The sequence below is a fragment of the Tritonibacter multivorans genome (assembly GCF_001458415.1).
GTDB lineage: Bacteria > Pseudomonadota > Alphaproteobacteria > Rhodobacterales > Rhodobacteraceae > Epibacterium > Epibacterium multivorans.
In genome coordinates, this window is sequence record NZ_CYSD01000031.1 from 57672 (window position 1) to 151921 (window position 94250).

Sequence of the window (94250 nt, forward strand, 5' to 3'; positions counted from 1 at the left end):
TGAGCATCCAGTTTCGATGGAAGTTCAGCCACCATATGCGCCTGACATTGCATGATTTTATTGAGTTCATTGGCCGCTGGTCCATGATCGACATTTTTGTCGTGGCCCTGTTGACCGGCCTGGTTCAGCTGTCGCCCGTGGCGTCCATTGAACCCGCAGTGGGAGCGCTTTTTTTTGCGGCTTCCGTGATCTGTTCGATGCTTGCAGCCCAAAGCATCGATCCAAAACTGATTTGGGACAGCCCAACGTGACCAAACCAACACCGACGTCCGCGCAGAACGCATCCGCCCCCGACGCCCCCGCGATCCAACACCGCGCGCGCCTTTCACCGGTCTGGAGTGTGCCAGTGATTGCCCTTTTGGGCACGCTGGGTCTGGCGTGGCAGTCCTATTCGAACCGCGACGTGCCAATCACGGTGGCCTTTGAAGATGCAACCGGCATTGAGGCCGGAAAAACCAAAGTGCGGTTTCGCGATGTTGAGGTTGGAACTGTCTCGGACATTGCGCTGAGTGACGACCTGGCGCAGGTTCTGGTCACTGTCGGCATCCACAAAGACATGGCGCATTTCCTGGATGCGGACACGCAGTTCTGGCTGACGACGGCGCAGGTGGACACCAGCGGGCTGACTGGGCTCAATACTTTATTTTCAGGGGCTTTTATCAGCGTTGACTGGGATGCTGCGCCCGGCGCGCCGCAAATGGAATTCACCGCCTTGCCAAAGGCACCGACCATTCCTCCGGGGGCCAAGGGCATTGCGGTCACACTGGTTGCTGACACCAGCGGATCCATTGCCGTTGGCGCGCCTGTCCTGCACAAAGGGGTCAAAATGGGCAAGGTGGAAGCGGTCGAATATGATGCGCAGACCGACAAGGTCCTGATCACCGCGTTTGTCACAGACAGGTACAAGCCGCTTCTGAACACCGGCACGCGCTTCTGGAATGCCTCGGGCATCCAGTTCGACCTGGGGCAGGCGGGGTTTGCCCTGCAGGTGGACAGCTTAGCCAGTCTGCTTCAGGGCGGGGTTGCCTTTGACACCACGCTGTCCGGTGGCGACCCCCTGCAAGGCAATGCGGTGTTTGATCTTTATAGTTCGGAAACAGAGGCCCGTGGCAGTCTGTTGAACGAAGACCTGCGAGCAACCGTTTTTGTCACCTCGCAATTCGAAGGGTCGGTCAAAGGATTGAAAGAGGGCGCCGAGGTCCTGTTTCGCGGCCTGAAAGTTGGCGAGGTCCAGACCCTGTCGGCGCTCACGGTGACCAAGGCGGATGGCGCGCCGGATATTCAACTGGTGGCGTCTTATTCGATCCAGCCAACCCGGTTGGGTCTGAAGGACGTAACCACCCCCGAAGAGACAATGGACCTCTTGGCGGCAATGGTGGAAAAATCCGGACTTCGCGCGCGGTTAGCGCCGAATTCGATCTTGTCTGGCGGGCTTCATATTGAACTGTTTGAAGACCCCACAGCCAATGCTGCGACCCTGATCCGGGACCGGCAGCCCTATGCGCAGATGCCAACGCTTCCGACACCGCCGTCAACGCTGGAAACGGGCGCGCAGGACCTGTTGACACGTGTGTCGTCGCTGCCGGTGGAGGAGGTGCTGGATCGCGCCATTCAGTTGATGTCAGCCGTCAACATAATCTTGGCGGACCCGGACACAAAACAGATGCCGGCCTCGGTGAATGCCTTGGTCAAACATGTTGACGAAGTGGCGCAGTCCGACGCGGTGCGGCAACTGCCCGCTGACATTCAGGGGGTGGTTCTGGATATCAAAACGCTCCTCGATACGATCGAGACTGCCAATACAGTCAACCAGCTGGTGTCCTCTGTTGCACAGTTTCAAAGTGTGATGGCGAATGTGTCCTCCGCCAGCGACGGCCTGCCGCAGCTGATGGCCGATATTGACCATTTTGTCCAAAGGGCAAATCAGATGCCGATTGAACAGGCGGTCAGTTCCGCCAATGACCTGCTTGTGGCGGCGACGGCACTGGTGGGCAATCCTGATATGGGCAGGGTTCCTGCGGCCCTGTCGGGCGCTTTGGATGAGATCAATGCAACCCTGGATGACCTGCGCAAAGGCGGGGTGACTGAAACCCTGAGTGCAACCCTTCAGTCCGCGTCAACGGCGGCGGATTCCGTGGCCGTTGCGGCGGCAGATCTGCCGGACCTGACCAAGCGGCTGGACGCGCTTGCCACCTCTGCTGATGCGGCGGTTGGCGCTTATGGTGCAGGATCGCCGGTGAACCGCGATATTCGCAAGGTAATTGCGGATCTGCGTGACACGGTCCGGTCCATTGATGTTTTGGTCCGAGAAATCAGTCGAAAACCAAATTCGCTTTTGTTGGGGCGTTAAAATGATCCAGAAAACTTTGACGGCTGTTCTGGCCACAGCGCTTCTGACCACTGTGGCGGCCTGCAGTAGCAACGACGAACGCTACCTTTTGCCCGAGGTCACGGATGTGGCGCAGGTGCGGTCGCCTGTACGAAGCGTCGAGGTACAGGAGATTGATCTGCCGGACTATGTTGCCGACAGCTCTATCTTTCTGCCGGACGAGAACGGTATCCTGCGGCTGCAAAAGAACCAGTCCTGGGCGGACGAACCTGCCCGTGCGATGACTGAGCAACTGTCAGCCGGGCTGGATCTTGCCCTGAAGGCCGATGTTGCATCAGAGCCCTGGCCCTTTGTGGACCGGCCCCAAGCACAGGTAGAAGTCCGTCTTCAGGGCCTGACCGTTCTGCCCAGTCAAACCCTGCGCATGACGGGCCAGTTTTTTGTGAAATCGGATGACTTCATTGGGCTGCAAACAAGCAAGCGTTTTGCAATTGAGGTGCCAATTGACGGCGAGGGTATTCCGGCCCTCGCTGCGGCCCGACGGGATGCCATGCACAAGCTGGTGGCGCGGATCGCCACAGCCCTGGCTCGCTGATCACGCTGCCTCCCACGCCAACTCAGAGGGGGCGTGCATGCGCGCTAGGGCGGGATATCTTCGGTGTTCAGGGTCGCCAGCAGGGCCTTCATGCCCGGGGCGCTCTGGATCACCTTGTCGAGGGTGAGTTGATCCAGAGAGCTGTAAAACGCTTCCTGAGCAGCCCCCAGCGCCGATGAAAGACCGCAGGCAGGCATGAGGCGACAGCTGCCCATGCCGTCGACGCCAAGGCATTCCACAACCGGTTTGTCCGCTTCAAGTTTGCGCAGCAAGTGGCCGAGATTGATCTCTGCCGGCGCCTGCGCCAGCCGCAGACCACCACCGCGCCCACGCAGCGATTCCGCATACCCTTCGGTCACAAGCCATGTCGTGACTTTGGCCATATGGTTGTATTTGGCGTCGTGAATGCTGGCGATCTGACGTGTGGACAGCAGCTGATCTGGCGACGCCGCAAGATGAACCACAACCCGCAGGGCGTAATCTGAGAACTTAGAAAGCTGCATCTTTGTCAGGTAGCAGCCTGTAATCCGCATCTCAAGTGCGGGTTCAAAGAATTTCCGCCCGTGCAGGCGCTTTTGGCAGGGATCCTGCGGCCCAGAGCAGCAGGCAAATCTTCAAGATCTCGGCGGCAATGAACAACAGATGCAGATTGCTGGGGCCAGGTGTTTGTCCGGCAATCAAGGTGTCGCTGCGGAGCTGAAGCAAGGGGTGCAAGCCCAACTGCTGCAGCGCCAAAACAGCCAATATGGCCAGCAGAAGATAATCAGGGCGGCGCTTTTGGCGGAAAAACCCGCCCAGCAGGGCCGCAGCGAGCAGCATTTCGGCTATGCCCAGCCATGCAAACTGCGCGCGGCCGATCATCAGATGCTCTGCTGTGGACAGCGCAGTGACCTGAAATTTGGCCGAAGCTGCAATCAGGTTCCCTCCTATGGCAAGCCCCGCCCACAGCGACAGCAGGATGGGAATGGTAAGTTTTTCACGTTTCATTTCAGCACCTTCTTGTCGGCCGCAGGGGTACTGGTTTAAATCAGTATTGTAAATACGAATTAAAGCCAGTACGAAGATCCCGACCGGAAAGGAGATCGAAATGGATGCTCTGACGTTTGACACAGCCCTGACCGCAGTTAGGGCGCTGGGTGGTTTGGGAAAAAGGCCTGTGGCAGGCGTGCCGAAAACAGGGTTCCCGCGCCAAGGGGCGACCCCGGCGGAGGGATCGTAACCATGGCTGCAGCGCGTTTTCCAATAACCGAACTTCAAATCGATCAACTGGTGCGGGCATTCTATACCCGTGTTCGCAAAGATGTCGTTCTGGGGCCTGTGTTCCGGCGCGCAGTCGGCACCTCGGACGCGGCCTGGCGCGAACATGAGGCACGCATTGCGTCCTTCTGGCGCAATGCACTGGGGCTGGATCGCAGTTTTTCCGGCAATCCGATGATGACCCACCTAAACAACAGCGATGTGGTGCCAGAGCAGTTTCCTGTCTGGCTGTCATTGTTTCGTGAAACTGCTGATGACATACTGCCCCCACAAGCAGCCCAGGGCATCTCGGAACTGGCGGAACGTATCGGCAAAAGCCTGGCCATGGGTCTCATGCAGTTCCGCGCTCCTGAAGACCCGCCGCCGCTCCTTTGAGGTGCGGCGCAGATTGTCCCAATGGGTGATGCTATGGATGCAACAGCAGATCTTCGAAAACCTGCACGCGTGCTGCGCGGCGATGCGGTGCCAACCATTGGCCAGTGGCTGCAGCGCGGTTGGGGTGATTTAAAATCCAACCTTGGTGTGTCGCTTGCCTATGGCGGGTTTCTGGCCGTGATCGGGTGGGCCGTTCTTTATGTGCTGACCGCAACCGGGCAGGGGTGGATGATCCTGCCAGCCCTTGCGGGGGCTATGTTGTTGGGGCCGGTTGCAACGGTTGGCCTGTACCGCATTTCCCGACGCAGAATGGGGCTGGGCGGGGGCGGCGTGGCGGCACCGGGGCAGATTTTTCTGGTGTCTGTTGTGCTGATGGTTCTGGCCCTGACCTGGATCCGGGCGGCGACGCTCCTTTTTGCGGTTTTCTTTGGCCTGCGCCCTTTTGCAGGCTTTGCTGAGACCTTGCAGACCTTGTTTGCCACGCCGGAAGGCATCGCCCTCTTTGTGGTTGGATCATGTGTGGGGGGGCTGTTTGCCGCATTGGGCTTTGCGATCGCAGCGTTTTCGCTGCCTATGCTGGTGCACCGCGACATTGATGGGTTTTCAGCCATGGGGCTGAGTTTCAGCGCCACGACCCGAAATTTCCGGCTTGCCCTTTTGTGGGGGGCAACTGTGACGGTGATGATTGGTCTGTCTGTCCTGTCTGGTTTGATCCTGCTGATCCCACTTTTCCCGCTTCTTGGCTATGCCACATGGCACGCCTATGCCGATCTGTTCGAAGGATAACCCTTATGCGTCCAGCCGTCCCAAGCACGCTGCAGAAATACTCTGAATCCCCGCTGTTCGACCAGGATACGGTCCCAGACGCGCTGTTGCGCGACCACAATACCAAAGCGGGCGTCTGGGGGCTGATTGTGGTCAGCGAAGGCGCGCTGACCTATCTGCGCGACGCGCATCCGGCACAGATTGTGACCGCAGACGCACCGGCGGTGATCTACCCGGAAGAACCGCACAGCGTTCACCCCAAAGGCAAGGTGAGGTTCAAAGTGGAATTTTACCGGCTTCCAAAAGAAGGAGAGGCAGAATGACCCGCGAGGTTGAATACACGAGCCTGATCCTCAGCACGGGTGCATTATTTGTCTTGGGGGCGGCGATTTTGGGCTGGGGCAGCGGCGCCTATGCGCTGCATGGCTGGTTGATTGCGCTTGTCACGGGCTGGGGCCTGTTCTGGCTGATCAATCGGGCAACCGATCCTGAACCGGAAATCCCGTTGGAGTACAAAGACGACGTGATCAAATGGGGTGTTCTGGCCTGTTTCTTTTGGGGCGTGGTTGGTTTCACCGTCGGAGACATCCTGGCCTGGCAATTGGCGATCCCCAGCCTGAATGGCGATATGTTCTGGTCGAATTTTGGCCGGATCCGTCCCATTCACACGACTGCGGTCATTTTTGGCTTTGGCGGCAATGCGCTGATTGCGACCTCGTTCTACGTGGTGCAGCGCACGTCGCGGGCGCGACTGGCGTCTGAGACACTGCCCTGGCTGGTGTTGGGCGGCTACAATCTGTTCGTCGTGCTGGCGGTGACCGGCTATCCGTTCGGGATCACCCAGTCCAAAGAATATGCCGAGCCCGAATGGTATGCGGATCTTGTGCTGTTGGTCACTTGGGTTGGCTACCTGTTCCTTTATTTGAAAACCCTCGCCCGGCGGGCAGAGCCGCATATCTATGTCGCGAACTGGTATTACCTCGCCTTTATCGTGGTGATTGCGATGCTGCACGTGGTGAACAACCTTGCCGTGCCGGTGTCGATCACGGGGCCCAAGTCCTATCCGCTGTTCGCAGGCGTGCAGGATGCGATGACGCAGTGGTGGTATGGGCACAATGCGGTTGGTTTTCTGCTGACCGCAGGGTTCCTCGGCATGATGTATTACTTCCTGCCCAAGGCAGCCGGGCGGCCGATCTACAGCTACCGCATGTCCATCCTTGGGTTCTGGGGTATCACCTTTCTCTACCTCTGGGCGGGCTCGCACCATCTGCACTATACCGCATTGCCGGATTGGGTGCAGTATCTGGGCATGACCATGTCGATCATCCTGCTGGTGCCCAGCTGGGGGTCCGTGTTCAACGGGTTGCTGACCCTGAATGGGGCATGGGACAAGGTGCGCACCGACCCGGCGATCCGCTTTATGATGGTGGCGATCCTGTTTTATGGGCTGTCGACCTTTGAAGGGTCTTTCATGGCGATCCGGCCCGTGAACACGCTCAGCCATTATACCGACTGGACGGTGGGGCATGTGCATGCCGGTGCCTTGGGGTGGGTGGCCTTCATCACCTTTGGGGCGATGTACAAAATGGTGCCCTGGGTCTGGAAACGCGAGGGCGTCTATTCCCTGCGACTGGAGGCGCTGCATTTCTGGCTCGCCCTTGGCGGGACGCTGATCTACGTCGGCGCGATGTGGAACTCGGGCATCACCCAGTCGCTGATGTGGCAGACCTACGAGCCTTCCGGCGCCTTCACCTATGCCTTTATGGATACGGTGGATGCAATGATCCCCTACTACTGGATGCGTGCGATCGGCGGGTTGCTTTACCTGCTGGGGGCGCTGATCGGATCCTACAATATCTATATGACCGTGCGCGGCGCGCCGCGGCCTGAAACAGGGGGCGAGGCACGCCCTCTCCCAGCGGAGTAAGCGCAGATGGATCACGCAAAACTCGAACGCAATGGGATCGTTTTTGCAATGGCGATCCTCGGCGTGGCCTCGATTGGTGGTATTGTCGAAATCGCGCCATTGTTCACCATTGAAAACACCGTAGAAAAGGTCGACGGCATGCGGCCCTATACGCCGCTGGAACTGGCTGGGCGCGATATCTATGTGCGCGAGGGCTGCTATGCCTGCCACAGCCAGATGATCCGCACGCTGCGGTCGGATGTGGACCGCTATGGCCATTACAGCCTTGCCGCCGAAAGCATGTATGACCACCCCCATCAATGGGGATCCAAACGTACCGGCCCGGATCTGGCTCGGATTGGCAATAAATATTCGGACGACTGGCATGTGGCCCATCTGAAGGCCCCGCGCGATGTGGTCGAAGGCTCGGTCATGCCGGGCTATCCGTTCCTGTCTGAGACCCGCCTCGCAACACAACATTTGCCGGCCGCCCTGGCCGCACTCGCGCGCGCTGGCGTGCCCTATTCACAGACGCAGATCGAACAGGCCGAAAACGATGCCATCTGGCAGGCCGATATCGATGCGGATTTCGAGGACGACCTGATTGCACGCTACGGCGAAAACGTGCAGATCCGCGATTTTGATGGCAACCCGGACAAACTGACCGAGATGGATGCGCTGGTGGCCTATCTGCAGATGCTGGGTACGCTAGTTGATTTTTCGACCCTTAACCCAGAGGAGGCCGCGCGATGAACCCGGAAATCCATGATTTTGTCCTCTATGTCTCTAAAACCTGGGGCGCAGCCTACCTGCTGGTTGTTTTCATCCTTGCCGCTGTCTGGACGTATTGGCCGTCGCGCAAAGGGATCTATGACGCGGCCCGCCAAAGCCCGCTTGGCGCGGAGGAAATCCAGCGATGAAACCGGAAATTGATCCCGTCAGCGGCCGCGAAACCACGGGGCACGAATGGAATGGCATCAAAGAGCTGAACTCCCCGATGCCTAAGGCCTTTAACATCTGGCTATGGGCGTCAATTGCAGTGTCGGTTCTTATGTGGGTGCTCTACCCCTCGTTTCCGACAGTCCATAGCTTTCTGGGCGGATCTTTGGGCTATTCCTCGCGCTCCGCAGTGAATGAGGCTGTGGCCGACGGTTTGCGCACCCGCGCCGAAGCCTTTTCCGTGTTTGAACATGAAGACATTGCAGAATTGGCTGCAGATCAGACACTGCGCCCTCAGTTCGAAGATCAGATCGGCGTTCTGTTCCGCGACAATTGCGCCGCCTGTCACGGGCGCGATGCAGCGGGGCAAAAGGGGTTTCCCAATTTGTCTGACAATCATTGGCTCTGGTCTGGCACGCCCGCAGACATCGAATACACGCTGCAAGTGGGGATCAATTCCAGCAATGAGGACACCCGCTATGCCGAGATGCCCGCTTTTGGTCGGGAAGAGATGCTGGAAAAGACCGAGATCAGCGACGTGATCGATTTTGTCCTGAGCCTGACGGAGGCTGCCCACGACACGGGGGCGGCACAACGCGGGCAGGTGGTCTTTGCAGACAACTGCGCGTCCTGCCATGGAGAGGACGCGGCCGGCGGGCTTGAGAACGGCGCGCCAAACCTGACCGATGACACATGGATCTATGGCGGCACCCGATCAGATCTGGAGAAAACGCTGAAACAGGGCCGCGCGGGGGTGATGCCAGCTTGGGCCGGGCGTTTGTCGGATGCGGAAATTCGGCAGCTGACACTTTACGTATTGTGGCAGGGACAACCCGATGGCGACAGCTGAACGTGAACGCAAAAGCCAGCGTCTGTTCTGGGCGCTGATCAGCGCGCTGATCCTTGGCTATGCGGTGATCAAGGCCCGCCATATTGCCGTCGCGCTCGAGGCCTATGACAGCCAGCCGTTGACAGGCGACACCACAGGGGCCGCCAAATGAACGCGTTGTTTTACTTGATCCCTGTGTCCCTGGTATTGGGGATCATCGCCTTGGTCGCGTTTTACTGGACCTTGAAAACCGCGCAATATGACGACCCGGAAGGGGATCGTTTCAGGGTTCTTGGCGAAGACGACAAGCCCCTTCTGCGGCACACAGACACGTCACGATAACACTCTAACCGGTTCCAATTTGCATCGCAATTGCAACCCAGATCGGCAGGGACACACAGCCCAGCAAAGTGGATTGCGCAATCATGCTTGCGACCTGGGCACGGTCCGCCCCGAAGGCAGAGGCAAGAACATGGGCCGCCGACGCGGTGGGGACTGCTGCAAAGATGATCAATACGGCAGCGGGGGCGGATGGCATGTTCAAGGCATGGGCAATTCCCACGGCAGAGATCGGCATCAGCAAGAGCTTTACCGCATTCAGCCCCGTCTGGAACCACGTCAGGCGCGCCAGCGCATGGAAATCCAGCGAGGCACCAATGGACAAAAGCGCCAGGGGAACCGCCGCATAGCCAAGCTTTGAGATCGCCAAAGTCAGCGCGTCGGGAAGCTCTGTGCCGGTTACCGCGCAGGTGATCCCAAACAGGCTGGCCAAAAGAAAAGGGTTGGTTGCCACGGATCGGATCGTGGCTGTTGCAGACATATTTGTGCCTCGCGACAGCGCGCCGACCGCAAGCACATTGGCAAGCGGCACAGCGCAGCCGATAGCAACGGACATCAGGGCCGCCGTCTCATCCGGCAGTGCCTGCACCGCGACAACGGCTATTGCCGCATTGAACCGCCATGCTGTCTGCCACTGCCCGGCGAAATCCAAAAACCGACCGGGTCCCAAGGGGCGCAGAGCGAATGCAAAACAAAACCCCAAGAGGACGACGCACCACACGCCGACCCCCATAATCGCCAGATCCGACAGAGACGTTGCGCGACTGGAAGCCGCATGAAAAATCAGTGCAGGGAACAGCACCTGAAAATTCAACTTGTCCAGCGGACCCCAAGCCGTGGCCGGGACGATCCGCCGAAGGGAAGCGCCAAGGGCGATTAGCAAACCGTCAGGCAACAAGGCGACCAAAACCGGGCTCATCTCCAGGCCTCCACTGCCGCGACCAGGGTTTCGCCAGCGCGGTGCAGATCAGCAGGAGGCAGGGCCGCAAAACACAGGCGCAACCGATTGGAGGGGCGGGATTTATCAATGGAAAACGCATCCCCAGGGGCCACCAACAGCTCATGGCTTCGCAGATGCTCGGCCAATCCCGCGACAGATATTCCGGACGGCAGCTCTGGCATAACAAACATGCCGCCGTGAACCTTCAGGCGGCTGAACCCCGCAGCCCGGAGGGGGGCTGTCAACGTTGCATGTGCCGATGCGTATTGGGGGCGCAGATGGTTCAGGTGTCGCTCCAGCGCCCCTGATTGCAAATAGTGACAGGCCACGCGTTGTGCCAGTGCGTTGGGCTGCAGGTCCATTGCTTGGCGCGCGGCGGTCATTGCCGCAATGAGGTCGGGATTGCCCTGGATCCAGCCGATCCGAAGCCCCGGAGCCACAATTTTCGACAGGCTGCCAAGGCTCAGAACCTCTGTGGTCAAACCCAGTGACGCTGCGCGTTCGATCAAACGTTCCGGCGGTTTGGCGTCGAACCAGAGCTCTCGATACGGGTCATCTTCGATGACGGCGACCTTGGACTGCGCACAGAGTTCCAAAAGCGCGTCCCGGTCTTCGGACCTCCAGGTTTCACCGGTGGGGTTGCTGAAGGTCGGCAGCACATAGACCGCGCAAATATCATCGTGACCCTGCATCAAACGCGCCAGATCCTGCAACGCGGTCGCTGGGCTTTCGCCGCAATAGGTGCGGACCTTCACCCCAAGAAGCACAGCAACCGACAGAACCGCGGGATAGACCGGATCCGGCACCAAGATGGTCTGCCCCGGCGCACCAAGGCACTGACACGCGAGGAAAATACCCTGTTGCGCGCCAGAGGTGACAAGCGTTGAAGCACCGCCCACAGGTGCCTGCCAGGGGGGCAAGGCGTCAATGAGTTCCGCATCGCCTGCGCTGGCGCCATACCGCCAAGACCTTTGTTCCTTTGCCGCCAATGCCGTCGCGACCTCAAGGCCCCTGTGGTCACAGTAGACGGGGTTTGGATGCCCGCTTGCCAGATTGGTCATGCCGGGTTTGGCCTGTTCAAAGATGCGGCGCAGCGGGTTTGTGGGCAGGTTGGCAACCTGTGTGTTTCGAAGAAAAGTCATGAGCGGCCTCTTGATGTTCGGGGCGTTCTCACGGAATGGTGAGGAATGGTAAAATTCCATAAGGTTATGATTGATGCCAGATTTGAACAATCTGCCCGCGTTGCTTTGGCGTCTTTTGCCCGAGGTCAGAGCAACCGGAAATTTGACCCAAGTTGCCGCGCGGATTGGCGTGTCGCAGCCCGCGATCAGTAAAACGCTGGCCAAATGTGAAACTCAGCTGGGCGTCGATCTGGTCCGCCGTGACCAGCGGCCAGTAAAACTGACCCAGGAAGGCGAGGTGCTGGCCGATTACGCGCAACAGCGGCTGGGGATGGAAGCCTTGCTGGAACGGCGCTTAAAGGTCATTCGCCAGCAGGGGGCCGGTCTGGTGCGCATCGCGTCTTTCGGGGCCTCGTCTTCGACACGTATCCTGCCACCCGTTCTGAAACACCTGCGCGCGCGGTTTCCGCAGGTGGACATTGAGTTGGTGGAACTGACAGACCAAGAAGCCAGACGCGCGCTGAAGGACGGGCTGGTCGATTTCGCAACCCTTGCCGGATCCGGGGACCTTGATTTTGACTATGTGCCCCTGGCCGAGGACCGCTTGGTCTGTCTGCTGCCAGAGGGCCACCGGCTGGCCGGGAAAGGCCCGGTTTCGCCACAGGATCTGATGGCGGAAGACTTCATCATGACCAAGGGCGGTAGTGAACCTTTGGTCCGGGATTGGTTTCGACAGTCAGGCGGAGAACCCAATGTGCGCCACACTGCGCTTCAGCTGACTTCGATCCTCGCTTTGGTGCGAGCCGGCTTTGGGGTCTCAGTGATTGCGGAAATGGCGGTGCCCGAAAGTCACCCCGAGGTCCAGGTTGCCCAGTTGGCTCCGCTCAAACAACGCGAGATCTTTTTGTGCCGCCGTGACGGCAGCTTTGCGTCCCATGCGGCGGCAAGCGTCTGGGACGCCCTGTCGCACATCCACTAGGTAGAACTACGGACAGGGGTTGGATTTCCGTTGACACAAACGCCCTGCCCAAAGGACGCTCTGGAGACAAGCGGGTCGATCCACAGCCCGCAGCCACACGGAGGCGGGCCGCATGTCTGAACTGGATATCACGAGTCAGCTTGACGATGTCCCTGGCTTCATTGCGGATATTCTTGGTTCAGTGAAGACCATTGCCATGGTTGGCGCTAGCGCGGACAGCCGCAAACCCAGCTATCAGGTCCTGCGGGTTCTGCTGGATGCAGGCTATGATGTGATCCCAGTCAATCCGCGCCCCGGCCTGACCGAGATCTGCGGCCAAAAGGTCTATGCAACGCTGTTATCTATCGACCGCCCGGTCGATATGGTCGACGTGTTTCGCCCGTCCGCTGACCTGTATGGCGTGGCTGAGGAGGCCATTGCCATCGGTGCAAAGGTTCTGTGGGCCCAAATTGGGGTGACAGATGAACGCGCCGCCAAACACGCCCGGGCCGCAGGGCTGAAGGTTGTTATGGACCGCTGTCCGAAAATTGAACTGAGGCTGCTGCAAGAGGGCAGTTCGCCGACATAGGAGGTCGGCACACGCGAGGGAAACGGCCAGGGGAGGAGTTGCCGTGAAAGACCAAGAAAACGCACCCGTTCTATTGGACATCGACGACGGGGTTGCGACCGTCACGCTCAATCGGCCGCAATCGATCAATGCCCTGTCCGAGGACATGCTTGCTGCGCTGCAATCCGTTTGGGATCAACTGGCAGAGGACAGAGCCGTGAAGGCCGTGGTTCTGCGCAGTGCAGGGGATCATTTCTGTGCGGGGCATAATCTCAAGGAGATGACGGCGCGGCGGACAGACGCGGACGGTGGGCAAGCCTATTTCAACGCGCTTTTTGCAACCTGTTCCAAGATGATGATGTCGATTGTGAATTTACCGCAACCCGTCATCGCGGAGGTAAAGGGGATTGCAACAGCGGCTGGCTGCCAGCTGGTTGCGACCTGTGATCTGGCGGTGGCGTCCGACGATGCGCGGTTTGCCACATCCGGGGTGAACATCGGCCTGTTCTGTTCCACACCCATGGTGGCGCTTAGTCGGAACCTGTCGCGCAAACACGCAATGGAGCTGCTGCTGACGGGCGACTTCCTGCCCGCGAACCGCGCGGCGGAAATGGGGTTGGTCAATCGCGTTGTAGCGGGCACCGAGCTCCAATCCACAGCGCAGAACCTGGCCCGTGCCATCGCAAAAAAGTCTGCGGCAGCCGTCAAAATCGGCAAACGTGCGTTCTACGAGCAAGCGGAAATGGGGCTTGTTGATGCTTACGCATTTGCCGGGCGCACCATGGCAGAAAACATGATGACCCGCGATGCGGAGGCAGGCATTGGCGCTTTTGTCACCAAACAGCCGTTGCCGGAATGGGAAGGGGAGTAGGACCGCATGTCGATTTATGATGGGCCAGAGCTCGCCCGAAACGCAGCCAACCATGTCGCATTGTCACCGGTGTCGATCTTAACACGCACAGCCCGCGTTTACCCTGAACGCCCCGCTGTGATCTATGGCGACCTGCGGCGCACCTGGGCAGAGGTCGCGACCCGCTGCAGCCAGCTTGCCTCTGCTTTGTCACGGCGTGGCATTGGGCGCGGGGACACGGTTGCGCTGCTCGCCCCCAATGTGCCCGAAGCCCTGGAATGCGCGCTGGCGGTGCCGATGACGGGTGCGGTGATCAATGCCAACAACACCCGGCTTGATGCAAATACGATCGCCTACATTCTGGACCATGGCGAAGCCAAAGTTCTGCTGGTCGACACGGAATTTTCAGCCCTTGCCCAGGCCGCAGTGGCAGAGCTTGCATCCCCGCCACTGATTATTGACATCTGCGACCCTGCGGCACCGGGAGACCGCATTGGAGAAATGGACTATGAGGCCTTCTTGGCAACCGGTGACCCGGCGTTTGTGCCACGCCCGCCATCGGACGAATGGGATGCTTTGGCGCTGAACTACACCTCTGGCACCACGGGGCGGCCCAAGGGCGTGGTCTATTCCCATCGCGGCGCCTACCTCAATGCGGTCAACAATACGATCACATGGGCGATGCCGCATTTTCCGGTCTACCTGTGGACCGTGCCAATGTTTCATTGCAACGGCTGGTGTTTCCCTTGGACCATTACATTGCTGGCAGGCACGCATGTGTTTATGCGCGCGCCCCGTGCGGGCCCTGTTTTTGATGCTATTGCCGATCATGGCGTGACTCATCTGGGCGGTGCGCCGATCATTATGTCGCTGATTGCCGATGCGCCGCCAGAGGTCATCCGCAGCTTTGACCACACGGTCGAGATGATGACAGCGGCCTCGCCCCCGCCAGCATCCGTTATTGCAGCTATTGAGGCCCTCGGCTTCAATATCACCCATGTTTACGGCCTGACCGAAGTCTATGGCCCGGCTGTGGTCTGCGCGTGGAAACCGGAATGGGACGCGCTGCCCGCCGCTGACAAAGCCCGCAAGAAAGCCCGTCAAGGGGTGGGCTGCGCCCTGGAAGAAGAGGTCTGCGTCGTTGATGCTGAAACAGCTGCGCCGGTGCCATGGGATGGTCAAACCCAGGGCGAGATCGTCTTTCGCGGCAATATCTGCATGAAAGGCTATCTCAAAGCGCCAGCGCCCACGGCAGAGGCCTTCAAAGATGGGTGGTTCTGGTCGGGCGACATCGCGGTGCAGCATCCGGATGGCTATGTGGAGATCCGCGACCGGGCCAAGGACATTATCATTTCGGGCGGGGAAAACATTTCGTCTATCGAGGTGGAAAATGCGATCAACAATCATCCAGCCGTGGCCTTTGTCGCCGTTGTGGCGCGCCCGGACGACAAATGGGGCGAGGTGCCCTGCGCCTTTGTCGAAACGAAACCGGGCCATTCGATCACGAACGACGAACTCATGTCCCATGCGCGCAAAGGTCTGGCCGGGTTCCAACGCCCCAAGATGGTTGTGCAGGGTGTTCTGCCAAAAAACGCAACCGGCAAAATCCTGAAACACCAGTTACGCGACATTGCAAAAGCCGACGCTCCGACGTTGGAACAAGAAGGAGAGTGATGTGCAGATCTGCCATCTCAGACAGGGCGCAACGATCATTCCGGCCATCCGCGACGGAGATAACCACCGGGATGCGCGCGCCCTGACCCCGGCTTTTGATGCCGCATTTTTTGCTGCCGGTGGTCTCGCGCAGCTGCGGGCCGCGGATGTGTCGTCCCTGCCTGCGGTTGACAGGTTCGACAGCTTTGGGCCTTGCGTCTTGCGCCCTTCGAAAATTGTCTGTGTCGGGTTGAACTACCACGATCATGCAAAAGAAGCCGGGATGGAGCCCCCCGCTGAACCGGTGATTTTCTTCAAGTCGCCATCAGCGCTGTCGGGGCCCAACGACCCGATCCTGCTGCCGCCGGGCTGTGACATGCTGGATTGGGAGGTCGAGCTGGCCTTTGTTATCGGGCACCGTGCCAAACGGGTGAGCCAAGCTGAGGCGCTGGCCCATGTGGCGGGGTTTGCGATTATGAACGACGTCTCGGACCGCAATGCACAGATGATGCGGGGCGGCCAATGGGCGAAGGGGAAAAGTTATGACAGCTTCGCGCCGCTGGGGCCCTATCTGGATCTGGATGTTGCGGATCCGCATGCGTTGTCTCTGACCCTCGCGGTGAACGGCCAGCAAATGCAAAATGGCTCAACCTCGGACCTGATCTTTGACCTGCCCACGGTGATTGAACATATATCTGAATTCATGACGCTGGAGCCCGGCGACATTATAACAACGGGCACCCCGGCCGGGGTTGGCTATGGTATGACCCCCAAACAGTTCCTGAAAGCCGGCGACAGAGTGGAAACCGCAATCACCGGACTGGGCACGCAGTCGCAGGAGGTGGTGCCTGACGACTGATCACGCAAGTTCAAAGGGCGGCTTCTGGCCTGAGATTTCATCGAACATACGCTCAATATCAGCGTTCAGCGGGCGGTCGTCCTTGTAGATCGGAACGGCGGCGCGAAGCATGCGATGAAGCTGTTGCAGGCGGCTGCCGCGTTGCAGATCTTCTGTGATCAGATCCTGTGCTTGCGCGCCACACAACAGTTCGATCGACAGGATTAGCCCGACGTTTCGCACAACGCGCAGGGCTTTTTCGGCGGCCGGCGTGGCGTGGGTCAGAATGTCCTCCTGCAGGCCCGATGTGATGCCGTTCCCCAAGGAGGCAGGGGTGCCCAACATACGGTTTTCATTGACCAAAGAGGTCGCGGTATACTGCGCAATCATAAAACCGGACCCGGTGCCTGCCTCGGTTGTCAGAAATGCTGGCAGATCGCTGACCAGCGGATTCACCAAACGGTCCACGCGGCGTTCCGAAATCGCGCCCAACTGTGCTGCGACGATGGAAATCCGGTCGGCTGCAAACGCCACTGCCGCGCCAACCGCATTGGCTTGGCTGAACACCTTTGGCTCTGACGGGGTGCCGCCGACGGTTGGGTTGTCAGACACGCCACAAAGTTCGGTGGCCAGCACATCGTGGATCTGTGAAAGTTCGTCACGGATGGCGCCATGGACCTGCGGGATGGCACGCAGACTGAGGGGGTCTTGCGTGCTGCGCTTAGCCTCGGGGGCGCGTGCAACGCCGTCGAGCCAGCCAAGGAGATTTTCGGTCGTTACCTGAACCCCGGCAGAGCGGCGCAGCATTACCGTACTGCCGGTGAAAGTCTCGCTCTGGCGGGCCAGAACACTGTAGCTCAGCGCCGAGGCCGCATCTGCCCAATTCGCAAGCTCACTGATCCGGGCATGTGCCAAGATCGCAAGACCGGTCGCGCAAGGGGTGCCGTTTACGAGGCTCAGCCCTTCTTTTGCCTGCAAAACACGCGGGGTGCGGCCGATCTTGGTGAGGGCTTCGTTGGCCGAGATGAGTTTGCCATCGAGCGTTGCCTGTCCGGCTCCGACCACCAGCAAACCGATGGAAGCGGTCTGGGTCAGGTATCCAACAGACCCGCGCGAGGGCACAACCGGCGTGATCCCCGCATTCAGCAGCAAAAGCAGCACTTCAACGCAATCCCAGGAAAGCCCGGATTTCCCGAGGGCATAATTGTTGATCTGCGTCGCCATTATGGCGCGCACGGCTTCAATCTCCAGCGGCTCTCCCATGCCGCAGGCATGGCTGAACAGAATGTTGTGAGACAGCGCAGACTGGTTTTCCGCGCTGATAACAATATCGCAGAGTGCCCCGACGCCGGTATTGATGCCATAGCCCCTTGCGCCGCTGTCGACAAAGGCCTCCACGATGTCGCGCGCCATTTTGATACGGGCAATCGCCTGATCGGACAGCGCCAGCTGCGCGCCCCTTGCAACAGCGAGGATTTGTTGCGGCGTCAAAGGATCATCAATGAGAACCGTCTGGGTCATGGCGTTCGGGTCCGGGATTGGCAGGCAAACCGGATCCTCCGGTGGCCTTGCGGGCAAAATTTTGAGACGAAGTGAAAGCGCGCCTTATTGGGTGCTTTTAATCCTTTTATGTATGCACATAAAAAAGTCAACGCAGGAGGTGGAGCAGCACGCGGAAAACAGGCTGCGCAGCCCAAACCGTGCCCTTGCACAGGACGCAGGACGCTGGACACAGTTAGATTTTCTGAAAGACGGCCGAAGCTGCGACGGGGCTGTGGTTAACCTTCAAAATCGGGCAGCTGTTCCAATGCGGATTTCAGGGCGTCGCCCCAACCTTCGGAAATCTGCTTGAAATAAGGATCATCTGCTTCCACGCGCTCTATCCGGCCAGAGGTCAGGCTGTCTTCGGTATAAAGCTGAAGATCCAGGGGCAGACCGACGCCAAGATTGGCCTTTATGGTGGAGTCAAAGCTGACCAGAAGCAGCTTTACAGCCTCGGCAAAAGACATATCCGCATCAAAGGCGCGGACGAGGATCGGGCGCCCGTATTTGGTTTCCCCAATCTGGAAGAAAGGCGTTTCGGCCCCGGCCTCGATGAAATTGCCCTCGGGGTAGATCAGAAACAGGCGGGATTGACCGCCTTCGATCTGACCCCCAAGGATCAAGGTTGCATGAAAGGCACTGTCGGCTTGTTGGCCGCCGCGGGCGTGCCCCTCGATCACTTCTTTCAACGCCGCCGAGACAATCCGCGCGACCTGAAACATGGTCGGGGCTTCAAGGATCGATGGCGCGCGGTCTTCGGGCGCTTTGGTGCGTTCTTCCAGCAGGCTCACCACCGCCTGCGTCGTTGCCAGATTGCCCGCCGTCAACAGCGTTATGGTCCGGTCCCCGGGCACATTCCACGAGAACATCTTTTTGAATTTGGAGATATTGTCGACACCCGCATTGGTACGCGTGTCCGACATGAACACCAAGCCTTGGCTCAAGCGCAGCCCCACAGCATAGGTCATGATGGTCTCCGTTATTGCTGGGCGACTTCCAGCTGAACCTTCAGAGCCTCGCCTGCCGCACCTATCCGGCTGCCTCTTACCGGAGCGGCCTCGCCATAGTCCAGCCCTGTGGCGACGCGGACGTACCGTCCGTCTGAGCAAATTCCATTGGAAACATCAAAACCAACCCAGCCCAGCCCTTCAACATGGGCTTCCGCCCAAGCATGGGTGGCATCCTGCTGTTCGCGATCATCCATCAAAAGATACCCCGAAACATAGCGCGCCGGAATATCAAGCGCGCGGGCACAAGCAATGAAAACATGGCTGTGATCCTGGCAGACCCCGCGCCCGGCCACGATCGCATCCTCGGCTGTCCAGTCGGGCTGGGAGACACCTGTTTCATATTCAATCTGGGTTTTGATCACCGAAGACAGGGCATGCAGCCGTTCCAACGTTGCCCCGGATGGCACATCGCGCAGCAGCTGCCGGACCCCTTTGCCGGGTTTCGTCCGCTCTGTTGGGCGCGCGAACAGAGCCAGCGGAACGGGCCCACGATGGGGGCCGACCACGCCGCTCTGATCCTCGACCTCTATGGCGCCTTCGGAAATCAGCTCTATGCTTTGGGTGTTCGGTTCAAAACTGATCAGTTCGACCGTATTGCGGTGAAAATCCTCAAACTGCAGTTCTTTCTGGCCGCCGACCACTGTTGTGCGCCACGACAAGACCTTTTGGTTCCCCTCTGACTTTGGTGTTTTGCGCAGTTGTTGCAGGCCATAGGGCACCGGCGCGTCAAAGTCGTATCGGGTTGTATGTTTGATCCTCAGCTGCATGGCCTACTCGTTGAAGCGATAGTCGATTTCGATCTGGGCACTGATCTTTCCCAGTTCAGTCAGAACGTCTTGAATGTATTCGTGCAAACCTTGCTCAAAGATCTCTGAAATCTCGCGCCCATCGAATTTTTGATAGAGCGCTGTGGCCAGAGCGGCGGATGGCATTTCGGTGCCATAGTCCTTGGCCAGATAGCCGAGGTTTTCCACCAGCTTGCGACTACAAAAGCTGAGGCTTCGCGGCATGCGTTCATCCAGAATGAGGAAATCCGCGATGTCTGACGCGCCGCTCTTCTGGCCACGGGTCATCCGGTACCCACCACCCGCCCCGATGGAGCGAAGAATGATTTCCCACTGCACATTGTCCAGCGATGAGCCAACCGAAAACGCGGTGGGCAGAAGAACGAAATACTTCACATCCAAGATCCGACCCACGTTGTCGGCGCGTTCAATGAAGGTGCCCAAACGCAGGAAATCATAGATGTCATTGCGCATCATACTGCCGAGGATTGCGCCGCGGACCAAAGTGGTGCGTTCGCGAACCAATTCCAGCACATTGGGCAGGTCGCGTTCGCCCACGCGTCGCTTCAGCTGGTCTTCAAGGCGCATCCACGCGCCGTTCACCGCACTCCAGACCTCATAGGTTAGCGCGGTGCGCACCAGCCGCGCATTGTCCCGCGCCTGTTTGATAACCGAGCGGATGGACGAGGGGTTTTCAGTATCCCGCAACAGCCAGTCGATGGCGTTGTCTTTGGTGACCTCGTCATATTTGCTTTGATACCCCTGCAGAACACCCGCAGTTTGCAGAACGGGGCCCCATTCCTCATCCGCGCCATTGGACCGCGTCAGGGCCATACGTTGGCCAGTTTCGAGCAGACGGGCCGTGTTTTCCGCGCGCTCAAGATAGCGCGCCATCCAGAACAGCCCTCCGGCAGTTTTTCCCAGCATCGCTTAGTCCTCCAGTACCCATGTGTCTTTGGTGCCGCCGCCCTGACTCGAGTTCACCACAAGGGATCCCTTCTTCAGCGCAACACGGGTCAGGCCGCCCGGGGTGATATTGATCCCTTCAGGCGAGACGAGGACAAAGGGGCGCAGGTCCACATGGCGTGGCGCCAGGCCCGAACGTGCAAAAATCGGAACCGTGGACAGAGACAGCGTTGGCTGTGCGATGTAGTTTCCGGGTTTTGCTTTCAGCTTGGCCCGGAAGGCTGCAAGCTCTCGCTTGCTGGCGGCGGGGCCAATAAGCATGCCATAGCCGCCCGATCCGTGAACCTCTTTGACGACCAGTTCATGCAAATTATCAAGCACATAGGCCAAAGCCTCGGGTTCAGAACAACGCCAGGTCGGCACGTTCTGCAAGATGGCCTTTTCGCCGGTGTAGAACTCTACAATATCAGGCATGAAGGAATAGATGGCTTTGTCGTCCGCAATCCCGGTGCCGGGCGCATTGGCAATGGTAATGCCACCCGCACGATAGACGTCCATAATGCCGGGCACACCCAGAGCGCTGTCGGGGTTGAAGTTCAGCGGGTCGAGGTATTCGTCATCCACGCGCCGGTACAGCACATCAATGGCCTTGTAGCCCTGGGTCGTGCGCATACAGACACGCCCGTCTCGCACCCGCAGATCATGGCCCTCGACCAGTTCCACGCCCATCTGATCCGCGAGGAAGGCGTGTTCATAATAGGCCGAATTATAAATCCCCGGGGTGAGCACCGCGACGGTTGGGTCGCCTGAAGTTGCGCTGGGGGCGCAGGCAGCCAGCGATCGACGCAGGTTGGTGGGGTAATCTGACACCCGCTGAACGCGGGTCTTGCTGAACAGTTCTGGGAACATCTTCAGCATGGTTTCGCGGTTTTCCAGCATGTAGCTGACGCCGGAGGGCGTGCGGGCATTGTCTTCAAGAACGTAAAATTCGTCCGGCCCGGTGCGCACCAAATCGATGCCGACAATATGCGTATAGACCCGGCCCGGCGGCGAAACCCCCAACATCTGAGGCAGAAAGGCTTCGTTGCCGATCACCATTTCGGCGGGCAGGCGACCCGCACGCACAATCTCCTGACGATGATAGATGTCGTGCAAAAACGCATTGATGGCCCGGACGCGCTGTTCAATGCCGCGCGACAGTTTTTGCCACTCACTGCTGGATATCACTCGGGGAATGATATCGAAGGGGATCAGCCGCTCTTCGGCGTCTGCTTGACCATAGACGTTGAATGTTATGCCCGTCAGGCGAAAGACTTCTTCAGCTTCGCGTTGTTTCGCCCGTAATCGGGCCACGTCTTCTTCGCCGATCCACTGTCCTATTTCGCTATAGGCGGTTCTGAAAGAACCGTCCGGATTATGCATTTCGTCAAAAAAGTCTGTCATGGGTCCAGACTGGCAAAAAACAATCGAGTTACAAGGCGTTGACAGTTTTAAGCTGTTCCAACAATATCGCGCGCTGCATGCAGGCAAGGGTGTTCTCTTTGGTAAAGGTACAAAGGCACCACGAAAATCAGCATCCTCTCTTCCTGCTGGGAAAAATGGTGACCATTTTTTGGGCAGGGGATGTGCCGAGCGGGTCCACAATCGCGAGACCAGGAGAGAATCAATCATCTCTTAACGCTGCCAGCCCGTTCGCACTTGGGCGCATCTGCATTCAATTTCCCGTTGCCCCCTTCATTTCTTGTCGCGCGTAAAATAATATCAAAGCGAAAGATGCCTCAACCGATTGAGGTAGAAGACCACTGGAGGCTGCACCAATGTCCAATTCCAAAATTCGGAACATGGAGGAATTTGCGGCTGTCAGTGGGATCTCGCGGCCGACGGTCTCAAAGTACTTCAATGACCCCGACAGTGTGCGCAAATCGACTCGCAGCAAGATCGAGGCGGCACTGGAGGAATATGATTACCGTCCGAACTTCTATGCCATCAACCAGAACCGCCGCCAGACCAAGACGATCGGCCTTGTCGTGCCGAACCTAGCGGATCCATTTTTTGCGGCGATCACCCGGATTATGGAGGGGCTGATAGTAGAGGCGGGGTTTAACCCGCTGCTGCTCAGCTCTCATGGTGGACCCGAACAAGAACTTGCCAACCTGGAGAGCCTGCGGGCGATTAAACCCGCGGGCGTATTGCTTGCGCCACTGGGACGGGTTTCTGCCATCGAACAGATTGCGGCTTTTGCGGAGCAGATCCCAACGGTTCTGTTTGACGCAAATCTGGAAGGTGTGGGAGCTGCTTTTTTCGGGTCCGACAACCAGCGTAGCATTGGCCAAATCGTTGAATATCTTTGCAGATCCGGAGAACCGCCGGTATTTTTCGAAATGAAACACCCGGTGAACGCAAATGCCTATCGTCGGCAAAGCGCCTATGTCGAAGCGATGGAGCGACTGTCTCATGACCCGATCATCCTGCAGGCCGATGGCGTGGGCTGGGACTTTGAAAAGATTGGCTATGACGAAGGGCGCAGGGTGATTGCCCAGCAATCGTTGCAAAGCAATACGGTGCTTTGCTCGAACGACCGACTGGCGATTGGCCTCTTGGCGGCGGCTTATGAAAGCGGGCTGCAAGTTGGCCTTGGCGACAAGAGCAGTCTGCGCGTCGCAGGTCACGACGACCATCCTTTTGCGCGCTACACATGCCCGAGCTTGACGACTATGTCTCAGGACTATGAGGCCATCTGCCGTCACAGCGTGCAGACGATTCTGGAGCTGATCGACCACGGAGAGCCGCTTTCTCAACGGCAGGAAACCCTTTTTTCGGCGCAGCTTGTCATGCGAAACTCGGCATAAACGCTCACATCTAATTAATAATTCGCAAAACTTTCCGCGCGGAAAGTTTTTATTGACGTCGCGATCATATTTCGCCTAGCCTAAGCGCATCATCGTTTAGGGAGGAAGATGATGTCTGGTAAGAGTGCACTGCTTGGCGCAACAGCGCTGGTATGCATGGCAGCGAGCGGCGCAATCGCCGACGGCCATGGGAAAGAACTGACCATCGCGATTGTGAACAATGGTCACATGATCAACATGCAAAAAGTTGCCGAAGCCTATACCGAGGCCACCGGCACAAAACTGAACTGGGTCGCCTTGGAGGAAGGCGTGCTGAGGGAACAGGTGACCTCGGACACTGCTACCGGAGGTGGTCAGTATGACGTCATCAATATCGGCATGCAGGAAGCGCCGATCTGGGGCGCTGCGGGCTGGATTGAGCCGCTCAACTTTTCTGACGCTTATGATGTCGAAGACATCCTGCCCGCGATGCGCGCCGGACTTAGCCATGAAGGCACGCTTTATGCTGCGCCGTTTTATGGCGAAAGCTCCATGGTGATGTATCGCAAGGACCTAGCCGATGCGGCGGGCGTAACAATTGGCGACAATGACAGCTGGGACAATGTCAAAGCTGCGGCCGCTGCCATGCATGACCCGGACAATGGTGTCTATGGTGCCTGCCTGCGTGGCAAGCCCGGTTGGGGGGACAACGCAGCCTTTATCACGACCGTTGCCAATTCCTTTGGTGCTGCCTGGTTCGACGCAGATATGAAACCGCAGCTCGACTCTCCAGAGTGGAACGCGGCGATCAACTTCTATGTGGATCTGCTGTCCAACTACGGACCGCCGGGATCCGAGGGCAATTCCTTCAACGAAATCCTTGCTCTGTATAACGAAGACAAATGCGGACTGTGGATTGATGCAACGATCGCGGCCTCGTTCCTAGAGAACCCGAATGTCGCTTATGCGCAATCGCCGAATGCCGGCAACCCGGTTGGGGCAAACTGGCTTTGGGCCTGGGCGTTTGCGGTCCCCGCAGGATCCCCCAACGCTGACGCGGCGCAGGACTTTATCGAATGGGCCACCTCTAAGGAATATGTGCAGGCGGTGGGCAACCACCCAGAGTTTGGCTGGGGCTCTGTACCCACCGGTCAGCGGGCCTCCACCTATGACCTGCCAGAGTTTCAGGCAGCTGCCAAATTCGCCGCCGCCGAGATGGCTGCGATCAATTCGGCAGCGCCTGAGCCAACGGATCTGAAACCCTATGTGGGCGTGCAGTTTGTTGCGATCCCGGAGTTCCCGCAGATCGGTGTGGTTTTTGGGCAGGAAATGGCTGCTGCACTGACCGGTGCCAAATCCGTCGAAGATGCCCTGGCGGACAGCCAGAAAGCAGCTGACGGCATCATGCGCGAAGCGGGCTACTACGAATAAGCCTCTGCTCTTTTGCTGAGAGCCACGCTTTTGGCTCTCAGCTTTGACCGATCCCCTTTTATCATTCACGCGCCAACCGGCGTTCCAATCAACCCGTGAAGGGACAGATAAGCTATGTCTGACCGAAGGCTTCCAAGATTACTGCAAACACCGGCGGTGGTGCTGCTGCTGATCTGGATGATTGTACCCCTCAGCATGACCTTGTTCTTCTCGTTCATCCGTTACGTGCTGAACAGTTTGCGCCGCCCCGAGTGGACAGAACCAAGCCTGAGCAATTGGCGGGGGTTTGGAAACTACAACTATGTCTTGAACAACAATGATTTTTTGCTGGCAGTTCAAAATAGCCTGCTCATTGTCTGTTCGATCGTTTTGCTCACGGTCATTCTGGGCGTGCTGATTGCCGTGCTGATCAACAAGGCCTTTCCGGGCCGCAGTATCGTCCGGGTTCTGCTGATCTCGCCGTTCTTCGTGATGCCGGCCGTGAACGCAGTCCTGTGGATCAATATGATCCTGGATCCGGTGCTGGGCTTGCAGGGGCTTGCGGTGGAGGGTCTGAATGGGACGCTTCAGAACCTACGCGCCGCGCCCGGTATCGGCTGGTTCTTCTCGCTCTGGCCAGAGCTTCAGCCGATCTCTTTCCGGGCAACGCAGACCTCGGCCTATGCGGTGATCATCATGGTCACATGGCAGTGGACCCCCTTTGCGGTGCTGATCTTCATGACCTCGCTGCAGTCCGAGGACCAGCAGCAGAAAGAAGCGGCTGTTCTTGATGGGGCAGGGGTCTGGTCACAGTTCAGATTTCTCACCTTGCCGCATCTGTCCCGCCCGATTGCCATTGTGGTGATGATCCAGGCGATCTTCCACCTGTCGCTCTATGCCGAGATCGAAATCGTCAGCCGCGGCAATGGCAACAAAAACCTGCCCTATCTGATCGGCGAATTCGCCAACAACAACATCGGCGCGGCCAGCGCCACCGGCATCTTTGCCGTCATCCTTGCCAATATTATTGCCATCTTCCTGCTGCGAATGATTGGCAAAACACTGATGGAGTGACCTATGGGGATTGTCTCAGAGACGTCGACCTTCACCAAAATCCTCCGACCTGTCCTGGCCTGGAGCGTGGGGATCCTGTTCTTCTTCCCGATCTTCTGGATGGTTCTGACCAGTTTCAAAACCGACGCAGATGCGGTGAAACCAGAGTTCCTGTTCTTCTTTACGCCGACGCTCGAGAACTATCTGAACATGACCGAAAACTACGACTATTGGCGCTTTGCGCAGAACTCGGTCATTACATCGGTCTTTGCCACTGCAGGCGCGTTGGCGGTTGCCATTCCCTGCGCCTATGCGATGGCTTTCAACCCCAGCCGCGCGACCAAGGATGTGCTGATGTGGATGCTGTCCACCAAGATGCTCCCGGCGGCGGCGGTGCTGTATCCGATGACTTTCCTCACCAAAAGCCTCGGGCTATTTGACACCCATTTTATGGTGATCATCGTCCTGATGCTGATCAATCTGCCGATCGTGGTCTGGATGCTGTTCACCTACTTCAAGGAAATCCCCCGCGAAATCATCGAGGCAGGCCAGATGGACGGGGTGACCACTTGGGGCGAGATCCGCGAAATCCTGATCCCGCTCGCGTGGGGCGGCATCGCATCAACCGCGCTCCTGTGCTTCATCTTCTGCTGGAACGAGGCCTATTGGACCGTCCGGCTGACCACCACCGATGCTGCAACACTGTCCAAACTGATCGAGGGCAACCGCGCCCCGGAAGGGCTGTTCTTTGGTCGGCTTTCGGCCGTCTCAGCCGCCGCCGTGGGGCCGATCGTGGTCCTGGGATGGTTTTGCCAGAAACAACTTGTCCAAGGCTTGACCTTTGGGGCCGTGAAATAGGGAACTAAAATGGCACGCATCGTTCTTGAAAAAGTGACCAAGACTTTTGGGACCGCGGAGGTTATCCCACCGCTGGATCTGACCATCGAAGATGGAGAGTTCACGGTCTTTGTCGGCCCTTCGGGCTGCGGCAAGTCCACGCTTCTGCGCCTGATTGCCGGCTTGGAAGAAACCACATCGGGGCGCGTCCTGATCGACGGCGGGGATGTGACAGAAGTGTCGCCCTCCAAACGGGGGCTGGCCATGGTGTTTCAGACCTATGCGCTTTATCCGCATATGACCGTGCGTAAAAACATCGCATTCCCCATGCGTATGGCCGGGCTCAGCCAGGCAGAGCAGGACCAGCGCGTCGAGGTCGCCGCAGAAAGCCTGAACCTGACGGACTACCTAGACCGGAAACCCGCGCAGCTGTCTGGTGGTCAGCGCCAGCGTGTTGCCATTGGCCGTGCGATTGTGCGTGACCCGTCCGCCTTCTTGTTTGACGAACCGCTTTCGAACCTGGATGCGGCACTGCGCGTGGGGATGCGGGTCGAGATCACCGAAATGCACGCCCGCATGAAGACCACAATGATCTACGTTACCCATGATCAGGTCGAGGCCATGACCATGGCGGACCGGATTGTGGTTCTGCGTGCCGGGGTTATTGAACAGGTGGGCACTCCGCTAGAACTCTATCGGACCCCGCGAAATACCTTTGTCGCTGGGTTCATCGGTTCACCGAAGATGAATCTTCTCGAAGGCTCCGAGGCACGCAAACACGGTGCACACACGCTTGGCATTCGCCCGGAACATATTGACGTCGTCGACAGCGGCGGGCTCTGGAGTGGAACTGTTGGGGTGGCAGAGCACCTTGGATCGGACACGTTTTTCCACGTGCATGACACCGGGCTGACCGAAAAGCTGATGGTGCGGGCCGTTGGGGACGTGGCCTTGCGCCATGGGGACAAAATCCATCTGAACCCGCGTACGCATGAATTGCACCGGTTCGACGCGGCGGGGCTTCGGATGCCATGAAGCGGCTTGCGGGGAAAAAAGCCCTTATTACAGGGGCCGCGCGTGGCATTGGGTTTGCCTTTGCCAAGGCCTATGCGGCGGAAGGGGCGGATGTGGCGATTGCCGATATCGACCTCGCCCGTGCACAGGCCGCTGCCGCCGACATCGGAGCGCTGGCTGTGCATATGGATGTGACCGATCAGGACAGCATCGATGCAGGCGTTGCCGCCACGGTCGATGGGTTGGGACAAATCGACATACTTATCAATAACGCGGCCGTGTTCACGGCAGCGCCCATTGCAGACATCACCCGGACAGATTTTACCCGTGTCTTTGACGTCAATGTCGCCGGCACCCTGTTTCCAATGCAAGCCGTTGCCCAACACATGATGGAACGTGGCATTCGGGGTAAAATCATCAATATGGCCTCCCAAGCCGGGCGTCGCGGCGAGCCTTTGGTTGCGGTCTACTGCGCCTCCAAGGCCGCCGTGATTAGCCTTACCCAAAGCGCGGGGCTGAACCTGATAGAACACGGTATCAATGTGAATGCCATTGCACCCGGTGTCGTCGATGGCGACCACTGGGATGGGGTGGATGCCTTCTTTGCCAAACTGGAGCACAAAGCACCGGGCCAGAAAAAAGCCGAAGTGAGCGCCAGCGTGCCTTATGGCCGCATGGGACGTGCTGAGGATCTGACGGGCATGGCAGTGTTCCTCGCGAGCGAAGAGGCCAACTATATCGTTGCACAAACCTACAATGTCGATGGCGGCCAATGGATGAGCTGATCCACATCAAACGTCGGGAGGACATCGCATGACGCACCCTTCACCTCTTTCGGCGCAGACCCTTGGCGATTTGCCGCAGCAGGTACAGCGCCCCACCTACGACCGGTCCTCTGTCACGCCCGGAATTGTCCACATTGGCGTCGGCAATTTCCACCGCGCTCATCAGGCTTGGTATCTCCATCGTTTGATGCAAAACGGTCTGGCCCTCGATTGGGGGATCATCGGCGCCGGCGTTTGTAACTTTGACGAAGAGCAGCGGGCGCGGTTGGCGCGACAGGACTACCTCTACAGCCTGGTAGAGCTTGCCCCCGCGGGCACTTCAGCCGAGGTGATCGGCACTTTGATCGGGTTCTGCCCGGTGGAGGCGGATAACAAAAGCCTGATCCGCCAAATGTCAGACCCTCAGATCCGGATCGTGTCGATGACCGTGACGGAAGGGGGGTATTTCCTCGATCCTGCCACGAAGCGGTTTGCCCCTGATGCGGTGGATATCCAACATGATGTGCAGGCCCCCGACCGGCCGCGCACCGCCTTCGGAGCCATTATCGCTGCGTTGCGGGCACGGCGAGACGCGGGGATTGCGCCGTTCACCTGCCTAAGTTGCGACAACCTGCCGGGCAATGGGGACATTATGAAGGATGTGGTGACAGGCTTCGCCCGGCTGATCGATCCTGATCTGGGCCACTGGATTGAACAGAACGTCAGCTTTCCAAATTCCATGGTCGATTGCATCGTCCCGGCAACCGGTCCACGTGAACGGGCGCTGGCCCACGACTGTGGCATCGATGACGCAGCTCCGGTCACGCATGAAAGTTTCCGGCAATGGGTCTTGGAAGACCGGTTTTGTGCCGGTCGCCCGCCTTGGGAACAGGCCGGAGCGGTTTTTTCAGACCGGGTGCATGACTACGAGGCGATGAAACTGCGGATCCTGAACGGCGGGCACCAGATCATTGCCGCACCGGCCGAGATTTTGGCGCTCGAGACAATCGCCGATGCAATGCGCCACCCTTTGATCCACGCGTTCTTCCGTAAGATCGCCCTAGACGAGCTTGTCCCTCATGTGGCCGGAGCGACGGACATGGCGCCGCGCGACTACGTTGATCTCATTGATAAGCGCTTCTCGAACCCGGCCATGTGCGACACGGTGCGGCGTGTCGCCTTTGACGGATCGTCGCGTCACACAGGTGCCGTGTTGCCGGTGATCCGAGAGGCGATTTCTACAGGTCACCCGTTCGAAGGTCTTGCCCTGAGCCAGGCGCTGTGGGCGCGGATGTGCCAGGGAACCCGCGAAGATGGCAGCGAAATCGCGCCAAATGATCCTCTTTGGGACGATCTGACGGCGCGGGCGACTGTCGCGCGACAGACGCCGCAGGTCTGGCTGGACCACCGCCAGTTCTACGGTTCGATCGCCGATGATGCGGGGTTTCGCAGCGCGTTTTCACGCTGGCTTATCCGGCTGTACGACGATGGGGTCGCGGCGACCTTGGACGCCTATGTCCGGGCGCCCTCGGCCAAAACCTGAAACCGGGATCAATAGTGCGGCGGGCGTTCGTCCCCAAGGATAAACCCTCCGCCGCCTTCTGCCTCTCTGGCGGCTTCACGTTCCATCAGCAATTGCACATGCCGCTTGAGGCGGTCCACGTCCGTCTGCTGCGCAGTCACAACGTCATTCAATTCCTCAACCGTGCGGGTAAGGTGCGCAATCTGTTCTTCGAGGTGCTGCATGGTGAGCCTCCTGTAACCTGATGCCCCCGATCTACGTCGCCGCAGCCCAATGGTCCATGGGCAGATTGGCTGTTTGACGCAAGAAGCACCCCAGGTCAGTGACAGTCCATCCATGGAGTTCCACACATCCAAAGCGCCCAGAACATTTTGTTTAGCGCCCTATTGTATTGTTAAATTCCACAAGCACCGCCAAATTTGCTTATTTACTCCCAAAACGGAAACAGCCTCAAAGACAAATGATTCCGCATTGATTTCAGACCTCTATTGGCGAACCCTCAGAAAGGATTAACCTTTTACGAGAAACCGGCGCAAAAATAAATACTTACCTGCCAAAGCAATTTCAGCCAGCCAAAGTGACAAATTAAATAAAATACGATACGCTTAACGGGTTAGTGAGTGTTATGTGATCGAGGGGAGCGCTTTGGGCGGCGCAAGCGCAAATTCTGCGGCCGCAAATTCCATATTTCTTGACGGTCCTTTTGGGGGCCTATCGGCGGTTTGTTTCGCCGAAATTGCGGCGCGTGTTTGCGGCGTAAGTATCTGTGTTTGTTACCAGTACGAGGGGACTGTAACCAATGACCTACAAAACCTATGAGTTTACCGCCTTTAGCGAGGCAGGCCTGCAGGAAAGCGGTGCACTGAGTGGAAATCTGGGCTGCGGCTCTACGTTCACCATGCCGCAATATGCAGATGTCTGCATTTCAGTAACCGATAATGACCCTTATCTGTCAGGGGATTCCTGTCACAATGAAAATGCCGATGACCATTCCGGCCAGCACGCCAGCATCGAGGGGCCCGGCGGCGAACAAGGAAATGGCGGCCAGATTTATGCAGAGCAGTATTTCTGGGTGCAGGACCAATATGGCAATTGGTTCCTTCTGATCGAGATCGAGCAGGAAGGCGGAAGTGGCGATTACTTCACCTTCCATCAGTCTTACGGCATGCCGTCTGCTGGGGCAGAACTGACCGTCAAAAGCGCCTGCAATGTGAACAGCAACTGGATCGACTACAAATGCCTGGATGGTGGCGAAAAGCCGCCAGCGACGGGGTCGATCTCTGGCACCGTTTGGTGCGACGTTGACTGTGACGGCCTTCAGGATGCTTGCGTTCTGGAAACCAAGGGCGAGAACCTGATCAAAAACGGCGATTTTGAGCACAACCCGCTTTATTCGCATCAGGGCTGGGGCACTTTTGGCAGCATCGAAGGCTGGTACGCCACAAGTGGCCACATTGAAATCATGGAAGGCCATCACTGGGGCATCAATAACAACTATGGCAATGCGGTTCTGGAACTGGATGCCAATTACAACTCGACTGTCTGCCAGCAAGTGCATGTCGAAACAGCGGGCACCTACTGTCTGACGCTGGACTACCAGATGCGCGGGCATGATGCCTCGACCAATGGGTTCGAAGTCTATGTGAATGGCGTCCTGGTTGAGACCGTCCACCCGACCAAAGAGGGCGTGTTCGAAGAGCTGGAGCTGAGCTTTGACCTGCCCGCAGGCACCGCCCGCATCGACCTCAAAGCCATCGGCAAGAGCGATTGCATTGGCACCGTCATCGATAATGTCGAACTGCGTCAGGTGATCGAACAGCCCGTAGGCGAAGCGCTGGACATCAACGTCAGCGACTTCAAAGCGACCTGGGATTCCTCTAGCAAGCATGTCGCGGTCGACATCTGCAACAACAGCGAAAAAACGCTTGAACTGGCCTGGATCGACTACCACGGAAATCTGGTGACCTACGCCACGATCGAGCCGGGCGAGGCAAAGCATCAGGGCACTTATACGACCCACAATTGGGTGCTGATCGACAACGACAGCGGTGACATCATTGCGCTGCTTGAGGACCCGTTTAATGGCCAGAAAGTCACCATCGGCGGGGATTCTGAACCAGTAAAAGAAGGCGTTACAGTCAAGCTGATCGACGGTGACACCGGCGCGGTTCTGGACACCACCACCACCGATGAAAACGGCAACTACGAATTCGACGATCTTCCGGCAGGCAACTACAAGATCATGGGTGTTGCGCCCAATGGTCAGGAATTCACGCTGCAGGATGTTGGCAATGACGACAGCATCGACAGCGATGTGAACGGCAATGGCATGTCCGGAATGATCACGCTGGGCGCCGGCGACGAGGTGGATATCGACCTTGGCCTGAAAGAGAAGAAGCTGGGCGAAATCGGCGGCCGGTACTTCTGTGACGAAAACGACAATGACCGCGATGATGGCGAGCCCGGCGTTGCAGGAAAGACCGTCTGGCTGCTGAAAGACGGCGTTCAGATTGCCTCCACCACCACTGACAGCAATGGCGATTACTGCTTCGAAGATCTCGAAGAAGGTAACTACTCTGTTGTGTTCGAAGCCGACGACAAACCCTTTGTTGGTGCCAATGTGGGCGATGATGAAGACGACAGCGATGTTGTGAACACCGATGGCGATGGCAATGGCGTCACATCCGACATCTCTCTGGCAGTGGGCGAAAGCAAAAAGAACGTTGATGCCGGGGTTGAACCGCTTGGGTCCCTGTCTGGCCGCTACTTCTGCGACACCGACGGGGATGCCCAGGACAACAACAATGGCGATGAGCCTGGTGTTGCGGGCATTCAGGTCATGCTGCTGGACGCCAATGGCAGCCCAACCGGCCGCACAACAATGACCGATGCGCAGGGCAACTATGCCTTCCTCGGTCTGATTGCCGGCACCTATGGGGTGAAGTTCACCGACCCGGACAATGTGACGGACGGCAAAGTCCTGATCCAGGCCAATGTCGGGGATGATGCATCCGACAGCGACGCAATTGGCAATGCAACTGAATCTGTGATCGAAGGCATCGTTGTCGTCTCTGGCGCAGACACGCCCGACAATGACGCAGGGATTGAGGATGGCAACCAGCCACCGACCCCGGCCGATGACACCGCAATGGGCTGTGCCGATACGGTGATCATGGCCGATGTGTTGACCAATGACAGCGACCCGGATGGCGATACGTTTGAGATCACCATGGTGGACGGTCAGGACATTGCCGAGGGTGAAACCATCACCACGTCCGAGGGCACCAATGTCACCCTCGACGGTGGCGTGCTGAAAATCGATGGCGAAGATGCTTACGCGGACCTCGACATCGGCGACAGCGATGTGGAGAACATCTCCTACAAGATCACCGACAGCGCCGGGAATTCCGCCAGTGCCAATCTCGAAGTGACCTTTAAGGGCGATGCCAATTCGCTCGAAAGCCTTGTGGCCAGCCTGCCCAGCACAACCAAGTATCAGGTTGCCGCCGGCAATGAGCTCGACCCGATCGAGGACTTTGGCTACGACGTGCTGCTGAGCGAAAGCGGCGATGCGCGTCTGGACGGGGTTGTTTTTGATCAGGCCTATTGCCTCAGCTTTGAAGAAGCCGTGGCAACAGATGGGTCGTTCCTGACCGCACCGACACTGATGGGCGACATTCTGGATGGCAAGGATGGCTCTGCCTTCCTCGACACGCAGGTCGGTCTCAAGAACGGCCTGGCTGCGGCTGAGAACCTGGATCTGATCAACTGGATCATCAACGAAGAGTTCCATGTAAATTCTGCGGGCTCTACCGATGGGCAGTTCTCGGATTGGGAAATTCAGCTGGCGATCTGGGAGCTGACCGACACGCTGGATCCCCAGTTCTGGGGCACCGACAGTGCAGCGGATTTTGTCCTAGGGCTCGACCCGGCATATGGCCAGCGCGAGGATGTAGACTACATCCTGACCGAAGCCATGAACAATGGCGAAGGGTTCTGCGCAGGTGATGGCGATATCGCGACCTTTATTGTCGACCCGAACCCGCCGACCGCCGAGAACTCTCAGCCGTTCATCATGGGTTTCAAATACGACGATTTCGACTGCATCTGCTGATGCCGTCGCGGAACGAGCGAGGGGCACACAGCCCCTCGTCTCGGGGCAGGAGAACCTGCCACCCCGTGGTCCAGCTGCTGACCTGTTCCGCATCTGGGCCTGTTGTTAACTAGGAGAGTCCTCATGAAAACAATCCTGACTGCCATTCCGGCTGTACTGCTTGCGTCTACTGCCATGGCGTCCAACTTCGGACCTGCGCCGATCCCCGAGATCAGCGCCTTGGAAGGCGGCGCCGCAATTGCGGCTCTGGCAGCTGGCGTGCTGTTCCTCTGGGAGCGTCGCCGCAAGGCGTAATCACGTTGACAACATTGCGCCCCCGCCGCTTGGCGGGGGCGTGCTGTGTTTCAAAGACGCGATGAGGACAAGCATTGATGAAACCCATTTCACGATCCTCGACCGTTTTGCCGACCGGGGCCAGACGGCAGAGCGCCTTCTGGGCCATAGTGATCGCTTGCGGCCTTCTGGTTCTGGAGCTGGCTGCGATTGGGGCGGTATTCAAACACGCAATAGACTTCACTTGCCGCGAGAACTGGCCGTTTCTGGTCTGCCGCGCATTGGATCGCGGCCTGATTGCCACCTATGGAATGCTCGGCGCGCTCACTTGTCTTCTGGCATTGGCGCCGCGGACCTTGGACGGCATCGGTTCGGAAGGGCTGCGCGGGTTTGCGCCCCTGCGGATCAACCTGTTGGGGGTTGCGCTGGCGTTTGTCCCCATGGCGCTGATGCGCCAAAACAGCGGTTTGGCAGGGCTTTTGCCCTCGCTCGTAATTTGGGGGATCGCACTTACACTCATCCTGCGTGGCCTTGGCCTTTGGCTTGCGCCGGGGGCCGTCTGGCGCCGTTTCGCGCGCGAGCATGGGCTGACCCTGCTAGTTTGTGCGCTGGTAGGAGCTCTGCTGCCCTGGGCGACCACCTATCTGCGTCCGCTCTGGCGACTTGATCTGACCACCGATATTACGTTCTCGGCCGTCACCTTTGTCATCCAAAGTCTCGGCTATGATCTGATGACCGAGGTTGAGACCAAAGTGATGGGAAGCGGCGGCTTCTTTGTCGAGGTGGGCGCTCCCTGTGCAGGGCTTGAAGGCATCGCGCTGACCACAGGGTTTGTCACGCTGTATCTCTGGCTGTTTCGCGACAGTCTGCGGTTTCCGCGGGCCCTGTTGCTGTATCCTTTTGGCATCTGTGTCAGCTTCATGCTGAACATCTTGCGCATTTCGATCCTGTTGGTGATCGGTTTTGAAGGCAATCCAGAGTTCGCAATTGGTGGGTTTCATTCCCATGCGGGCTGGTTGATGTTCACCTTTGTTGCGCTTGGCGTTGTGTTGGTGAGTTCGACGTTCGCCTGGCTCCGCAAGCCCACTCAGACCGAGGTTGCGACACGCGGCCAGAGCCTGCCAGTGTCCCGCGATCCGGTTGCGGCCAAAATACTTCCGTTTGCGATTTTTATGTTCTCGGCCTTGCTGGCCAATAATCTGTCACCGACGCCGGGGGTCTTGTACCCGCTGCGCATGCTGATGATGGCAGCGGCCCTTTGGCTGTTCTGGCCGGTTCTGCGGCAGCTGCCTTGGCGGCTTGATCCAATAGCAATCGGACTTGGCGCTGCGATTGGTTTGGGCTGGGTCCTGATCCCGGTTACGCCAGCCGAGACCCCGCCCTATGCTGCACTGACGGGGGCTGCGTTGCTGCTGTGGTTCGTGGCGCGCGGGATTGGCACCGTACTGCTGGTGCCTGTGATCGAAGAGCTGTTTTTTCGGGACTATCTGGAAAGCAAACTGCAAGTTCTGGAGGGGCGCGCGGGCAAGTGCCTCGCGGCGGCGGTCACCGCTGGCCTGTTTGCCGTATTGCACGACCGCTGGATGGAAGCGCTGATCGCAGGGCTGTTGTTTTCCTATCTGGTGCAACGCGCAGGCGGGCGCGTCACGGATGCTATTGTCGCCCATGGGGTTGCAAACCTTTTGGTGTTCGCCGTGGCGGTTGCCATTGGCAACCTCGCCCTGATCTAGGGCAGCAGCGTCAACCAGAACAGAGCCGTGACAATGCAGGCCCCCGTGGCCAACAGCACCGAAGACGCAGCAACCCGCTTTGCCCGCCCATAGAGGTTGGCAAAAATATAGCCGTTGATCCCCGGCGCCATGGCTGCCGTAATCACGGCGGAGCGGAACAGATCCGTTTGCACCCCGAACCCTTTGCCGAGCCCCCAGACAATTGCCGGGTGCAGCAACAGAGAGAAGACGCAGACCATGGCAATGGTGCGCAGATCCCCTTCGGGCTTGTATTGCACCATCACCCCACCAAGCGCAAAGAGCGCCGTGGGAAGACCGGCGCGCGCCAAAAGCTCCAGCGCGTCATCGACCGGGCCCGGAATGGCAAACCCACTGAGGTTCAGGGCAAACCCCGCCAGAATGGCTAGGATCAGATTGTTCTTGAACATGCCCTTCAGGACCGCAAACACAATGAGGAATCCACGCTGCCCCCGGCTGCGCAGGACTTCCATTGCGGTCACGCCAAGCCCGTAACAAATGGGCGAATGAAGCGCGATAATAGCGTAGTTTCCCAACAGGCTCTCCGCCCCGTAGGCGCGTTCTGTAATCGGCAGGCCCAGCAGCAGAGAGTTTGAAAACAAACAACAAAACCCAATGACAACCGCATCTTCCCATTCGCGTTTGAAGATAAAGCGCGCGCCGAGAATCCCGAGGACAAAGCAAGTCACTGCGCCGCCGTAAAAGCTGATCATCAAGGCGGGCTCGAACCCCGCGCGCAAGTCCAGGGTCGCCATTGCGCGAAACAGAAGGCAGGGGATTGCAACGCCTTGGGCGAACTTCATCAACCCATCAATCTGGCTGTGCTCCAGCAGCCCGCGGCGGGTCAGAACATAGCCAAAACCGATCACCACAAAGACCGGCAGGACCACATTGATCAGCTCAAAGATCACGACAGCGTGCTGGTGATGACCATGCCATCAAAGGCCGGAGTGATATGTTCCGGGGTCTCGGCCTCGACAGTGGCATAGTCCATGTCAATGTGCATGTTTGTCAGAACCGCGCGTTTAGGTGCCATCCGTTCGATCCAGGACAGGGCCGTGGCATAGTCAAAATGGGTCGGGTGCGGCGTGCGACGCAGCGCGTCCAAGATCCAGACATCAAGCCCCTCAAGACAGGGCAGGGCCGCATCCGGGATCTCAATCACATCCGGCAAATAAGCGAGGTCCCCAATGCGGAACCCCAAGGCATCAATCGCGCCGTGTTCAACAAGGAACGGCTGAAACGGGATCGCGCCGCCGGGCCCATCGATTTCAAACGGGCCTTCGATGTCATGCAAATCGAGGATCGGCGGATAAGACGAGCCTTCGGGTTGCACAAAGGCATAGGAAAACCGGTCCAGCAGATCCGCTTTGGTCGGCGCATCGGCATAAACCGGAATGCGTTCGCGCATATTGAACACGATCATCCGCAGATCATCGATCCCATGCAGGTGGTCCGCATGGGGGTGGGTGTAGACAACGGCATCAAGACGGCCAACCTCGGCCGCCAAAAGCTGGTGACGCATGTCGGGGCTGGTGTCGATCAGAACGGTTGTCGTGCCCTCGGGGCCGGTGCGCTCCACCAGCATCGAACACCGGCTGCGGCGGTTTTTGGGGTTTTGCGGGTCACAATCGCCCCAATGACCGCCAAGGCGGGGGACGCCCCCGGAAGAGCCACATCCCAGAATGGTGAACCGCAGCTCTGCGCTCATGCAGCGGCCTCGAACGCTGCGGCCTTCCAGAACAGGCGGTCAAAGTTCGCTTGCGTCTGTGCGGCAAAATCGGCGTAGTCCAGACCAAAGACATCGGCCCCAACTTTTGCAGTCAGGGCACTATAGGCCGGCTCATTGCGCTTGCCACGGTAAGGCGGCGGCGCAAGGTAGGGGCTGTCGGTTTCCACCAAAATCCGGTCGATCGGCGCCGTTGCGAAAATATCGCGCAATTCCTGTGACTTGGGGAAGGCGGCAATGCCGGACATCGACAGATAAAATCCAAGATCCAGCGCAGCTTTACCCAGTTCGGCGGAAGACGAGAAGCAGTGCATGACGCAGGAATAGGGTTTCGCGGCAAAACCTTCGCGCAGGATCGCCGCCATATCGTCATCTGCCGCGCGGGCATGAATGATCAGCGGCAGACCAGTTTCCTGAGCGGCTTGAATGTGGATCTTCAAGCTTTCTTTTTGAATGTCGGCGCTGTCGCCGGTGTAGTGATAATCCAGACCGGTTTCGCCAATGCCGACGAATTTCGGATGCTGCGCCAGAGCCACCAGCTGGTCGACGGTCGCCATCGGTTCTTCGGCCACGGACATCGGGTGGGTGCCCGCCGCATAGAACACCGGGGCATGGGCTTCGGCAATGGCGCGCACCTGGGGTTCGTTCTTCAGGCGGGTGCAAATCGTGACCATACGTGTCACGCCAGCTTCAGCCGCGCGGGCGATTACATCCGGCAGTTCACCATTGAAATCGGGGAAATCCAGATGGCAGTGGCTGTCGGTAATCTGGGGAACCGTCTCGGTCATCTTTGGCCTCATCTGGCCACCCGTTCAGCGGGCGGCGGTCTCTTGCATCTTGAACACCGTATCTAGGACCAAGGCGGCAGGGTCAAGGTTCACGGCCTGTCCATGACGTGTGCGGTCGGTGACAAGGGTCGCAAGATCCGCCCATGCCCGTCCTTTGCGCGGATCAGGTGCAAGTCGTTGCAAAATGGCGCCTTCGCCGGGAGAGGCTTCGGGGAAGGGGGGCTGGCCCGTTGCCCCGGTTCGCGCCAACCGCGCGAGCAGAATGTCAGTGAGCGTCAGCATCAATTCAAACCGGTCCGCAGCTTTGGCACCCACAGCGGATTCCGCCAGCGCCATGGCCTTCATTCGGTCCAGCCGCGGCATGCTGTCGGCAAGGGCTGTCAAATCCCGGTAAAGTTCCAGACCCTTGAGGCTCACTAGACGCAGAGCGTCACCAACAGACCCCGCCGCCAGTGCCGCCAAATGGTCGCTCCCTTCCGGGAGTTCCACACCGGCCTGCGCCAATGCCGCCTGCATGTCCTCGGCCCCCAAGGGGGCAAGCCGCAGCGTCCGGCAGCGCGACCGGATCGTTGGCAACAGGCGCGAGGGCTGGTGCGAAATAAGCAGCAAAATCGTGCGCGCGGGAGGTTCTTCCAGCATTTTCAGCAGCGCGTTTGCCGCGCTGACGTTCATTTCATCAGCCGCATCAATAATCACCACACGGCGTCCGCCGTCGGTTGCTGAAAGCCCAAAGAAAGCGTTCAGCTTGCGCACATCATCAACGACGATTTCACCACGCAGGCGGCCCCGGTCATTGTAGCTGCGGGTAATCGCGGCAAGGCCGGGTTCCGCGAAGGCCTGAATGCGGTGACTGACTGGATGGTCCGGGTCGACATTCAGGCTTTCAGGCGGCGGCGGCGCGCCAAAAAGACCACCGTCATCGGCGTCTGGTGTTGCCAACAGGAACCGCGCGATGCGCCACGCAAGCGTGGCCTTGCCCACGCCGCGAGGTCCGGTAATCAACCACCCATGGTGCAAACGGCCTGAATTGAACGCATCCAGAAAGGCCGCTTCCGCCGCGTCATGCCCAAAAAGCTGGAGCGTTTCGCGCGGGTGCGGCGCACCTTCAGCCTGATCGGCGCGGGGCAGGTCGTCGTCACTCATCCGCGTGTCGCCAGAAAATCTGTGACCAAAGCTGTGATCTCTTGTGCCACGGCGGCCATGTCGCGCGCGCCGTTCACCACGCGAAAGCGGCCTTCAAACTCTTGCGCCAGCGACAAAAATCCGGCGCGCATTTTCTGCTGCAGCTCAAGGCCGAAGTCCTCGAACCGCTCTTCTGCGGTTTGGCGACCTTTGGCGCGCGCAAGCCCGACTTCGGGATCCATGTCGATCAGCAGCGTGAGATCGGGCTCACGGCCAATCATCAGCGCATGCAGTTGATCCACAGCACCGCGTAGGTCACCGCGCGACAGGCCCTGATACATGCGTGTGGAATCGGCAAACCGGTCACAAATCACCACTTTTCCAGCGCGCAGGGCCGGCAGGATTGTACGCTCCATATGATCGCGGCGGGCTGCTGTGAATAGCAAAAGTTCGGTTTCGGCCGACCAGCGGTCCGGGTCGCCTTCCAGAACAAGGCGGCGGATTTCTTCCGCCCCAGCAGAACCGCCGGGTTCGCGGGTCAGAACGACCTCGTGCCCATGGGATTTCAGGGTCTCTGCCAATGTCCGGCATTGCGTGGATTTCCCTGATCCATCAATACCTTCAAAGGTCAGAAAGACCCCCGGAAATTTTTCTTGCGTCACAATGTGCCCTCGGGCCCGCTGAGGAAGCGGGTGATCAAAATACGTGCGGCCGTCATCACGCGGACCGGGAAACCACCGGTTGCAACATCCTGTTGCGCGACCAGTGGAATGCGCATTTCGGGCAGGTCTGTCGGATGCACGACCAGCTCGGCCAGTTGCTGGCCTGCCTGGATCGGCGCGGTGATCGGGCCGGTATAGACGACCTCTGCTTTGACTTCATCCCCCGAAAGGGCGGGCAAAAGGATCTCTATGTCCTCATTTGGGACCAGGCCCACCGTGGGAGCATTGCCCATCCAGACTTCGGCCTGTTCGACCGCCTGACCTTTGCGTGCGATGGTCTTTTTGGCGAATTGGCGGAAGGACCAATTCACAATGGACTCGGCTTCTTCGGCGCGGGTTCGGGTGGTGTCGAGCCCGGACAGCACAAAGACCACGCGTCGATCGCCCTGTTTGGCTGACCCAACCAGCCCATAGCCTGCCTCTTCGGTGTGACCCGTTTTTAGGCCATCGGCGCCAATATCCAGCCGCAGAAGCGGGTTGCGATTGCGTACATTTGACGGCGCGCGGCCGTCAAATTCAAACTCGCGTTCCGCAAACATCGGATAGAACTCGGGAAAGTCCTCGATCAGACGGTTGGCAAGAATGGCAAGATCGCGCGCCGACATACGATGTCCCGGATCGGGCCAGCCGTTGGAGTTGGTGAATGTGCTGTCCATCATGCCCATTTCGCGGGCGCGGCGGGTCATGAGGCGCGCAAACCCCGCCTCGGTGCCATCACTGGACAGCGCCTCTGCAATCACAACACAGGCGTCATTTCCCGACAGAACAATAATGCCGCGCAACAGGTCCGCGACCTTTACGCGATCCTGTGTATCAAGAAACATGGTCGAGCCCTTGTAGCTCATCGCATGCTGGCTGACGGGCAGCCGTTCTTCCATCGACAAAAGCCCATCGCGCACCGCCTCAAACGCCACATAGAGCGTCATGAGTTTCGACATGGAGGCCGGCGGCAATGGCGTTTCTGCGTTCTTGGACAGGAGCACCGTATTGGTGCCCTGATCAATCACATAGGCGGCGCGGGCGCGGGTGTCGAAAGCCAGCACCGCGCTCGACAAGACAGGGACCAGCACGCTTGCCAACAGCGCGGTCCGCAAGGTCGACCGACCAGATTTCATTACGTTCAAGTGCATCACGACAGGGGGCTCCTTTCGTGCGAGGCTCAGTTTGTTACCGCATAAGCATCAGAAAAACCCGCATTTTTCACGGTTTTCAAAAGCTGGGAACGTTCGGATTTCGACTGCGCGGGGCCGACCACAACGCGCCAGAACGGCTTCCCGCTGGAGGATTGTTCATAGACGGTTGGAATGATGCCGGTATTGCGCATCTGGTCGGCGGTGCGTTTCGCATTGGCTTCGACGCTGAAAATACCGATCTGGATATAGGGTTTGTTGAGCGCGGTTGCACGCGTCGTCGGCGCAGGAGCCGCCGCCGGTCGTGCGGCGGGTGTCGGGCTGGATACCGGCGCTGTCGGTTTCGCCGCTGCTGGCGCACTGGCCTCAATCGCGGCGGCGGCTTCGGCAATCGGATCAGCTGCGGGCGCATCAAGCGACGCGGTTTCGACAGCGTCCGGGTCGGTCAGCCCCTCGACCGCAGGCACCTCTTCGACGGCGGGTTCAGGATCTACGGTTTCTTTGCGCAAGGCTGTCACATTCAGCTCCACCGGCGCACCGGCCAGCATGCCGAGCGCTTCCGCCGCATCAGAGGACGCCTGAATACGGGGGCCTGGAATCGCGCGTTCGCGCCGGAACAGCGCCCCGATCACAAACTTCCCATTGGCATTGTTGCGAATAATAACCCGTTCCGGGTCGGTTACGTCAGGATGGGCAACCCAGACACCGCCGATCGAAGGGCGGCCATCCCACAGGCCCGCTTCTGTGACTTGGAAGACATCGGGGGCCTCCACATCGCGCTCCACCAGCTTGGTACTTTTGGCGCGTGCGGGTGCATCTTCGCCTTTTGGCTGCAGGAAGGACAAATTCGCCCCTTCCTCACATGCTGCCAATCCAAGGGCTGCCGTCACAACCAGTCCGAACTTCAAGGCTCTGCCGCCTTTGGCCAGAGGGTTGCCGATAACCTGTCTTCTGCTCATGGACGTGTCCTGCCTGAATTCCCTGTCCGGCCATTCCAAAAGGCAGCTGCCTGATCTTTGCGTCTGCCAAGGCCCGTGTTTTCGTTACCGGAAGCATAGCCAATGGACACGCGCAAGGAAAGCCTGAGGTCAAGGCGCAAACACCGAATTAGCAAACGTTTGCCAAACCCTTGTGTCACATCCTCGTGTGAGCCTGATGGCGTCAAAGTTACAAAAGAATGAGACTTTTGTCGGTTTGGCCTTGCAAGGGCGCGGCCTGCATCCTAAACCGCACCTCACATCGATCAGCGACCGGGGAGGTGGCAGAGTGGTCGAATGCGGCGGTCTTGAAAACCGTTGACCGTTAACGCGGTCCCAGGGTTCGAATCCCTGTCTCCCCGCCATCTCTTCTTATTGGCAGAGTTCCCGGCCGTGGCTGACATGACGTGGCCCTTGGCAATGGTCTGTAAGGCGGCGTGTGCAAACGGACCCCGTGGCTTCCGGTGACCCAACTCGCGATCAGCCACACGAGGTCGCGCGATAGCGGAATACATACCTTCGTATTAGAATCAATCGCCCCAAGGGTTGGGCGCGGCTCCTCGCGGTGGCAACATTCAGCCTATTCGATTTAGACAAAATAATAGGCAACCTGCCTTAAAAAGGACCTACACTTTCGGCTTACAACCAGCCGGAAGATCGAAATTTGAGATATTCTTACTACAAAACAGATACTTAAAACCACTCAACGCGCTGACACATGTATGGCGCCATCGAGACCAGAAGTGGTGCCTGCCTCATTCTTGTTAACTAATCGTCTAAAAAGTAGTAAAAACTATACTTAAGTTCATTGCAAAACACGGGTAGACAGCGGCGTGCTTGGCACGAAGGGCAAGAGTGCCCCTCGCTTGACGCCGGTTATTGGATTTATGGGGTATCTTAAGATGCAAGACTTTGCAGCAACCAATCAGAATGCAGACGCGCTCCCCATTCTCGGAGGAGAGCACCCGCGGGGATTTTATGCATCCTTTGGCAAGCGTGTTTTTGACATCACGGCAGTCCTCTGCGCCGCGCCTCTCGTCCTGCTGCTCGTGGTTCCGCTGATGTTGCTGATCGCAAGAGACGGTGGCAGCCCGTTTTACACACAGATGCGCATTGGCCGGAATGGCAAAGAATATCGGATGTGGAAGCTGCGCTCTATGGTTGTCGGCGCCGACGAAAAACTGGCGCAGTATCTGGCAGAGAACCCGGATGCCAAGGCCGAGTGGGATCAGACCCAGAAGCTCAAGTCGGACCCGCGCATCACGACGGTCGGTCGTTTGATCCGCAAGACCTCGTTGGATGAGCTGCCGCAGCTGTGGAATGTCCTGATCGGCGAGATGAGCCTGGTCGGACCGCGTCCAATGATGCCGTGCCAAAAGCGCCTTTATCCTGGTCAAGACTATTATGATCTGCGCCCTGGCATCACAGGCGCGTGGCAGGTTTCGGAGAGAAACGAAAGCTTCTTCTCTGACCGCGCGTCTTACGACAGCTCTTACAAGTCGAACCTGTCGGCAAAAACGGATGCTCTGATCCTGTTCAAAACTGTGGGCGTCGTCTGCAAAGCAACGGGCCACTAATCGGCGCTGTATCGGCGACGTCTTTGTCTATCGTTGAGGCATCGTAGGTTTAACATAACTCTCATTATGAGATGATTGTTGGGCCGGACATCCCTGACAAGGCGAGCCCAGAGCAAAGAAAAAGGCAGGAGTAAACCTCCTGCCTTTATTGATTTTTGAGCGCCACAAATATCGATCGGCGTCTGTTAGGCAATGCCTGCGCGCACACAGTCGTGGATGTGCAGCAGACCCACCACGTGATCTGCATCGTCCAGAACAAACAAAGCTGAGATTTTGTTGTTGTTCATCTCATGCAGCGCCTCGGACGCCAAAGTACCGCTGCGGATCACGCGGGGATTTCGCGTGGCAACCTCGGCTGCGGTCTGGTTCATCAAGGTCGCCATATTGCGACGCAAGTCACCGTCAGTGATGATGCCAGCCAGTCGGCCGTCTTCCACAAGCCCGGCCAATCCAAAACCTTTGGCTGTCATAGTGATCAGTGCCTCGGGCATTGCGGTGCTTTCGGACACCAGCGGCAAGGCTTCGCCCTTGTGCATCAAGGCGTCAACACGCGTGAGCTGCGCCCCAAGCTTCCCACCTGGGTGAAACACTTGAAAGTCAGCGCGTTCAAACCCACGCCGCTCCATCAGCGCCACAGCCAAAGCATCACCAATGGCCAAAGTCGCTGTTGTAGAGGTGGTTGGCGCCATGCCAATACCGCAGGCTTCGGGGGCTTGTGGCAGCAACAAGGTGACATCCGCCTGCGTCGCCAGAGTGCTTTCCGCATTGCGTGTGATGGCGATCAGCGGGATGGCGAAGCGGCGGCTGTAGGTAATAATGTCAGCAAGTTCCGTGGTCTCACCGGAATTTGAGATCACAAGACATACGTCGCGCGCAGTGACCATCCCAAGGTCGCCATGGCTTGCCTCGGTCGCATGAACAAACTGCGCAGGTGTGCCCGTCGAAGCCAGAGTTGCCGCGATTTTATTGCCAATATGGCCAGATTTCCCAACGCCAGAGACAATCAAGCGACCTTCCATTGCCTCGATCAAAGACACTGCTTTGAGGTGCGCCGCACCGAGCGTTGAAGCCATCAGGTCAAGCGCTTCGGCCTCTGTTCGCAGGACATTTGCCATACGATCAAGGGTTTCGGTGTCAGTCAGTTTGCGGGAATGCATCGGCCAGCTCCAGATCCGTCCAAAGGTGCGCCCTTGTAAGCCGACAAAGCCACATGCTGCCAGAGGGATTTTTCAAAGATCATCAAAGCGCGCCTGAATATTCAGGGGAAACCCCACGCAATTGCCGACCGCTTAGATTTCTTCGACTTCCATCACGCCCTCGAGGCTTTTCAGGGCCCCCTTGATCTGCGGATTGATCGGGAACATTTGCCCGAGGTCCATTTCAACATCCCCAGGCAGGCCAGGGTCTTGAAGATACAGGAAAACTTCACCCGGCCGCGCGCTTTTTGCAGCACGTTTGGCGTCTTCAAGCACGGTGGCCACTGTGGTCACAGCCGAGGCGTCCTCCAGATAGATGCGCAGTGATGAGCGGCCCGCATCCGCAATGGCACTGTCGATCGGCCCGGCCGAGCGCATCAAAAGCTTCAGCTGGTCACTTTCCATTGTCGCCTCGGCAGTGATGACCACCTTGGCGCCAGTTTCCAGAAATTCGCGGGATTTTTCCAACACTTCAGAGAAGATCGTGACCTCGTAAGCCCCGGTGGTGTCCGACAGCTGCGCAAAGGCAAAGCGATTGCCCCGCGCGGATTTGCGTTCCTGACGTCCTGCAACCACGCCGGCCATTTTCGCCATGAACGGCCCGCGTTCCGCCTTCAGGGTGACCTCGTCCAAGGTCATCACATCCTTGCGTTTGAGCGCCGGCATATAATCGTCCAGCGGGTGGCCGGTCAGATAAAATCCGATGGCTTTAAACTCTTCGCTCAGGCGTTCAGCCGGCAGCCAATCCGGCACCTGGGCCATTTTGGGTTCCGGCAGATCGTCGCCGGCTTCGCCAAACAGCGACACCTGGCTCGAGTTCTTCTGTTCCTGGATTGCCGCAGAGTAGGCGACAAGCTTCTCGAGGCTTTCGAACACACGGCGCCGGTTTTTGTCGAGCCCATCAAAGGCCCCTGCCCGCGCCAGCATTTCCAGTGGGCGTTTGCCCACCTTCTTCAGATCAACCCGGCGCGCCAGATCGTAGACCGTGACAAAGGGCTGATCGCCGCGGGCGTCCACAATCAGGTTCATCGCCTCGAGGCCGACGTTTTTCAACGCCCCCAGCGCATAGACCAGCGCGCCGTCCACCACATCAAAGGTCGCAAGGGACCGATTGATGCAGGGCGCCACATAGGGCAGTTTGAGGCCCTTTTTGACCTCTTCGAAGTAAACAGCGAGCTTTTCCGTTAGATGGATATCGCAGTTCATGACGCCGGCCATGAACTCCACCGCGTGGTTCGCCTTCAGCCAGCCGGTCTGATAGGACACCACCGCATAGGCCGCCGCGTGGGATTTGTTGAAGCCGTAGTTGGCGAATTTTTCGAGAAGGTCGAAAACCTCTGAGGCTTTTTTCGCAGGCACGCCGTTTTCAGCCGCACCTTTTTCGAATTTCGGACGCTCAGCGTCCATCGCCTCTTTGATCTTTTTACCCATCGCGCGGCGCAGAAGGTCCGCGCCCCCCAGCGAGTAACCCGCCATCACCTGAGCGATCTGCATCACCTGTTCCTGATAGACGATAATCCCTTGCGTTTCCTCAAGGATATGGTCGATCAGCGGGTGTACGCTTTCGATCTCGCGCAGGCCGTTTTTGACCTCGCAATAGACCGGGATGTTCTCCATCGGGCCCGGACGATACAGCGCAACCAGCGCAACGATATCTTCGATACAGTTCGGCTTCATGCGCTTCAGCGCATCCATCATACCGGTGGATTCCACCTGGAACACCGCCACGGTTTTCGCCGCTGAATAAAGGTCATAGGTGACCTTGTCGTCCAGCGGGATCGCGTTGATTTCGTTCACCGCGCCTTCGGGCGGCTCGTATAGCGAGGTTCCATCAGCAGCCACATGCAGATCACGCCCCGATTTGCGGATCAGGTTTACGGCGTTCTGAATGACGGTCAGGGTCTTCAGGCCCAGAAAGTCGAATTTGACCAGACCGGCCTGTTCGACCCATTTCATATTGAACTGAGTGGCAGGCATATCCGATCGCGGATCCTGATAGAGCGGCACCAGCGCGTCCAGTGGCCGGTCGCCGATCACCACACCCGCCGCGTGGGTCGAGGCATTGCGCAACAGCCCCTCGACCTGCTGGCCATAGGTCAGCAGACGGTCCACCACAGGTTCATTGCGGGCCTCTTCGGCCAGGCGCGGTTCGTCCTTCAGCGCTTTCTCGATCGAGACGGGTTTAACGCCTTCAACCGGGATCATCTTGGACAGGCGGTCCACCTGACCAAAGGGCATCTGAAGCACACGACCAATATCGCGCACAGCGGCCTTGGACAGCAGCGCACCAAAGGTGATGATCTGCCCCACCTTGTCGCGGCCATACTTCTGCTGCACGTATTTGATCACCTCCTCGCGGCGATCCATGCAGAAGTCGATGTCGAAGTCGGGCATGGACACCCGTTCCGGGTTCAAGAAACGTTCGAACAGCAGGCTGTACCGCAGCGGGTCCAAATCGGTCACGGTCAGCGCATAGGCCACCAAGGAGCCCGCACCAGAGCCCCGACCCGGCCCCACCGGGATGCCCTGTTCTTTGCCCCATTTGATAAAGTCGGCAACAATCAGGAAATAGCCGGGGAACCCCATGCTCTCAATAATACCCAGCTCGAAGTCTAGCCGCTCCTGATATTCCTCCACACTGACCGCATGGGGGATCACGGCCAGACGCTGTTGCAGACCTTCATTGGCCTGGCGGCGCAGTTCTTCGACCTCGTCATCAGCGAACTTCGGCAGGATGGGGTCGCGGCGATAGGCCATAAAGGCACAGCGGCGCGCGATTTCCACCGTATTTTCAATTGCCTCTGGCAGATCGGCGAACAGCGCGACCATTTCTTCCTGGCTTTTGAAATAATGCTGCGCGGTCAGACGGCGGCGCGGCTCTACCTGATCGACATAGGCCCCTTCGGCAATACAGATCAGCGCATCATGCGCCTCGTACATGTCTGTTTTTGGGAAATACACATCATTGGTCGCGACCAGCGGAAGATCCATGGCATAGGCCATTTCCACATGCCCGCGTTCGGTCAGACGTTCGACTTCGGGCTGGCCATCTTCGCCGGGATGGCGTTGCAGCTCGACGTAAAGGCGGTCGGGGAACATCCCCTTGAGCCGCGTCATCAAGGCTTCGGCAGCCGGTCGCTGCCCCTGTTGCAGCAGCATGCCCACCGGCCCCATGGGGCCGCCCGTCAGACAAATCAGCCCTTCGCTGCGGGCCTCCAACTCGTCCAGCGAGACCTGCGGCAACTGACCTCCGTTGTCGACGTAGAGGCACGACGACAGCTCCATCAGGTTCTCATAGCCCTTTTCGCTTTGGGCCAGCAGAACCACCGGCGCGGGCATTTTCGGCTTTTCGCCCGGTGCTGCGACTTGATAGGTCAGATCGACCTGACATCCCAAAATCGGCTGGATGCCAGCCCCCGAAAGACTGACCGAAAACTCAAGCGCGGCGAACAGAGAGTTGGTGTCCGTGACCGCAATTGCAGGCATATTGTTGGCCTTGCACAGGTCCGGCAGTTTCTTCAGCCGCACCGCCCCCTCAAGCAGAGAGTATTCGGTGTGGGTGCGCAGGTGAATGAATCGAGGAGAGGCAGTCATGAGGACACCCTACCCCTCTGATGAACTACGAAAAAGAGGCGAAAGTGTTCTGACGGCAGTTTGCAGCGCGGCCGCATCTTGGCCTTTGAGTTTTGCCCGCCCTTTCGCCGTTGGATTTCTGACACCCGGTTGTCGATCCTATCACCCTATAAACGCAGCACGATTCATGGCTTTTGTTGACAAGCCCGGCGCTTGCAGGCCATCGTTTCATTTATTGAAAGTTGGTTCCAATTATTGAAACCAATGAGCAAGTATTTCAAATGGGAGGAAACCATGAATTTTCTGAAAGGTACGGCCGCGGGTCTGGCTTTGATGACTGGCCTTTGTGCGTCTGCGCAGGCTGCTGATTTAACCGGAACACTCAAGATTTTTTCGGACATGTCGAACCCCGCCCCTCGCGCGGTGATGGAGAAAATGGCGTCTGATTTTGACGCGCTACACCCGGAGCTGAATGTTGAACTGACCATTATCGACCGCGAAGCCTATAAAACCCAGATCAGAAACTTCCTCACGGCCAACGCACCGGATGTCGCCACCTGGTATGCGGCGAACCGGATGCGTCCCTATGTAAATGCGGGCCTGTTTGAGGATGTCTCGGACCTTTGGGCCGAGCCAGAGATTGCCGAAAACCTAGCATCGACCAAAAGTGCGGTGACCATCGAGGGCAAGCAGTTTGGTGTGCCGTACACCTATTATCAGGTTGGCCTGTACTACCGCGAAGATATCCACAGGGAATTGGGGCTCGAAGAGCCCGCAGATTGGGCCACGTTCAAAGACAACTGCCAGAAAATCATCGGCTCGGGCCGGAAGTGTTTCACCATCGGCACAAAATACCTTTGGACCACTGCTGCCTGGTTTGACTACCTGAACCTGCGCCTCAATGGTTATGACTTCCACATGGCACTGACCAACGGCGAAATCGCCTGGACCGACGACCGGGTCAAAGCCACCTTTGCCCATTGGCGTGAACTGATCGATATGGGTGCGTTTATCGACAACCACCAGTCTTACAGCTGGCAGGAAGCGCTTCCGTTCATGGTCAATGGCGATGCGACCGCCTATCTGATGGGGAACTTTGCCGTGGCACCGCTGCGGGAAGCGGGTCTGGATGACAGCAAGCTGGATTACTACCGCTTCCCAATCCTGGATGCCGACGTACCGCTGGCCGAAGATGCGCCCACGGACACGTTCCATATTCCAGCGGGTGCGCAGAACAAGGACGCTGCGCGGGCCTTCCTGCGCTATGTGGTTTCCACCGATGTACAGACCGACATCAACTCTGGAGATGCCTTGGGCCAGTTGCCAGTCAATGCAAAGTCTTCGGTTGATGACGACGAAATGCTGAACCAAGGCTTTGAGATGCTGTCATCGCAAACGCCCGGTGGCATTGCGCAGTACTTCGACCGAGACACCCCTGCCGAAATGGCCGCGATTGCGATGGAAGGATTTCAAGAGTTCATGGTCTTCCCGGACAATCTGGATGACATCCTGAACCGACTCGAAAAAGCGCGTGGCAACGTCTACAACTAAGCCACTTTGGCCCGGAGGACAGCGTCGTCGCCCGGGCCATTTCAATGCTCAATCTGCGTTGGAAACCCTGTCCAAAATGCCCCGTACCTTTGTGGCCACAGCAACGCCAAGATCACGGTTGTTCGCTTCGTCAAAGTGAATTCCGTCAATCCCATCTGTGCTGATGTGGTCACCGGCATTCATAAAGTGTACCTTCAAAAAATCCGCGAGGTTCCCATAAAGCCCGCCCAGTTCGGCAGATTTTTCATAGCCGCCTTCGAACTGTGCCTGAAAATGCGGATGGCGGATCGTCCCGAGCGGCGGCGGGGCCATCACCAGAACCTCTGGCGCGGGATAGGTCGTGCCCACGCCGCCCGCACAACCGCGCGCCTGCCCAATCAGTTTGGACATACCCATGGCAATTTCAAAGGCCGTGCGCTTGTAATGTACCTTGGTGTCATTGGTGCCCAGCATAATGACCACAAGGTCCAACGGCATGTGACTTGCCAAGGCGGACGGCAGATAGGCGCTGCCATTCAAGCGCGGGTCCGCGGGATCATCGATTGTGGTCGTTCGGGCACTTTGCCCTTCCTCGATCACCACAAAATCATCGCCCAACTGCGCCTGCAGAACACCCGTCCAGCGGACATCCGGCGCGTAACGCGTTGTGGGCACAGCTTCTTCTACGGGAATCCACCCCCATGTGAGCGAGTCGCCAAAACACATAATGCGCTTGTGAGACATAATCATTTTCCTTGTGAATTGCGTGGAGGTCGCGTGACCTAAGACCTAATTGTCGCCGCGCACAAACGCGCCGACCGTCTGACACAGTGTTAATCCTGCACTGCACTGAAAGCGTCAAGGATGCGTTCGACCTCTTCCTTCCAGGCTGATTTCAACCGTTCGGCCAGGGCTGATGTCGGACGATAACGTGGGGATATCATAGCGTAGCGATAGAGCAATGGTTCGCTGAGCGGGCGAATGGCTACATCCTTGCCTATTTCAGGTGACAATTGAACATGCGCCACGGTCAGCGGGTCGACGATGGCGAAACAGCGCCCGCAGCCAATGAACTGCAGGATCGGATGAAAGGTCTGGCATTCGACGGAAACCTTCTGGCTGAGCTTTTGCAGCGCAAAGGCTGCGGTGACCTCTTTTTGATGCTGATGCGCCTGAGGCAGCGTGCCCATGGGCAAACCCGCAAGATCCCTGAGGCTGACCGCCTCCACCTGCGCCAAACGATGGGTTCTTGGAACCGCGACGAAACAGGCCCCGGTCAGCAATTCAGCCTCGAACAATGTCTCCGACTCAGCGTGCTCTGGATAGTCAGCAAAGCCAAAATCAATGTTCTGGGCGCGGGCAAGTTCGGCGATCTGGGCCGAGGTTCGCGCCGCCAAAGACACATTTACGTCCGCATCGGGGTCCAGAAACTCTGCGATAAACCGTGGAAACAGCGCAGAAACGGGCCCCGGCATCGCTGCAACGGTCAGATTGCCTGTCTTTTCATCAACCAATCCGCGAATTGTGAGCCGCACGCGCTCTAGTCGGGACAAAATTTCCTCGGCTTCTGCAAGCAGATATTGGGCCTCTGGAACGGGCACCATTCGGCGTCCCACGCGGTCAAAAAGTTTCAGGCCAAGCTGTTCTTCCAGCGTTTTTATTGCTGCACTTACAGCAGGTTGCGTCCGGCCAAGCTTGTTGGCGGCCTCGGACAGATTGGCCGAGGTCATGACGGCGCGAAAACTACTGAGCAACGTAAAGTTCATGCGACAATCATAAGCGAAACTTTGAAAAACAAAAGATATTCAAGTTTGTTTCTATGAAATCTCCTTCCTAAGCTCGGCCTCAATAAAAATTGACCACACAGGGAGTATCAAATGACCATTTTTTCCAAACTCTGCACAACCGCTGCGGCGACCCTTCTCGCCGGCGCTGCGTTTGCACAGGACCCCACCTTCTTCCGCATTGGCACCGGCGGTGCGGGCGGTACTTATTTTCCCATCGGCGGCACAATCGCCAATGGCATCTCTTCCCCGCCCGGCGCGCGGGCCTGCGATCAGGGCGGCCAATGTGGCGTCCCAGGCCTGATCGCAATCGCGCAGTCGACCACCGCATCCGTCTTTAACAACGCAGCCGTCGAAAACGGCGAGCTGGAAGCAGGCCTAGCTGCCGCCGACGTGACCCGTTCGATGTATCTGGGTGAAGGCAAGTTTGAAGGCAAACCGCACCCGAAACTGCGTGTGGTTGCAAACCTGTTCCCGGAAGATCTGCACCTGGTTCTGCCCAAAGGCTCATCAATTGGTGATCTCGGCGATCTGGCCGAAAAACGCGTTGGCATCGCGCAGGCGGGGTCGGGTACCCAAGTTGCCGTGCTGCAGATGCTCGAAGCCTGGGGCGTGACCAGGGACAACATGAGCGAAGCCGAGCTGAACAACAGCCAGTCAGCCGAACGGCTCGCTGATGGTCAGCTGGATGGCTATTTCTATGCGGCCGGTTGGCCGGTCTCTGCCATGGTGCAGCTGGCCTCTACCAAGGGTATGGAACTGCACAGCTTCTCAGACGAAGACATGGCCAAGATCAACGAAATTATCCCGGCCTACATCCCATCAATGATCCCCGGCGGTGTCTATGACGGCATTGACTACGACGTGAAGACCCCAGCGGTTTCGGCCCTGCTGAACGTGTCTTCCGACCTCTCGGAAGAGCTGGTCTATGGCATCACCAAAGCCCTGTGGAACGACAACACCCGCAAGCTTCTGGACAATGGTCACGCCAAGGGCAAGCAGATCACGCTCGACACCGCATTGGATGGCATCCTGGCGCTTGGCGTGCCCCTGCATCCGGGCGCTGAGAAGTTCTATCGCGAGGTTGGTGCGCTCAAATAATTCTCCCCATTTGAGTGAACCAAGAAACGGGCGGCAAAAATCTTCCTCCTTTGCCGCCCGATTTCTCAGAAGAAGAAAAGAGTACAAAATGTCTGGGATCGACCACACGCCTTCTGCGGAAGAGCTTGCCGAAATTGAACAGAAATATGATGAAGGCATGGCGACACGGCGGGTCGGCCCCAAAGCGGGGCATGCGCTGCGCGCGGTCGCGCTGGTGTTTGCCTTCTATCACTATATGACCGCAGGCTTCGCCCTGCCGCCGGATCACTGGCATATGGGCTGGCACCTGTCTGGCCTGTTCATCCTTGTCTACGCCCTGTTTCCTGCGATCCGCACCAAGTCATCTCTGACCTATCAGCCCGGTCCCCGAAGCCCTGGCGGTATCCCAATTTACGATATCATTCTGATGGGTCTTGGTGTGTGTGCGGCATTGTATCTTGGCTTTGCCTGGCACGGCGTGTCGTGGCTCGGCATCGAGGAACAGACCTACCGCATGGGCAATCCCAATAACTATGACATGGTTTTTGGCTGTATTATCATCCTTTTGGTGCTTGATATTGCCCGACGGACGCTTGGGTGGGTGCTGCCGCTGATTATCTGTGTGTTCATGAGCTATGCGCTGTTTGGCCCAATCTTTCCCGGCGTCCTGCAGCATCCCGGTGTGAAGTTCCGAACCTTTGTAAGCTCTATGTATTTCCCGCAGGAAGGCATCTATGGCGTCACCCTGTGGGTGGTTTCAACCATCGTGTTCCACTTCGTGCTGTTTGGTGTGATTGCGCAACGCACAGGGCTTGGGCAGCTGTTCATTGACAATGCCACCATCCTTGCTGGCCGCTATACCGGTGGCCCTGCCAAGGTTTCGGTCGTGTCCTCGGCGTTTTTCGGCACCATCAGCGGATCGTCGGTTGCAAACACCGTTTCAACCGGCGCGCTGACCATCCCGAACATGAAACGCTTGGGCTACCCCGGCCATTTCGCAGGCGGCGTCGAAGCTGCCGCCAGTGCGGGCGGACAGATCACCCCGCCGATCATGGGCGCTGCCGCCTTCATCATGGCCGAGTTCCTCGAGGTCTCTTACACCACGATTGTCATCGCCGCGATCTTCCCTGCATTGTTGCACTATGTTGGCGTGTTCACAGTGGTGCACCTGATGGCGCGTCGCCTGAACCTACAAGGCATGTCCCGCGAGATGCTGCCAAAGCTGGGCGCGGTCTGGGCAGATGGCTGGGCGAACTTGATCCCCATCGTCGGCCTTCTTTGGGTGCTGTTTTCTGGATACACGCCCTATATGTCGGCCTTCTGTGGCATTTCGCTGGCGATCATTGCAGGTATGGCAAGATACAAACTGCCGCTCACCTGGATCTATCCGGCGGCTTTCATTGCCTTTGTCCTCTGGAAATACTCCAATGGTGGGTTTGATCTGACCATGACGTTGATCCTTACGTTTGGTTCCGTGCTGGCGGTGTTCAACCCGCAAGCCCGTACGACCCTGCCGCAAATGAGTGAAACCTTTGAAACCGGTGTGAAATATGCGCTGGCAGTGGGCGCGGCCTCGGCTGCGGTGGGCATTGTTATCGGCGTCATCAACACTACCGGCGTCGGCTTCCGGATCGGCTTTATGGTGACCCAAGCTGCCAGCAACCTTGGTACCGATCTGCACGGCCTGTTCAGCATAGGCAGTTTCGAGATGTTCTCGATCGAGGATCTGACCCTGTTCATCAGCCTGGTTTTTATTGCGCTGGCCTGTATCCTGATGGGCGCAGGGGTTCCGACCACAGCGCTTTACATCATGCTGGTGAGCGTGGCGCAGCCTGCGCTGGCACAGCTGGGCATCCCGCCAATCGCGAGCCATATGTTCGTGCTCTACTACGGTGTTGTGGCCGAAATCACGCCACCGGTCTGCACCTCGGCCTATGCGGCGGCGGCCATCGCTGGTTCCAACCCGTTCCGCACCGGCATCAGCGCCTTTACCCTGGGCCTCGGCAAGGTTGTGGCCCCCATGGCCTTTGTCTATGCACCGGTGCTGCTGTTTGTCTCTTCGGCCGGGTTCAACTGGGTTGAGTTCAGCTATACCGCCACCAGCGCTGTGGCGGGTGTGATCGCATTGTCGGCGGCTGTTGTCGGATACTGGCTCGCGCCGATGGGTATGGTCTTCCGCGTCCTTGCGGGAGTTGCTGGCCTAGTGTTCATTGCACCATCTTGGCAGGCCGATCTGCTGGCGCTTGCGATCTGTTCGCCTGCAATCATCAGTCAAATCCTGCTGCGGGGGCGCGTTCATGCAGCGGCCTGATGCCAAAGGCCCTGTTACGGTTCTCGGCGCTGGGATTGTCGGGCTTTGCACCGCGCTGTCGCTCTTGGAGCGCGGTGTCAAAGTCCGCATCATCGAGCGCGGAGCGCCCGGCCAAGAAACGTCTTACGGAAATGCGGGCGTCATCTCGCCCTGGTCGATCATTCCGCAAATCAGCCCCGGTCTTTGGAAAAACATTCCAAAGCTCATGGTTGGCCCGACCCGCCCGCTGGCCATCCATTGGTCCAGCTGGCCTGCGATGGTGCCATGGGGGCTGCGTTTTCTGAGTCTCGGTACCGAAGCACAGGTCCGGGCGATCTCGGCAGGGATGTTCACGCTGTGCGGCCCCTCTGTCGACCTTTATCGCAAGCTTCTGCAGGGCACGGGCCACGAGTACCTGATGCAAGACAGCATGTATGTTCATGCCTTTCGCGATGGCAGCCGTGCCACGCTCAACGGGCTCGACAACCAATTGCGAGCCGCGGCCGGCGCTGACATCGAACTGGTGGGCGCGGACCAGCTCCGGGCCATTGAACCGGACCTGTCGCCCGAGTTTCAGGCCGCCATCCTGATCCACAATCAGGCCCGTGCTTTGGCACCGGGTCAGATCGCCACGGTCCTTGCTGAAAAAGCCAAGTCCCTTGGGGCCGAGTTCATATCTGACGACATTCAATCCCTAAGACGCAAAGACACCGAATGGGAAATCACCTGCGCGCAGCAGAGCTTTCACGCTGAAAAGGTCGCGTTGTGCATGGGAGTTTGGAGCAAACCCCTGCTGGAACAGCTTGGGATCTCAGTGCCTCTCATGGCCGAGCGTGGCTATCATGTGCAATTTGGCCAATCCGGCCTGCAGGTTCAAAACTCTGTGCTTGATGTGGATTGCAAAGTCGTGGCGAGCCAAATGGCGGGGGGATTACGGGTCGCGGGCCAGGCCGAGTTTGGCCCTATCGGCGCTCCCCCAAATCCGCGCACGCTGGACCGGATGGAGCGCATCGCCCGCAAAATGTTCCCAGCCTTGCCTCCCGGCGCGCCCGACACCTGGATGGGGCATCGCCCATCTTTTCCGGACAGTCTTCCGGTATTGGGCGAGATGCCGAAACATACCGGGCTGTTCCTGAATTTCGGGCATTCCCATTATGGTCTGATGATGGCTCCAAAATCCGGTGACCTGACCGCGCGGTCGATCCTGGGTGAAACACCCAACGAAGACCTCTCGGCCTTCGGCATTTCGCGGTTCTGACCGCACAGGTTCCATCAAGCCTCAGGACTGATGCCGAGCAGCTGAGGGGGTCGCAGAAACTTTGGCCCGTCGTTAACATGGATCGCATGAGGCAAGACGTGATCCAAATGAAGAAACCAAAGACCCCTTCGCTTGCGTTCAAAGCCAAGGTTGCACGTTGAGCGAACCACGGGGAAAGTGAAGAGGGACCGTCGCCCCAGTGGGGCGGCGAAAGCCCGATGACCGCCTACTGAACTGTCGAAGACATACTGTGTCCATCCGCCCCAGATCGGGCCCAGGAAACGCGCCGCGATAGAGAATGCGGCGACGCCCCTCTCGTGACATTGGCATTTGCCAATTCACTGCCGATTACAGACGGGAGAGACGCATGGCGGGACAACCGCATGATCTAACGGTTGTGGCGGCCCAAAAAAAACATGACTTCAGATACCTGAACGCCTTTGAGACGGGATCAAAAATGTGCGTCGGGATCGGCAAGGGGCTGCGCGACTATAACTTGGCACGCCCGCATTTGACACACGGTGTATTGAGCCCTCATGAGGCCTATGCCAACAATACAAAGACAATGAAAAGCAGCTTAAATGACCCCATGATCCAGCTTAAAACGGCTGAAAACTGGTCTACATTCCAGGACCACCTCTGCCGGCGCGGCACTGACATATTTCACCGGTGCACGCCAAACGGCCAAAAGGAAGACCGTACCTTGAACCGATCTCCGCATGAAATTCGCGCAAGTTTTGCCGCTGCGATGTCCGCAATGTATAAAGAAGAAGTTCCGGCCTACGGCACCCTCGTTGAAATCGTCGAAGATGTGAACGAACGGCTGCTGGCCCAAGGCAGTGATACGCTGGCTCTCACCCCAGGCGAGGACACCGCACGCATCAGCGCAGAGCGCCATGGCGCAATCCGCCTTGGCACACCACAGGAACTGGCCATGATGGCGCGTGTCTTTGCAGTGATGGGAATGGAGCCGGTTGGGTACTATGATCTGTCCGTCGCGTCCGTGCCTGTGCACTCTACCGCGTTCCGCCCTACAGATCGCGATGCTTTGGCCGCCAACCCCTTTCGGGTCTTCACCTCGCTGTTGCGTCTTGAGTTGATCGAAGATGAAACCCTGCGCGCCAAAGCGACAGAGGTTCTGGCAGCACGTCAGATCTTCACGGACGACGCCATAAAGCTGACTGAAAAGGCCGAAGCCCAGGGCGGTCTGGACGGACAGGACGCCAAGCAGTTTGTCGCAGCGGTTCTGGAAACTTTCCGTTGGCACCCGGAGGCCTGTGTGGACGCGGAAACCTTTGATGACCTGATCAAAGCTCACCGATTGATCGCCGACGTGGTGTCTTTCAAAGGTCCACATATCAACCATTTGACGCCGCGCACGCTGGACATTGACGCCGCGCAAGACGGGATGGTCGCAAAAGGATTGCCAGCCAAAGCGGTGGTCGAAGGCCCCCCACGCCGCCGCTGCCCGATCCTGTTGCGCCAAACCGCGTTCAAAGCCCTGAATGAGACGATCCGTTTCCCATCGGCGGGCGGTGGGCAGGACGGCCAGCATACCGCGCGCTTTGGCGAAATCGAACACCGCGGCGCGGCACTGACACCGAAAGGGCGCGCGCTGTACGATCAGCTACTTGCAGAAGTCCGGGCCGATATCCTGCCTGCAGCCAGTGGGGAAAATGCCGATGCCTATGTCGCCAAGCTCGAGGCGGTATTTAGTGCCTTTCCTGATGACTGGCGCACGCTCCATCGCGATGGGCTGGCGTATTTCAAGTACGGTCTTGGCGCGGCACCCGCTAACAGCACAGAAATCGAAACCCTTTTGGATGCAGGTGCGCTGACGCTCAGCCCAATCATCTATGAGGATTTTCTGCCCGTTAGTGCTGCTGGTATTTTTCAGTCCAACCTCGGGGACGAAGCCCGCAGCAAGGATCAAACGGCCTCTAGCCGCGATAGTTTTGAGGCCGCATTGGGCAAACCGGTGATAGATGAATTCGCCCTCTATGAGGCGATGCAAAAAGCCTCTTTAGACACCTGTTTGAGACAGCTACAGGCCGATGCAGATTGAGGGGTCCGTCTGGGATCAAGCCCCTGACGGACGTTTCAGATTTGACTACCTTTGTGCAAGGGATACGCGCTGAAACCGGCAAAAGCCCTGCGGTGTTCATGCCAGCAACCGCCGAACAGATGGCCGATTGCGTCCGCCATTGCGCGACTTACGAAGGGTCGTTCCGCGCAAATGCGGGTGCGCACTCTGGTGACCTGACCGCGCGCATATGCCGACGCCTTCAACTTGGCAGGTACTCCGCCGACCACGAGGTGCTGATTTGCCCGCTGTCGATCATTTTCTCGATCGCCGCTTCGGCATAGCCCAATCCCCGCAAGACATCGCGTGTGGAGGCGCCGAATTTTTCGGATGGGGCGACCGCAAAGACCTTTCCAGTGGTTGTCCGCACCGCGTAGGGGTCCAGCTGTGTCACCTCGTGCCCACTTGGATGATCGGCGTAGACTGAAAAGGAATAGCTCCCATTCTCGGTGCCGGGGGTGCCATCCGCCGCGCGGGAGTTCACGGCTCGCAACGCCTCGAGGTTTTCACAAATTGTGGCAGCAATATCCGCCGCGCGCAGCCGGTCTATCCACTCTGCTGCGGGTTGGGATTGAAACACCTGGGCAAGATAGGGTGCGCGTTCTTCTTCCGGCAACGTGGGCAGCTCTTCGAGACCTTCAACCTCTGAAAACCGCGACAGATCGCTTTCATAGGCACTGAGCAGAATGTGGTTGCCAGAGGCGGTGGAGTAGAACCGCGTCAATGCATCATAGCCATTGGCCTCTGGTCCGGTGGGTTCGTCATAGAGCCCGCGCCCTTTGTAGTCATAGGCAAAAGGCGCTTGCAGCAGGCCACTGTTGGAGGACAACGACGTCCGGCCGCGCCCAATGCGGCCAAAACGGTGCTTTTGATAGAGCGCGGCTGCCACGCTTAGCGCCCCCCCAAAGCCACACATGACGTCGATCGTGCCGACATGCGCGTGTTCCTCTGGGCGGTCCATTGCCCCGCCAAAGCGCAGCATGATGCCAGTGGCTGCTTGAACCAGATCGTCGTAACCAATGTAATCCGTCCGCGTTCCACGCCGTACGCCGCTAAAGCAGTCGAGTTTGCAGAAGATCGCATCCGGGTTCAGCTTGCGCAGGCTATCTGCATCCAAGCCCATTTTGCTGATCTGATTATCGGGTGCGTTCCAGACGATCACGTCAACGGATTTCACCAAATCCTCGAACACCTCGCGCCCGTGTCTGGAGGTTATATCTGCGAGGATCGACCGCTTGCCGCGCATCTGGGAGAGGCCGTAAATCACTGTGTTCCAGCTGTCATACATCGGCTGCGCCGGATCCAGTTTGATGACCTCTGCCCCAAAGCGCGCCAGATAGCTTGCAGAGTGCGGGCCCGCGATCACATTGCACAGATCCAGAACCTTTACCCCGGACAACCACCCCTCGCGTGGCGCGGTAGCCTGGGGGTCGGGCAATTCTGTGCGGTGTTTCCGCAGGATCTTCAGGGCTTCCTCAAAATCCACCCAACGCCGCGGTTCCGGCTTCAGGGCTTCTTCCCCGCTTTCTTCCATCCAGACAACAGGTCCGGGCTGCGTCATCTCTCCGTACATCGGATCCCAGACGTCGATCATCAGGCCAGAGGTTTCGGCGTATTCATCATGAACCCATTCCTGCAGCCAACGCTGCGGCGCACCCGGAATCATGCCGCGCCCGAACATCTTTTTCCATTCATGAGAGGTGCGGGTCATGAACACCTCTTTCATACGCGCCGCGATTTTGTCAGCCCAGTCCTTTGGCATTGGGTAGACCCCAAGAGAGGTTGGGTGGTCCCACTCGGCCCACGGAATATAGGTGTCTTCCTGACTGGTCAGCCCGTCTTCCACCAGTTCTTCGTAGATGCCCAAAACCTCGAGACAGCGTCGGGCGTGGTTCTTGTGGCTGGGGCAGACCACGTAGAACATGCGCCCGTCTTTGCACATGTAACTGCGGAAAAACGGATCGAGGAGTTCTTGTAGTTCCTCATAGCTGAGGTTCATGGGCAACCCTTCCACCCGGCGCCGCTCGATCTCGATCTCGCGCTGTGTCAGATAGCGTTCGGGCATATTGGCGACATGGATCGAGTTGTAGCACAGCCCCTCCATGACAGCCGCGGCCAGCGGGACCTCGATCTGATCGCCCTGTCCCGTCACCTGCCGCGCCTGCAAAGCCAATACCGTTGCAGAGGCCGCAATCTGCGAGGCATAGGCAGATGCCAAAGGCAAAGGTGAAAAGGACGGGTTCAATCCCATAAGAACCCGGTTCAGCCCCATGTCTGTAAACACGCCCGAGCTGGCCGCGACGATGCTTTCAAAGGCGCGCAGCTCTTTGCGCGCCTCATCATTGGAGGCGAAGCCCGGAATACTGAGTGTGATCAACTCTGGCCGTTCCGCGCGCAGGGCGGCAAAATCAATGCCAAGCTTGCTCAGCTTTCCGGGGCGGAAATTTTCAACGAGGATGTCCGCTTCTTGGCAGAGTTCCAGCGCCTGTGCTTGCCCTTCTGGAGACTTGAGATCCACATTCAAGATCACCTTGTTGCGGTTCAGCATGGCATTTGCGGGATTGTCCCACATCGCGCCCCCGGGCGGGTCGATATGCACAACTGTGGCACCCAGGTCCCCAAGCAGCATCGCCACTGCAGGCCCTGCAATATACTGGCCGAAATCGACGACCTTCACGCCAGTGAGCGGCAGTTTAGAAAACGAATGGCGCATGTGTCCTCCGGGCGTTCTTATGTTCTATGATAGGGTCAGGCGTGGTCTTCCAGAATCCAGCGCGCGGCTTTTTCGGCAATCATCAGCGTCGGAGAATTGGTATTCCCACTGGTGATCTCTGGCATGATCGACGCGTCCACAACGCGCAGCCCGCCAACACCGCGCACCCGCAGTTTCGGATCGAGCACGGCTGTCGGATCCTCTTTCCGACCCATTTTAACAGTGCCAACAGGATGGAAAATCGTCGTGGCAATATCCCCGGCCAAACGGGTCAGATCGTCATCACTTTGGTATTGCGTGCCCGGTTTGAATTCTTCGGGGGCGTAGCGCTGCATTGCAGGCTGAGCCATGATTTTGCGCACCTGACGCAAACTGTCGGCAGCCACTTTGCGGTCTTCTTCGGTATCCAGATAGTTGGGCGAAATCTCGGGCGCGTCTCGGAAGTTGTTCGACGCAATCCGTACATGCCCTCGGCTGGTTGGATTAAGGTTGCAGACACTCACCGTCATGGCTGGAAACTCATGGAGGTCTTCGCCAAAGGCCTCGAGGCTTAGAGGCTGGACATGATATTGCAGGTTCGCATGGCTCCGCGAGGGGTCGGACCGGGTAAACGCGCCCAGCTGGCTTGGCGCCATGCTCATCGGGCCGGACCGTTTGAACAGATATTCCAACCCTATCTTTGCTTTGCCAAACATAGAATTGGCCAAAGAGTTTAAAGTCTTTGCGCCGTTCAGCTTGAAGACCGCGCGAATTTGCAGATGGTCTTGCAGGTTCTGGCCCACATAGGGTTGATCCAGTTTCACCTCGATCCCATGCGTCTTTAAAAGATCTGCCGGCCCAATCCCCGACAGTTGCAGGATCTGCGGCGTATTGATGGCGCCTGCGGACAAAATGACCTCAGTCCGCGCTGTCGCACAAACGCTTTCCCCGGCGCGGCTTATCTGAACCCCGACACACCGCTGATTGCCATCCACCCCTGTTTCAAAGACAAGCTTTTCCGCCTGCGCCTCTGTCCAGATCGTCAGGTTCGGACGATTTTTGGCGGGCCGCAGGAACGCTTTGGAGGTGTTCCATCGCCATCCTGACCGCTGATTGACGTCAAAATAGCCAACACCGGCATTGTCGCCGGTATTGAAGTCGTCTGTCTTTTGAATGCCCGTCTGCGTCGCCGCGTCCGCAAAACTGTCCAACACGTCCCAACGCAAACGCTGCTTTTCGATCCGCCATTCACCGGCAGATCCGTGAAAGTCCGAGAACCAGCCATTGTCGCCGGTCTGAGGATCCGCACCGTCATCGCGTTTGTAGTGATCCTCATGCGCTTTGAAATCCACAAGCGCGTTTTCCCAGTTCCAGCCCCTTTCACCGGTGAGGGTCGCCCAGTTCTCGTAATCGCGTGCTTGGCCGCGCATATAGATCATGCCGTTGATGGATGAACAGCCCCCCAGCGTCTTGCCTCGTGGGTACAGTAGGCTGCGGCCATTCAACCCTTTGTCGGGTTGGGTTTTATAGAGCCAATCTGCGCGTGGGTTGCCGATGCAGTAAAGGTAGCCAACCGGGATATGAATCCAGTGGTAGCTGTCCGCTTTGCCCGCTTCCAACAGCAAGACGCGGTTTTTGGGATCCGCGCTGAGGCGGTTTGCCAGCAAGCACCCTGCAGACCCTGCGCCCACAACGATATAGTGAAACTGGGTGTCTGAGCTGGTCATGTTATGTCCCTTCGGCATCAAAAATTCAGCTTTCACCCTGCGGGTCGGGCGGGAAGGGTCGCGGCGATTTGGCGGGCCTTGTGGCCTGTAATCAAAAGAGCGCTCCCTCCCGAAACAGGGGCTGTTCTTGAATAATCGTCAGCCTTGCTCAGGAATCTAATGACAAATCCGAGGACGCAATATTACAGTTCTTTATATGGAGCGTTTTTCTAATTTAAACAACATCTTGGCCTTTGTGACTGTCGCGCGCGAAGGCAGTGTGTCCCGTGCCGCAGAGGTTTTGAACCTGACCCAGCCAGCGGTGAGCCATCAGATCCGGCGCCTTGCCGACGAAACCAACCTGACCCTATTTCGGCGCACGCCCGCAGGGCTTCAGATCACGCACGACGGTATGGCGGTTCTTGCCAAGGCGGAAAAAGTGCTGCACGTGATGAGTGATTTTCAGCGCAGCGCCCGGCAACGGTCTGGCCGGATTTCTGGAAAGCTGCGCTTGGGTACCATTGTCGACCCAGAATTCATCCGTCTGGGACGCCTGTTGGCCCTGCTCCGGCAAGAGCATCCTGAGATCGAGACACATCTGGCCCATGGTGTCAGTGGAACAATCCTCAGTTGGCTCAAGCGTGGACAAATCGATGCGGGCTTTTATCTCAGCGCTCCGGATGACCTGCCCAATCCCGCCACCCATCCCGACCCTGCCATTTGTTCAATCCGGCTGGCGGACTTCAATTACCATGTCGTGGCCCCGATGGGATGGGACCACCGGGTGGAGAACGCAACATGGGCGGACCTCGCAGAGCTGCCGTGGATTGGCACCCCAGAAGCTTCAGTCCATCACCGCCTGCTGGCAAGCGTATTTGCGGCTGCGGGGACGCCACAGAACATCGTGGCGCTGGTTGATCAAGAAGCCTCCATGCTGGAAATGGTGCGGTCCGGAATTGGCCTGAGCCTGTGCCGGGATTCAATTGCGTTGCACCAGAAACAAAGCTTCGGACTGACAATCTGCCCGTCGGTTGCGGTCCCGGCCTGCCTGAGTTTTGTGTTTACAGAGGCAAGCAAGGACCGACCTCTTGTTGCAGAAACGCTGCGGCTGCTTGCAGAAGCCTGGTAAAAGCGCCTGAGTGTTTCCGACAGCAAAGGGTTGAACGGCAGGAGCGCCGCGGCCATTGCCTAGCCGCCAAACATGAACGTAGCGACGCGCTGAGGCAATTTCCCCCTGAGGACCGCATTGATTTCACCGAGCCGATGTCCGGCTTCGCTCAAGAGCTCTTCTTCCAGAAGAGCCCCACCGCGTTTCAACTGGTCCGCAGAGTTTCGAAAAGAGGTGTAAACTGCCCTCGACGGCCCTTGACCCCGGCCGCCAGACAGCGGCACATTTCGATCCTTGCTGCCATGGATTAGCAAAACACGTGTCCTTGCGGGCAAATCACAGCCCGGCACCATTTTGGAGCCGGATATAATGACGGCAGAAGCCACGGGAAACTGACTTTCACAGAGAAAGCGGTACACCATCATGCCCCCATTCGAATGCCCAACCAGATTGACGGAGCTGACCAGACCTTCGCGTTGAAGTTGACGGATGACCCCTTTCATATACCGCAGATCGTTCACCCCGCGTTTTTGTGCGGGCCCGCAGCAGTCACCGGCGTTCCACGTCCGGGCCCGATCGCGGCGCGGGCCGGCGCCGATGCCTTCAAGATAGGCCACGCGAAATCCCATTTGGGCCGCCTGCCCTTCCAACGGCAGGGACTTGCTTAAACCCTCCGCGCTACCAAAGCCACCATGGAGTGCCAGCACCAACGGCGCAGGGCCGGACACTTCTTTTGGGTCCAGCAGGATATATCTGCGCTGACCAATATCACGGGTTTGTACGTCCGCTGGGCTGGAGGTTGGGACGCAGGCCATGCTTGCCAAGGCGAGCCCCGAGAACACCCAATTCTTTACTTTCCACATCTTTTCGCCTTTCTCATTCGGCCAAGTGCGCATCATTGCACGCAAGCACCAGCAGCTTTCGGGCATCAGCCCAGGTTTTCATTTCGGGATGCGCGGGTTGTTCGTCGGGGTTCAACACTGCGAGCGCGGCTTGGTAGCCATCTGGCGCATCCAGTATCCGCAACCATATCCCTGTTGTGCCCAGAGACGGGGCTTGGCACCATTGGTCACAGGGTGGGACAGGCAAAGCCGAAACCGTCCTTGAGAGGTCGAAGACGCCTTGCCCGGTCGCCTTCAGGGCCGCTTCACGCAGGACCCAAAGGGTAAAAAACAGTCTGCGCCGCAGGTCGAGAGAACAGGCGGCAAGGGCGGCTTGCTCTTCTGGCGACAAGGCAAATTCTGCAATGCCGTCTGCATCAGTACGGTCTTGCTCGGCTTGGATATCCACACCAAGGGGAGCATGGCCGCCAATGGCCAGAAACACCCACGCCCCGGAATGAGAGATGCTAAAGGGACAATCTACGTTCCGCCAAAAAGGTTTGCCCCTCTCTTCAACCGCCAAGACCAGATTGTCTGGCCGGCGCCCCGACAACTGACTGGCCAGCAGCCGCGCCATTCCATGTCCAAAGATATACCGTCGCCGATCCGCAACCTGCCGGTATCGAAGTGCGCATTCCTTTTCGACTGCTGACAAATGTGACCAGCAGACCGCCTCTGCATCCGTGGGCGGGGCTGTGCAATCCAGGCACCATATTTGTAATCGCGGGCTCATTCGTAGCGCATCATGACCAGATCCGCCGACTCGACATATTCTTGCAGCTCATAGAGGTTCGACTGCAGTTCACCGTTCAATATCTCGACCTCAGTTAAGGCATCGAACAGAAAGCGGTAGCGCGTGTCGGGATCTTTGGCTTCGTCCGGGGCAAGCTCTTCTGGTAAATGTTCAAAAAACAGAAACTTCATAATGCTCTGCATACGCCGGGGCATTGAAAGGTAGTAATCGCCCGTTCGATCCTGAACCGGGTTGGCGTTTCGAACTTCCTTACGGCGAATGTCACGTTTCACTTCTTGGCGGAGCAAGGCGACCAGTTTCGGAGGCAGCTCTACATCCCCGCGTCGGTCGACAGCGGAGGCCACAAAGAGCGCCTCGCGCTCTGCTTTTCGGGTCAGCAATGCCTCTTCGCTTGCCGCACGATCCTGCAGAAACCGAACCAAATCCAGCTCCCGCAGAATTTCCTCGAGCGACCTCGCAATCGTGCTCAGCCATACCTGTTGGTAGTTCAAACGCCGATACTGCGAGACAAGGCTCTCAAGGTTCACATTAGGCGGTGGTCGTCCCTGTTTGTCATGCAATTCCTCGATCGACCGCGCCAGACCATCTTCGCGAAGGATGCGATCCACATGTGCGCGGGCCTTACCCGCCACTTGCTTGCGTCGAAATTGCATAACCGCCAACCGGCGCGAGGCTTCTTTTTCGGGATCCTCAAACACCTGCTCGCGTCGTGGATAGCAGACCTGACCGAGTGTTTTTCGCATCAGTACCCAAACTCTTCGGCCAAGGCGCGGACTTCTGGATACAGCGTGGCACCATCCTTGCGCCAAGGTAACGGCCCGTCCAAGGGCGGCAACGTTCTGGCGCGTTGTTTTTTGAAATGGGGATTGCGCTGGAAATTTGGATCATTGCCAAACAGCGCTGAGATCGGCCCAAAGTTGGCAAAAGGGCTCCGCTCTGGGTGTTTCATCTGCTCGATCGCATCCTCATCATCGCGGATGCCCAACCAGCGACACAGGTTTTTCAGCTCGCCTTCTGGATCTGCAAGCAGAGCCTCCCCCATCACCCGAAGGTATTGATCCTTTGGCACATGAGTTTCCAAAAAATTCAGCACATTCACATTCATATCGTGCCAGGCAATCTGCGGATCCAAAATGGCCTGGCCATTTTCAAACGCGAAAGAATTGCAATTGAAGGGATAGGCCCCGTCATTGATACTCAGCGTGGATTTGCACTGGCCGACAGGATGGCGCGTCAGGAAGATAATCTTGCAATCAGGGCAGCTTTCAAAAAAGCGCAACATCGCCTCAGGCTTCAGCGTGTAGTCGGGACTTTTCTCCAATAATCGCAATGGCGCAACCGCAGCCCGCAATTCCGTAAAGACGTCGCGGACGTGCCAGTCCTGTCGCCGCGCGCACCAACGCTCTGCCCCTGCAATGGCTGCATCTGTCTGCTCACCAAAGAAAATTTCTGCTACGGCCCGCAAAATGCCATGCCGCATTCTTGTGTCAGAGGATGTGTCTGCCCGCCCAAGTGTCCAAAGCTCTGACAAGGTTTCCCGGTAGAAAATGGTCAATTCCGGAACGCCATAAACATCAGGGTGCACACCCAGCATGCCACTTACCAAGGTGGTAAATGACCGCGGTGGCGCAATCAGGAAAATGGGCGGAGGCAGCGACATCGATCAACTCCTCAGGTGATCAAACCTTCGATGAAGGGAACCTCGAACACTTTGGGATGCATAATTGGGCCATGGCCAAAATAGCCATCTTCGCCAAAAAGTTCGCCGTGATCCGCTGTGACGATCAGATGCGTTCGCCCTTTTGCTGCTTTTTCGTAAATCGCGCCGATCAATTCATCGACATGTTCCACCGCCCGTATTTGGGCGTCCCGCAGTTCCTTCATACGGTCTTCGGTCATAAATTCGTCCCAGCTCATCTGGGTGATCGGGGTGTCGTCATTCTTCATGCGTTTTGCGACACCGTGCAGACCCGAGATAATTGGCAGGCTTTCGTCGCGCAGCATGTAAGGATAGTGCGTTTCACCAAGATTAAAGAAGTAGTAATAGGTTTCGTCCTCGTCCTCGGGCAGACGCATTTCATCCACCATCTCATGGAAACCATTGTGGTTTTTCATCAGCTTAAAGTCCGAGAAACCGCGTGCGAACGGCGTGTTTGGGTTCAATACGGGCATGGATACGCGACCGACGGTCTCGTAACCGAGGTTCTCCAGCACATTGGTCAAAGTCAGATGTGGCAGGAAGTTCTGGAAGTTGATCCCGCTCAGACCCGTCCGCATTTCCCAGTCCACGAACTCTTCTTTGTAGACCTCGGAGGCGAGGATATGGGGCGGGCTTTGGTGCGGCAGTAGCCCCATGGAAAACGCATGATGCGATGGCGCGGTCCAAGAAGCATAGGAATGGCGCCGCGACACCTCTCCCAGCCGGTCGATATTGGGCGTACGTGCGGCTTGAAAGGAGTCAAACCGGCAGCTGTCCATGGTGATGCAGATAATGTGATTACCAGTGCTACTGTCTTGGAACATAGTGTCTCTCTCAAAAACTGTCTGAATACGGTGACGGACGGTCAGGGAAGGCGCGCCCAAAGGTCGATAATTACGAAACGATAGATGCCCTGGGTCACAATGCGCCAAATGGGCATTTCGGTGCCGGCTGTCTTGGCCACACCAGTCAGCCCCGAGCGCAAAAGCCCGCTGGAATTGTCAATGCTTCCAACCATTTCGATCAGCTGACCACGGTCTGTCGAGGCCACGTCGGGATCAATGGATTCTACTACGCCCCAGAACACTTCATCCGGATAAGCATAGACGCGCACCTCGATCGGTGCGCCCTCTTCCACCAGAGCCAGATCCACTTCGCGAAGTTTCATCCGCACGCGGAAGGCCGAGGTATCACGCACCGACGCAATTGGCGCCCCCTCGTCCAGAAAGGTGCCAAGCCGCTCCCGCAGATAAAGCGACCCAAGCTGCCCGTCATAAGGCATTTTGAAGGAAGCGCGTTCGATCCGGTAGTTCAGCCGATCAATTTCGGCCAACACAATCTGCCGCTCGGCCTCGGCCTCTGCACATTCAGACAGGGCTTCCTGCAACTGCACTTCGGAAATGCTCTTGGCGTCAAACAGGCTTTGGTTTCGATCACATCGCAACTTGGCGAAATCATATTTGATTTTGGCTTCGCTGAGCTCCGCTTCCCGGATACGAAGTTGCGCTTCAAGATCTGCGGTGGACAGTTTGGCAACAACTGTGCCCTTCTTCAGCGTTTCTCCGCCGGCAAAGAAGACCTCAGAAACAATGCCCTCCTGATCCGTGCTCAGCTCGCTCAACGCTTGCGGCAACATGGTCACCGGTCCGCTAGGGCGGTAGGTGTAGTTTTGCAGCATGACAATGACCAAACCCGCCAGCGCCATCATTTTGACCGCCCGCCAGAAGGTCACCCGGCTGCGATCTGCGATGTCACGCTGCGCTTGGCTGGGCAGCGTTTTGTCCCGCCACCGCTCAAAGCGATAGTTTTTCCAATAGAACTCATTGGTTTTTTGCAGCTGCTTCCCTGTTTTCCAAAGAAACGCGCAGACAAGAGCAGCAATCAGGATCAGCCCGTCAGGCCCCAAGCTGGCAGCGAAACGTTTGCCAAACAACAGGAAAGCAAGGCCAACAACAATCAGTGAATAAGCAATCGAAACCAGAGCAAAAGCAATCAGAATTTGCGGGTCACTGTTCTGGTAGCGGGTCCGGTTCCACAGATTAAAGAGCGCTTTGAACGCCTTTGGGCGCAGGTTCGGTTCGTCCAGAAACTCTGCCATCAGATAGTACCCGCTGCCGCGATAAAACGGGCAAGCCGTCAACAAGAAGGACAGAAAGGCAATAACAGCAATCGTCAGGGCGATTTCATTCACAGCCACGCCAAAATGCTGACTGGACGAATATAGCAAAACCGCAACCACCCCAACATACAGGCGCGCGGCAAGGGTTGCCCCATGCATCCACATGGCCTGCCTGCGGCTGAGTTTTTCGGTGTCATCAAGCCGAACGGCGAGCCGCGGGAGAATTCCGAAAACCCGTCTTAGCACAATGGCTTCGACCGTGACGCCCATTTCGTAGGCGGCACAGGCATGCACTGCAGTTGCAAAGAAATTGACACTAAACAGGCCCAGGAAGAGCGTCAGGAACAGATCTTCGTTACGGCTGTAAGCCGTATAGGACGTCAAAATGGCATCCCAATGCGTATAGGTATCAAAGGCGGCCACCACCAAAAGGGGCGGCAAAAAGAACATCGCAAGCTTTGCGATCCAAAAGAACGGCCGCAGCATACGCAAGATAAAGGTCGGTCGCAGCACGGCAAAACCGGGCTTGCGTTCTGCTTTTACAGTGCCGACAGATTTGGTCTTTGCCGCCTTAACCGGATCTTCGCCCGCTTCGTCGGAGAGGAGTTTGACCACCAGTGGACGGCGAAGACGTTCATCTGCATCGATCAGTTCAAAAGCGTCCAGCTTACGGAAGAATTTTGCAAGATCATCAGCCACGACCGAAATGCCATACCGGTCCTGAACCAGTTCCTGCACCCCTTCGATTGTATCGCCGCCATGCCCGACCAGCCCATTAAGGACCGTGTATTGCCACTGCGCAATGGACGTCAGAACTTTGCCGTCCAATGTCACATCCAGTTGTTCGCCTTTGCCAACAAGACGGATGTCTTTGCCGTCAATCTCTGACCGGATCAACGGCGGACGACTGAAGGCTTTCGCGGCGCGATCCGTGTCTTTCCCGCTCTTCTCTAACAGGTTTTGAGAATCCATAAATTTAACTTCGCACTGAGGATGTTGAGGGAGTCAGATTGCCGAGATGCACTTCGCAACCGCCATTCGGATGAGGGAGGTAAGCTTCGTCCTGAAACGACCACAAACGAGGGCCAAAAGGGTTTGCTGTGCCCAGAAACAAGCCATGTGGCGTCGAGACGATGTTGCGGATCCCGATATTGTAGGGATTGCCCAGACCGTCCGAAGTGACTTCCATCCAGTTTTCACCGTCGAACGAACGATAAACGCCACATCCGCCGCAGTAGTCTGGAATGAAATTCTCGGGCAGGCGGTTGAGCATGTCGCACGCCATCTGCGGCCATGGATCGCGCCGCGCAAAGGGCAATGTGCCGCTCCAATCATAGGTCGACACATAGAGCCACCCGTCATGGACACCCATGCGCCAGAAATAACCTGCAAACCAGTTGTCAAACCCTTCGGTCCAGCCCGAAAGCGGTTCTTTCCAGCCATCCGGTGTCTGGCGCGCTTTGCCGACAATCAAATCCCAGGTGCCATCCTGATTTATGCGGATCAGCTCGGAAGCTGCGGGGCCCACTTTGTTCTGGGTATCAACGCCGCCGCCCTGAATACCACCCCCGACATAGAGCGCCCCTTTGAACGGAATGAGGCTGCAGGCAATCTGGTTCTCCGGACCACGCCATGCGCCCTGCGTAATCACCTTTTCCCATTTGTAAGGTTTCGGACCCGTCAGGTCTGACCGCCAAATCTCGTAGCCAGCGAGATTGAAGGTCCCGACATAGAGATGTTCGCCGAAACCGACCATTTCAAAAACGGTCTTGTTTTCCGCATCCCCAAATCCAAATTCACTGGTCGCAACCCATTCACCGCCAGCAATATCATCGCTTTCATAAACAATAGAATGGGAGGCAACGTTTGGGTTTCCGCCGCGGGACCCCGAAGGCGTGGTGTAAACCTTGCCTTTGAAGGCCACCATGGTTCGGATGGCCGTAACAGGCAGACCGTGCAATCCGGGCTCGCAGGTGGAATGCCAGTCCAGTCCATTTTCGCTTCGCAGGATCTCGGGCCCTTTGCCTGCGGCGGGCGACCACGTGGTGCAGTAAAGCGCATCTTCATGCACAAGCATGGATCGATGCCCAAATGAGGACGGAATTTTACGCCCGTGGCTGCCCGTCACAGTTGGCGCTTTGCGCACACACTGCCAGTCGTCTGAAACCACGTCGTAACGCCAGATTTCAGAATTAAGACCCAGGTCGAAGGGGTTCTTCGGACATTCAACCGGCCATGGATCCATACCGATCGGCAAGCGTCGCCGCATAAGGGCAAAGTTCCCGCGCGTTGTGCCCACATAGAGGTGGTTCTTGAACCAGGCCATCGAATGCGCATAGGCATTCACCCCATCGCCAAACCCACCTTTTGCAACACAACGGAAATCCTGTTGCCCCAGCCCCGGCGTCACCCCAAGCCGCTGCACGGTTTGCCGTGGTTCCGGGCGCGTTAGCATGCCATCACCTCCGGTGAGGCAAAGCCAAGCTGCTGATAAAATGCAAGGCATCTTGCCGCAACGTCTTCAGACCGTGTGGCCACAAAGAAATGTCCTGCGTCTGAGATCACATCCGTTTTGCACCTTGGCAAGATCGTCGACAGCAATTTGCCGGACTGCTGGGCGGCGGAATAGCCGCCACAAAGAGAAAGGACAGGGATGCCGATTTCCGCCAAACGCGCTGGACTTAAACCATCCGGGGATGTCATTTCGGTGATCGCTGACGTCTCTTGGACAAGGCTCATCCAGCGCTTGGCTTTTGCGCTTTGCACGGATCGCACGAGAAACTGCACCCGCGCATCCTCGCTCTCCATGCTTTGCCCCGACAATCGCCGCTGCGCCAAACCGGTAATCAGATGAAGGCCCGCAAATGGATCCGCAGGATCAAATGTGACACCGATATCGGCGAGGGCAGAAATCAGTTCGGCATCTTTGGCCGACGGATCTGTGGCTGCAGCCGCGTCTCGACCCATCCCGATTTGACTGTCCAGCAAGATCAGGCTGTTCGCCGCCTCGGGGTGATCCGCCAGCATCGCCAGGGCCGCAACACCCCCAAAGCTGTGTGCGACCAGATGTGGCCGCTGCAAATCCAGCGCTGTGATGAGCGCCAAAAGATCGCCGCCAAGATCCTTGGGGGAATAGCCCGAAGCGGACACCTGCGATCGACCGTGGCCGCGTTGATCAAACATCACAATGCGAAAGTGAGTGCGCAGTGCCGTCAAAAGCTCGATGGGCCAGAACCCCATGGACGAAGCAAGACCATGGCAAAAGACCAAATCCTGACGCGGGGCGTCACCCTGCTGATCCAGCAAGGTGACATTCAAGGACACGTCATTGACCACTACACGAGGCATATTTCTGCCGTCACTCTGCGTAACCAAGGGCGGCGAGCTGTTCCATCAGCAGCGCTTTTTCTTCTTCCGACATTTCTGCAGAGACCAAATGCGAGGGAACTTTTGTCGCCTCTCCGATCTGGGCCGGGTTTGAGGCCCATGCCTCAGCGGTATAAAGGCCTTCTGGAACCTTGCCATTGAAGTCGACGGGAACAGAGACACCGGCATGATGCAGAAGGATCGCCGCCACATCCACGATGCGCAGCGGAGCAAGTTCGACACCTTCTTGGATGCCTTGGCCGCAGGCGACAAAAATACCATCCGGGTGGTGCGTTCCGATGGGTGGATCAAGCGGCTCCAAGGCTTCTTCGGCCTTCTTCAGCGACAGGAAACCACTGTCCACCATCACCAAAGTCAGATCCGGTGCCTTTTCCATGGATTGGCCGGCAAAGGCCTCTTCACGTTTCAGCACCTCGAGCACATGTGGCTCTCCGGTACGTGGATCGATGACGGCCATCAATTCGGCAATCAACTGATCCCGGAACGCCTCATAGTCCTCCTCTGCAACACCGCCCTCTTCGCCAAGCCAGGCTTTGCGAATGTAGATCCCATTGGTGGAGGGCGTCCGGCAATAGGCTTTTGACGCGCTGACATCGACAGGCGTAAGGAACCCGCTTTTTCCAGCCAGTTCCTCAATTTCTGCGGCGCTGCGGAACGACAGATATCCTTTTTGAGCCAGAAACGTATTGGCATTGAAGACCGCAGTCTGGGCCGTGAAACCGTGATCAGAGGCGAGAACAACCTGTGCATCCGGACACAGCGCCACAAGCCCTTCGATGTAGCGATCCATGTTCCGGAAATACTGCAAAGACGCCTCGCGCATTTCCCGATATGTTGCATCCGGCTCGGCCGGGGCAAGACGCGGATCAAGGTAGGGCCAAACCTGATGCTGCAACTTGTCTGTGCCGTCAAACATGACAGCCATGAGACCCGGCTTCTCGTTTTCAATCACATATTTGGCGACCTCAAACCACATTTCGTCGCGCGCCAAGTGATAGGTGACCCAGTCACGTTGTTGGTCGGTTGACTGATGCTGTACCGATTTTTCTTCATGCTGGAAGTCCCAAGCAAGCTGCTTGGGTTCTACGCCGGGAAGGTCGACCTTCATGCGTTTGTAGAAATCGCGCGGCTGCGTGTTTCGGCTCAGGTGTTTCCACGGCACAAAGCCTGGCATAATCACCCCGTTCAGGTCGCGCGGCGGTGGCGCAGTGAACGGAAGGTTCAAGGCCGCGCTTCGAACACCGTGGCGCGACGCGATGGTCCAAATCATCTCACGGGTGCAATCCTGAGAATTGGTCAGCTCTGTATAAAGCTCTCCGTCGTTTTCGGTGCTTTTAAGAAAATCGTAGATCCCATGCACACCCGGGTATTGCCCGGTCATCAGGGACACCCAAGCAGGCGGCGTCAGAGGGTTCGGTGTGGACTTCAGATGTGCGCGCACACCTTTTTTAACCAGCTCCGCCAAGACAGGCATGATCGGTTCCGGGCCGGACATCAGTTCGTCCAACACCGTGAACGTAGAGCCGTCCATGCCAATAAAAAGCGATTTAACAGTCATAAAACTAGCCCCCTCAAGCAGGCGAAAAAGATCCGGCGATCTCTCGGTTCACAAAGGCAATGACCTCTTGGACCGTCACGTCTTCGACAAATTTTCCGTCCGTCATGATCAGGTTCTGAAACGGGATCTTCACCGACGGGAACGCCTCTTGCAGCCCCAGAAACAGCTGCATGATGTCTGTGGATTCAAACCCCATGTCACACTTGAGTGTGGTTGAGCCTGTGAGTTCGAGATCGTCGAGCCCCCACTCTTCGGCAAATTCAGTGAGGATCTCATAGACGGCGGTTTCAGCAAGCGATGTGGTCACCACTGGGCCTCCAGTTCTGTTTCTTGAAAAGTATTAATAAAATGGGTGCTATCGGCGCTGCAGTGCAGCACAACTCTCAAACCATAATCCGCAGGCATCACACGCGCGACAGGAGAGATCCCGTCATGGGCCAAAGACGTCGCCCAAAGATCTTCACCAAGGTGATGAATTTCAATGTCCGCTGAATGCAACCGTTCCCCGGTCTGCCTCTGCACCCACCAGCGCAAGGCTTCCTTTATGGCGACACGCGGCATCAAAAAACGTTCGCGGTCGGCGGGTTGATCCTGCAGGTCTTGCCACATCTCGCGTTCTGCGAGGCTGAGTGTGCTGAAGGCCAAAACCCGATGGAACACCCCCCCAACCCGACGCCAGAAATCAAGGCCCAAGTCCGGCAGGTCCCAAACAACAGTATCCCCTTTAGGACATACGACACTTGGCTGCCCAATCCAGCCATTTACCGGCTCGAGGCTGTAGCAATAGAAGGCTTCAGGCAGTGCGCTATGTGCATTTTGCATGCCTTCGATACGCACAATAATGCGATCGTTTTGAAAGCAATCCGTGCTCCATGTGCCATCATTTCCAGCTTTCGGAGGCGCAACCTGCGAGGAGCGCAGCCATAGGCCGTCAGCCGCGCCCGGAGGCGGATCAAACAATTCAATGCGTTTAATGGACCGCGGAAAGCTCGCAAAATACGGGCCACGTTCCTGCGCCAACCAGAATGCTGTGATCTGGGTGAAAGCATCAAACAACGCAGGGTTCAAAATGAACTCCGGATCGTCACCGTCGCGGACAAAATCCACAACTGAAACATCTGAGAGTGTGGCTTCAATACCCTGTGGGCTCCAGCAGGTGACCGTATCGATGGTCTGGAAGATCGGTCCGTGGAAAATGTTCTCTCGATACATTTCGAACGGCTCGGACCAATTGTATCCATGGTGTTCCAGAAGCGGGGCAAGCGCCGGTGAAGACGGAGAAAACGCACCAAAAGTCAGCTGCGCCGACACCGCGCGTCGACCCCTGTTCCAGATCTCACAGACAACTTTTGCATCACCGGCTTTCACAGCTTTGACTTGCACTTCGGTCTGATCGTCATCCGCCCAGATCCAGCCTTCGCCTGCCATGTTTTCAACCAGCCCCAGATCACGGCGCCCAAGGAGCAACGCCGCGGCTTCGGCCATGAGTTCCAGCGACACCATAAACGGAACACATGCCGTGCCCCTCAGGTTCGGGTTTTCGCTTACCGGGCCGGACAACACATGATCCTGAAGGAAGTAGCAGTCCTCAATTGCAAACCGTACAGAGGCCTCCAGCCGATCCTCTCCCAGCTTTTCCGCCTCTTCGATCAGGCCAAAAGGAGATGCCAGAGTTTCAGACCGACGACGGGCATCGACGGCTTTTGATACGGGTTCAACGGTTGCTGACACATCTTTTTCCGCCGCCCCGAACGCCCCAGTTCCAGACGGCTGTTCGGCAGCTGCGCCAAGCCCCAAGCCATTTAAGAAACGCACCAATTCTGGGGTGGCTTTAATTCGGGGGATTGTATTGGCAACCACAACGCCTTTGGGTTTGGGTGTTTTCAGATTCTGCAAGTCGACGTCACAAAGCCCACGCCCATCGAACAAGGGCACAGGGTCGTAGCGACCGCAAACGAACAACTGCCCAAACAGCTGCAACAAGGCCTCCAGCCCTGGCTTGGTTTCCAGATTGCTGGCGGCCACCATAACATCCGCATCAGGAGCTTCGGTCTTGAGGATCTGATTGGCAAAACTGCTCAGCTTGCTCCCCGGCGCCACCTCGACAAACGCCCGAACACCGTCGTCAAACATTGCCTTTATCGTGTCGACAAATCGCACCGGCTGAACCCACTGGCGGCAAGCCAATTCAATGATTTTTTCTGGATCCCCGTCAAACTTCCCTGTCGATGCACAGGAATAGAGCGGCACTTTCGCCGCGTTTACACCGATGCGGCTATAGAACGCCTCAAAAGCGGCTCGCATGGGTTCAAAACCCGCAGTGTGGTAGCCGCGATCAAAAGCCAATTTTTCGACGACGCCCCCCGCTTGCGTCAGCGTATCTTTCAGCTGATCCCCGCTCTGGCCGGGTGCAAAAACGATGGTCTGATTGGGACAGTTCTGCATCGCAATGACTGCATCATGCCCCTGCAAAAGTTCTTCGACCTGCGACTGCCCCAATAAGCCAACGGCCAGCAAAGCGCCGGTTGGAACCTGGCCGCTTTCGTTCACTTCCCGGCTCAGTGCGGTGATTTCCCGGAAACAGGAAAGCATCTCATCGTGGCCATCCGCCGTCACCACCCCCGCCGCCACCAAAGCGCCGCTTTCACCCGTGCTATGACCGACCATCACGTCCGGCTGCACCCCAAGCGAGGTCAGCAGACCAAACATCGCCTGCCCGCCAAGAAACGCCGCCTCAGACCCGACCGCCATGTCATAAATCTGCCTTTGCAGATCCGATCTTTTTGCAGCGTCCAACTCACTGGCACGGGGATAGAAAATGTCGATACGGTTCGTTTCGCCGGAGCCCGTGCTGGTCTCGCCCCAAAAATCCAGCCAGCTGCGCAGGGCCGGAAAGCGACAGGCGAGATCCTCGAACATTCCGAGATACTGCGAGCCTTCTCCGGCAAACATAAAGGCAAGCTGACCCTCAAGGGGCGCGGGTCGAAACGCAATGCCATTTCGCGTCACAAAGGATTGCACGCCCTTAGCCAACCGTTTGCGCGACTGGGCCAGTTTCTTCCGCAACGCTTCGAGGCTGTCGGCAACAATTGCCAGCCGATACGCCCCCGGCAGGCCCTGCGCGGCCTTCTGCGCACCGCGGGCGATCGTCGCCAAATCCAGATCTGTGCGCGCCTCAGTAAATCTTTCCAAGGTGCTGATTGCGACCTCAAGTTCTTCCACATTTGACGCGTTGAACACAAAGAGCTCATGCGTCCAGGGTGTCATGTCCGCGATATTGCTCGGCTCTTGAGCCTCTTCCAAAATGACATGTGCGTTCACACCGCCAAATCCAAAGGCATTCACCCCCGCGCGTCGCGGCGAGTGCTGGTCATGGATCCAAGGGCGCGGCTCCGTGTTCACAAACAGCTGCGTTTTATTGATCTGCAGATCGGTCTTCACCTCATCACAAAGCGTCGGGGGGAGCACCCGGTGGTGCAGCGCAAGCGACGTTTTGATCAGACCGGCAATGCCGGCAGCCGGAATACAATGGCTGATCATCGACTTAACCGACCCGATTGCAATCTGCCCTTCGGTGCCCTCGCGCACGCCAAAAACTTCGGTCAAAGCCTCAATTTCGGTCCGGTCACCCAAAGGAATTCCCGTTCCATGCGCTTCGATCAACGATACCGTCTTCGGGTCCACGCCCGCGCTTTCATAAGCGCGGCGCATGGCCAGAACCTCGCCTTCCTGTGAGGGGCTCAGCAAACCAAGACCGCGCCCATCGCTCGATTGGCCAACGCCACGAATAACGCTGTAGATCCGGTCGCCATCTGCCTTGGCGTCCTCCAGACGCTTCAGCACAACCACGCCCGCCCCTTCCCCAAGCAGAGTGCCGTCCGCCGTACCAGAAAAGGGGCGCACTTTTCCGCTGTCGCTCAACGCACCAAGCTGGGTGAAGATGATCGCAACTTCGGCCGGCAAAGAGGCGTTGACGCCGCCGACCAGCATCATACGGCTGTTGCCACGCTGCAACTCATCAACAGCCGCTTGCACGGCCAACAGAGAGGACGCGCAGGCGGCATCAATAATGTAGTTTGGGCCTCGGAGGTTCAGGCGGTTCGCAATCCGCCCGGTTAGCACATTTGGAACAAGTCCCGGTGAAATATCGGCCACGAATGGCGGCAGTTGATCGCGCAGTAAACGTTCAAATTCAGACACTTGGTCGGCGGAAATATCCGGTTTGAGCGCAAGCAAAATTTGGCGCATCTGCTCAATAAAGACATGATGCTGTGCGGTGTTGACCTGCCCGCGATGGTAATATGGGCTATGGCCAATAATGACCCCGGTGTCGCGATGATCAAACTTCGCCTCAAGGTAGTGTTCACCCGCATCCAAAAGCGCGCGGCGCGCAATTTCCAAGGCGATAAACTGGTCCGGTTCGCCACCGTCCAGCGCCTTTGGCATAATCCCCAGTTTTGCAAGATCAACGCGAAAGAGGTCTTTCAAATACCCCCCCTGGTCGGTCGAGGTTTCCCCCCGGCGTGTCAGATGATCTTCGGAATTCCACTCTGGCAAAGGGTCACCAATCGCGTTCACGCGGTTGACAATGTTTTCCCAGAACCGGCGCGCGTTGGGCGCTTGCGGGAAAACACAATCCATACCGATGACCGCAATTTCTACAGGGCGCTGCGGCGGCATATTCAGGCTCATGCTGCACGTCCTTTCGACGGATCTTTCGTCTCAGCATTTGGAGAGGACGCAAGCTGGCCAGCCTGCCGGATGCCGTGCTGCATGTTCGAAACACGCATCAGCACAGTGCCTCTGTGATCCCTGAGGATGGCGTCCGCTGTGATCACGTCAGGAGTGGCGTCGACCACTTGAAACTCAATCCGGTCGGCCTCTGACAGATCGGAGGTGAATCTTTCAATCCGTCCAAAACTGAGGGGGAGCGCAAAAATCCCTTTCAGCGCATGCCCCCACAGAAGCGGTAGCTGAGCAATGCCATCCACGAGGAACGGGTCAAAAAGCCAGGCGTTTCGATCCCCTTTGCATTCCCCGTCGCCCAAGAGCTCGCCGGGAAAAGAGGCGCGTGTATCAATGACTGCGCCCTTTTCCCAAACGGCCGGGGCCGCCAGAACCGCCTGAAAGCTGGGCCCGTGAAACAGATGGTCCGCATAGGCCTCTGCCTGCGAAATCTGTCGCGCACCGGCCGGATCCCCCAGCCTGTCGACTGTAGGCGCTGCGGGTAACTTCGCTGTCAGGATGAACCGGGCGCCGTAGTGGGGCCGTTTTTCATCCCCTTCCGTGAACAGCTTTACGCTCACGCTTTCTTGTTCTTCCATCCCGTGCGACTGCGGACTTAGAACCGCAACCAAGGCACGGCTGTGTTCTGCGACAATCACACCGTTATAAAGCCGCGCGTCCTCTATCGCCGCAACTTCGAGGGCCCCACCAAAGACACGCGCAACGGCGCTTGCCATGACCTCCATTGCAACAGCCATGGGCAGAACGGGGTTCCCGTCCACAATATGATCCTGAAGATAAGGGTGATGGGCATCGATCCTGATGCGCAGTTTTTGTTTTCCACCCGGCCCCATCTCGGGTTCGGCTTGCCCCAGAAGACCTGCTGGTCCCTCTCTGTGGAGACTGCTGCGGCTGGCTTCGGCCGCCTCCCAAGGCGCTGTTCCAAAAACAACTTCGACATTTCGAAGCGTCCCGGCACAGCGGTTCTCCTGACGGAAGAGATCCGCGCCCAGTTGCGCCTGGACCAAATAGACCCCTTGCGCCCGAAACTTTGCCTCGGTTTCCGGCGTCACCATGCCTGCGCCAAAGGTTGTTGGCGCCCAGGGCCCCCAGTTCATCGCTTTGACCTGCGTGTCGGGGCCAAGATCCGCCTGCCACTGGCACGCGATCCGCGCCATTAGTTCATTGGCTGTGGCATAGCTCGTCTGGCCCGCGTTGCCGAAGCGGCCAGCCACCGAAGTAAAGGCATAAAAGAATTTAAGCCCATCACTGCGCAAATTCCGCATGAGCAACAACAGACCGATGACTTTGGTCTCGACCACCCGGTCCCAGCTGTCGGATGGGATATCCCGCAGAAGTTTGTCTTCGATGACGCCAGCACCGTGGACTACGCCGTCGATGCGGCCATGGGTTTTGTAGATTTCCTCGAGCCCGACACGAACCGCGTCGGGGCTATTGACGTTCATCGCCATATATTCGACCCGCGCCCCGGTCGTTTTCAGCGCATCGATGCAGTCGAGCATCTCACGTGCAGCAACAACTCTGCTCGCCTTTCGGCGACCCTCTGGGATCGACAGCTTGTCGTTCTTCACAAAGTGTTTTGCCAGTTCTACTTCCGTCAGTTCTGCTAGTTTTGGATCGTCGCGCAGGCCTGCTTTCGCCGTCGGCAAGGCAGATCTCCCGGTTAGGACAAAGGTCACGCCAGGGGCGCCAAGTTCGCGAATGGTTTCGGCAGTAATGCCGCGCGCGCCACCTGTTGCCAGAATGACCTTTAGGTCACCGATTTTTTCAGGGCTGCCCGTTTTAATCGGCGCCAGCTCGGTCCGGAAAACGGTCCGCTCGCGCTTGGGATAGCCAACCTCAACACGACCGCCCTGAATTGCGGTCTCAGTCATGATCTGATCCACCTTGGCCGACAAAGGCTGTTCAGGATCCAGATCAACGGCTTTGCAACGGCGCCCTTCATCCTCCCGCAGGAGGGACTTCAGGACCCCGGTGCTGCCACCTTGCAGCTTCATCTCAAGGCCACCGCCATCACGCGCGAAAGTGCCACCCAAGGCGGTCACTGCAACCGCATGAGCCTGCGGCACAAAATCCAAGTCGCGCAGCAATACATAAAGCGATTTTTCGGACGCAAACAATTGCTGGCGCCAGACATCAGGATCCGCCGCCAGTTCGAGTGGCGCCTGCCCCAAGGCCGCAAGATGAATGATCCCGGCGAGCGGCTCAAACGCTTGCGCTTTGACCCAATTCGAAAGGGTCGTTTCGTCTGCCATGGCCGTTGCTTCAACGTGATGGACTTCATGACCCGCTGCTGTAAGGGCCTCCGCCATGGCCTGATCCAAGTCCGTTCCCGAGGGCACCAGAACAAAGGCGCCCTCGGTCAGTGCGCTTCGAACATCATCCGGCAACGGTTCGCGGCGCGCAGCCACTACAAACCGTGCTTGATCGGGCCGGGGCAGGTCGTCAGAAGGATCCACCGTGGGCGTGTCCTGCTGCGTCGAAGCATGTCCTGCCCCGGCCAAATTAAAATTTGAAGCGGTCTCCGCATCCGTCAGAATTGCCAGCATATCATCCAGCGTTTTTGCCTGATTCAAGGCGCTGCGCTGGCTGTCTCCGAGCTTCTCTGCCACGGGGTCTGGCAGGGCTTTGACCAAGCCCGCAACGATGTCGACCCGTTTGATCGAGTCAATGCCAAGGTCAGCTTCAATGTTCTGATCCATTTCCAGCATGTCTTCGTCGTACCCGGTCTTGTCGGACACCACGTTGAGCAATGCCATCTTCAGATCGACCTTGGCAGGTGCAGGGGGCGTCGCTTCGGCGACGGGTGTGGAGGTCACCGCAGCTGTTTCAGCCATGGCCATCGCTGGCGCTTGTGCCGGGGCAGAAACAGCAAGGGGTTCGGGTGTTGTAGAAGGCTCAGGTTTCTGAGCCATCGGAGTGGTCGCCGCAGGCAGTTTGGGCGCGACTTCGGTGACGCTCAATGCTTCAGGCGCCGGGCGAACACGCACGCGCTTGTGACTGGCACGGGGTTGGCTGACGGGCTCGCCAGCGCGCAGTTCGCTGAGCGCAACAGCTTCTGCGCTTTCCACGACACGCGCTACCATTTGGAAGAAACCGAGGCTAACAGATGCCTCCGTCGTGTCGCTGTCAGATTGGATCGGACTGTCGTACACAGGTTTTCCTTTCCTTTGTTTGAAAGACGAATTTTGGGAATATGCAGGCACATGGGGCGGCTTCTGCCGCGACGCAGTTTCTTGCGCCAAAACCATTTGCCCGGTGAAATTTTCAGACTGCACTTGCGCAGTTTCCGGCTGCCGGATACCGCCTGCGGCATCGGGAACAGAGAGTGCAGCCTCCGCAGTCAGCCCAACTGTTTTTTGCGGGTCTTTTGCACGCCGCACGCCGCTGCCATTGATCCACCACCCGCTTTTCGATGGCTTTGCTGGCTGACCAAGACCATCCAAGTCGCGGCTTGTTATATCTTGGCACCCTCGGTGGTCGAACAACCGCTCCAAATCCATCGGGACGGCTTCGACTGCCAATCCTGCAATGGCAGTCAGCAAGTGCGACATACGCCCGTCTGCCTCATCTGTTGTCAGGCTGACATGGGGCCGGTCTTTCAAAATCTGGCGCACAAGTTTCGACAGCACCGCTTTCGGTCCAACCTCGACAAATATGCGCGCGCCGGCCTCGTACATATTGCCGATCTGATCGACAAAATTCACAGGCGCGACCAAATGATCGGTCATAGCCGCGCAAACATCTGATCCGTGCGGGGCTGCTTTGGCATTCGAATAGACGGCGCCCGCTGCGTGTGCATTCCACGCCAACCCATCGATCACCTCGCCCAGGGCTTTCTGCGCCGGACGCATAAGATCCGAATGGAAGGCAGCTGCGACCGGCAAACGTGTCGCCCGAAGGTTCTTTGTTTCGGCCAAAGACAGCGCCGTCGCGACGGCTGCGTCTGGGCCGGACAAAATTACCTGAGTTGGACTGTTGTCATTGGCCACAACAAGATCCGGCACCTCAGCAGCCAATGCATCAGCGTCGGCCCGAGAGGCTGACAGGGCCAGCATGCTACCAAGCTCCTGCCCGCTGTCAGCCGCTTTTTCCACGATCAGGCGACCTCTTGCTTCGGACACGGCCATAAGGTCATCAAAGCTCAGCACGCCCGCCGCATGATGGGCCACAAACTCACCATAGCTGTGACCGGCAAAGACATCGCCCTGCAGGCCAAGGCGTTTTGACAGGAACCGCCACAACCCGGCTTCCACAGCGCCGAGAGCAGGCTGCGCAATGTCCGTCGAGGTCAGCGCCTTTTGCGCATCTTGACGGGCCTTGTCGGTATAAGCGCCGCGAGGATAGAGAAACTCGCTCAGAACTTTTTGCGTGCCGTATCGGCGGGTCAGAGACCCCTGCAAAAGGCTGTCTGCGCGAGACAGAGCCGCCTCCATCTCTGGCAGGTATACCGCCGCTTCGCGGTGCATGAATGTGTACTGAGAGCCCTGTCCAGAAAACAGAACCGCCACCTTGCCGGGCGTTCCCGCCTCGCTTAGGAACACGCCATCAGCCAGCTTTGCGTCGGTGTTCAAATGGGCCAATAGCGCATTCAGTTTTTTGCGCGCCTGATCCAAATTGTCGAAGACAAACCCGGCTCGAACTGCGTCATCTGACTTGAATGTCTTTACATATGCCGCCGAGAGGTAGCGCGGCTTCAGGCATGAACCGGCCGCAAGAAGTGACTGAATTTTTTCAATCTTTTCGCACAATCCACGTCGATCACCTGCTGACAGAAGCAGAATTTCACTTGGCCAGTCTTGCGTCGGGTTGATTAGATACTGCGGACGGTATTCGCCTGTATATTCCTCAAGGGTGGCGTGAAAATTGGTGCCCCCAAAGCCAAAAGCAGACACCGATCCGCGACGAACAACGCCATCCGGGGCTAGCCAAGGTTCAGCGTCGTCCAGCAGATAGAGCGGTGCTTCGTCATTCGCGAGGACATCATTGGGGTCTTCTACCCCGCGATGCGGCGGCAAGACTTTGTGATGCAGCGCCATGGCAACTTTGGCCAAACCGGCAATCCCGGCCGAGGCTTTGGTATGGCCGATATTTGTTTTTACCGACCCGATCACAGCACGGCGCGGCGCAGTATTGCCAGCCTGAACCAGCATACCGGTACTGTTCAATTCGGTGCTGTCCCCAACCACCGTGCCGGTGCCATGCGCTTCAAACAGCTGAACATCAGCAGGAGTATACCCTGCCTGATCATAGGCACGACGCATTGCGCGCAATTGCCCTTTGGCCTCGGGCGCGGACAGGGCTTTGCCCTTGCCGTCTGAACTGGATCCGACCCCTTTTAGGACCGCATAAACCCGGTCACCGTCGGCTTCGGCGTCTTCCAACCGCTTCAGCACCAGCATAACAATGCCTTCAGAAATCGCGATCCCGTCAGCGCCTTTGTCGAAACTGCGGCACCGTCCACGCGGGCTCAGCGCCTGCGTCTGGCTGAAACACATAAACCCAAACGGGCTTTGCTGTGTGTCAACGCCGCCGGCAATAGCCATACGCGACCGGCCAGAACGCAGTTCATTTGCTGCCTGATACACAGCGGCAAGCGAGGAGGCACAGGCTGCATCGGTGGTATAATTTGCGCCCCCCAGATCAAGACGATTGGTGATCCGGCCAGAAACAACATTGATCAAAATGCCTGCAAATGTATCCTCGCTCCATTCCGGCAACTGGTCAGAGAGATGCGGCGCAAGCTGACCGGAAAAGCGCGGGGTTTCGGCGCGCAGGTTATACTGCAAACCCACATCGCCCGACCCGCCGGATGCTCCGATCATAACGGATGTGTGCTCGCGCGTGTCGCGATCCATATCCGCATAGCCCGCATCCTCCAGCGCCTGATCCGCAAGCTTCAGCGCCATCAGTTGCATCGGATCAACGCTCAGCAAAGATTTGGGCGTGATTCCATACTTTCCGGGCTCAAACGGCATGTCTTCCAGAAATCCGCCCCAGCGCGAGTAAATTTTGTCGCGCGCGTTGCGATCTTCGTCAAAATAGAGACGCCAATCCCAACGGTGTTTGGGCACTTCGTCGACGCTGTCCACTTTGTCGAGAATGTTGCGCCAGAACGCGTCTTTATGCATGGCACCTGGGACTGCCGCGCTTATCCCAACGATCGCGACATCCAATGGTTGCGAAGCCTCTGCCTGATGGGGCGCGGGATCTGGACGGTTCTGTTGCAGAATGTCGACCGCGTCGTCGGTCAGCGACTTGTGCAGGCTTTCAATTGACTGCACATCCCCCCGCAGGCTGGCAACCTGACCAATCATGTACATGCCGATCTGAAACTGTTCTTCTGCCTCGGTCTGTTCAATTTCCGAAGTTTCAACAGACCGGCGGGTCCCCTTTGAGGCCACCCGCAGCGTGCCCATGATCATTTCGTCAAGGATCTCGCGCGTGTCTTCGGACGACACGCTTTCGTCCTGTTTCAACTCGTTCTGCTTACCCACAAAGGTTTCGACGAATGGCGTCAGCATGGACCGGCTGGCATGCCCTGGCCCGCTGGCCAAAACCGCAGTATCTGAATGTTCGCGCACCACGTCCTGGAACTTTGGCAGAACCGCACCCGAATTCACAATTTCCTCGGTGAGAACATAGGCGGTCCCCACAATCATCGCGATTTTGGCACCGCGATCCGCCAAAGGCGCAACAAGAACCTGCAAAAACGCCGACGAGAAGGCATCGTGCAGCCCGCCCGCAAAGACACAATCCAGATCTTGGCCACGCACCACACCGGCATCAATTTGCGCGCATAGCGCGTCGACCATGGTGCTCCACAACACAAAGCTCGACAATGGGCCAACATGGCCGCCGCATTCACGGCCTTCAAAAATGAAACGACGCGCCCCGTTTTCCAAATAATAAGGCAAGAGCTTGGCTGAAGGCAGGTGCAGAAAACACGGCACACCTGCATTTTCAAATTTCACCGCCTGATCTGGCCGCCCGCCAGCTACAATTGCAAAGTCGGGAGAATTGGCCAGTACGGCTTCCATCTGGGCGTCAAACATTGCCTGCGGCAAAAAGCCCAGAAATCCCGCCCCCCACTTGGCCTTGCCAATCATAGACTTTGTTTGGCGCATTAATTCCTGAATTTGATCAGGGCGCATCATTGCAATTGCCAAAGTTGGCAGCGCACCACCTTTTGCAACTTTTACGGCAAATTCAGCATTATCCGATACGCGTGTCATTGGCCCCTGAATGAGAGGCACATCCACCCCAAAACTTCGGGCAAAACTGTTGTCGCGCGCCAAGGGCAGCTGGTTGGCGGCCACATCTGCTTGTGTCGCAACAGCTTTTCGAACCGCTTTGAACAAGGAGGCAATACTGCCAAAGCGATCCGCATAGTCTGCCGCGAGCGCCACATCGTGCCCGAGCAGGAAAAGCTCTGTCGATGGATCCTCAAAGCCCACAGCGACTTGACCCAACGCGTCGCGCACCTGTTCGATTTGGGACAGTGAATAGGTATCAATGAAGTCGAGGGCGGCTTTGGCACGGGGATGCTGCAAAAGCCGGAGGTATTTTCCTTTTCCCGGATCCCCAACGGTCACCGTTTCGGTGCCAGACAGTGACCGCAGCAAATCCTGCGCAGGTCGTGACAGGCCCGCTTCCGGCATCAGCAAAATTTGAGAATCAAAGACAGCCCCCTTTGCCCCCAAAGCCGCCAGAGCAGCACAGACCTGAAGTGACGTACCACCCTGAATATAAATAGGAATACTGGAGGATTTGCACCAATGCTGAAAGAGGATGAAACTGCTTTCTTCGCCAACGAAACCGCCTGATTCATTGCCTTTCACAACCAGACCATCAAGTTCGCCGAACCAGCTCTTGTGTTCACGCCCCCTCACTTGTGCCAGAAGCCGTAAGGCATTTGGCAAGTGGCGTTCTGGCGAGGCGAAGTATGGTTCCAGCCCATCGGAATCAACAACAAGCCATTCCAAGCCTTGCGTCACCCACTTGGAAAGCTCTGCGCAAATTGCTTCATCAAGGTAAGGCAAGCAGAGCCCAAACGCCCCTTTAGCACCACTTTTCCCGTCCGCAAGTTTGGCGAGCGTTTCGGGCAGCCCTGCCAATTGCTCTGCGGTTTCGAACACAGCAAAACCAACGCCTTTGGCGCGCGAAGCTGCAATGGCTGCACCGAGCCCCGCTCGCCCAACGGGGTTAAAGACGAACAGTTCTAAGGCCGCAAAGTGAGACATCGGAAGCCCCCAAAATACGTTATGAAATCACTTAAAATTGTATATGTGTTGATTGCTAGAATATTAATGATGCTTACACAAGTTAAACGTGTGTGACGATCAATTAACGCCCACACGGAGAACAATGGGCACAACTTGCCCACAATGCATAAAATTTAACCCGCCCCGAAAGAAACCCACCAAAGCGTAGCCGCTTCGGGTTTTAAATTTAAGGATTCTGAAAATAGTGCGATCGCGACGAAACAGACAAAATTCTGATCAGCTTCCGGACTTAGCAGCCCACACTCGGCCAGATCCTACATTCCGGCGAACCAGACCGTAGCTCTGTCCCAATGACACTCAGCCAACACTGTCCGCTATCGGCCGAACCAATTCGGCGCGGTTCCTTTCATCGCTCATTGAAGGCACGTTCCATGGTCAGCTGCACCGGTTTGAGCATATAGGCTAACAGCGACTGCTCCCCAGTTGTCATCTCTGCGACCACCGTCATACCGGCTTGAAGGGGGCGGCGAAAATGCCCCTCGCCGACCATTGCATCGCTGAGCACAACCGACGCGCGAAAATAGGTTTCACCTGTGCGGTCATCGACCAAAGGCATCGGCGAAATGGACTGCAAACGCCCCTCAACCTTGCCAAAGCGGCGTACGTCAAATGTATCGACGCTGATGGCAACGGAGTGGTCCGTATTTACGTGACCCACGTCTGAGTTGGGAATACGCGCCTCGACAACCAGTGCCTCGCGGGTTGGTAGCAGCTCATAAAGCGTTTCGCCCGGTTCGATCACTTCGCCAGGGTTGGGATACGCAACGGATTGCACCACACCACCGGCAGGCGCGACCAAACGCAGCCCCGCCAGCTTCCTGGACAGATTGTCGTGGGCCACCACCAGCTGGGATTGTTCGTTTTCAAGTTCGCTCCGCTGGGTCAGCATCTCTTCGCGCAAGGTTAAAGTTTCTTCGGAGCGGGCGGATATGGCCAACCTCAGGGCTGTTTGCGCTTCGGCAAGGCGAACTTGCGCCTCCGAGGCGGCCGCACGTAAGGAATCGAAACTGTCTTCTTCCTCCAGAACATCGTTGAGCGGCTTTAGCCCCTGTTTGTACAGGCTTTTGATCCGTTCAAGATTGGCTGCTTTGCGGCTGACGCGCTCATTGGCGAAACGAAGTGCTTCGCCCAGGATCGACAGGGTTTCCTCCTGTTGGGCAATCGACAGGGATTGGATACGCTGGCTTTCACGATAGAGGTCAAGTGCTGCCGCCGCGCCGTCAAAGCCATTTTCCTTCAGCAAATCAATCTGAGTGGCAGCGACCACTGCACCGGTATTCAGCGCGTCAAGCACCGCTTTGACATTTGCCAATTCGCCCCTGTTCGCCTTGAGCTGCCCGTCAAGGACCTCTTGCTCATCGCTCAGATCCGGATGGCGCAGCTCTACCAGCACATCACCCGCCTCAACGGTTTGACCATCCAGAACATGAACAGCGGCAACGATCCCACCGCTGAGGGTTTCAATCGCAGGGTAGTCGCCGGTTGGAACAATTGTACCTGGTGCGCGGGTTATCTGCGGCACATCCGTCTGGCCTGCAAGCACAATTAGGCTGCCCACCATGGCTGTAAACGTCAACGAGATGAAAGTCGCAAAGCGGGGCTGTCGGGCCCGCTCATTGAGCTTGGCGCGCTGAAACGGGCCCGAGCTAGAAGAATAAGATCCCAAAATTAACCTCCCAAAGCTTTGAAGACGGCCTGGACCTTCTTGCGTCCGGCGTCACCAGTGTCGTGCACCGCAACACGTTCCCCGTTGAGGAACACAATGCGATCCGCAAGCTGCAGGAAGGATCGATCCGCAGTTGCGATTACGACGGTGTGCGCCCCCTTCTGCTGTTGCACCCAGTTTTTGAAACAGCTGCGCCGCGCATCGCTGAGCCCATTTGTCGGCTCGGAAAAAAGCGTCAGCGACGAAGGCCGCGCCATGGCACGCGCCAGGGTCAGCGCTTTGATCGCCTCTTCTGGCAGGCGTGCAAGGACTTGATCATTCAGGCGGGTTGCCGCCCCGTCGGGCAAGAAATCATTGTCCTGAACAAGCCCCATATTCTCCAGTGCCTGTTCAATCGCCGCATCGCTGAGCGACGGGGCCGCAAGACGGAAGTTCTGGGCAACCGTGCCATAGAACAGGGATTTCTCGTAGGTGGCATAGGTGACCGATTTGCGCAGCTCGTCCGTGGCGATCTGGCGAATGTCGATCCCGTCATGTTCGATGGTGCCAGCAAGAGGCGTGTACAGCCCGTCGATCAGATCCAGCACGGCTGTGCGCGCGGCCGCATCACTGCCCATGACAACCAACAATTCGCCCGGCTCGCATTTGAAACTGGCCTGCGACAGCAATGGCGCGTTGAGCGGATCCGGCCGATACGTGACGCCCGAAAAGGAAACCGATCCGTTGAGAGTTTTCTGGTGGGATTGTTCAAGCCCCAGTTCCATCTCTTCGGGCAGGCGTAGCACACGGTCGGCCTGCACCCGGCTAGCGCGGAACGACAGGATCTGGGGAAAACTGGAATAGAGCGCCTGCAAGGGCGCTAGCACTTTGGACACCAGCGCAATGGAGGCAATCAGCGCCCCAAAGCTCAACTCTCCTAACAAAGCGCCATAGGCGCTGATCACCACGGCACCGACGCTCGCAAGCGCGGTAATGGTCTGTGCAATCGACTGCACCAGAGATTGAAACTGACGCGCAGCGCAATTTGCACGCTCTGCGGTTTCGGCCAAAGGCAGGCTGCGATCCATCCAATGCTGTTGAATGCCCAGGTCCGCAATCGCCCGTTGGTGCAGGATCGCATCATGCATGGCGGCCTGACTGGCAGCACTCGCGACAGCTGCCTCTTTGTCGAGCCGCTGCTGATAAGGGATGGTCACACAGCCAAACACCACCAGAAACGCCACCAGACAGAGGGTGAACAGCCCAACTGCGGGGGCCAGATAGGTCAGCACCGCAAAGAAAATCAGCGCAAAGGGTAAATCCAGCAGCGTGGTCATCACCTGCCCGGTAAACATTTCCCGCAGGGCTTCGAATTGGCGAAACCGCGAGAGTTGCTGATTGATGTCCGATTTCTGCAATTGCGCCAGCGGCAGGCTCATCAGTTTGCGAAACAACGATACTGTCAGCTCACGCTCTCCGCGCCAACCGACATAGGACAGTGCCTTTGTCCGCGCATAGCGAAAGCTGAAATCGGTGGCCCCAATGATCACCACACCAATCGCCAGAGACACCAGCATATGGACCGACCCCGAGGGGATCACCCGATCATAGATCGCCATGATCAATAGGGGCGCAAGCAACCCCAGAATATTGGTCAAAAGAGACGAGGCCAAAAGCCAAGGCATCATCGGGCGTAACGCTGAGAACGACGCCTGCACCGTTCCGAAATCGACGTCTGCCTGTTGATTGCTGAACCGGTCAATACGCACCACATCGCATGATCGGTCTTGGGCTGGCCGAAATGAGATTGCTTGGCCGTTGCAGATCTCAAGATGACCGGCCTGCACTGACAACAGAACAAAACAGGTCCCATCCTGGCCGATCACAAGCGCCGGGCATTCCGCATCCGTTATCTCGCTTTCACGGCACGTAATACGTGTATGGGGGACCTTCAGATTGGCCAGAGTCTGGACAATCTCTTCGGGGTGAAGCTGTTCCGACATATGCGGAAAGGCCTCGAGGATCGTCTCCTCACTGTTGCGCCAGCCGCCCACCCGAAGCAGCTGTTGCAACAGGAAACTTGCGTTTGAGGTGGTCAGCGTTGTCATGCAGCCCCCTGTTGCAGCTTGAGGGTCATCGCCGCATCCGCATCCTGGTGCCACGCATCTTCTGACAATTCGAGCGTGACAGTCCGATCTGCAAGCCGTCTCATTCGGGGATCCGGGCTGGCCATGATGAGTGTCGGTCGCGGCGACAGTGTCGCAAGACATTGCGACAGCGCATCACGCTCCGCCGTATCCAAAACGGCCGTGGGTTCATGCATCACCAGGATATGCGGCTCCAGCGCGAGCGCTCGGGTCAACGCAATCAGTTGCCTGTTCACGGGGTCTTTTTCAAAGGTGGTACCGGTATTGAGCTTGGTATTGTACCCCTTCGGGAGCCGATGAATGCGCTTTTCCAGCCCCAACTGTGCGGCAAAGTATTTGGCGCGTTCAACCTGCTCCGCATCGCCAAAGGCTGCAAGGTTTTCCAGCAGGCTGCCACCAAGGATCGCGGGTTCGTTTTCCAGCACCACCAGCGCCTTGCGTCCACGTTGTGTCACCCTGTCCTTTGCTGTACAGCCATCAATCGTGATCTTTCCGTCCGTGGGCGCGCGTTGGCCTGCAAGGCCTTCGATAAACGCACGCACCATCCAGGGGTTTTTCGCTTCGACCAGCAGGGTGGTGCCGGGGTCAATCGTGAAATCTGCGCCTTCAAAGGCCATACCGGATCTATTCAGCCGCGCCATCGACACATTTGAAAAAGCAATGCTGCCCATAATCGGGCTAAGCTGAGTTGCGGGTGGCAGGATGCTTTCTATCGCGTCCATCTCCTCCAGTTTGGCGCGTGACACCGCCACATTTTCAGATTGCACCCACAACGTCATTAATTTGGTCAACGGCTGGATAATGCGCCCATTGAGCAGCATGCAGGCAGCCAGTTCGGCAATGCCAATTGTGCCTCGGATCACCAAGAACGCCCCGAACAGCCCCATGGAGGCTACCGTGAGCTGAGAAAACACCGCGCCAAAATTCTGCGAAAGACCCGAAAACTGGATCAGACGCTGGCTGATCCCCACCGTCTGCTCTTCCAGCATTTCAAATCGGCGGGTCATCTGGCGTTCCATCCGATTTGACTTGATGGTGGCCATATTGGTCAGCAATTCGGCCAAAAAGGCATATCTACGCCCATCCACCGTTTTGCGTGCCGAAAAAAGCGTCCATTGCGCCCGCTTCATAAAGAAGGTGAAGGTCAGTGCCACGCAAAACGCCCCAAGCGGCACAAGCACCAATGGCCCGCCGATCAGGCCGATCATCACCGCAAACAGCAGCGTAAACGGCATATCAATTGCCAGGGTCTGGTTCTGGCCGGAATGGTGGTCCCGCAACTGCGACACCGCAATGAAACGCTCGAAATAACAACTTCGTGGCGCGCTGGAGAAGCTGACCGTATTGGCACTCACCACCTTGTGCATGAAATGCTGATAGTTCGAAATCGCGGCCTCTTCAGCAGAGATATTCAGCAATACAGACCGCGCCCAGCGTAAAACCAGCTCCATCGCGGCCCCCACCAGCAACACCAGCGTCAGCATGCGCAGGGTTTCGGTCGACTGAAACGGGATGACCCGATCAAAAATCAACAGAATGGAAATGGGCATCAACAATGACAGGATATTGAGCGAGAAAGACGCAGCCCCAAGGGGGATGTCTCGTCGTTTCTTTTTGACGCGACCCAAAAATTCACGCGTTTCCATGCCCATCATCGCCCCAGCGGTTTGCCCCCTTCAGCGATAAGATGGGACGCCTTAATCGCGAATGAACCGAGACTGAGTAAAGCGCTTGATTTTCAATACAATTAGAACCAGTTCCAACATTAAATGATAACTTGATCAGTCTATTTGATGGAGTGTTGAAACCAGGTTCATTTAGGCTTCCGGAACAATGAGCACCTCCAAAACTGGCGCATATGCGACGGCCGCCTCCCTACGTTCAGAATCCGACGAAAAGGATGCGCTTTCAACACATCTGTCTCGCGGTTCTGAAAACCTCACCGATGATCCCAGCCGTAGCACATTGCACACCGGAACCGCGCGCGAAGGCGAAACACAATCGCGCACCATCGAAGATGGGGCACCAATCGACAGCTTTGAGCGCGGCGCAGCTCAAATCACGCCCGCCACGGATGAACCCCGGGGCATATTGGCAAGCACCACCGTCACTGAGAACGCTGCAGGCGCGGCCATTGGCACGCTGTCAATTGTCGACCCCGACGCAGGCGACAGCCACGAGATCACCCTCTCGGACGACCGCTTCGAGGTCGTCGGCAATGAGATCCGCCTGAAGGATGGCGTCAGCCTCGACCACGAAGAGACCGCTGAGATCGATCTGGAGGTCACCGTCACCGACGCAGGCGGGCTCACGACCTCCGAGACCTTCACCATCGCCGTCGAGGACGTGAATGAGGCCCCGGCCGAGGTCATGCTGGACGGCACCACCGTCACTGAAAACGCCGCAGGCGCGGCCATTGGCACGCTGTCCATTGTCGACCCCGACGCAGGCGACAGCCATGAGATCACCCTCTCGGACGACCGCTTCGAGGTCGTCGGCAATGAGATCCGCCTGAAGGATGGCGTCAGCCTCGACCACGAAGAGACCGCTGAGATCGATCTGGAGGTCACCGTCACCGACGCAGGCGGGCTCACGACCTCCGAGACCTTCAACATC

Annotated in this window: 73 protein-coding genes and 1 tRNA gene (1 of these 74 only partly in view); 36 read left to right on the top strand and 38 right to left on the bottom strand. The window is 57.6% G+C overall.

What is annotated here, in order from left to right; genetic code table 11:
* The 3 genes in view from TRM7557_RS09350 to TRM7557_RS09360 are tightly spaced (at most 1 nt apart) and all read left to right on the top strand, a layout consistent with a single transcriptional unit that may run on beyond the window.
* On the top strand, positions 1 to 251 hold the final stretch of the coding sequence (locus TRM7557_RS09350; RefSeq protein WP_058289953.1) for a paraquat-inducible protein A. The gene continues 343 nt to the left of window position 1, outside the view; only the last 251 of its 594 coding nucleotides appear in the window; the start codon falls outside the window, past its left edge; it ends in the stop codon at positions 249 to 251.
* On the top strand, positions 248 to 2350 hold the full coding sequence (locus tag TRM7557_RS09355) for a PqiB family protein (protein WP_058289954.1): 2103 nt from the start codon (positions 248 to 250) through the stop codon (positions 2348 to 2350). Before TRM7557_RS09350 ends, TRM7557_RS09355 begins: the two co-directional genes overlap by 4 nt.
* 1 nt (position 2351) lies before the next feature.
* The gene (locus TRM7557_RS09360) at positions 2352 to 2924 is read left to right on the top strand and encodes a PqiC family protein (RefSeq protein WP_058289955.1); all 573 of its coding nucleotides are present in this window, start codon (positions 2352 to 2354) and stop codon (positions 2922 to 2924) included.
* 44 nt (positions 2925 to 2968) lie between these two features.
* Here the strand turns inward: TRM7557_RS09360 and TRM7557_RS09365 are convergent, their stop codons facing one another.
* Positions 2969 to 3427, bottom strand: a complete 459-nt coding sequence (locus tag TRM7557_RS09365) for an RrF2 family transcriptional regulator (protein WP_058290023.1) — start codon at positions 3425 to 3427, stop codon at positions 2969 to 2971.
* A 43-nt stretch (positions 3428 to 3470) separates the two neighbouring features.
* Complete coding sequence (locus TRM7557_RS09370) at positions 3471 to 4190, bottom strand: hypothetical protein (protein ID WP_165592442.1); 720 nt, start codon at positions 4188 to 4190, stop codon at positions 3471 to 3473.
* A 3-nt stretch (positions 4191 to 4193) separates the two neighbouring features.
* Here TRM7557_RS09370 and TRM7557_RS09375 point away from each other — a divergent pair, with 3 nt between their 5' ends.
* From TRM7557_RS09375 to ccoS, 9 genes are read left to right on the top strand one after another with little or no spacing between them, the layout of a single operon-like run.
* Positions 4194 to 4556 (top strand): group III truncated hemoglobin, encoded by a 363-nt coding sequence (locus TRM7557_RS09375; protein WP_235811446.1) that lies wholly within the window; start codon positions 4194 to 4196, stop codon positions 4554 to 4556.
* A 33-nt stretch (positions 4557 to 4589) separates the two neighbouring features.
* Positions 4590 to 5342, top strand: a complete 753-nt coding sequence (locus TRM7557_RS09380) for a DUF2189 domain-containing protein (RefSeq protein WP_058290024.1) — start codon at positions 4590 to 4592, stop codon at positions 5340 to 5342.
* Between the two features lie 5 nt (positions 5343 to 5347).
* A complete protein-coding gene (locus TRM7557_RS09385; RefSeq protein WP_058289958.1) occupies positions 5348 to 5644 on the top strand; it encodes a DUF1971 domain-containing protein in 297 nt (98 codons plus the stop codon).
* On the top strand, positions 5641 to 7248 hold the full coding sequence (ccoN, locus tag TRM7557_RS09390; protein ID WP_058289959.1) for a cytochrome-c oxidase, cbb3-type subunit I: 1608 nt from the start codon (positions 5641 to 5643) through the stop codon (positions 7246 to 7248). Before TRM7557_RS09385 ends, ccoN begins: the two co-directional genes overlap by 4 nt.
* Before the next feature lie 6 nt (positions 7249 to 7254).
* A complete protein-coding gene (ccoO, locus tag TRM7557_RS09395) occupies positions 7255 to 7980 on the top strand; it encodes a cytochrome-c oxidase, cbb3-type subunit II (RefSeq protein WP_058289960.1) in 726 nt (241 codons plus the stop codon).
* Positions 7977 to 8147 carry a CcoQ/FixQ family Cbb3-type cytochrome c oxidase assembly chaperone gene (locus TRM7557_RS09400; RefSeq protein ID WP_058289961.1) on the top strand — a complete coding sequence of 57 codons (171 nt, stop codon included), beginning with the start codon at positions 7977 to 7979 and terminating at the stop codon, positions 8145 to 8147. Before ccoO ends, TRM7557_RS09400 begins: the two co-directional genes overlap by 4 nt.
* A complete protein-coding gene (gene ccoP, locus TRM7557_RS09405; RefSeq protein ID WP_058289962.1) occupies positions 8144 to 9016 on the top strand; it encodes a cytochrome-c oxidase, cbb3-type subunit III in 873 nt (290 codons plus the stop codon). Before TRM7557_RS09400 ends, ccoP begins: the two co-directional genes overlap by 4 nt.
* A complete protein-coding gene (locus tag TRM7557_RS20025; RefSeq protein WP_165592445.1) occupies positions 9003 to 9167 on the top strand; it encodes a hypothetical protein in 165 nt (54 codons plus the stop codon). The genes ccoP and TRM7557_RS20025 overlap by 14 nt, the downstream gene beginning before the upstream one ends.
* A complete protein-coding gene (gene ccoS / locus TRM7557_RS19605; protein WP_074942009.1) occupies positions 9164 to 9337 on the top strand; it encodes a cbb3-type cytochrome oxidase assembly protein CcoS in 174 nt (57 codons plus the stop codon). The genes TRM7557_RS20025 and ccoS overlap by 4 nt, the downstream gene beginning before the upstream one ends.
* A 4-nt stretch (positions 9338 to 9341) precedes the next feature.
* Here ccoS and TRM7557_RS09410 read toward each other — a convergent pair whose 3' ends face one another.
* Entirely contained in the window at positions 9342 to 10253 is a 912-nt protein-coding gene (locus TRM7557_RS09410; protein ID WP_058289963.1) for an AEC family transporter, read from the bottom strand.
* Positions 10250 to 11416: an aminotransferase-like domain-containing protein gene (locus TRM7557_RS09415; protein ID WP_058289964.1), complete on the bottom strand. Its 1167-nt coding sequence runs from the start codon at positions 11414 to 11416 to the stop codon at positions 10250 to 10252. Before TRM7557_RS09415 ends, TRM7557_RS09410 begins: the two co-directional genes overlap by 4 nt.
* A gap of 73 nt (positions 11417 to 11489) precedes the next feature.
* Here TRM7557_RS09415 and TRM7557_RS09420 point away from each other — a divergent pair, with 73 nt between their 5' ends.
* From TRM7557_RS09420 to TRM7557_RS09440, 5 genes are all read left to right on the top strand, one after another.
* A complete protein-coding gene (locus TRM7557_RS09420) occupies positions 11490 to 12374 on the top strand; it encodes a LysR family transcriptional regulator (RefSeq protein WP_058289965.1) in 885 nt (294 codons plus the stop codon).
* Between the two features lie 112 nt (positions 12375 to 12486).
* Positions 12487 to 12942 carry a CoA-binding protein gene (locus TRM7557_RS09425; protein ID WP_058289966.1) on the top strand — a complete coding sequence of 152 codons (456 nt, stop codon included), beginning with the start codon at positions 12487 to 12489 and terminating at the stop codon, positions 12940 to 12942.
* A gap of 43 nt (positions 12943 to 12985) precedes the next feature.
* Positions 12986 to 13792, top strand: a complete 807-nt coding sequence (locus TRM7557_RS09430) for an enoyl-CoA hydratase (protein WP_058289967.1) — start codon at positions 12986 to 12988, stop codon at positions 13790 to 13792.
* A gap of 6 nt (positions 13793 to 13798) precedes the next feature.
* Entirely contained in the window at positions 13799 to 15445 is a 1647-nt protein-coding gene (locus TRM7557_RS09435) for an AMP-binding protein (RefSeq protein WP_058289968.1), read from the top strand.
* 1 nt (position 15446) lies between these two features.
* The gene (locus TRM7557_RS09440) at positions 15447 to 16283 is read left to right on the top strand and encodes a fumarylacetoacetate hydrolase family protein (RefSeq protein WP_058289969.1); all 837 of its coding nucleotides are present in this window, start codon (positions 15447 to 15449) and stop codon (positions 16281 to 16283) included.
* Here the strand turns inward: TRM7557_RS09440 and TRM7557_RS09445 are convergent, their stop codons facing one another.
* From TRM7557_RS09445 to TRM7557_RS09465, 5 genes are all read right to left on the bottom strand, one after another.
* Positions 16284 to 17783 carry an HAL/PAL/TAL family ammonia-lyase gene (locus tag TRM7557_RS09445; RefSeq protein ID WP_058289970.1) on the bottom strand — a complete coding sequence of 500 codons (1500 nt, stop codon included), beginning with the start codon at positions 17781 to 17783 and terminating at the stop codon, positions 16284 to 16286.
* 257 nt (positions 17784 to 18040) lie between these two features.
* Entirely contained in the window at positions 18041 to 18772 is a 732-nt protein-coding gene (locus TRM7557_RS09450) for a proteasome-type protease (RefSeq protein ID WP_058289971.1), read from the bottom strand.
* A gap of 11 nt (positions 18773 to 18783) precedes the next feature.
* On the bottom strand, positions 18784 to 19581 hold the full coding sequence (locus TRM7557_RS09455; RefSeq protein WP_058289972.1) for a transglutaminase family protein: 798 nt from the start codon (positions 19579 to 19581) through the stop codon (positions 18784 to 18786).
* A 3-nt stretch (positions 19582 to 19584) separates the two neighbouring features.
* The gene (locus TRM7557_RS09460; protein WP_058289973.1) at positions 19585 to 20526 is read right to left on the bottom strand and encodes an alpha-E domain-containing protein; all 942 of its coding nucleotides are present in this window, start codon (positions 20524 to 20526) and stop codon (positions 19585 to 19587) included.
* A 3-nt stretch (positions 20527 to 20529) separates the two neighbouring features.
* On the bottom strand, positions 20530 to 21948 hold the full coding sequence (locus TRM7557_RS09465; protein ID WP_058289974.1) for a circularly permuted type 2 ATP-grasp protein: 1419 nt from the start codon (positions 21946 to 21948) through the stop codon (positions 20530 to 20532).
* A 374-nt stretch (positions 21949 to 22322) separates the two neighbouring features.
* Here TRM7557_RS09465 and TRM7557_RS09470 point away from each other — a divergent pair, with 374 nt between their 5' ends.
* From TRM7557_RS09470 to TRM7557_RS09500, 7 genes are all read left to right on the top strand, one after another.
* A complete protein-coding gene (locus TRM7557_RS09470; protein ID WP_058289975.1) occupies positions 22323 to 23354 on the top strand; it encodes a LacI family DNA-binding transcriptional regulator in 1032 nt (343 codons plus the stop codon).
* Positions 23355 to 23510: 156 nt separating this feature from the next.
* Complete coding sequence (locus TRM7557_RS09475) at positions 23511 to 24764, top strand: ABC transporter substrate-binding protein (RefSeq protein ID WP_413081157.1); 1254 nt, start codon at positions 23511 to 23513, stop codon at positions 24762 to 24764.
* A gap of 114 nt (positions 24765 to 24878) precedes the next feature.
* Positions 24879 to 25817 carry a carbohydrate ABC transporter permease gene (locus tag TRM7557_RS09480; protein ID WP_058289977.1) on the top strand — a complete coding sequence of 313 codons (939 nt, stop codon included), beginning with the start codon at positions 24879 to 24881 and terminating at the stop codon, positions 25815 to 25817.
* Between the two features lie 3 nt (positions 25818 to 25820).
* Positions 25821 to 26654: a carbohydrate ABC transporter permease gene (locus TRM7557_RS09485; protein ID WP_058289978.1), complete on the top strand. Its 834-nt coding sequence runs from the start codon at positions 25821 to 25823 to the stop codon at positions 26652 to 26654.
* A gap of 9 nt (positions 26655 to 26663) precedes the next feature.
* Positions 26664 to 27668, top strand: coding sequence for an ABC transporter ATP-binding protein (locus TRM7557_RS09490; RefSeq protein WP_058289979.1), 1005 nt, complete (start codon positions 26664 to 26666; stop codon positions 27666 to 27668).
* Positions 27665 to 28432 carry an L-iditol 2-dehydrogenase gene (locus tag TRM7557_RS09495; RefSeq protein WP_058289980.1) on the top strand — a complete coding sequence of 256 codons (768 nt, stop codon included), beginning with the start codon at positions 27665 to 27667 and terminating at the stop codon, positions 28430 to 28432. Before TRM7557_RS09490 ends, TRM7557_RS09495 begins: the two co-directional genes overlap by 4 nt.
* Positions 28433 to 28460: 28 nt before the next feature.
* Positions 28461 to 29954 (top strand): mannitol dehydrogenase family protein, encoded by a 1494-nt coding sequence (locus tag TRM7557_RS09500; protein WP_058289981.1) that lies wholly within the window; start codon positions 28461 to 28463, stop codon positions 29952 to 29954.
* Between the two features lie 8 nt (positions 29955 to 29962).
* Here the strand turns inward: TRM7557_RS09500 and TRM7557_RS09505 are convergent, their stop codons facing one another.
* Positions 29963 to 30157 carry a SlyX family protein gene (locus TRM7557_RS09505; protein WP_058289982.1) on the bottom strand — a complete coding sequence of 65 codons (195 nt, stop codon included), beginning with the start codon at positions 30155 to 30157 and terminating at the stop codon, positions 29963 to 29965.
* Positions 30158 to 30732: 575 nt separating this feature from the next.
* Here TRM7557_RS09505 and TRM7557_RS09510 point away from each other — a divergent pair.
* The 3 genes from TRM7557_RS09510 to xrtE all read left to right on the top strand — a co-directional run bounded on the left by TRM7557_RS09510 (position 30733) and on the right by xrtE (position 36050).
* Positions 30733 to 34047, top strand: a complete 3315-nt coding sequence (locus tag TRM7557_RS09510) for an SdrD B-like domain-containing protein (protein WP_058289983.1) — start codon at positions 30733 to 30735, stop codon at positions 34045 to 34047.
* 123 nt (positions 34048 to 34170) lie between these two features.
* Entirely contained in the window at positions 34171 to 34341 is a 171-nt protein-coding gene (locus TRM7557_RS20030; RefSeq protein WP_165592446.1) for a hypothetical protein, read from the top strand.
* 77 nt (positions 34342 to 34418) lie between these two features.
* Positions 34419 to 36050: an exosortase E/protease, VPEID-CTERM system gene (gene xrtE, locus TRM7557_RS09515; RefSeq protein WP_058289984.1), complete on the top strand. Its 1632-nt coding sequence runs from the start codon at positions 34419 to 34421 to the stop codon at positions 36048 to 36050.
* On the opposite strand, the gene TRM7557_RS09520 is transcribed toward xrtE, so the two are convergent.
* The 7 genes from TRM7557_RS09520 to TRM7557_RS09550 are packed head-to-tail and all read right to left on the bottom strand — an operon-like array spanning position 36047 to position 42518.
* On the bottom strand, positions 36047 to 36979 hold the full coding sequence (locus TRM7557_RS09520) for an AEC family transporter (RefSeq protein WP_058289985.1): 933 nt from the start codon (positions 36977 to 36979) through the stop codon (positions 36047 to 36049). The genes xrtE and TRM7557_RS09520 overlap by 4 nt on opposite strands.
* On the bottom strand, positions 36976 to 37779 hold the full coding sequence (locus TRM7557_RS09525; protein WP_058289986.1) for an MBL fold metallo-hydrolase: 804 nt from the start codon (positions 37777 to 37779) through the stop codon (positions 36976 to 36978). Before TRM7557_RS09525 ends, TRM7557_RS09520 begins: the two co-directional genes overlap by 4 nt.
* The gene (locus TRM7557_RS09530; RefSeq protein WP_058289987.1) at positions 37776 to 38585 is read right to left on the bottom strand and encodes a TatD family hydrolase; all 810 of its coding nucleotides are present in this window, start codon (positions 38583 to 38585) and stop codon (positions 37776 to 37778) included. The genes TRM7557_RS09525 and TRM7557_RS09530 overlap by 4 nt, the downstream gene beginning before the upstream one ends.
* Positions 38586 to 38609: 24 nt before the next feature.
* Positions 38610 to 39728 carry a DNA polymerase III subunit delta' gene (locus tag TRM7557_RS09535; RefSeq protein ID WP_058289988.1) on the bottom strand — a complete coding sequence of 373 codons (1119 nt, stop codon included), beginning with the start codon at positions 39726 to 39728 and terminating at the stop codon, positions 38610 to 38612.
* A complete protein-coding gene (gene tmk / locus TRM7557_RS09540; RefSeq protein WP_058289989.1) occupies positions 39725 to 40369 on the bottom strand; it encodes a dTMP kinase in 645 nt (214 codons plus the stop codon). Before tmk ends, TRM7557_RS09535 begins: the two co-directional genes overlap by 4 nt.
* Positions 40366 to 41559, bottom strand: a complete 1194-nt coding sequence (locus TRM7557_RS09545) for a D-alanyl-D-alanine carboxypeptidase family protein (RefSeq protein WP_235811447.1) — start codon at positions 41557 to 41559, stop codon at positions 40366 to 40368. The genes tmk and TRM7557_RS09545 overlap by 4 nt, the downstream gene beginning before the upstream one ends.
* A gap of 29 nt (positions 41560 to 41588) precedes the next feature.
* Entirely contained in the window at positions 41589 to 42518 is a 930-nt protein-coding gene (locus TRM7557_RS09550) for an SPOR domain-containing protein (protein WP_058289991.1), read from the bottom strand.
* A 293-nt stretch (positions 42519 to 42811) separates the two neighbouring features.
* On the opposite strand from TRM7557_RS09550, the gene TRM7557_RS09555 reads away from it, so the two are divergent.
* A tRNA-Ser gene (locus TRM7557_RS09555) sits at positions 42812 to 42901 on the top strand.
* Positions 42902 to 43438: 537 nt separating this feature from the next.
* A complete protein-coding gene (locus tag TRM7557_RS09560; protein WP_082626582.1) occupies positions 43439 to 44113 on the top strand; it encodes a sugar transferase in 675 nt (224 codons plus the stop codon).
* A 185-nt stretch (positions 44114 to 44298) separates the two neighbouring features.
* On the opposite strand, the gene TRM7557_RS09565 is transcribed toward TRM7557_RS09560, so the two are convergent.
* Together TRM7557_RS09565 and dnaE are read right to left on the bottom strand one after the other, a co-directional pair.
* Complete coding sequence (locus TRM7557_RS09565; RefSeq protein ID WP_058289992.1) at positions 44299 to 45270, bottom strand: KpsF/GutQ family sugar-phosphate isomerase; 972 nt, start codon at positions 45268 to 45270, stop codon at positions 44299 to 44301.
* Between the two features lie 132 nt (positions 45271 to 45402).
* Entirely contained in the window at positions 45403 to 48903 is a 3501-nt protein-coding gene (dnaE, locus tag TRM7557_RS09570; protein WP_058289993.1) for a DNA polymerase III subunit alpha, read from the bottom strand.
* 273 nt (positions 48904 to 49176) lie between these two features.
* On the opposite strand from dnaE, the gene TRM7557_RS09575 reads away from it, so the two are divergent.
* Complete coding sequence (locus TRM7557_RS09575) at positions 49177 to 50433, top strand: ABC transporter substrate-binding protein (protein WP_058290026.1); 1257 nt, start codon at positions 49177 to 49179, stop codon at positions 50431 to 50433.
* Between the two features lie 48 nt (positions 50434 to 50481).
* On the opposite strand, the gene TRM7557_RS09580 is transcribed toward TRM7557_RS09575, so the two are convergent.
* Together TRM7557_RS09580 and TRM7557_RS09585 are read right to left on the bottom strand one after the other, a co-directional pair.
* The gene (locus TRM7557_RS09580) at positions 50482 to 51156 is read right to left on the bottom strand and encodes an SGNH/GDSL hydrolase family protein (RefSeq protein WP_058289994.1); all 675 of its coding nucleotides are present in this window, start codon (positions 51154 to 51156) and stop codon (positions 50482 to 50484) included.
* A gap of 89 nt (positions 51157 to 51245) precedes the next feature.
* Complete coding sequence (locus TRM7557_RS09585) at positions 51246 to 52178, bottom strand: LysR family transcriptional regulator (RefSeq protein WP_074942013.1); 933 nt, start codon at positions 52176 to 52178, stop codon at positions 51246 to 51248.
* A 111-nt stretch (positions 52179 to 52289) separates the two neighbouring features.
* Between TRM7557_RS09585 and TRM7557_RS09590 the strand changes: the two genes are divergently transcribed.
* The 4 genes from TRM7557_RS09590 to hglS all read left to right on the top strand — a co-directional run bounded on the left by TRM7557_RS09590 (position 52290) and on the right by hglS (position 58889).
* Positions 52290 to 53297 carry a TAXI family TRAP transporter solute-binding subunit gene (locus TRM7557_RS09590; protein ID WP_058289996.1) on the top strand — a complete coding sequence of 336 codons (1008 nt, stop codon included), beginning with the start codon at positions 52290 to 52292 and terminating at the stop codon, positions 53295 to 53297.
* 88 nt (positions 53298 to 53385) lie between these two features.
* Complete coding sequence (locus TRM7557_RS09595) at positions 53386 to 55587, top strand: TRAP transporter permease (RefSeq protein WP_058289997.1); 2202 nt, start codon at positions 53386 to 53388, stop codon at positions 55585 to 55587.
* Entirely contained in the window at positions 55574 to 56824 is a 1251-nt protein-coding gene (locus TRM7557_RS09600) for an NAD(P)/FAD-dependent oxidoreductase (protein ID WP_058289998.1), read from the top strand. Before TRM7557_RS09595 ends, TRM7557_RS09600 begins: the two co-directional genes overlap by 14 nt.
* Positions 56825 to 57527: 703 nt before the next feature.
* Positions 57528 to 58889: a 2-oxoadipate dioxygenase/decarboxylase HglS gene (gene hglS, locus TRM7557_RS09605; protein ID WP_235811448.1), complete on the top strand. Its 1362-nt coding sequence runs from the start codon at positions 57528 to 57530 to the stop codon at positions 58887 to 58889.
* Between the two features lie 220 nt (positions 58890 to 59109).
* Here hglS and TRM7557_RS09610 read toward each other — a convergent pair whose 3' ends face one another.
* Positions 59110 to 61620 carry a CoA transferase gene (locus TRM7557_RS09610; RefSeq protein ID WP_058289999.1) on the bottom strand — a complete coding sequence of 837 codons (2511 nt, stop codon included), beginning with the start codon at positions 61618 to 61620 and terminating at the stop codon, positions 59110 to 59112.
* A 35-nt stretch (positions 61621 to 61655) separates the two neighbouring features.
* The gene (locus tag TRM7557_RS09615; protein ID WP_058290000.1) at positions 61656 to 63326 is read right to left on the bottom strand and encodes a GMC family oxidoreductase; all 1671 of its coding nucleotides are present in this window, start codon (positions 63324 to 63326) and stop codon (positions 61656 to 61658) included.
* A 226-nt stretch (positions 63327 to 63552) separates the two neighbouring features.
* Between TRM7557_RS09615 and TRM7557_RS09620 the strand changes: the two genes are divergently transcribed.
* The gene (locus tag TRM7557_RS09620) at positions 63553 to 64434 is read left to right on the top strand and encodes a LysR family transcriptional regulator (protein ID WP_328586544.1); all 882 of its coding nucleotides are present in this window, start codon (positions 63553 to 63555) and stop codon (positions 64432 to 64434) included.
* Positions 64435 to 64493: 59 nt separating this feature from the next.
* Here the strand turns inward: TRM7557_RS09620 and TRM7557_RS09625 are convergent, their stop codons facing one another.
* The 15 genes from TRM7557_RS09625 to TRM7557_RS09695 all read right to left on the bottom strand — a co-directional run bounded on the left by TRM7557_RS09625 (position 64494) and on the right by TRM7557_RS09695 (position 93280).
* The gene (locus TRM7557_RS09625) at positions 64494 to 65276 is read right to left on the bottom strand and encodes a CE1 family esterase (protein WP_165592447.1); all 783 of its coding nucleotides are present in this window, start codon (positions 65274 to 65276) and stop codon (positions 64494 to 64496) included.
* Between the two features lie 13 nt (positions 65277 to 65289).
* Positions 65290 to 66027, bottom strand: a complete 738-nt coding sequence (locus TRM7557_RS09630) for a 4'-phosphopantetheinyl transferase family protein (protein ID WP_082626578.1) — start codon at positions 66025 to 66027, stop codon at positions 65290 to 65292.
* On the bottom strand, positions 66024 to 66791 hold the full coding sequence (locus TRM7557_RS09635) for a hypothetical protein (RefSeq protein WP_058290004.1): 768 nt from the start codon (positions 66789 to 66791) through the stop codon (positions 66024 to 66026). The genes TRM7557_RS09630 and TRM7557_RS09635 overlap by 4 nt, the downstream gene beginning before the upstream one ends.
* Positions 66791 to 67708 (bottom strand): sulfotransferase family protein, encoded by a 918-nt coding sequence (locus TRM7557_RS09640; protein ID WP_058290005.1) that lies wholly within the window; start codon positions 67706 to 67708, stop codon positions 66791 to 66793. Before TRM7557_RS09640 ends, TRM7557_RS09635 begins: the two co-directional genes overlap by 1 nt.
* An 11-nt stretch (positions 67709 to 67719) precedes the next feature.
* Positions 67720 to 68571, bottom strand: coding sequence for a sulfatase-like hydrolase/transferase (locus TRM7557_RS09645; protein ID WP_058290006.1), 852 nt, complete (start codon positions 68569 to 68571; stop codon positions 67720 to 67722).
* A gap of 41 nt (positions 68572 to 68612) precedes the next feature.
* Entirely contained in the window at positions 68613 to 70838 is a 2226-nt protein-coding gene (locus tag TRM7557_RS09650) for an efflux RND transporter periplasmic adaptor subunit (protein WP_058290007.1), read from the bottom strand.
* A gap of 4 nt (positions 70839 to 70842) precedes the next feature.
* Positions 70843 to 72321, bottom strand: coding sequence for a hypothetical protein (locus TRM7557_RS09655; protein ID WP_058290008.1), 1479 nt, complete (start codon positions 72319 to 72321; stop codon positions 70843 to 70845).
* A complete protein-coding gene (locus tag TRM7557_RS09660) occupies positions 72315 to 73214 on the bottom strand; it encodes an alpha/beta fold hydrolase (RefSeq protein WP_082626579.1) in 900 nt (299 codons plus the stop codon). The genes TRM7557_RS09655 and TRM7557_RS09660 overlap by 7 nt, the downstream gene beginning before the upstream one ends.
* Positions 73215 to 73224: 10 nt before the next feature.
* Positions 73225 to 74811 (bottom strand): alkaline phosphatase family protein, encoded by a 1587-nt coding sequence (locus TRM7557_RS09665; protein ID WP_058290010.1) that lies wholly within the window; start codon positions 74809 to 74811, stop codon positions 73225 to 73227.
* A gap of 13 nt (positions 74812 to 74824) precedes the next feature.
* Positions 74825 to 75118 carry an acyl carrier protein gene (locus TRM7557_RS09670; RefSeq protein ID WP_165592448.1) on the bottom strand — a complete coding sequence of 98 codons (294 nt, stop codon included), beginning with the start codon at positions 75116 to 75118 and terminating at the stop codon, positions 74825 to 74827.
* Positions 75115 to 79503, bottom strand: a complete 4389-nt coding sequence (locus TRM7557_RS09675; RefSeq protein ID WP_058290012.1) for a type I polyketide synthase — start codon at positions 79501 to 79503, stop codon at positions 75115 to 75117. Before TRM7557_RS09675 ends, TRM7557_RS09670 begins: the two co-directional genes overlap by 4 nt.
* Positions 79500 to 87449 (bottom strand): type I polyketide synthase, encoded by a 7950-nt coding sequence (locus tag TRM7557_RS09680; protein ID WP_165592449.1) that lies wholly within the window; start codon positions 87447 to 87449, stop codon positions 79500 to 79502. Before TRM7557_RS09680 ends, TRM7557_RS09675 begins: the two co-directional genes overlap by 4 nt.
* Positions 87450 to 88188: 739 nt before the next feature.
* A complete protein-coding gene (locus TRM7557_RS09685; protein WP_058290014.1) occupies positions 88189 to 89508 on the bottom strand; it encodes an HlyD family type I secretion periplasmic adaptor subunit in 1320 nt (439 codons plus the stop codon).
* Positions 89509 to 89510: 2 nt separating this feature from the next.
* Complete coding sequence (locus TRM7557_RS09690; protein ID WP_058290015.1) at positions 89511 to 91595, bottom strand: ABC transporter transmembrane domain-containing protein; 2085 nt, start codon at positions 91593 to 91595, stop codon at positions 89511 to 89513.
* Positions 91592 to 93280 carry an ABC transporter transmembrane domain-containing protein gene (locus tag TRM7557_RS09695; protein ID WP_165592450.1) on the bottom strand — a complete coding sequence of 563 codons (1689 nt, stop codon included), beginning with the start codon at positions 93278 to 93280 and terminating at the stop codon, positions 91592 to 91594. The genes TRM7557_RS09690 and TRM7557_RS09695 overlap by 4 nt, the downstream gene beginning before the upstream one ends.
* Positions 93281 to 93467: 187 nt before the next feature.
* On the opposite strand from TRM7557_RS09695, the gene TRM7557_RS09700 reads away from it, so the two are divergent.
* The coding region (locus tag TRM7557_RS09700) for a cadherin repeat domain-containing protein (protein ID WP_131727545.1) at positions 93468 to 94250 on the top strand (783 nt) is incomplete at its 3' end.

Bases quoted from the DNA above. Each gene is read 5' to 3' on its own strand.
- TRM7557_RS09595 (WP_058289997.1), top strand. From the start codon at position 53,386: ATGTCTGGGATCGACCACACGCCTTCTGCGGAAGAGCTTGCCGAAATT.
- ccoO (WP_058289960.1), top strand. From the start codon at position 7,255: ATGGATCACGCAAAACTCGAACGCAATGGGATCGTTTTTGCAATGGCG.
- TRM7557_RS09545 (WP_235811447.1), bottom strand. From the start codon at position 41,559: ATGCACTTGAACGTAATGAAATCTGGTCGGTCGACCTTGCGGACCGCG.
- TRM7557_RS09415 (WP_058289964.1), bottom strand. From the start codon at position 11,416: ATGACTTTTCTTCGAAACACACAGGTTGCCAACCTGCCCACAAACCCG.
- TRM7557_RS09500 (WP_058289981.1), top strand. From the start codon at position 28,461: ATGACGCACCCTTCACCTCTTTCGGCGCAGACCCTTGGCGATTTGCCG.
- TRM7557_RS09695 (WP_165592450.1), bottom strand. From the start codon at position 93,280: ATGGAAACGCGTGAATTTTTGGGTCGCGTCAAAAAGAAACGACGAGAC.
- TRM7557_RS09455 (WP_058289972.1), bottom strand. From the start codon at position 19,581: ATGCAGCTGAGGATCAAACATACAACCCGATACGACTTTGACGCGCCG.
- TRM7557_RS09565 (WP_058289992.1), bottom strand. From the start codon at position 45,270: ATGCATTCCCGCAAACTGACTGACACCGAAACCCTTGATCGTATGGCA.
- TRM7557_RS09445 (WP_058289970.1), bottom strand. From the start codon at position 17,783: ATGACCCAGACGGTTCTCATTGATGATCCTTTGACGCCGCAACAAATC.
- TRM7557_RS09525 (WP_058289986.1), bottom strand. From the start codon at position 37,779: ATGAGCGCAGAGCTGCGGTTCACCATTCTGGGATGTGGCTCTTCCGGG.
- ccoP (WP_058289962.1), top strand. From the start codon at position 8,144: ATGAAACCGGAAATTGATCCCGTCAGCGGCCGCGAAACCACGGGGCAC.
- TRM7557_RS09655 (WP_058290008.1), bottom strand. From the start codon at position 72,321: ATGCTAACGCGCCCGGAACCACGGCAAACCGTGCAGCGGCTTGGGGTG.
- xrtE (WP_058289984.1), top strand. From the start codon at position 34,419: ATGAAACCCATTTCACGATCCTCGACCGTTTTGCCGACCGGGGCCAGA.
- TRM7557_RS09530 (WP_058289987.1), bottom strand. From the start codon at position 38,585: ATGACCGAGACGGTTCCCCAGATTACCGACAGCCACTGCCATCTGGAT.
- TRM7557_RS09660 (WP_082626579.1), bottom strand. From the start codon at position 73,214: ATGCCTCGTGTAGTGGTCAATGACGTGTCCTTGAATGTCACCTTGCTG.
- TRM7557_RS09490 (WP_058289979.1), top strand. From the start codon at position 26,664: ATGGCACGCATCGTTCTTGAAAAAGTGACCAAGACTTTTGGGACCGCG.
- TRM7557_RS09560 (WP_082626582.1), top strand. From the start codon at position 43,439: ATGCAAGACTTTGCAGCAACCAATCAGAATGCAGACGCGCTCCCCATT.
- TRM7557_RS09425 (WP_058289966.1), top strand. From the start codon at position 12,487: ATGTCTGAACTGGATATCACGAGTCAGCTTGACGATGTCCCTGGCTTC.
- TRM7557_RS09485 (WP_058289978.1), top strand. From the start codon at position 25,821: ATGGGGATTGTCTCAGAGACGTCGACCTTCACCAAAATCCTCCGACCT.
- TRM7557_RS09635 (WP_058290004.1), bottom strand. From the start codon at position 66,791: ATGCGAAAAACACTCGGTCAGGTCTGCTATCCACGACGCGAGCAGGTG.
- TRM7557_RS09435 (WP_058289968.1), top strand. From the start codon at position 13,799: ATGTCGATTTATGATGGGCCAGAGCTCGCCCGAAACGCAGCCAACCAT.
- TRM7557_RS09610 (WP_058289999.1), bottom strand. From the start codon at position 61,620: ATGCGCCATTCGTTTTCTAAACTGCCGCTCACTGGCGTGAAGGTCGTC.
- dnaE (WP_058289993.1), bottom strand. From the start codon at position 48,903: ATGACTGCCTCTCCTCGATTCATTCACCTGCGCACCCACACCGAATAC.
- TRM7557_RS09465 (WP_058289974.1), bottom strand. From the start codon at position 21,948: ATGACAGACTTTTTTGACGAAATGCATAATCCGGACGGTTCTTTCAGA.
- ccoN (WP_058289959.1), top strand. From the start codon at position 5,641: ATGACCCGCGAGGTTGAATACACGAGCCTGATCCTCAGCACGGGTGCA.
- TRM7557_RS09385 (WP_058289958.1), top strand. From the start codon at position 5,348: ATGCGTCCAGCCGTCCCAAGCACGCTGCAGAAATACTCTGAATCCCCG.
- TRM7557_RS20030 (WP_165592446.1), top strand. From the start codon at position 34,171: ATGAAAACAATCCTGACTGCCATTCCGGCTGTACTGCTTGCGTCTACT.
- TRM7557_RS09580 (WP_058289994.1), bottom strand. From the start codon at position 51,156: ATGTCTCACAAGCGCATTATGTGTTTTGGCGACTCGCTCACATGGGGG.
- TRM7557_RS09675 (WP_058290012.1), bottom strand. From the start codon at position 79,503: ATGAGCCTGAATATGCCGCCGCAGCGCCCTGTAGAAATTGCGGTCATC.
- TRM7557_RS09690 (WP_058290015.1), bottom strand. From the start codon at position 91,595: ATGACAACGCTGACCACCTCAAACGCAAGTTTCCTGTTGCAACAGCTG.
- TRM7557_RS09410 (WP_058289963.1), bottom strand. From the start codon at position 10,253: ATGAGCCCGGTTTTGGTCGCCTTGTTGCCTGACGGTTTGCTAATCGCC.
- TRM7557_RS09360 (WP_058289955.1), top strand. From the start codon at position 2,352: ATGATCCAGAAAACTTTGACGGCTGTTCTGGCCACAGCGCTTCTGACC.
- TRM7557_RS09665 (WP_058290010.1), bottom strand. From the start codon at position 74,811: ATGACTGTTAAATCGCTTTTTATTGGCATGGACGGCTCTACGTTCACG.
- TRM7557_RS09575 (WP_058290026.1), top strand. From the start codon at position 49,177: ATGAATTTTCTGAAAGGTACGGCCGCGGGTCTGGCTTTGATGACTGGC.
- TRM7557_RS09640 (WP_058290005.1), bottom strand. From the start codon at position 67,708: ATGTCGCTGCCTCCGCCCATTTTCCTGATTGCGCCACCGCGGTCATTT.
- TRM7557_RS09615 (WP_058290000.1), bottom strand. From the start codon at position 63,326: ATGACCAGCTCAGACACCCAGTTTCACTATATCGTTGTGGGCGCAGGG.
- TRM7557_RS20025 (WP_165592445.1), top strand. From the start codon at position 9,003: ATGGCGACAGCTGAACGTGAACGCAAAAGCCAGCGTCTGTTCTGGGCG.
- TRM7557_RS09590 (WP_058289996.1), top strand. From the start codon at position 52,290: ATGACCATTTTTTCCAAACTCTGCACAACCGCTGCGGCGACCCTTCTC.
- TRM7557_RS09380 (WP_058290024.1), top strand. From the start codon at position 4,590: ATGGATGCAACAGCAGATCTTCGAAAACCTGCACGCGTGCTGCGCGGC.
- TRM7557_RS09420 (WP_058289965.1), top strand. From the start codon at position 11,490: ATGCCAGATTTGAACAATCTGCCCGCGTTGCTTTGGCGTCTTTTGCCC.
- TRM7557_RS09510 (WP_058289983.1), top strand. From the start codon at position 30,733: ATGACCTACAAAACCTATGAGTTTACCGCCTTTAGCGAGGCAGGCCTG.
- TRM7557_RS09470 (WP_058289975.1), top strand. From the start codon at position 22,323: ATGTCCAATTCCAAAATTCGGAACATGGAGGAATTTGCGGCTGTCAGT.
- TRM7557_RS09495 (WP_058289980.1), top strand. From the start codon at position 27,665: ATGAAGCGGCTTGCGGGGAAAAAAGCCCTTATTACAGGGGCCGCGCGT.
- TRM7557_RS09645 (WP_058290006.1), bottom strand. From the start codon at position 68,571: ATGTTCCAAGACAGTAGCACTGGTAATCACATTATCTGCATCACCATG.
- TRM7557_RS09630 (WP_082626578.1), bottom strand. From the start codon at position 66,027: ATGAGCCCGCGATTACAAATATGGTGCCTGGATTGCACAGCCCCGCCC.
- TRM7557_RS09400 (WP_058289961.1), top strand. From the start codon at position 7,977: ATGAACCCGGAAATCCATGATTTTGTCCTCTATGTCTCTAAAACCTGG.
- TRM7557_RS09585 (WP_074942013.1), bottom strand. From the start codon at position 52,178: ATGAACTTTACGTTGCTCAGTAGTTTTCGCGCCGTCATGACCTCGGCC.
- TRM7557_RS09480 (WP_058289977.1), top strand. From the start codon at position 24,879: ATGTCTGACCGAAGGCTTCCAAGATTACTGCAAACACCGGCGGTGGTG.
- ccoS (WP_074942009.1), top strand. From the start codon at position 9,164: ATGAACGCGTTGTTTTACTTGATCCCTGTGTCCCTGGTATTGGGGATC.
- TRM7557_RS09550 (WP_058289991.1), bottom strand. From the start codon at position 42,518: ATGAGCAGAAGACAGGTTATCGGCAACCCTCTGGCCAAAGGCGGCAGA.
- TRM7557_RS09625 (WP_165592447.1), bottom strand. From the start codon at position 65,276: ATGTGGAAAGTAAAGAATTGGGTGTTCTCGGGGCTCGCCTTGGCAAGC.
- TRM7557_RS09475 (WP_413081157.1), top strand. From the start codon at position 23,511: ATGGCAGCGAGCGGCGCAATCGCCGACGGCCATGGGAAAGAACTGACC.
- TRM7557_RS09450 (WP_058289971.1), bottom strand. From the start codon at position 18,772: ATGACCTATGCTGTGGGGCTGCGCTTGAGCCAAGGCTTGGTGTTCATG.
- TRM7557_RS09460 (WP_058289973.1), bottom strand. From the start codon at position 20,526: ATGCTGGGAAAAACTGCCGGAGGGCTGTTCTGGATGGCGCGCTATCTT.
- TRM7557_RS09535 (WP_058289988.1), bottom strand. From the start codon at position 39,728: ATGAGTGACGACGACCTGCCCCGCGCCGATCAGGCTGAAGGTGCGCCG.
- TRM7557_RS09650 (WP_058290007.1), bottom strand. From the start codon at position 70,838: ATGGATTCTCAAAACCTGTTAGAGAAGAGCGGGAAAGACACGGATCGC.
- TRM7557_RS09600 (WP_058289998.1), top strand. From the start codon at position 55,574: ATGCAGCGGCCTGATGCCAAAGGCCCTGTTACGGTTCTCGGCGCTGGG.
- TRM7557_RS09505 (WP_058289982.1), bottom strand. From the start codon at position 30,157: ATGCAGCACCTCGAAGAACAGATTGCGCACCTTACCCGCACGGTTGAG.
- TRM7557_RS09365 (WP_058290023.1), bottom strand. From the start codon at position 3,427: ATGCAGCTTTCTAAGTTCTCAGATTACGCCCTGCGGGTTGTGGTTCAT.